The sequence below is a fragment of the Streptomyces sp. NPDC058663 genome, assembly GCF_042716745.1.
Classification (GTDB): Bacteria; Actinomycetota; Actinomycetes; order Streptomycetales; family Streptomycetaceae; genus Streptomyces.
This window is the reverse complement of record NZ_JBHXRV010000034.1, coordinates 1-94952: the sequence shown is the minus strand read 5'-3', so window position 1 is coordinate 94952 and position 94952 is coordinate 1. Positions and strand designations below refer to the sequence as shown.

The following is a 94952-nucleotide window of genomic DNA, read 5'->3' as shown; positions in this document are numbered from 1 at the left end:
GTCCGCGGACGTCCGCGGACCGGCCCCCGCCGTACGTCCGCCGCCTCCTGCGCGCGTCCGCAGGAGGCGGCCCCGCCATTAGCACGGCAAGGCGCCCGGACGGCGCAGCGACAGGCCCGCCGGGATGCGAAATCGCCCGGACGCGTGGATCTTCTTAGTACCAGGAGGTTCACCATGCGCTCATCGCAGCTCACTCTGTGCACAGGTGCGGCACTCGCCGCAGTGCTCCTTTCCGCGCCCGCCGCCCTCGCCGAGAACGACGAGGAACGCCACGGCATCGTCACCGTCACCCCGTCCACCATCGCGCCCGGCGGTGAAGTCGAACTCATGATCGACGTGTGCGACGGCCGCAGGGCCATCGGCAAGTCGGAGGCCTTCGCCGAACCGGCGAGATTCCACCCGAGGGAAGGCGGCGGCCTCTTCGCCGAGGCCCGCATCCGCTCGGACGCCGAGGGCCGCGACTACGGCATCCACGTCAGGTGCGAGGGCGGCTCCGGCACGGCCGACGGCAACGTCACCGTCGTCCACCACCGGGTCCACCCCACCGCCCCCGTCCGCGCGGGCGGCGGCGGCACCGCCCTGGCCGCCCAGAGCGACGGCCCCGGCACCCCGCACACCCTGATCGGCCTCGGCCTCGCGGGCATCGCCGCGATCGCCATCGCCGGACGGTCGGTACGGCGCCGCCGCAACGGCACGCCCGCCGACTGACCCACCCGACACACTCGCCGACGGCGGAGAGGAGAGGACCGGACATGAGCGATGACCACGCGTCCGGCAAGGGCCGGATGCTCACCGGCGTCGCCTGGGCGGTGCTGCTCCTCGGACTGTGGCTGTGGGGCCGCGACCTCACCGACGGGCCGGGCGGTATATCCGCCCCGACCACCGGTGACGTGGCCGCGGTGGGACGCCCACTGCTGCAGGTCGAACTGCCCGAGGCGCACGACCCGGTGCCCGGGGTGAAGCCGATGGGGGTCCACATACCCTCGCTCGGCATCACCGCACCCGTCATCACCCGCGGACTCGACACCACCGGCGCCGTCGACCCGCCCCCGTACGAGCGGCCCGGCGCGGTCGGCTGGTTCCGGGACGGCACCCGCCCCGGTGCGAGCGGCGTCGCCCTCCTCGTCGGACACGTCGACACGAAGAGCAAACCGGCCGTGTTCTACGGCCTCAGCTCCGCCCGCCCCGGTGAGAAGGTCAAAATAACCGGAGCGGACGGCTCCGTCACCGAGTTCACCATCGACGACGTCCAGGTCTTCAGCCGGGAGAAGTTCGACGCGAAGAGGGTGTACGGAGCGCGCGAGGACGGCCGGGCCGAACTCCGCCTGATCACCTGCGGCGGCACCTACGACCACGCCGCCCGCGCCTACACGGCCAACGTGGTCGTCTCCGCCTACTTGACCGGCGCCACCGGTGCCCCCGCCGTGGCCGCCGGTGCCTGAGCACGCGCGGGCACCCCGGCACGCGCCGCGGCCCGCAGCCCCAGGCCGCCGAACACCGCCGCGAAGACCACCCACAGCAGCAGCTGCGAGCCCAGCGACAGGACCCTGAAGTCCCACAGCAGCGTCGCCGGCACGGGAACCTCGTCCGGGTTGCCCGGCAGCAGGAACAGCACCGCGAGGGTGGCCGCCCCGGTCAGGAACACCGCACCGTGCCGCACCGGCTCCGGCCTGCCCGCCAGCCGTACGTACAGCTGCCAGGCCAGCACCATGCCGAGGACGCCGATCACGACGGCCGCCAGCCACAGCTGCTGGCGCTCCCCGACGGTGGCGGCGTCACCGACGCCGGGCGGGGCCGCCGGATAGCGCAGCCCCGGCAGCAGCGCCACCGCGACGAACGCCGCCCCGCAGCACGCCAGGGCCCGCGGCCAGGCCCGTACGAGATACCCGGTGCGGCGGTGGATCAGCGCGTAGGCGACCGCGAACAGCGCGCCCAGCGCCAGTCCCGCGACGAGCGCCGTGACGACCAGGCCGAAGTGCTGCTGGCCGCGCGTGAACAGCTCCTCGTGGTGCGCGACGGCGGCACCCGCCGCCTGGTGCGCGTGCTCGGCGGCCTCCTCCTTGGCGGATCTGGCCTCTTCCAGGACGATCGCCCTGTCCATCACCGGTTCGGCGAGCAGGAGCGAGAACAGGCCCGTGACCAGGCCTGCGGCCCCGCCCGCCGCGAGAGAGCGGCCGAGCAGGGTGAGTGTGGGGTTGCTCATGGTGCGGACGGCCCCGATCAGTGGCAGGGGGCACCGAAGAGGTGCCGGCCGTCGTGCGAGAACTCGTGCAGATAACTGCCGGTCACGGAGATGATGTGGCCGTTGTCCATGAACACGGCGTACAGCGCGATCAGCGCGACGATCACCGCGGTGAGCAGGATCAGCAGATCCCGGGTGCGGGTGGTCGCGGACGCGAGGTCGCCGGTCTGGGCGGACTGCTGGGCAGACGCGGACATAGCGGTGGGCCTCCTTCTGGGGTTTCCACGCCCCATGGCAGGAGGACGACGGGTCAGTTCCTGACTTCCACACCGTGGCAGGTGTGGTCACAGTGGCGGGACCGCCCCGGAATCGCACCGGAGTTCCTGTTCACCGTCGCCTCGTTGTGTGGAGTTGTCCTCCGGAGAGTCCCAGCCTGGCAGTGCACTGTCAATGGGGGGACGGGGGGGCGGGTACCTGGCCCGGCCGGCCGCTCGCTCCCCCCGGAGCCGCCGACCGGGCTGGTCCTCGACCGCACGCGCACGGACTGCGGGAGAAGCCCGGCGTCTGTGCGGGAGGTTCTGGGGAGTGCCAACTCGGCTCTGCGGGCCGGGGGCTGGGGCCTCACGGACACTGTAAGGCGGCCAAGCCCCTTTCTCCAGAGGGTATTTGACCCAAAGTTACCGCGAGGTCGCGGGGCGTGTTCCGGGCTCCGCGCCCCGTGGCGGCCGCGCGGCGCGGGCCCCCGCCCCCGCCGGTCCCGGGGACCGGCCCCCGGGGCCGGGTCCGGTCCCGGGAGCCCGCTCCTGGCCTGCCGCCCCTGTACCCCCTGGGGCGCCGTTGTCAAACGAGCAGGTTGAACGGGGTGCCCACCCGGGCGGGCGAGGGGAGAGCACCGGCCGGGTACCTGCGGAGGTATGTCAGGATTGGATTCGACCGGCCTTGGCCGGGAAGGGGCGGCTGGGGGGCTGCCTCGGGAACATCTTTCATCTACGAGGCGGTCAGTCACCTCTGCAACGTCCGGCCACCGCCAGACGTTCAGTACCAGACGGTCAGTCTTCGCCAGACGCCCAAGGGGGAGTCGATGTACGGCAGTTACAGCGGACGTGTGCGCGCACTGGGAGCGGTGGCGGCGGGGGCCGCCCTGCTCCTCACGGGCTGCACCTCGGACGGCGGCGGGGACAGTGCCGCCGGGGGCACGGGCGGCAATGCGCCGGTGACCCAGCTGCCCAAGGGGGACGACCCGTACTGGGTCAATCCGGACGCGAAGGCGGCCAAGGCGCTCGCGGAGGAGAGCGACCCGGCCAACAAGGCCCTGATCAAGAAGATCGCTCAGCAGCCGGCCGGCGAGTGGCTGATCCCGGAGAACGCCAAGGAGCAGGCCAAGGGCTTCACCGAGGCCGCCGCCAAGGCGGACCGGGAGGCGATCCTGGTCGTCTACAACATCCCGCACCGCGACTGCGGCAACTTCTCCGGCGGCGGCGCCGCCGACGGCAACGCCTACCGCGCCTTCATCAAGGAGGTCGCCGAGGGCATCGGCGACCGCCCCGCCACGGTGATCCTGGAGCCCGACGCGGTCCTGCACCTGGTGGACCAGTGCACCCCGGAGAAGTTCCACGAGGAGCGCTACGACCTCCTCAAGGGCGCCATCAAGACGCTGAAGCAGCAGCCGAAGACCAAGGTCTACCTGGACGCGGGCAACGCGGGCTGGGGCAAGCCGGACCAGATCTTCGAGCCGCTGAAGTGGTCGGGCGTCGACCAGGCCGACGGCTTCTCGGTCAACGTGTCCAACTTCTACTCCACCGAGGACAGCAAGAAGTACGGCAAGGAGCTCTCCGCGAAGGTCGGCAACAAGCCGTTCGTCATCGACACCAGCCGCAACGGCAACGGTCCCGTCCAGCAGAAGGACCTCAAGGACCCCTGGTGCAACCCCCCGGGCCGGGCGCTCGGCGAGGTGCCCACGACAAAGACCGGCGACCCGCAAGTGCACGCCCTGCTCTGGGTGAAGCGCCCCGGTGAGTCCGACGGCACGTGCAGGAACGGCCCGCAGGCCGGCCGCTGGTTCGCGGACTACGCGCTGGAGCTGGCGAAGAACGCGAAGTAGGCCGCGCCGGGCCCGGCAACGAGTGGCTGGCAATGAGTGCCTGGCAACGAGTAAGGGGCGCCCTCCTGGAGGGCGCCCCTTACTCATGTCGTCACGTTCCTACCGGACGAGGTCCCCTACGGAACCTCGACCCAGACCGCCTCGGAAGGCGTGCCCTGGTCGTCCGTCACGAACAGCATGTAGTACCCGGAGGGAACCAGCGCGCGGTTCTCCGGGACGGTGACCGTGATGCCGTCCGCCGACTTCTTGACCTCCAGCGCGATGCTGCGCTGGTCCATGTCCGTCATGTGCGTGACGGCGCTCGGCCGCATCAGCTTCGCCGTCTTGATGGACGACGCGTGCTGCGTCTTGAAGGAGCCCGAGGCGCCCCGCGCGATCTGCTTCGGGCCTTCGCTGAGCTTGGGCCGCGAGTCGCGGTAGAGGTAGGGCGGCGTGTAGATCTCGATGCGCTGCTCGAAGACGCCGGGCCGGGTGTTGGCCTTGTCCGCGTACAGCGAGTCGGAGCCGGCGCTCAGCACCCGTCCGTCCGGCAGCAGCACGGTGCCCGAGTGGTAGTTGCGCCCCACGTTCGGGTCCGCGAGCCGCTTGAACTGGTTGGCCTTCGGGTCGTACGTCCGCGCCTCCAGGATGTTGGAGTCGCCGCGCCCGCGGTAGTCCTCGGAGCCTCCGGTGACCAGCACCGTGTCGTCCGGCATCAGCGAGGCGCTGGGGTAGCGGGTGCCCTTGTCGAGCGAGGGCCCGTCCTTGAAGACCGGGCCGGGCGACTTGGTGTCGACCAGCCGGGTCTTCTCGGAGGACTTCTCCGACTCGCCGACCCCGCCACCGCCGATGACCAGGAACTTCTGGTCCTGGGCGGGCGGCAGCATGACCGTCGCCGAGGTCTCCAGCTGGTCCGGGTCGCTCATCCCGGGGATCTTCTTGAACTTGTTGCCGTTCAGGTCCCAGATGCCGGGCTCGCGGCCGACGTCGGCCGGACCGTAACCGGCGTTGGAGCCCGAGTAGAAGAGCTTGCCGCTGCCCAGCAGGAACAGCGAGGGATACGTCGGCAGCCGACGCTCGAAGCCCGTGTACTTCCAGGTCTTCGTCTTCGGGTTGTAGATCTCGTCCTTGCCCGGGACGATCTGGCCGATCTCGTCGAGGCCGGAGGTCGCCAGGACCTTGCCGTCCTTGAGCGTGGTCAGCGACGGGTACCAGCGGGCCTCGTTCATCGGGTCGACGGTGACGTACTTCTCCGCGACCGGGTCGAACTCGTAGGCCTCCCGGATGCCCTGGAAGTCCTTCTTGTCCAGGGCCAGCTTCTGGGCGATGCCGTACGTGTTCTTGGCGTCCACGGCGCCCAGGCCGGAGATCGTGTAGTTGTCCTCGGTGCCCGACTCGTACTGCTTGCCCGCCTGCCTGGCCTCGACGTAGATGCGGCCCAGGCCCGGGTCGTTGCGCAGGAAGCGGCCGGTGCTCTTGTCGAAGACCTTCTTGGCCTTCTCGACGAGGACCGGGTCCTTGGAGACGTAGGACTTGCCGTTCTTCTTGCCCTTGAAGACGGTGCCCGCGGGCACCGTGATCGGCTTGTCCGGGTTCTCGTTGTGGACGATCATCAGGCCGCCGGCCTTGGTGACGTCACCTTCGAGCTTCTCGTACCGCTTGGTGCCGCCCGCGACCAGCAGCTTGCCGTCGGGCAGCTGGGTGTGACCCGAGCAGAACATGTCCTTCGGAGTGGGGATCTCCTTGTACGTGTTCGCCTTCGGGTCCCAGAGGATCGACTGGAACTTGCCCGCGTCGAAGTTCTTCTGGTTGTTGCCGGAGCCCGCGATCATCAGCACCTTGCCGGTGTGCAGCAGCGCCGAGTGGATCGTGTTGATCTTGTACTGGGACGGTACGTCGAGGAAGTCCCAGTGCCCGTTCTCCGCCTTGTACTCGGGGCGGTTGATCTTGTACTCGTGGTACTGCTCCGAACCGAAGCGGTACAGCGCCGGACCGTTGAACGCCGCCAGAGCAACAACCACCGCGGCCGTGATCGACAGTCGTTTGGCCCGGCGGCTCGGACGGAAACTCATTTCTTACGGCTCCCAAGGGAAGAAATCTGCATGGTCTGGTCGGCCGCTGCCCAGCTCGGCTTCTGCTGCGGCGCATGCCCCTCGGGGTGCTGCCCCGGGTAGCCGGCCCGCTCGTCGAACTCGGGGGCCGAACCCGCGTCCCCGGGTCCCTGCTGCGGACCCGGCTTGCCCTTCTTCTTCTCCTCGCGCATCCCCAGGCGCCAGGCGATGATCGGCGCCGCCGTGACCAGCATGGCCAGCGAGGCCCACAGGACCATCGCGGGGTGCGAGTGGCCGAGGAAGAACGACGCGCTGATGGAGCCGCCGAAGATCACGATGAAGAACATGTGGATGCGGAAGGTGCCGAACAGCGTGTCCGGGCTGGACGAGTCGCCCTTGGGCGTCACGACGAAGCCGGACTTGCGGCGCAGTACGGCGTCCATCAGCGAGCGCGCGTAGATCGGCGCGGACATCGCGGACATCGCCATGCCGGCCAGACCGCCGGAGCCCTCGGGCTCGTGCGGCGAGACGTTGTGGCGGCGGTTCCAGATGTAGAGGCCGATCTGGAGCGCGGAGGCGTTGCCGTACAGCATCATCCAGATGACCGGGTCGATCTGGACACCCGAGGCGCCCATGCCCAGGAACAGCGCGCAGGAGAGCGCGGCCAGGATCCAGTTCATCGCGGACATCGGGTAGAAGATGATCATCATCGTGTAGTTGAACATCTTGCCGGGGGGCAGCGTGCCGAAGCCCCTCCAGTACTGCTTGAGGATCGTCTCGTAGGTACCGCGCGACCAGCGCAGCTGCTGGGTGAAGAAGTCGGTCCAGGCGGTCGGGCCCTCGCCGACGGCCAGCACGTCCGGGGTGTACACCGAGCGCCACTTCTTGCCCGTCGCCGGGTTCTTGGCGCGGTGGATCTCGAAGCCCGTCGCCATGTCCTCGGTGATCGAGTCGTACAGGCCGCCGATCTGCTTCAGCGCCTTGATACGGACGGCGTTGGACGTGCCCACGAACATGGGGGCGCCGTAGCGGTTGCCCGCGCGCTGGATCAGGGCGTGGAACAGGAACTGCTGCGACTCGGCGGCCTTGGTGACGAAGGTGTCGTAGTTGCCGTAGACCTGCGGGCCGATGACGAAGCCGATGTTCGGGTCGCGGAAGTAGCCGAGCATGCGCTCCAGGTAGTTCGGGAGCGGGATGTGGTCGGTGTCGACCGAGGCGAAGTAGTCGTAGTCGTCACCGTGCGCGTCCAGCCAGGCGTTGTAGTTGCCGTGCTTGGTCTTCGCGCGGTGGGCGCCCTTGGGCTGGTTCCACTTCGCGATGCCCTTGCGGGAGAAGTGGTGCACGCCCAGGCGCTCGCAGACGGCCTTGACGGCCGGGTCGTCGCCCTCGTCGAGCAGCCAGATGTGCAGCAGGCCCCGGTGGCGGATCTTGACCGCCGCCTCCAGGGTCTTGGTGACCATCTCCAGCGGCTCCTTGCCGGGCACGAAGGAGGTCATGAAGGCGACCCGGGTGCCGGTCTCGGGGACGACCGGGATCGGGTCGCGGGCGACCAGCGTGGCGTGCGCGTTGGAGAGCACGTTCATCGTGCGGAACAGCTCGATCAGACCGATCGACACGAGCATGACGACGTCGAGCGCGCGCAGCAGGTCGTCCTGCAGGTTCGGGTCACGGTCGGTCCAGTGCGCCGGCTGCATCAGCCAGATGAACAGGGCGAGCGAGAGCACCGGGGCGGCGCCCAGCAGCAGGGCGGCCCTGATGCGGTGCGGCTCCTGGGAGATCAGCGACCGGTACTGGACCTTGTACGGCTTGCTGGGGTCCGGCTGGGTCAGTGGTCCGGCCAGACGGCTGTAGTGCTCGTAGTCGTACCTGGGCAGCGCCTTCTGCTGTCGGCGACCCGGCCCGTTCGACCCGAGCTGCGGGGGGACCCGGAGCTGCGTGGTCTGGGTGGGGTCGTGGGTAGGGTCTTGGTACTGCCCGGCGCCGCTCGGCGTCGACGTCATGAGTCATCCCCCCGCACGCAAGGCTGGCTGCGTGAGTTCGTAGGTCTTCTCGCTCGCTGGCGGTCCCCCTCGACCGTCCCGAACGCCACATTGGTCGGGCCGCCATCACCAGAGACACAGGACGGCAACCTTCCGGTTGCATGATGCCCGTCCCGGTGTCCGCGGGTGAAAGGGGCCCCCACCCCGTAGCCCGTCCATCCCCTCGTCGGCCGGCCGAGTTTCAACTCGTCGAACCGTCCGCCCCATTGGAGCCACTGGCTCCAGGATAGGTTCCCCGACTCTCCATGTGATCGCAAGGGTCGCCGATCGCAGGACTGCCGAGGTCCCGGGGCAGGTCCGGGGAGGGCCCGGACCCGTGGGAATGACCGAGACCCTCCCACCGGTGGTGGAAGGGTCTCGGTTGCGCGTGCGCCGCCAGGGACTCGAACCCCGGACCCGCTGATTAAGAGTCAGCTGCTCTAACCAACTGAGCTAGCGGCGCCTGCTGACTCGGAGAACTCTACCGGATGCTCCCGGGTGGTTTGAACCACCGGCCGCCTGGGATGTCCATTTGATTATATTTCGTACCGTCAAGATGCGTTATGTCCGGGCAGTTGGGACACTCGCCGTGTGATCCAGTTCGAGGAGATTCAGCCCGCGGCCGACTGCCCCTGCGCCGGATGTGCCGACCGGCGCCGCCTCCGCAGGACGCGTTCGCTCCCCGCACGTGACGGTGGTCACCCCGCAGCCCACGGCGCCCGGCGCGCCCTGGTGCTGGTCACGGCGGCCGGAGTGGTGCTGGGTGGCGGGGGAGCGGCCGGTGCCGTGCAGCCGGGGGACCGCGAGGGCGCGCCGGGCACCGTGGGGGCGTGGGACCACCCCACGTCGCCGGTACGGGAGGACGCCGGGCCGGCCGGAACGGGGGCCGGCACCACGCCGACGGCGGTACGGGAGGCATCCGGGCGGCCGGAGGTGCGTGAGCCCGCCACACCGACGGCGGTACGGGAGCCCGCCACGCGGCCGGTGGTACGGGAGCCCGCCACACGGCCCGTGGTAGGGGTGCCCTCCACGCGGCCGGTGGTGCGGGGCGAGGACCCCGGCGGTTCCGGCGGGCCGGCCCCGCAGGGCCGGCCCGCACCGCTGCACGGCCAGGCGCGGCCGAGCTCCGGCGCGTCCGGGGCGTCGGGCCCCGGCGGGGTCGCCGCCGCGCCCCGGTACAAGCCGGCCACCCGGGCCGACATCATCAAGCGGGCCAAGACGTGGCTGGAGGCGAAGGTCCCGTACAGCATGACGAAGTACTGGCGGGACGGTTACCGGCAGGACTGCTCCGGTTACATCTCCATGGCGTGGGGGCTCAACGGCAACGAGTGGACCGGCTCGCTCGCCGGATTCGGGGTGAAGGTGCCGCGCGAGGAGCTCCAGCCCGGCGACATCCTGCTCTTCCACAACGCGGCCGACCCGCACTCCGGCTCGCACGTCACGATCTTCGGCGGCTGGACGGACTACACGCACGACCACTACGTGGCCTACGAGCAGACCCGCCCGACCACCCGTAAGCAGGCCACCCCGCTCGGTTACTGGAACAACGCCGACCGCTATGTGGCCTACCGCTACAAGGGGCTCGTCACCGGGACCGCGCCGCAGGGCGCCAGCGGGGCGCCGGCCTTCCCCGGGACGCGGTACTTCCGCCCCGGGCAGAGCAGCCCCCATGTGGAGAAGCTGGGGCGGCAGCTCGTGAAGAGGGGGTTCGGCAAGCACTACAGGGTGGGGCCCGAGCCGAGCTGGGGTGAGGCGGACCGGCGCAATGTGGAGGCGTTCCAGCGGGCCCAGGGCTGGCGGGGCGCGGCGGCCGACGGGTATCCGGGGCCGGAGACCTGGCGGCGGCTGTTCGCCGTGGGCAGTGAGGGGACACAGTGAAGAGGGATCCCGTGATCAGGAACGAGTCGACCACCGAGATCCCCGTGCACCTGCTCTTCCGCGACGAGAGCGGGACTCCTTCGGTGGCGTCCGGGGCGACCGTCGTGGGACGGCGCAGGGGCACCGGGGAGCAGCGCCGCATCGAACAGCCGGTCACCGCGGGCGGGCACGGCGCCCACGGTCCCGCCGGCCGGGCGCCGGCGGGCCGGGGCGACGTGGACCGGGCCATGGCCGACCGGGGCTCCGTCGACCGGGGTCCTGCCGGCCGGGGTCCTGTCGAGCGGCCCGGTCCGGCGGGTGCCGGGTGGGTGGCCGCCGGCGTCGGTCTTGCGGCCGTCGCCGGGTGCGGGGCGGCACTGTGGTGGGCGGGCCTGCTGCCGGGACCGCTCCGCGCGGCACTGCGGCTGCCCGCGCGGTCCTACGAAGGGATCGGGTCCGGGCTCTGGGGAGTGTTCGCCGCGCTGGCGGCGGTGGCGCTGTGCGCGTTCGGCGGGTTGGCCCGCGGGCGGGAGGGGTACGCGTCGGTGCTCACGCTCTTCGGCGCGTATCGGGGGACGGTGCGGCGCACGGGGCTGATGTGGCTGAGCCCGCTGCTGGCACGCCACCAGGTGGACGTACGGCTGAAGCACTGGCGGAGCGAGCCGCTTCAGGCCGTCGACCGCAACGGCATCCCGCTGCGGGTGGTCGTCCTGCTGGTGTGGCGGGTCGTGGACCCCGCGCGGGCCACGTTCGCGGTCGCCGACCACACCGGGCAGCTGCGCGCGGAGGTGGAGGCGGTGCTCGCCCGGGTGCTGGCCCGGGCCCCCGCCGACGGGGCGCGGGACGCGGCGGCGATCGGTGACGCGCTCACCCGGCAGCTGGTGGCCAGGACCGCCGGGTCCGGCATCGAGGTCTTCTCCGTCCAGCCGGTGCGGATCGACTACGCGCCCGAGGTCGCCGACGTGATGAGCCGCAGGCGGGTCGCCGCCCTGGACGCCCGGCAGCGGGAGAAGGCGCTCGTCTCCGTGGTGGACGCGGTGGAGGAGACGGTGACCAGGCTCACCGAGCGGGGCCTGACGGGGGAGCTCGACGACTACGAACGCAAGGCTCTGGTGCGGGAGCTCACGGTGGCCTACCTCGGCGGGGCGTGAGAAGGGCGGCGGCCGCCCGACGCCTTCCGTGCTCGGCGGAATGCGGGTTTCCGCGACTTCCTTCAACGTTGGACATTGGTCTGGACATGTTCAACTGGCGTCCATACATTGGGACTTGGTCTAGACCGGCTTTCCGTCAGAGCACCACCACGCGCGCGTGCGGCACGGCTCACAGAACACCCCCACGTTCTCCTGGAGCGAAGCATGCGAAAAAAGGCATTGAGTGCGGCTGTCCTCGGGCTCGCGATAGCGGGCACCACCGCACTGTCCACCAGCGGCGCGAGCAGCCACGGCTACACGGACTCGCCGATCAGCCGCCAGAAGCTCTGCGCCAACGGCACGGTGAAGAACTGCGGCTCCATCCAGTGGGAGCCGCAGAGCGTCGAGGGGCTCAAGGGCTTCCCGGCGGCCGGTCCGGCGGACGGCAGGATATGTTCCGGCGGTAACAGCGGGTTCGCCCAGCTCGACGACCCGCGCGGCGGGCAGTGGCCCGCGACGAAGGTGTCGGCGGGGCAGGGCTACTCGTTCCGCTGGCAGTTCACCGCCCGGCACGCCACGTCGGACTTCCGCTACTACATCACCAAGCAGGGCTGGGACCCGAGCAGGCCGCTCACCCGGGCCTCGCTGGACCCGCAGCCGTTCCTGAACGTGCCGTACGGCGGCAAGCAGCCGCCCGCGACACTGACCCACCAGGGCACGATCCCCGGCGGCAAGTCCGGCAGGCACATCGTGCTGGCGGTGTGGAACGTGGCCGACACGCCCAACGCGTTCTACGCCTGTTCCGACGTGCAGTTCTAGCTCCGCAACCGGTGCCGCCCGACGGCACCGCGGCACTACCGCTCCACCGCAGTTCCGGGTCCCCGCCGCGGCGAACCGCCGTCCCGCAGCGGGCCCCTCGCGAGCCGTCCCGAGCACTCGGGGCGGCTCGCGCCGTTCGTGGCGCGGCGGCATGGAGGGGCCGGGACGCGGACGGGCGTAGCGGCATGGACGGGGGTCGGGGCACGGAAGGGCGGGGCGGGCGGGGCCTGTGCGGCCTGCGGGGCCTGCGTGGCAGGAAGGCGGCGGGTAGGCTCGAAAACGCCGGAATCCGTTCCTCCGGTCCGGCGTCGAAGGCCACCCCCGAGCGGAGTCGCGCACCGTGCAGATCCTCGTCACCGGCGGTGCCGGCTTCATCGGCTCCGCGTACGTCCGGATGCTTCTGGACGGCCGCCTGCCCGGCGCCGAGCACGCCCGGGTGACCGTGCTCGACCTGCTCACGTACGCGGGGAACACCGACAACCTCCCCCTGTCCCACCCCCGGCTCACCTTCGTGCGGGGCGACGTCTGCGACCTGCCGCTGCTGCTGCGCCTGCTGCCCGGCCACGATGCCGTCCTGCACTTCGCCGCCGAGTCCCACGTCGACCGCTCCATCGAGGGCGCGGGTGACTTCGTCCGCACCAACGTCCAGGGCACCCAGACCCTCCTCGACGCCTGCCTGCGCACCGGCACCGGGCCCGTGGTGCTGATCTCCACCGACGAGGTGTACGGGTCGATCGCCGAGGGCTCCTGGACCGAGGACGCCCCGCTGGCCCCCAACTCGCCGTACGCGGCCTCCAAGGCGGCGGCCGATCTGATCGCCCTCTCCTACTGGCGCACCCACGGCCTCGACGTCCGCATCACCCGCTGCTCCAACAACTACGGCCCCCACCAGCACCCGGAGAAGCTGATCCCGCGATTCACCACCCGGCTGCTGTCGGGGGAGAGCGTCCCGCTGTACGGCACGGGGGCGAACGTCCGCGAGTGGCTGCACGTCGAGGACCACTGCCGGGCCGTGCAGCTCGCCCTGACCGGGGCGGCCGCGGGCTCGGTCCACCACGTGGGCGGCGGACGCGCCCTGTCCAACGCCGCGCTCACGGACCGGCTCCTGGAGCTGACCGGCGCACCGGATTCCCTCGTGACGTACGTCACCGACCGCAAGGGCCACGACCAGCGGTACGCGCTCGACGACACCCGCATCCGCGAGGAGCTCGGTTACGTCCCGCGCATCCCCTTCGAAGAGGGTCTGGCCGCCACCGTCTCCTGGTACCGGGACCACCCGCAGTGGTGGAAGCAGAGGACGTAGGAGAGCGGGAACGGCTGAGGCCCCCACCGGCGAACCGGTGGGGGCCTCAACTATCAAGTGCGCCGCCAGGGACTCGAACCCCGGACCCGCTGATTAAGAGTCAGCTGCTCTAACCAACTGAGCTAGCGGCGCTTGACTCGTAAATCGTACCTGGTCGAAGGGGGTGCTCGCGACCGCGTACCGACCGCGAGGACGCGACTACGGAGCGGGGGGACACGACGAGAGGGGGGTGCGGCTACAGGGAGAGCGACAGCGCCATGGGTGCCGCCCGCCGGTTCAGCGCGTCCGCCGCCTGGCGCAGCCGGTGCGCGTGCTCGACGGGCAGCGAGAGGGCGAGGCAGCCGACGGCCGCGCCTGCCGTCAGGGGGACGGCGGCGCAGACCGTGCCCAGCGCGTACTCCTGGAGGTCGAGGACCGGCACCGTCGGCGGCTGGCTGTCCAGTGTGGAGAACAGCACCCGCTCGTTGGTGATCGTCCGCGAGGTCAGCCGGGCGGCCCGGTGCCGGGAGAGGTGGTCCCTGCGCCCGTTCTGGTCGAGCTGGGTGAGCAGGCACTTGCCCACCGCGCTGGCGTGCGCGGAGGAACGGAAGTCGACCCACTCGTTGACCTTCGGGGTGAGCGGGCCCTCGGCGACCTGGGTCACCGTGATCTCGCCGTCCACGTACCGGCTGAGGTAGATCGCGGCGCCGACCGAGTCCCGCAGCTGGTCCAGGGCGCGCTGGAGGCGGAGTCGCAGACCCTCGCGTGCGGCGGCGCCGGTGGCCCCGACCAGTTCCAGGGACTCGCCCGCCACGTACGCCCCGTCGGCGACCTGCTCCACGTACCCCTCGCGGCGCAGCATCAGCAGCAGGGGGCGCAGGGTGGCGGCGGGCAGGCCGGTCTCGCGGGCGAGCTGGCTGTCGGTGACGCCGTCACTGTGCCGGGAGACCGACTCCAGGACGCGCAGGGCGTGCTGCACCGACTGCTGCGGCGTGGCCGGTTCGGGCTTCAGTGCCACGGTTCCCCCTAGCAAGGTTGCGACCGTCTGCTCTGTGTTCTGTGCGGTGCGTGTGATGTGTCCGGGTGGTGCGTGCGGCGTTCTGTGCGGTGGGTCCGGCGTTCTGTGCGGTGCTGGGGTGGTGCCGTGTTGCGTCGTTCGTGCGTCGTCGGACCACGATAGCCGCCAACCCCCGCCACGAGGGCCGGGGTTGACAAATTGGCTGGGCCGGATCTGCCGGACGGCGGTCCGTGAGCTGCGGGGAGCCACCCATGGCATATGCCAGCGTCAGATCGCCGCCGCCCGGCAGGGAGTCACAGCACGGCGCCGAGGAACTCCCGGGTCCGCTCGTGCTCGGGACTGCCGAAGATCTTCTCCGGCGGCCCCGACTCGATGACCCGCCCCGAGTCGAACATCAGCACGTCGTCCGAGATGTCCCGGGCGAAGTTCATCTCGTGCGTCACGCAGAGCATGGTGATGTCGGTGGTGCGGGCGATGTCGCGCAGCACGTCCAGGACGCCCGCCACCAGCTCCGGGTCCAGCGCCGACGTCACCTCGTCGAGCAGCAGCACCTGCGGACGCATGGCCAGGGCGCGGGCGATGGCCACCCGCTGCTGCTGGCCGCCGGAGAGCTGGGTGGGCCTGGCACCGTGCCGGTCGCCGAGGCCGACCATGTCGAGCAGTTCGCGGGCCCGCTCCTCGGCCTCGTCCTTGGACAGGCCGAGCACCCGTACCGGCGCCTCGGTGATGTTGCGCAGCACGGTCATGTTCGGGAAGAGGTTGAACTGCTGGAACACCATCCCGATGTTCTTGCGCACCTCCCGCAGCTGCTTCTCGCCCTGCGAGGGGAAGAGCTGCCGGCCGCCCACGTGGATGGTGCCCTCCTCGGGCTTCATCAGCGTCATCAGCAGCCGCAGGATGGTGGTCTTGCCGGACCCGGAGGGCCCGATCAGGGTGACGTGCTTGCCCGGCTTCACCGAGAAGCACAGCTTGTCGAGGACGGTGTTCTTCCCGAAGCGCTTGGTGACGTGGTCGAAGGTGATCAGGTCGCCGGCACCGGAGGGGGCCGCGGGGGAACCGGAAGGGGCCGGAGCGGAACCGGCGGGCTGGGTGGCTTCAGCGGACAAGACGACGCTCCAGGACTCGCAGCAGAAGGGACGCCGGGTAGGCGATGAGGATGAAGGCGATGCCGACGACGGTCAGCGGCTCGGTGTACTGGAAGGTGGAGGCGCTCTCCAGGCGCGCCTGCTGGAGCAGCTCCAGCACGCTGATGCCCGCCAGCAGCGGGGTGTCCTTCAGCATCGAGACGACGTAGTTGCCGAGCGCCGGCACGATGCGCCGGATCGCCTGCGGGAGGATCACCGCGAACCAGGTGCGGTGCGCGGGCAGGCTGAGCGCGGTCGCCGCCTCCCACTGGCCCACCGGTACGGCGTCGATGCCCGCCTTGTAGACCTGCGCGGTGTACGTCGAGTAGTGCAGCCCGATCGCGACGGTGCCGGTGGTGATCGCCGAGAACTGGACGCCCCACTCCGGCAGCACGAAGAAGAGGAAGAACAGCTGCACCAGCAGCGGGGTGTTCCGGATGAACTCGGTGACCACGTTCACCGGCCAGCGCACGTACTTCAGGGGCGAGCGCAGCCCGAAGGCCCACACCAGACCCAGCGAGAACGACAGCAGCGAGCCGAGGGCAAGGATCTGGAGGGTGAGCTGCACCCCGTCCCAGAAGCGCGGCATGAAGTCCGCGACGGCGGACCAGTCCCAGTTGCTCATCGCGTACCCCCGGCGGCCTGGGCCTTGGTGTCGATGCCGATGCCGGCCTTGGTCCTGCGCTCCACTGCCTTCATGCCGCGCGTCAGCACGAACGCGATCACGAAGTAGACGAGCAGGGTGACCGAGTAGATCTGGGCGCTCTCCTGGGTGGCGAGGCGCACCAGATAGGCGGCGAACGACACGTCACCGATGCCCAGCAGGGACACCAGCGCGGTGCCCTTCAGCAGCTCGATCAGGAGGTTGTTGAACGGCGGGATCATCTCCGGCACCGCCTGCGGCAGCAGGATCAGCCGCATCCGCTGCCAGGGCGTGAAGTTGAGCGCGATGCCCGCCTCGCGCTGGGCGGGAGTCACCGAGTTCAGGGCGCCGCGCACGACCTCCGCACCGTACGCGCCGTAGGAGAGGCCGAGCGCGAGCACGGCGGCCCACATGGGCACGAACGCCCAGCCGATCAGGCCGGGCACCACGAAGAACAGCCAGAACATCAGCACCAGCGCGGACGTGCCCCGGAAGACCTCCGTGTAGACACCCGCGAGGAAGCGCACGATCCACAGCCGGTGGACGCGCGCCACGCCGATCCCGAAGGCGACGAAGGCGGCCAGGAGCGCGCTGTAGACGGTGAGCTGGATCGTCGTCCAGATTCCCGGCAGGATCCAGTTCTGCCACAGACCGGAGCTCATCGGCACAACTCCTCGGCCGTCAGGGTCGTCATCTCCGCCTTCGTGAAACCGAAGGGCTGGAGAATCCGGAACAGCTCGCCGCTCTTCTTCATCTTGTGGATCTCCACATTGAAGGCGTCCCGCAGCCCGGCATCGAGCCTGCGGAAGGCGAATCCGCCGCCGTCGATCTTCTTCCTGCCGTCCACGACCGGTGCGAAGGGCGTGGTCGCCTCCGCCTTGGTGCTCTTCTTGACCACGGAACGGCCGGTCAGCGCGGTACCCGCGAAGACGTCGACCCGGCCGGACTCGACCGCGTTCAGACCCGCCACCGGGTCCTGGAGGATCACCAGTTCCTTCTCCGGGATCCCGGCGGCCACCGCGTAGTCGATCTCCGCGTACCCCGTGCCGGTGGCCATCTTCGCGCCCGTGCGCTTGATGTCCTGGTACGAGTGGAGGTTCTTCGGATTGCCCTTGCGCACGAGGAAGGAGTCCAGCATCTGGTACTCGGGATCGGCGAAAACGACCTGCGCGCACCGCTCCTTGTTGATGTACATGCCGGCCGAAACAACGTCGAACTGCTGGGAGTTGAGACCGGGGATCAAGGAGGAGAAGTCGGTCGCGACCGGCTGCACCTTCCCGATCCCCAGCCGCTTGAAGATCACCTTGGCGAGTTCGACGGCCTCACCGGTGAAGTTCCCCCGGTCGTCGATGTAGCCGTACGGTGCCTCGCCCGCGATGCCCATCCTTACGATGCCCTGCGACTTCAGCCGGGCGAGGGTGTCCCCGGTGGGCACCTTGCTGCACCCCGCGGCCCCGAGCGCCCCCGCAGCGCCCAGGGCCGCACCGCCCAGCAGGAGTGAGCGCCGTTTCAGCTGCGTCCGTCTGCCATTTCGTTGCTCTTCCCTGACGTTTGTTGTGGGAGCCATGGGCGCGCGGCTACCCATGGGTTCTTGAGTTACTCCAGTCAATTCCGGCCCGCACAGCGACAAATGCCCCCTTGACGGGAGCGATCACCGCCGCACGATGGGGAGATGACCGAACGATTCGTGGACATTTCGCTCGACAAGCGTGGTGTGTGCTGCACCGCCCGGCTCCTCGACGACAAGGCCCCGATCACCTGCCGCGCGGTCTGGGACGCACTCCCGCTGTCCGGCGAGGTCTACCACGCGAAGTACGCCCGCAACGAGATCTACGGCCTCTTCCCGTCCTTCGCCGCCACCGAACCGCCGCTGGAGAATCCGACCGTCACGCCGATCCCCGGCGACCTCTGCTACTTCTCCTTCGCGGGTACGGAACTGGCCACCGGCTCCCACGGCTACTCCGCCGCCCACATCCGCCCCGACCGCCCCGTCATCGTCGACCTGGCCCTCTTCTACGAGCGGAACAACCTCCTGCTCAACGGCGACCAGGGGTGGGTGCCCGGCATCGTCTGGGGCACGGTCGTGGACGGTTTGGAGCGGATGGCGGAGGCCTGCCAGGACCTGTGGCGGGCGGGGGCGGTGGGGGAGACGCTGAGTTTCCGGCGGGCGGCGGGCTGAAAACCCCGTAGCCGCGCGCGGTGCCCCTGCCTCTCGTACTGGCTGTGCATGCGGCAGGGGAGCGGGGGAACCTGGCACCTATGACCGACAACTTACAAAAGCCACCAGGGAGTTGGACGGAGTGCGGGGGTGACGAGGTGGACTGGGCGGGGGAGCGCAAGTGGACCGACGCGCCGTGGCTGATCTACGTGTGGGTCGGCGCAGCGTTCTTTCTGATCCTGGCCGGCTGGTGGATCTTCTTCGGCCGGGAAACAGCCCTGTGGGCAGGTGCGGCGTCCGCGGTGGCCATGGCCGGGTGTCTCGGGTTCGGCGCCCGCGCACGGCGCAAGCTCGTCGCCGAGACCGGTGTACCGTCCCACCGGCTCCCCGTGCTGGTCCGCCGCATCCGTGACGAACGGCTGCCGGGGGACCCGCGCCACCGCAGGGCGATGGCCGTCCTGGCCCGGCAGCAGGTGACCTACACCATGCCGGTGTGGATGTACTTCCTGGCGCCGGGAGCCTTCCTGCTCAACGCCGTCACCCAGGCGGTGGACGGGGACTGGTGGGCCGCAGCCCTGTGCTGCGTGGCGGTCGGGTTCTTCACCGCGATCGCGTTCACCGCACGACGCAACGGGGACCGCGCCGCCCGCGTCCTGGGCCTCATCGAAGGGACGGCCGGTCCGACCGCGCCCGCCGACAGCTGAAGCTCAGCGTGCGCGCGCCCGCGCGTCCGGCACCGCCCGTGCCCACGTCCGTCCCTCGTCCAGATAGCGGTCGAGTTCCAGGCCCGCCTCCGTCAGCGACCCCTCGAACTCCTCCTCCGTGAGCGGGCACGACAGGTACGTCTGCGTCCACTTCGCGTCGGGGAAGTGGTACTCGCACCGCAGGGTCCGCGCCCCGGGGCGGCCCACCGCCGACGGCTCCGACGCCACGATGCGGACCAGGCCGCCGTCGGGCAGCTCGCGTTCGTACGGCAACTCCCCGTGCAGGGCCGACGGTTCCCGCTGGATCACCACGCACCCGTCGTCCGCGACGTAGCGGCGGCAGGTCCGCAGCAAGCCCTCGCGTACCCCTTCCGTGCCCGCGTGGACGAGGAATGAGGCGAGCAGGACGACGTCGAAGTCCGGCGCCCCGTCCAGCTCCAGGGTCTCGATGGGACTGCGTACCGTACGGACGGATCCCGTGAGCCGTTCGCGGACCGCCGCCAGCATCTCGGCCGACTCGTCGACGGCCGTCACGGCGAACCCGAGCTCGCTCAGGGGCCGGGTGAGGCGGCCCGCACCCGAGCCGAGCTCCAGCAACCGTGCCCCGGGCAGCCGGTCTCCGGCCGCCCGCGCGACGATCTCCGGTTCGCCCCTGGCGCCCGTGCGCCGGTACAGCTCCACCGCGCAGCCGTCCGGGGTGATCGCCCCCGGCCCGGTGCCGCCGTATCCCTCGCGCACGATGTGATCCATGGGGTGTATCGCAGCACGGCACGACCGTCCCCGGGAAGGCGTTCTCCGGCCGTCCGGGGCCGAAGACGACCGTCCGGGAGGAAATCTCGGCCCAGGCCGTGCCTGAAGTACGACTCGGTCGTCACGTGAGTAGGCGACATTTTCCTGTGGCCTCCGATACATGGGCATTTGGAGCATTCACCGTGAAGAACGGAATTACCGGAATCGAGCGGAACATCAAGGTGCGCCGTGTATCGGCGCTCGCCGTCACCGCCGCCACCGCAGGGTCCGTCCTGGCGACCGGAACCCTCGTGGGTCCGGCCCAGGCCCTCGCCCCGTCCCTCACCGCGCCCGCGGCCCCCTCGGTGCCGGCCGCCGCACCCAAGGGACCGACCGTCACCGCCCGGGGCGCCTTCCTCATGAACGCGGGTACGGGGAAGACCCTCTACGCCAAGGCCGCCGACACCCGCCTCCCCACCGGCTCCACCACCAAGATCATGACGGCGAAGGTGGTGCTGGCGAGCAAGGGCCTGAACCTGAACGCCAAGGTCACCGTCCAGAAGGCGTACAGCGACTACATCGTGCGCAACGGCGCCTCGTCCGCCCGGTTGATCGTCGGCGACCGGGTGACCGTGCGGCAGCTGCTGTACGGGCTGATGCTGCCGTCCGGGTGCGACGCGGCGTACGCGCTGGCCGACACGTTCGGGTCGGGGCGCACGCGGGACGCCCGGGTGAAGTCCTTCATCGGGAAGATGAACGCGACCGCGCGCTCGCTCGGGCTGAAGAACACCCACTTCGACTCGTTCGACGGGGCCGGCGGCAGGGGGAACTACTCGACGGCCCGCGACCTCACGCGTCTCGCGGTGAGCGCGATGAAGAACGCCACCTTCCGGCAGGTGGTGGCCACCAAGTCCACCAAGCAGCGGACGCTGACCAGGTCGGGCGGCAGCCGGAACATGTCCTGGACCAACACCAACCCCCTCCTCACCAGCTACCGGGGCACCCTCGGCATCAAGACGGGCTCGGGCCCGAACGCCAGGTACTGCCTGGTCTTCGCCACCAAGCGCGGCAGCAAGACCCTGTACGGCACCGTCCTGTCCTCCTCCTCGGACGTCAACCGAGCCAAGGACGCCGGCAAACTCCTGAACCACGGCTTCTCCAGGTAGCCACCCCCCTGGGGGGGCGGAGGGGCCGCCCCCGGGGGGGGCGGAACGGGCGGGCAAGGGGGGCGGCCCCCCGGCGGAGCCGAACACCGCACCCCCGCCCCAGCTACGCCCCCGCCCCCCTACGCCCCCACTCCGGACAACGCCCCGCCCAACGCCCCCGCCGCCCTCAACACCACCCCGTCCCGATGCCGCGCAGCCACCACCTGCACACCCACCGGCAGCCCCTCCCCGTCCACCCCGCACGGCACCGTCGCCGCCGGCTGCTGCGTCAAGTTGAAGGGGTAGGTGAAGGGGGTCCACCCCGTCCACCTGTGGTGCCCGGACCCCCGCGGCACCTCCGCCCCCGCCTCGAACGCCGTGATCGGCACCGTCGGCGTCACCAGCAGGTCGTACGTGGCGTGGAAGCGGCCCATCCGGCGGCCGAGCTCCATCCGGGCGTCCACCGCCGCCAGATAGTCGAGCGCGGAGAGCCGGGCGCCGATCCCGCAGATCTCCCGCAGACCCGGGTCGAGCGCCTCCCGCTGGGCGCGCCCGAAGTGCTGCACCACCCGCGCCGCCCCGCTGAACCACAGCACGTGGAAGGCCTGCACGGGGTCCGCGAAGTCCGGGTCCACCTCCTCGACGAAGGCCCCCAGTTCGGCCAGGGCCGAGACCGCGCCCCGCACGGCTCGCGCCACCTGCGGCGCGACCTTCACCTGGCCGCCCAGCGTCGGTGAATATGCCACCCGCAGACCGCGCACCCCGTCGCCGACCCGGTGCCGCAGCCCGCCGTCGTCCGCACGCCCGCCGCCGCGCACACCACCGGCCCCGGCAGCACCCCCCTCCGGGACCGGCAACTGCGACCAGTCGCGCCAGTCCGCCCCGCCGGCCATCACGTCCAGCATCAGGGCCGCGTCCGCCGCGTCCCGCGCCATCGGGCCCGCGTGCGCCAGGGTGCCGAAGGGGCTGGAGGGGTAGAGCGGGATCTTCCCGTACGTGGGTTTCATCCCGACGATGCCGCAGAAGGCGGCCGGAATGCGGACCGAACCGCCGCCGTCCGTCCCGACGGAGAGCGGCCCCGCACCGGCCGCCACCGCCGCCGCGCTGCCGCCGCTCGACCCGCCCGCCGTCCTCGACGGGTCGTGGGGGTTGCGGGTGATGCCGTGCCGGGGCGAGTCCGTGACGCCCTTCCAGCCGAATTCCGGGGTGGTCGTCTTGCCGATGAGGACCGCCCCGTGCTCGCGCAGCCGGGCGACCGCGGGCGCGTCCTCGTTCCACGTGCCGTGCTCCGATATGGCCGTCGAGCCGCGCAGGGTCGGCGTGCCGGCCTGGAGGAGCAAGTCCTTGACGCTCACCGGCACCCCGTCCAGCAGCCCGGCCGGCTCCCCCCGGTGCCACCGGTCGGCCGAGGCCCGCGCCTGTTCCAGCGCGGCCTCCGCCTCGATCGCGACGAACGCGTTCAGCGTCGGCTGGAGGGCCTCGGCACGTTCCAGTACGGCGCGGGCCGCCTCCACGGGGGAGGCCTCGCCCGTGGCGTACGCGGCGAGAAGCTGACGGGCGGTGAAGTCGGCCAGGGCAGTGGGCGCTGTCGTCGGCTCAGTCATGGGTGGGGACGTACCCAACATTCTTGTCCACTACATTCGGAAGTGGCTTTCCGGCCGCCCACAGGTCGAACAGTTCCAGGAACTGGGCGCCCAGCGCGTCCCGCCAGCCCACCACGTCACCGCTCATGTGCGGCGACACGGTCAGCCCCGGCACGTCCCACAGCGGGCTCTCCGCCGGCAGCGGCTCCCGCTCGAAGACATCCAGCGCGGCCCCGGCGATCCAGCGGCGGGAGAGTGCCTCCAACAGGTCGGATTCCACGACGAGTTGGCCCCGTCCTACATTGATGAAGTACGCGCCTGGGTTCATCGTGCCGAAGGCCCGCGCGTCGAACATCCCCCGGGTCGCCGCGGTCAGCGGTGCCGCGCACACCACCCAGTCGGCGCGGGACAGCAGCGGCGGCAGGTCCTCGGGTCCGTGCACGCCGGGGCGGGCGGTGCGTCCGGTGAGCGCGACGGTCACCCCGAGCGCCCCCAGGGTGCGGGCGACGGCCCGCCCGATCGGACCCGAGCCGACCACCACCGCCCGGGTGCCGGCCACCCGCCGGGTCTCCCGGTGCTGCCAGCGGCGCTGCCGCTGGAGCTCGTGGGTGCCGTGGAAGTCCTTCGCCGCGGCGATCACCAGACCGGCCACGTACTCCGCGATCGGTGTCTCGAAGATCCCCCTGGCGTTGGTGACGAGCGTGCCGGACGCGGCCAGCTCCGGGCACATGAGGTGGTCCACTCCGGCGCTCGCGGTGTGCACCCAGCGCGGACGCGCCCCCGCGCCCGGCCACGCGCGCCGCACCGCATCCGACAGGAAGTCCCACACCAGCAGAACATCGGCCTCGGGGAGTTGACGCGCGATGGACGATTCGTCACCGTGCAGAATGCGGACGCGTCCGGTGAGGCTGCCGAGGCGCGGCGGCGGATCGGCATCGAGTACGAGCAGGGTCACATCGGGGTGCCCTCGAACTCCGGGGTCATCAGTCATCGTCTGGAAACCGTTTCGCCACGTCGCGGATGTACGGATCGACCACGCTCGTACCCGCACCCTACGGTCGTCAACACCCATACCCGGGGGCCGCTTTGGACCTCTCCTTCCTCGGTGACCCACAGCCGCAGCGCGGTGTGGGCGTGGTCGCCCCGTTCGACTTCGCTCTCGACAGGGAGCTGTGGCGATGGGTGCCGGAGGGCATCTCGCTCCATCTCACCCGCACCCCCTACGTCCCTGTCGAGGTCAGTCTCGACCTGGCCCGGCTGGTCAGCGAGCACCAGACGCTGCGCGAGGCGGTCCGGGCGCTGATCGCGGTCGAACCAGAGGTCGTCGCGTACGCCTGCACCTCGGGAAGTTTCGTCGGCGGCAGAGCGGGGGAGCGCGCCATGTGCGGCGCGATGTCCCGGGCCGGCGCCACCGGGGACGGCGCGCTGCCCTCGGTGACCACCTCGGGCGCACTCCTGGAGGCGCTCGGCGTGCTGGGGGCGCAGCGGATCGCCGTGGTCACCCCGTACACCGGGTCCGTCACCAGGTCCCTGGAGGACTTCCTGGCGGAGGCGGGCATCGTGGTCACCGGGCGCGAGTTCCTGGGCCTCACCCGGCACATCTGGAAGGTGCGCTACCGGGACGTGGTGGACATGGCGCGCCGGGCGGCGGTCGGCGCGGCCGACTGCCTCTTCATCAGCTGCACCAACCTCCCCACGTACGACGTGATCCCCCAGCTGGAGGCCGAGCTGCGGATGCCGGTCCTCTCCGCGAACCAGGTCACCCTGTGGTCCGCCCTGCGGCGGCTCGGCATCGGCGCCGTCGGCCCCTACCAGCTGCTGACGATGGGCGCCGGGGCCGCCGTCGCCGAGGCGCCCCCGCTGCCGTCCCCGCCGGCCCTCCCGCTCCCGTCCCTGCCACCCCTCCCGCCGTTCCCCGAGCAGGAAGGCCCGCACTGACATGACAGCGATCGGATTCCTCTACCCCGGCCACTCGGCCGAGGACGACTACCCGCGGATGGAGGCACTGCTCGCGGACACCGGCGTACGGCTGCCGCTGGTGCACACCGACATCGGCACCGACGCCCACCGGGTGGACGCCCTGCGGGAAATGGGCTCCGCCGACCGGCTCGCCGCCGGGGCCGAGGAGCTGCGGCTCTCCGGCGCAGAGGCCGTCGTCTGGGCGTGCACCAGCGCCAGCTTCGTGTACGGCTGGGAGGGCGCCCACGACCAGGTGCGCACCCTGGCCGCGACGGCCGGGCTGCCCGCCTCCTCGACCTCCTTCGCCTTCGCCCACGCGGTACGGGAGCTGGGTGCGGTCCGTGTCGCGGTGGCCGCCACCTACCCCGACGACGTGGCGGACCTCTTCCGTGGCTTCCTCCAGGCTGCGGGCGCGGAAGTCGTCTCGACACGCGGCAGCGGCATCGTCACGGCCGCCGAGGTGGGCACCTGGGGCCGCACGGAGGTCCTCGCCCTGGCGAGGGCGGGCGACCACCCCGACGCGGAGGCGGTGCTGCTGCCCGACACCGCCCTGCACACGGCGGCGCACCTGGGCGCACTGGAGAGGGAACTCGGCAAGCCCGTCCTGACGGCGAACCAGGTCACCGTGTGGGAGGGGCTGCGGCTGACGGAGCGCAAGGTGCGGGCGGAGTCCATGGGGGCACTGTTCGCGAGGTGACGGAGGGGGCTCCGGGTGTACGGGTGAGGGCTCGGGGGCAGGTGCTCCGCACGTCGGCCGGGGTTCCTGGAGCGGCCCCGCGAGCCCGCCCGGGGAATATCCGGAGACAGCCTCCTGTTCGTATACGGGAGTACGCAAGAGAACGTCCGTTCCAGGAGGCCCCCCGGTGGAAGCCCGCACGACCCCGACCCCCGACCCCGTCCGCGGCAGCATCCACGGCTCCGCCCCCGCCCCCCTCTCCGTCCTGGACCTCGCCACTGTCGGCGAGGGCAGCACCCCCACCGCCTCGCTCCGTACCAGCGTGGAGATCGCCAAGCTCGCCGAGGCCCGCGGCTTCCACCGCTACTGGGTGGCCGAGCACCACTCCATGCCCGGTGTGGCCAGCTCCTCGCCTGCCGTGATCCTGGCCCACCTCGCCGCCCACACCGACCGCATCCGGCTCGGCTCCGGCGGCGTCATGCTGCCCAACCACGCCCCGCTGGTCATCGCGGAGCAGTTCGGCACGCTCGAAGCCATGGCGCCGGGACGCGTCGACCTCGGGCTCGGCCGGGCCCCCGGCACCGACGGCGCGACCGCCACCGCCCTGCGGCGCGGCGACAGCGCCCACGAGGGGGCCGACGAATTCCCCCGCCAGCTCGCCGAGCTGACCCGCTTCCTCGAGGACGACTTCCCCGACGGGCACCCCTACTCCCGCATCCACGCCGTCCCCGGCCCCGTGCAGGGCCACCGCAACACCCCCCAGGTCTGGCTCCTGGGCAGCTCCGGCTTCAGCGCCCGGCTGGCCGGCAGCCTCGGCCTGCCCTTCGCGTTCGCGCACCACTTCTCCGCGCAGAACACCGTCCCCGCCCTGGACCTCTACCGCGAGTCCTTCCGCCCCTCGGCCGTCCTCGACAAGCCGTACGCCGTCATCGGCGTCTCCGCGCTGGCCACCGACGACGAGGCCGAGGCCCGCCGCCAGGTCCTCACCGGCGCCCTCAACATGCTCCGCCTGCGCACCGGCCGCCCGGGACTGATCCCGACCCCCGAGGAGGCGGCGGCGTACCCCTTCAGCTCCGTGGAGCGCGAGTTCGTCGACAGTTGGCTGGCCAACGTCATCCACGGCACCCCGGACGCGGTCCGCAGCGGTCTCAACGACCTCGCCAAGCGCACCGGCGCCGACGAGCTCATGCTCACCGCCAACGCCCACAGCGGTGAAGTCCGCGTCCGTAGCTACGAGTTGATCGCCGACGCGTACGGCCTGCCAACCGCCTGAGCCGGCCCGGCGACGCCGGGGGAGCACATGCACCGCACCCCCGGCACCGTCGCACCGCGCCCCCGGTTCGCGCCCCCGGCACCTCCGTACCGCACCGCCGGTCCGCGCCCCTCGGCACCACCGGACCACGCCACTGCACCGCGCCCCCGGAACCGCCACTCCGGCCTACCCGGCCGCCCGCTCCACCAGCATCGCCGCGATCCGGTCCGGTGCCTGCGGCCGCGAGTACAGCCACCCCTGTCCGGTGTCGCAGCCGATCCGCCGCAGCCGCGCCGCCTGCCCGGCGGTCTCCACACACTCGGCGGTGACGGTCAGCCCCAGCCGGTGCGCGAGCTGGACGAGCGCCTCCACGATCGTCTCGTCCGCCGGGTTCGGGTGCGCCTCGTCCTGGAAGCCCCGTACGAACGAGCCGTCCAGCTTCAGCACCGACACCGGCAGCCTGCTCAGATAGGCCAGATTGGAGTAGCCGGTGCCGAAGTCGTCGATGGCGATGTGCACGCCCATGTCGCTCAGCGCCTGGAGCGCCTGGAGCGGCCGCCCCGCCGAACCCATCACGGCCGACTCGGTCAGCTCCAGCTGGAGCAGCTCCGGAGCCAGCCCGGTCTCTTCGAGGATCTCCGCCACGTCGGCCACCAGGTCGGAGTCCCACACCTGGCGCACCGCCACGTTCACCGACACGAACAGGGGCTCGGTGTCCGGGTGGTCGCGCTGCCACCGCCGTGCCTGCCGGCAGGCCGTCCGCAGCACCCAGCGGCCCAGGTGGACGATCGACCCGTCCTCCTCCGCGATGCCGATGAACCGATTCGGCGCCAGCGTCCCGAACTGCGGATGCCGCCACCGCACCAGCGCCTCCACCCCGCGCACCCGGCCGCCCGCCAGATCCACCAGCGGCTGGTACTCCAGCACGAACTCACCGCGCTCCAGCGCGGGCCGCAGCGTCGAGGAGAGGGCCTGGCGGGTCATCCGGTGGGCGTTGCGCTCCGGGTCGAACAACGTCCAGCGGCCCTTGCCGTCCGCCTTCGCCCAGTACAGCGTCGTGTCCGCGGCCTGCATCAGCCCGGTCGCCGTCGTCCCCGCCGCCGACCGCTCCAGGACCCCGATCGAGGCCGAGACCGAGAGCCGCTGCCCCGCCAGGTCGAACGGCTGCTGAAGCGCGGTCAGCACCGTCTGGGCGAGCTCCGTCAGCTGCTCGGTGCCGGTGGAGTCCTCCACGAGGAGGGCGAACTCGTCGCCGCCCAGGCGGGCCACCAGATGGCCGCCGCCCGGCCCGCCCCCGGGGCCGTAGCCGGCGGCCGCGTCCGCACAGCGGGTCAGCCGGGTCGCCACCGCCGTCAGCAGCCGGTCGCCGACCCGGTGCCCGAGCGTGTCGTTGACTGCCTTGAACCCGTCCAGGTCGAGATAGCAGAGCCCGATCCGGCCGGTCCCGCCCCGCTCGTACGTCGAGCTCTCCAGCGCCGCCGAAAGACGCTCGAAGAACAGCGCGCGGTTGGGCAGCCGGGTCACCGGGTCGTGCATCTGGAGGTGGCGCAGCCGGGCCTGGAGCTCCCGCCAGTCGCTGATGTCGGAGATCGACAGCAGTACGTTCGCACTGCCCGGCACGGGTGCCAGGCTGACCTCCACCCACAGGACGTGCCCGTCGCGGTGCTTGAGCCGGCGGGTGGCGCGGAACCGGGTGCGTCGCCCCTCCAGCACCTCGCGGTACGCGTTCCAGGTGCAGGCGTCGGCCGCCAGGTCCACCAGATCGGCCGCCTCGGTACGGGGCAGGGAGGCCGGATCGGCGCCCAGCAGCAGCCCGAGCGCGTCGTTCGCGGCGATCACCGTGCCGCCGGGGGTGACCAGGGCCATTGCCAATGGGGCGGCCCGGAAGGCGGCCCGGTAGTCGCGGGCGGCCGCCTCGCCGTCGAGGGGCGCCTGGGGGGCGTGCGGTGCGGCGGCGTCGCCGCGAGCCCGGGGCCCGGGGCGGTCCCCGGGGGCACGCTCCGTGACGAAGGGAGGGACGTGGGGGAAGGGTGGGAAGGGTGGGACGGGGTAGTGGCCTGAACCGGACTCTTCGGGGATTCCGCTCACCGTGTGCTCCCGCAGGGCGATTGAGTCGTACAGGTGTGGTCGGGTGACGTCGGGTCCTTGAGGCCGACGGTCCTGATGCCGACGGTCCTGAGGCGGGGGTCGCTGTGGCCTTCCGGGATCGTCGGCCGGGCGGCCGACTCAGCGGTGAATCGGAGGGAACCCCCGGGGGATCCGCTGCCCTGGGGCGGACTCCGCGCGGGAAAGTGTGCCGATCATAGAGGTTGCCCCAACGGCCGATCCAGCTTCTTCGCTGTCGAATCCCGCCCCGTCCGGGGCCCGTCGGGCACCACACCCACCCGGGCCGATCGTTTCTGCACGGGTGCGCCTTGGCCTGTCCTCCTCCTGACCGTTTGTGACTTTCCGTGATCCGCCGGGGTGTCGCCGCCGGTTGCCCCGGGCACCCGAGTGGCGCACTGGAACAGGGCGTAACCACCCAAAACCCCACAAGGTGGGTGAGGTGTTGCCCATTCCGCACCCGGAGGACCGGGAGGACCCGGAGGTCGAAGTGCAGGGTCAGTTGACGCCCGGGGAAGGGGAAGCGGCGGGGGCCGGTCCCGAGGGGTACGGAGCGGCAGGTTCCGGGGCGGCGGGGGCCGGTCCCGCGGGGTACGGAGCGGCAGGTTCCGGGGCGGCGGGGGCCGGTCCCGCGGGATCCGGAGCAGCAGGTTCCGGGGCGGTGCGGTCCGGGGCGGTGCGGTCATGGGCGGCGGCGCGCGGAGCCGCCGCGGCCGCCGGGGAGACGGCGGACCGGTCCCGGCTGCGGCTGCGCAGCACGGCGGCGTTCCTCACCTCCCTGACCGCGCTCGCCGCGACGGGCCTGGTCGCGGGGCCCGCTGTCGCCGCCGACCACCCCACCGGCCAGTGCGCCCTGCCCCGGACCTCCGCCCACCACTCCCTGGGCCTGGACACCTGGAACGACAGCTATCCCCGCCCGGTGAAGGCCCTCGACGCGGTCATGATCTTCCTGTCCTTCCCGGACTCCGAACCGCTGACCACCCCCCAGCAGCTCGCCGCCGACCACTTCCCGGCCACCAGCGACTTCTTCCACCGCGCCTCGTACGGCAAGTTCCGGCTCACGCCGCACCCGCTGCGCGAATGGATCCGGATGCCCGCCGACTCCGCCTCGTACGCCATACAGCGCGACTGGAGCGCCGAGCGGCGCGGCACTTATCTGCGCGACGCGGTGGCCGCCGCCGACGGCCGGGTCGACTTCTCGCAGTACGACATCGTCTACCTGGTCGCCGACCCGGACGCCCCCGGCGTCGACTCCGACGCCACGAAGGTCGTCAACTTCGACACCCCGCTGCGGGCCGACGGCGCCGACATCCGGCGCATCGTCACCGTCTTCGAGAAGCACCCGCCGGACCGCAACGTCCTCGCCCACGAGACCGGGCACGTCTTCGACCTCCCCGACCTGTACCACAGGCCCGCCGACGGCAAGGGCGACTGGGACACCCAGGTGGGGGACTGGGACGTGATGGGCAGCCAGTTCGGGCTCGCTCCCGAGCCCTTCGGCTGGCACAAGTGGAAGCTGGGCTGGCTGGCGCGCGACCAGGTCGCCTGCGTCCCCTGGGGCGCCTCCACCCGGCTCACCCTGGACCCGCTCGCGGCCCCGCCCCCGCGCGGCGGCCAGCGCGGCGGCACCCGCCTCGCCGTCGTCCGTACGGGACGCAACTCGGCCCTCGCCATCGAGGCCCGCGGCGGCTACGGCAACGACCGGGGCGCCTGCGTCCAGGGCGTGCTGATCTACCGGGTGCGCAACGGAACCGCGACCGGCGGCGCCCCCGTCGAGGTCATCGATACCCACCCGCGCACCCGGGCCTGCGAGGCCCGCTCCGTCTACCCGCCGCTCGCGGACGCCCCGCTCGGCGTCGGCGAGACGTACACGGTGGCCGGCGAGAACACCCGCGTGGAGGTCGCCGACCGCACCGGGTCGGGCGGCTGGACGGTACAGGTCACCACGGGGACGCCCGCCCCGGCGCCGTAACCGCGCAAGGGCCCCAAAGCGCCGCGCGGACATGCGGGACCGCGCACGCACAGGCAACCGCGTCGGCATACGAAAAGGCCCCCCAGCCGAAGCCGGGCGGCCTTTTCCGTCGGTGCGCCGCCAGGGACTCGAACCCCGGACCCGCTGATTAAGAGTCAGCTGCTCTAACCAACTGAGCTAGCGGCGCCTGCTGACGTCGTAGACATTAGCACCCTGATCGGCGGGAGGAAAAATCGATAACCGGGAGGCCCGCACGCACGCCCAGAACAGCACCTCGGGGCCCGGCAGCCAGGGATGCCGCACGTCCGGCGCGACCACCCAGCGCGGACCCTTGCCCGCTCCCGGTACCAGAGCGGGCACCGTCACCGCGTCGTTCGCCCCGTGACACAGCAGCGGCGGTACGGCGCCGGCGCGGGGTTCCCACTCCAGCAGGGCGGGCAGCCGGTGTGCGGTGCCCGGGGAGGCGAACAGCAGCATCCGCCCGTGCTGCAGGGCCACCGGGCCCGAGCCGGGCCCCTCCGCCCAGAGCGCGTCGAGCATCCGGCGGCCGAAGACCGTGGGCACGTTCACCACGTCGAAGGCGGTCCCGCAGGGCAGCACGGCGGGCGCGGTGGGGCGCGCCTCCCAGGTCGCCAGGGTGGAGCGCGGGTAGGCGGACGCGGAGGCGAGCCAGGCCGCACCGGGGGCGGTGACGCGGTCCAGCGAGGGGGCGGGGAGGGCTGCGGCGGGTGCGGGGGCGTGAGCGGTCATGACACAGGTCTACGGGGGGTAAGGGTTCCGTTTCTGTGAGTTGCGGGAAACGGGGACAAGTCGGTGTGCGGAGGAGTATCTTGCCGCCACCGCATATGCCAACCGCGCTTCCCGGGCCGCCATGCCGCCCGCCCCCTACTTCGGGGGCTGGTTCCGCAGCAGGTCCCGGCCGAAGTCGATCATCTTCTTCGCGTAGTCCTCGGTCCACCCCGCCCGCTCGGCGATGTCGGCGGCCGTCAGCCGGTCGAACCGCTTGGGGTTGGCGAGCTGCGCCGCCGCGACCGCCTGGAACTCGACCGCGCGGTCCGTCGCCGCCCGGAACGCGAGGGTCAGCTCGGTGGCACGGGCCAGCAGCTCCCTCGGGTCCTCGATGGCCTCCAGGTCGAAGAAGTGCTCGGGATCGGCGGCCGCCTCCTGGGGCTCGAAGAGCAGCGGCGCAGGCCGCAACCGCCGCTCGTGCCGCTCGGTCTCCGCCATGTGCGTGTCCTCCCTCTCGCGACCCCCTGCGGGTCGGATGGCCACCCTCCATTGTCCCGACAGGCGCAAGTGGGCATTCCCAGGGGTGCGCCGGAGCGCCCGCCCGCCCCGCACCACCCGGTACGCCCGGGACCCGGTCGCCGTCACCGCTCCCCGGGCATTCGGTGCACCGGGGAGGCGGCGGCCGGCACGGCTCCGAGGGCACCGGGTGCGCCCCCGGGTACCCGACACCGTCACCGCTCCCACGCCACCCGGTGCTCCGCCAGATGCTCCAGCACCGAGTGGTTCGCCTCCCAGCCGTCCGGGAACTTCACCGTCACCCCCAGCTGCACCGGCTCCGTCGACGGGTGTTCGTCCAGCAGCTCCGCCACGCCCTCCCGGCACACCACGATGCACGCGTGCCGGTGGCGGGAGGCCAGGACGCACAGGCGGCCCGTCTCCAGGTGGAACGCCGTCGCGTCCGGCCGCCCCGACAGCGGATGCAGCACCACCGTCACGTCGAACTCCCGCCCCTGGAGCCGGTTCGCGGTGTCCACCGCGACCCCCGTCACCCCGAGCGCGGCCAGTGCGGCCCGCACCGCGGCCGCCTGGTCCCGGTGTGCGGTACCCACCGCGACGCGGTCCGCGGTGAGCGGGGCCGGCTCCTCGGAGCGCTCGCTCACCGCCACCCCGCCCCGGTCCAGCAGCCGCCGTACGACCTGCGCGAGCGCCCCCACCGCCTCCGGGTCGGTGCGAGGCGTGTGCCGCGCGGGCAGCTCGAGCAGTCCCCAGCCCGAGTGCGCCGCCTCGTCCAGCACCCGGTCGGTGGCCGACCCGCTGGACGGCACGCCGAAGGACAGCCGCCGGTCCCCGGGCCCCGTGCCCGAGCGGAAGGGCGTGTACGGGTAGAACGCGTCCGACACCAGCGGCGCCGCCGAAGCGGGCAGCCGCCAGGACACCGGCAGCCGGTGCTGCGGCAGCTGCGGGTTGTGCGCCAGCAGCGTCGAGACCGCACTCGCCGACGGGTCGTACGACAGCCCCGCCCACTGCTCCGCACCGACGATCGAGAACGGGTCGAGCTGGCCGGGGTCGCCCACGAACAGGGCACGCTCGAAGAGGCTCGCCACCGCGAGCAACGCGTCCGACCGCATCTGGTACGCCTCGTCGACGATCGCGTGCCGCCACGGCTCGACGCCCTTCACGTGCGCCCACTTCGCCGCCGTCGAGATCACCACGTCGAGGCCCGCCAGGTCGGCGGCCTTGGCGGACTTCTTCACCTGGGGCAGCTCGTCCAGGGCCTTGTCGTACGGGTCGGAGTCCGAGCTGTGCAGCCGCCCGACCGGCAGCTCCGGCTGCTTCTCGGCCAGCCGCAGCACCAGGTCGTCGACCTGTGCGTTGGTCTGCGCGACGACCATCAACGGGCGGCCCGCAGCCGCCAGTTCGAGGGCGGCGCGCACCACCAGCGTGGACTTGCCCGCACCGGGCGGGGAGTCCACCACCACACCCCGGTGGGTGCCGTGCAGGGTGTCGTGCAGGATCGCGGCGGTGGCCCTGGCGGCCTCGGCGCCGGGGTCGAAACCGCCGTCGGGGCACGGGGAGGGGTACGGCGAGCGGGCCGCGGAAGGGTGGTTCACAGGATGTCCTCCGGGTGCTCCGCCGGTACGGGGGCGAGCAGGTCCTGGGCGTCGGTGTCCGGCGGGCCGCCGTGGGTCCACGGGGTCTCCTCCGGGTCGGGGAGCCGGGGGCCGCCGCGCTGTTCGTGCTCGAAGAGGGTCCAGCAGATGCGGTCGCCGCGCTCGGGGACCGTACCGGGGGCGGGCTCCTTCGAGCGGCCCATGCCGTTCAGCAGGCGCAGGACGAGGGCGCCCTCGCCCGTCCACCGTACGAACTCGGCGGTCTGCGCCCGGCCCTCCAGCGACCGGTACACCTTGACGCCCTCGCCCACGTCCGCGCCGCCGCCGAGCTGCGGCTGGTCCTGGGTGGTGACGGTCAGCAGGGGGCGCGGTGCGGGGCGCTTGGCCTCGGTCCAGGCCGGTTCGACGTCGGTCACCTCGCTGGTGAACGCCTCTCCGGCCAGCCGCCGCGAGGCCATCACCAGCGGGTCGTCGAGGGCCTCCTGCGCCTCCAGACGGGCCTGCTCCGTCTCCCGGGACGCCAGCTTCTGGGCCGCGCCCACGGCGCTGTCCAGCCGGGGCTGCGGGGGCTCGCCCGAGCGCACCCGGTCCCGGTGGCCGGTGAACGACCAGCGGTCCCGGGTCCAGCGCTCGGTGGCCCTGGCCCCCTCGGGCAGGGTGCGCAGCAGGTCGACGGCGTTCCAGGTGGCGTGCCAGGTGGGCAGCAGCTGGGAGGCGAGCAGGTCGCGGATGGCGTGCTCGGCCGCGGTCAGCGCGCCGAGCCGCTCGTCGGCGCTCTCGCCGTCCTCGGCCGCGGCGAGGTTCTTGCGGGCCAGGTCGTAGGCGTCGACGGCCGGGGCCAGGAGCGCGTTGTCGAAGGCGGGGTCGGTGGCGGGCCCGGCGGGGGGACACAGCAACTGGCCCCTGGCGTCCCGGCCGGTCTCCGCGCGGGCCGCCGCCTGCGCGCCGCTCTCACCGGCGGGCGGATCGACCCAGGCGAGCAGGGCGCCCAGGTGCAGGTCCTCCAGGCTGCTCTGCCCGGTCGCCCAGTGCCGGGCGAGGAGGTCGGTGGCGGACAGCAGCAGCGAGGCCCCGGGGACGCGGGCGCGCTCGCCGTAGTGCGTGAGCCAGCGGCCGAGCAGCGGGATGTGGGGCGGTGCCGGGTACGGGGTGTCGGGGTCCTGCTCGGCGGTGCGGCGGAAGCGGGTCGAGCGGCCGAGGAGTCGCAGGTAGTCGATGCCTGCCCGGCTCGGGACGATCAACTGGGGTGCGTCCACGCAGAGTTCGACCTCCACCTTGCCGCGCTTGCCGCTCTCCGGGTCGGTCTCGTTGCGCTCGGCGGGCTCGACGACGTCCGCGTACGAGTCGATGTACGGCAGTACCGCGTCGGCCAGCTCGGCGAGGAACGCGAAGCGCAGGTCGCGGTCGCGCGGCTGCGGAACGGCCAGCAGCCGCGGCCGCTCCCGGTCGGTCCCCACGAGCGCCCCGAGCGGCGCCCCGGCCTCACCCGCCGTCGTCAGCGGGACGACGACCAGCGGCCGCTCGGAAAGATGGCGGTGCCGCACCGTCGCCAACGGCTGCGCCCGCCCGGACCGCGTCGCCTCCATCCGCGCCAACGTATTGATCAACGACATGAGCTACCCAAAACCCTTCCACCGAATCCACCCTGATGACCGCCCCCCAGCCCTCTTGGGGCGGCGGGGCCGCCCCAACCCCCTTCCCCCAGCCCTCTTGGGCGGCGGGGCCGCCCCCCGGGGGCAGTGGGTCTCCCCTGCTCGAGCGAAGCCGAGAGCTTGGGGAAGGGCGGGCAAGGGGGCGGCCCCCGGCGGAGCCGCACAACGCACCACCGCCCGCCCCGGCAGACCCGCACCCCCGGTCCGGCCCGCCCTCACGCCGAACCCCCACCCCGCCCCGCGGACGCCAGTACCTCCGACCGCAACCCCGCCGCCCTCCGCAACGCCACCACCGTCGGATCCGACGGATCCCCCGACCGTCCCTCCGCCGCGTCCAGCACCGCCTCGACCGTACTCAGCCCCCCGAGCTCCCCCCGCACCCCACGCCCCAGCGCCTCCACGGCGCCGGCCCGCCGGGACTGTTCCCGGCAGTGGAAGGCCAGTTCGCACGCCGCCAGGCACTCCGGCGCGTACGCCGCGTCCACCGAGGAGACCGCAGCCGTCAGTTCCTCGGAGCCGCACTCCGGGTCGAAGGTGGTGCCCTCCGGCAGTGCGGCGGCCAGCTCCTCCACCCGCCGCATCCGCCCCAGCTGCCGCCGCGTCACCGACAGTTGCTTGCGCACGTCCACCATGGAAGCGGTCGGCAGGTTGGAGAAGTCCTTCGGGCACACCAGCAGCACCCGGTCCCGGACCTCCGCCCCCGGCACCCGCGCCGCCACCCGCTCCAGCGCCAGCACGTACACCGCGGCCTGCCGGGCCGCCGCCCCCACCTTCGAAGGGTCGGCCGAACCGTCCAGCATCGGGAAGGACTTGATCTCCACGACCGTCCAGCGCCCGTCCGGATGGACCACCACCGCGTCGGGCTCCAGATGGACGGGCGCCCCCGCCACCTCCAGCGCCAGCATCGGATGGTCGAGCAGCGTCCACGCCTTGGCCGCGGTGGCCTCCCGCAGGGCCAGCGCGGTGCGTGCCGTGCGCCCCTGGGGGCCGGCCGCCGAGACGTCCGGGGTCAGCACCCCGGCGGCGGACGGATCGTCGACGCCGAGCAGCCGCAGCAGCTCCGCGCCCCCGTCGGACTTCACCCGCGCCTCGAAGGCGTTGCCGCGCATGAACGCGAACTGGGACTGGCCGAAGGGGGCGGGCGACCCCAGCGCCTGTGCCAGGGCCGCTTTGTTCACCCCCGCCCCGTCCAGCAGGGTCCGCCGCTCGCACCCCGGATTCGCCGCCAGGGCTGCCAGCGCGCGGGCGTCCAGCGGGTGCGGGGCGACCGCGGGGCCGCGCAGTTCGGCGAGCCGCTGCCGTACCGGAACAGCCGCATCGGGTCGTACGGGCGGAGGTGTGGGTTCGGGTCCGCTGCCCAGTGATGCGTTCACCCTCGGAAGTCTCGCACCCGCCACTGACAACACCCCCGCATCCGCTGTTTCTGCCGGTGGGCGATGATGGGAACACGCCGGTCACCAAACCGGCCGCTACGCCCCATACCGCCCCATCGCCCAGCGCCCCAGGAGAGAACGCCATGGCCCCCCGCATCCTGCTGGCCCGGCACGGTCAGACGGAGTGGTCGCTGTCCGGCAAGCACACCGGACGGACGGACATCCCGCTGCTCGACGAGGGCCGTCACGGCGCGAAGCTGCTGGGCGAACGACTGCACCGTGGCCCCTGGAACGGCCTGCCGGACGTCGAGGTCCGTACCAGCCCCCTGCTCCGTGCCCGCGAGACCTGCGACCTCGCCGGCTTCGGCGACCGTGCCGAGAACTGGGACGCCCTCATGGAGTGGGACTACGGCGCGTACGAGGGCCTCAAGCCGGACGAGATCCACGCGCGGCAGCCCGGCTGGATGATCTGGCGCAACGGCGCCCCCGAGGGCGAGACCCTCGCCGACGTCACCGCGCGCGTGGACGAGGTGATCGCGTGGGCCCGCTCCGCCGACCGTGACGTACTCCTCTTCGCGCACGGCCACATCCTGCGCTCGCTCGGCGCCCGCTGGCTGGGCCTCGACATCGGCTTCGGCGCCCACCTGCGGCTCGAACCGACCTCGCTGTCGGTGCTCGGCTGGGCGTACGGCGAGCCGGCCGTCGAGCGGTGGAACGACACCGGCCACCTCGACGCCCCGCGCTGACCCCGGCCCGGCGGCGGCTCCCGGGGGCCCGCCCCCGGCGGGGCCCCGTGGTGCCCCCGCAGCCGCGGTACGTCCTCAGCCCCTTCGCACCGTGTTCGCGTGCCGGGCGAGGAACGCGCCGATCGCGGGCGAGCGCCGGTGCGGCAGCAGGGCGCGGATCGTCCCGGCGAGCATGGTGTGCACGCGGGACGACTGCACCTGTTCCAGGAGGTCCAGGACCCGGTGCCCCACCTCGGCCGCCTCGTCGGGTACGCCGTCCCGGGCCAGGTCGTCCGCGAGTTCGGCCTGGTACAGCGCCAGATTGCGGGCGAAGTGCGGGTCCTGGAGGTCCGCCGCCCGGTGCGCGTACCGGGCGGCCCGCCGCCAGTCGCCCAGCGCCGACCAGCACTGCGCCTCCAGTGCTGCCAGTTCGGCGGGCCCGAAGAAGGACATCCATTCCGGGTCGTTCTCGCGGGCCCCGCACTGGAAGAGCGACTTTGCCCGCACCAGTGCCTCGGCACAGCCCGTACGGTCGCCGAGCGCGGCCCAGCCGCCCGCCTCGCGCAGCGTCAGCAACGACAGCAGCCGCATCGAGCCGAGCCCGCCCGCCACCCGCTGCCCGGCCTGCGCCGCCCGCAGCGCCTCGCGCGGCCGGCCCGCGTCCCTGGCCAGGAACGCCATGTTGCAGAAGGCGTGCGCCTCAAGTCCCGCGTCCCCGGCGACCCGTGCGGTGGACAGCGCCTCCGCGTAGTGCGACCTGGCCTCGTCGAAGCGCCCCGAGTCGTGCGCCAACCAGCCCACCGTCAGCGCCAGTTCACCGGCCCCCGAGTGCAGCCGGTCAAAGACCGAGCGGCGCACCGTCCCCGCGTCCAGCAGCGCGTACGCCGCCTGGAGCGGTCTGTCGGCGTGCCGGTACAGGGCGTCGGCGCCGTGCCGGTCGTCCAGCAGCCGGATCTTCCGCACCGCCTCCTCCACCGCGGCGGCCTCGCCGGCCCCCACCCGGTGCGGGCGCGTGCCCATGGACGACAGGCCGGGTCCGCCCGGCGCGCGGGCGAAAGCGGCCTGCGGTGATCCGACGGCACCCAGGGTGCCGAGGGCGGCAGCGGTCGCCACGGTGGCGGAGCCGCTCGTCATGAATGCGCGACGCAGCACGTCGCTCTCCTCGTCGCTGTGGGACACGGTGCCCAGGGGGCACACGGTGTGGTCGGGCGCCGCACGGGAGAGGGCCCCGTCGGGCGCGGTGAAGCGCGGAGCGGGCGTGGCCCCGGCCCCGCGCGCGCCCCTGCCGCGTACCGACTCCCTGGCGGTGAAGCCCAGGTCCGTCAGTGTCCGGCCGGGGAACATGTGCAGGAACACCCGCTCGTACGCGTAGTTGGGGCAGCGGATCTCGCCCGCCTCCACCCGTCCGACGTACCGGGCGTCGCAGGCCACCTGCTCGCCGATCTCACGGGCCGCCCTGCGCACCGCCGCCGCGAACTCCCCTGGTGAGCGGTGTCCCCGCAGGGCCCGGAAAACGACGTTGGGGTCGGACGGCCGAAGATTCGCGGATGACGGCGCCATGGCCAAGCCCTCTCTGGCGGATGGTGCTGCCGGGGCGGATGCGCTGCCCCGGACGGAGCACGAACGTACCGGCTGTAACGGTACCCACACGCAGAGTTTGCCTACAAAACGGATATCTCATCCGCGATCTGCCATGAACTGCCATCCTTTGCGGCGGCGGGTTGCCGTAGCCGTTGACAGCTTCGCGGCGTTGACAGGGAACGGAGGGGGTGCGGCTCCCTCCCGAACGAGGAGGATTCCCTTGTTGGAGGCCGGTATGGAGACGGTGACATCCGGGCTGGGCACCGCGGTGACCAGCACTTCGCCAGAGTCCGCAGCACGAACGCCGTTCACTCCCGCACCCCCTGTCACCCCCGCCCCCTCTGCTTCCGCAGCCCCCTGCGCCGCCGCGCCCTCGCGGACGACGGCCCGGCACCGTCCCTCCGCCGAATGCAGCGCTGCCCCCGGCTCCGGCAGGCCGCCCGTCGTCGCCACACCCCTGGACCCCGTGGCCGAGCCCCCGGACCTGGTGACCGTCTCCGTACGGCAGGGCCTGGAGGCGGTCGACATCCTGCGCCGTGCCGCGGCCACCTCGGTGCGGTCCGGCGCCCAGGGGTCCGACGACGCGGAGAGCGCCGCCGTGGGCCCCGTCCTGCACGACGGGCCGTGCGACACGCTGGGCTTCCTGGTGCCGCCGGGTACGGCTGACTGCTGGGACCTGCCGGGGAGCGCCTGTACGCAGACCCTGGGACGCGGCATCTCCCTCGCCGTTCCCGAACCGCCCGTCACCGGCACCGGCTGGCTCCTGCCCCCCGCCGACACCGGGCACGTCACGGACCCGGCGGCCCTCCGGCGGGCCCTGGGGGAGGCGGCCCGGCTGATCGAGGCCGCCGACCGCTGCCGCTGACCGGAGCCCGAACCCGGAGCAGGGGACGCGCCCCGGCAGGTCGTGGGTGCCGCGGGGGCCGATACTGGCCAGGTGGCAAAGAAGAAGCGTGCGGGGAGTTCCCCCGCACATCCCGCCCCCCGCCGATCCGCCCCCGAGGCCGTGGTCGAGAAGGTCGACGGCGGACTGGCCGAGCTCATACCCGACCGCGACCGTCCGCACGGCTGGACACTGCTCCTGGACGGCGCGCCCCAGTCGCACGTCGACCTGGCGGACCCCGCCCACCTCGGCTTCGCGTACCAGCGCAGACTCGGCCACATCGTCGACCTGGTCGCCCCGGCCAAGCAGCCCCTCCAGGTACTGCACCTGGGCGCCGGCGCGTTCACGATGGCGCGTTACGTCGCCGCCACCCGGCCCCGCTCCACCCAGCAGGTCGTCGAGATCGACGCGCCGCTCGCCCAACTGGTGCGCCGGCAGCTTCCGCTGGATCCGAACGCCCGCATCAGGGTGCGCGCCACGGACGCCCGCGAAGGCCTGGGCAGGCTCCCCGACGGCTGGGCGGACCTGATCATCGCGGACGTGTTCAGCGGCGCCCGCACCCCGGCCCATCTCACCAGCTCCGAGTTCCTCAGCGAAGTGCGACGGGTGCTGAAGCCGGGCGGGCACTACGCGGCGAACCTCGCCGACGGGCCGCCCCTGGCGCACCTGCGCGGCCAGATCGCCACCGCCGCGACCGTCTTCCCGCAGCTCGCGCTGGCCGCCGACCCCGCCGTACTGCGCGGCAAGCGGTTCGGGAACGCCGTACTCCTAGGCTCCGCGCTGTCCCTGCCGGTCGCCGAGTGGACCCGGCGGGTGGCGACCGACCCGCATCCGGGGCGGGTCGAACACGGCCGCGATCTGGCCGACTTCACCGGCGGGGCACGCGCGGTGACGGACGCGAGCGCGCAGCCGTCCCCGGCCCCGCCGCCTTCCGTCTTCAGGACGTGACGGTCGTCTTCAGGACGTGACGGTCTCGATCATCGGCGGGTGGTGGTGCCAGGTGCAGAACACCGTCACCGTCGCCCCGCCCGCAGTGAACTGCACCCGGATCCACGAGGGGTCCTTCCAGACCTGCACCGCCCACCCGGCCTCAGGCACCGCGGACAGCAGCTTCGCGGAGTCCTTGCCCAGGGAGAAAAGCACCCGGCCCCCCTCCGTGCTGACCGCCTTCAGCTCGCCGGACGGCTGAGCGGGAGGCGGCGGGGCGGGGGTACGGGCGGGGGGCCGCCGCGAGGCGCGGTCGCCGGACGGGGCGGCGGGAGGCTTCTTCGCCGTGGGCGTCGGCGAGGGGCGGTGGGTGGAGGAGGACCGGGGCGTCGCCGACGCGGCGGCCGTGACACGTTCCTCGGCGGTAGGGATCACCGAGGGGATCGGCAGGGCGCGCGGCGGGTCGTACACCGTCCCGGACATCACCGTGTGGACGCCCCACCACGACAGGGTGACCGCCGCGCCGGTGGCGAGCAGCCAGGCCGCGGAATGTATGAGTCCTCGTCGCATCCGCGTCATCCTGCCCCACCTGTTCGCACCTGGGGCATCCTGCCCCATCCGCTCGCACCCGGGGCACCCTGCCCCACCCGCCGGTACCCGGGCCATCCCGCCCCACCCGTACCAGCGCTGTCCCCGGCGGTACGGGACAGGTGCCGGTGACGCCCCCGAGGAGGGTGCCGGAACGCATGGCGTACGGTGCCATCCCATGGCAAGTGTGCTCGTGGTCGAGGACGACCAGTTCGTGCGCTCCGCCCTCATCCGGCACCTGACCGAGGCCTCGCACACCGTGCGCAGCGTCGGAACGGCCCTGGAGGCGCTGCGCGAGGTCGCCCATTTCCGCTTCGACGTGGTCATCCTGGACCTCGGTCTGCCCGACCTGGACGGGTCCGAGGCGCTCAAGATGCTGCGCGGAATCACCGACGTACCGGTGATCATCGCCACGGCGCGGGACGACGAGGCGGAGATCGTACGGCTGCTCAACGACGGCGCCGACGACTACCTGACGAAACCTTTCTCGGTGGAGCACCTCTCGGCCCGGATGGCGGCCGTGCTGCGCCGCTCGCGCGCCTCGGCGGGAGCCGAGCCGCCGCCCCGGGAGATCCGGGTGGGCGCTCTGGCCATCGACCCGCTGCGCCGCCAGGCCGAACTGGACGGCGTACGGCTGGACCTGACCCGCCGCGAGTTCGACCTGCTCACCTTCCTCGCGGGCCGCCCCGGTGTCGTCGTACCGCGCAAGGAACTTCTCGCAGAGGTCTGGCAGCAGAGCTACGGCGACGACCAGACTATTGACGTGCATTTGTCCTGGCTCCGTCGCAAGTTGGGTGAAACCGCCGCCAACCCCCGCTATCTGCACACCCTCCGCGGTGTCGGGGTCAAGCTCGAACCCCCGGGCGGCCTCGGATGAGGCACGCCGCGAGTAGCCGCCGGACCGCGAGCAGCCAGCGGACCGTGAGCAGCCGCTGGCCCGCGAGCAGGCGGCGGGCCGCATGAGGTGGGCCCTGGTCAAGGTGTGCCTGGCCGTCACGGCGATGGTCGTGGTGGCCTTCGCGGTGCCGCTGGGCCTGGTCATCAGGGAGATGGCGGGGGACCGGGCGTTCTCCGGTGCGGAGCGGCAGGCGGCCTCCATCGGCCCGACCCTCTCCATCACCACCGACCGCGCCCAGCTGGAGCGGGCGATGGCGATCACGGAGCCCGGCAGCAAGGGCTGGATGGCGATCCACATCCCCGCCTCCCACGAGCCCGGAGCGGCACGCCGGGCACAGGAGATCGGCACCCGCAGGGCCTCGGTCGAGGACGTGGCGGCGACCCAGCGGATCGGCCGCGCCTACACGGCGAAGGCCCCCGGCGGCTCCGTACTCCTCCAGCCGACCGCCCTGGCCAGCGGCAGCATCGCGATCGTCGAGGTCTTCGTCCCCGAGGAGGACGTCAGCAACGGTGTCGCCACCGCCTGGCTGGTCCTCGCCGGCGTGGGCCTGGCCCTGATCGTCGGCTCGGTGGCGGTGGCCGACCGGCTCGGCGTACGGATGGTCCAGCCCGCCCAGCGGCTGGCGGGCGCGGCCCAGGACCTGGGTGAGGGAAAACTCGGCGTACGGGTCCCCGAAGAGGGCCCCACCGAGCTGAAGTCCGCCGCCGTCGCCTTCAACTCCATGGCCGACCAGGTGGTCCAGCTGCTCGCCAACGAACGCGAACTGGCCGCCGACCTCTCGCACCGCCTGCGCACCCCGCTCACCGTGCTGCGGCTGAACGCGGCCTCGCTGGGCGAGGGCCCGGCCGCCGACCAGACCCGGGCCGCCGTCGAGCAGCTGGAGCGCGAGGTCGACACGATCATCCGCACCGCCCGCGAGCAGCGTCCGCAGACGCAGCCCGCGCAGGGGCCGGCATCCGGCTGCGACGCCTCCGAGGTCATCCGTGACCGGATGGCCTTCTGGTCGGCGCTGGCTGAGGACGAGAGCCGTGAGGTCCGGCTCGCCGGGGTGGACCGCCCGGTACGCATCCCGGTCGCCAGGCCCGACCTGGTGGCGGCCCTGGACGCCCTCCTCGGCAACGTCTTCCGGCACACCCCGGAGGGCACGCCGTTCTCGCTGGACGTGCACAACGGCGAGGACGCCGTGATCGTCCTGGTCTCCGACGCGGGCCCCGGCATCGCGGACCCGCAGGCCGCCCTCGCCCGCGGCAACAGCGGTGAACGCGCGGGCTCCACGGGCCTCGGCCTGGACATCGTCCGCCGCGTCGCGGAGTCCACCGGCGGCGACGTACGCATAGGCCATTCGGTCCTCGGCGGTACGGAGGTACGCATCTGGCTGGCCCTGCACGGGGGCCGCACGGGACGGCAGGAGCGTCGGGGGCACCGGGTGGTCCGCCGCCGCCCCACCGGGAAGCGCCCGGCCACCTCACCCTGAGAACCCCTCCGGAAAGCGCCCGGCCACCTCACCCTGAGAAAGGGCCCTCGCTCTATGCCGGGTGGCCCGCCCTCGACCCGCCCGCCGCACACGGAGTGCTTGCCGCACCCCCGGAGCAGCCCCTATAACTCGTTACGCCGGCGCCGCACGCCGGCCCACCCGCACCCCGGGCCCCATCGCACGCCGGCCCACCCGCACCCCCGACACCTCGGAGAGCTCCCATGACCGCGCCCGTCTCCTGGAAGCTCGTCGTCGACTGCGCCGACCCGCACGCCCAGGCCGACTTCTGGTCCCGCGCCCTCGGCTACACCGTCGAGGACCACGCCCCCCTGTGCGCGCAGCTCCTCTCCTCCGGCGCCATCACGGAGGACCTCCTGCTCACCGCCGGGGACGGGCGCCGCGTCTGGCGGCACGCCGCCGCCGTCCGGCACCCCGAGGACCCCGTCCAGGACTTCACCGGCATCGGCCTCGGCCGCCGGCTGCTCTTCCAGAAGGTTCCCGAGCCCAAGCCGGGCAAGAACCGCCTCCACATGGACCTCCACTTCGGCCCCGAACGGCGCGAGGCGGAAGTGGCCCGGCTGGAGGCGCTGGGCGCCAAGGTCCTGCACCGGGTGTCCGAACCGGGCAGCACCCATGTCACCCTGACCGACCCCGAGGGCAACGAGTTCTGCGTGCAGTAGGAAGTACCGTGCAGGAGGAAGTACCTGGAGCTCCGGAACGCCGTCTTCCCGTCACCGCCTCAGGCTCCCCCCGCCACCGCCTCAGATCGTGGGGCGCTGCGCCGCCACATCCTCCACCAGGCGCTTGAACTGCCCCAGGTCGTAATTGGCCAGCACCTTGTCGAGGTTGGTGAGCGCACCGACGTGCTCCACGAAACCGTGCGGCTCGTACTCGATCTGGAGCGCCACCCGGCTGGTGGTGTCGCTCAGCCGGTGGAAGGTGACCACACCCGCGTGCTTCACCCCCGCCGTGGTCCGCCAGGCGATCCGGTCCTCGGCGATCACCTCGGTGAGTTCGGCGGTGAACGCCTTGTCGGCACCCGGCAGCGAAAGCCACCAGGTGAACGTCCGGGCGTCGATGGGATCCACCCGCTGTACGTGGGAGAGGAAGGTCGGCCACTGCGTCACGTCGCTCCACAGTGCCCAGCTGTCCGACACCGGGGCGTTGACATCAATGGTCTCGACGAGCGATGACGACATGGAACCAAGACCTCCTGTGAACTGCGGTGTTCTGCTGACCGGAGGCGAGTACCCGCAGTGGCCGCGCAAATTCTCCGCGTAAACCGAAACACCTGGGGCACACGAGAAATCCACAGGATTCCGGAAAGCCGGATTCCCCAGGGAGGGATTGACACATGTTGGTGCGACGCAGGAACGGTCTTCGGGTAAGTGCCATAGGCCTTGCGGGAGTTCTCGCCGGTACGACGCTGGCCGGCTGCGGAACCGACACCAAGAAGGACCCCGGTGCCGCGTCCGTCGAATCCTCCGGCGCCACCAACGCGCCCAAGAGCCCCGGTGCTTCGGAGGACGGCACGGCGGCGGTGCGCTCGGCGTCCGACAAGACGAACAGTGCCGGTACCGCCAAGATGGTTCTGCGCACCCAGGTCACCACCCAGGGCAAGACGGTGTCGGTGGACGGCAAGGGCCTCATCGACCTCAAGAACGGCACCAGCACCATGACGCTCACCGCCGACGGTGAGCAGATCGAGCAGCGCGTCGTGGACCAGGTCCTCTACCAGAAGCTCCCGCCGAAGGCACGCGAAGGCGTCCCCGGCAAGAAGCCCTGGATCAAGATGGACCTGAAGAAGCTCAGTGCCCAGAACGGCTCGAACCCCCAGGTCAGCGACCCGGCCGCGAATACCGCCTTTGCCAAGAGCGTCATGGACAAGGACGTCACCAAGGTCGGCACGGAGCAGATCGGCGACGCCAACACCACGCACTACAAGGTCAAGGTGGACGTCTCCAAGCTCCAGAACGGGGCGCAGTTGCAGAAGGTCGTCGGCCCGACGCTGCCCATGGACCTGTGGATCGACGACGAGGGCCGCATCCGCCGCCAGCAGATCGACATGACCATGACCCAGCCGAAGGGCCAGGGTGCGGGTTCCGGCACGCCCCAGAAGGTCACTTCCCGTACGGTCTTCGAGCTCTCGGACTTCGGTGCCGAGGTGAAGGCCGAGGCCCCGCCGGCCGCCGAGACCGCCGACATGACGGACAAGGCCGCCCAGCAGGGAAAGAAGCAGAGCTGACCCTCCGCGAAGGTCACCGATGCGCGGTCCGCCCCCCCCGGCGGGCCGCGCATCCGTCGTGCTGCCCCGCCCCCGTCAGTCCCCGTCCGGCAGCGACCCCGTCCGCGCCACCTCGGCGTACCACCGCGCGCTCGACTTCGGTGTCCGGACCTGGGTGTCGAAGTCCACGTGCACCGCGCCGAAGCGCTTGGTGTACCCGTAGCTCCACTCGAAGTTGTCCAGCAGCGACCAGAGGAAGTAGCCGCGCACATCTGCGCCCACCTCCAACGCCCTGTGCACCGCCGCCAGATGGCCCCGCAGGTAGGCGATCCGCTCCGGGTCGTGGACCGCGCCGTCCGCGCCCGGCTTGTCGTCGTAGGCGCAGCCGTTCTCGGTGATGTACAGGGCCGTCCCCGGCGCCTCGCGCCCGTAGTGCACCAGGAGGTCGTACAGACCGGACGGGTCGACCGACCAGTCCATCGCTGTGCGCTCGCCGGGCGGCTGGTGGAAGGCGACCGATCCGGCGGCCGCCCAGGGGGACGCGCCCCCGCCGTGCCCGTCCGCGCGCGGTGCGTCAGGGCCCGTCGCCTGCGAAACCACCGTCGGCGTGTAGTAGTTGAGGCCCAGCATGTCCAGGCGCTGGTGCGCGGCGGCCTCGTCGCCCGGCGCGACGAACCCCCAGTCGGTCAGCGACGCGGTGTCCTCCAGCAGGTCCCGCGGATACGCCCCGTGCAGCAGCGGCCCCGTGAAGATCCGGTTGGCGAGCGCGTCGATCCGGCGGGCGGCGTCCGCGTCGGCGGCCGAGTCCGTCAGCGGGCGGACCACGCTGGGGTTGAGGCTGATGCCGGTACGGGCCCGGGCCGGGAGCACCGCGCGCAGCGCCTGCGTACCCAGGCCGTGCGCCAGATTCAGGTGGTGGGCGGCGCGCAGGGCCGCCACCTGGTCGGTGCGGCCGGGGGCGTGCACGCCCGCGCCGTACCCCAGGAAGGCACTGCACCAGGGCTCGTTGAGGGTGGTCCACATCTCGACCCGGTCGCCCAGCGCCTCGGCGACCAGCCCCGCGTACTCGGCGAACCGGTACGCGGTGTCCCGCTCGGGCCAGCCGCCCGCGTCCTCCAGCTCCTGGGGGAGGTCCCAGTGGTAGAGGGTGAGCGAGGGCGTGATGCCGCGGTCCAGGAGGTCGTCGACCAGCTCCCGGTAGAAGTCCAGGCCGCGCTGGACGGCCGGACCCCGGCCGGTGGGCTGGACGCGCGGCCAGGAGACGGAGAAGCGGTACGCGTTGAGGTTCAGCTCCGCCATCAGCGCGACGTCCTCGGCCCGCCGGTGGTAGTGGTCGCAGGCCACGTCGCCGGTGTCGCCGTTCTCGGTGCGCCCCGGCGTGTGACTGAAGGTGTCCCAGATCGACGGCGTACGGCCGTCCTCGCGCGCCGCCCCCTCGATCTGGTAGGCGGCGGTCGCGGAGCCCCAGAGGAAGTTGCCCGGGAAGCGGGCGGGCGGATTGCTGGCAGCAGGCATGGGTCGACTCCCTGGTCAGTAGAAGCAAAGGGAAGAGAAATCGGGCGGCGGAGCGGTCAGCCCTTGACAGCGCCCTGCATGATGCCGCCGACGATCTGCTTGCCGAACAGCACGAAGGCGATCAGCAGCGGCAGGGTGCCCAGCAGCGCGCCCGCCATGATCACGGACTGGTCGGGGATGAAGCCCCGGCCGAGCCCGGTCAGCGCCACCTGGACGGTGGGGCTGCCGTTCTGGGTGAGCGCGATGATCGGCCAGAAGAAGTCGTTCCAGGCCATCACGAACGTGAGCATCCCCAGTACCGCCATCGCCGGCCGCGCCGCCGGGAAGACGATGTGCCACATCACCCGGATGCTGCTCGCCCCGTCCACCCGGGCCGCCTCGATCAGCTCGGTCGGCAGCGCCTCCATCAGGTACTGCCGCATGAAGAACACCCCGAAGGCACTCACCAGCGTCGGCAGGATCACCGACTGGAGCTGGTCGGTCCACTGGAGCTCGGCGACCATCATGTACAGCGGTACGACACTGAGCTGCGGCGGCACCATCATCGTGCCGATCACCAGCAGCAGCATCAGGTTCTTGAACCGGAACCGCAGCTTGGCGAAGGCGAACCCGGCGAAGGTGGAGAAGAGCACCGTGCCCGCCGCGACCGAGCCCGCCACCACCGTGGTGTTGAGCAGCGCCGTCCCCATGTTGGCGTCGGTCCACGCGATTTCGAGGTTCTTGAACAGGTTCCCGCCGAACCAGAACGGCGGCGGGGTCTGCGCGAGCCGGGTGTTGTTGCGGGACGCGGCGATCGCGGTCCACACCAGCGGGAAGAGCGAACCGACCGTGAAGACGATCAGGATCGCGTACGTCAGCTTCCCCGCGTACCGTTGCCGCCCGGCCTTGCGGACCCCCCGGACCCGCTCCGCCTTCCGGCCCTCCGGTGTCCGTACCTTCTCTCGTACGGCCGTCGTGCTCATGACCGGGGACCCCTCTCGCTCTTGGACAGCCGCCGCGAGATCAGCCAGTTGACCAGACCGATCAGCACCAGGATCAGGAACATCGTCCAGGCGATGGCCGAGGCCCGCCCCAGGTGCAGGTTCACCCACCCCTGTTCGTACAGGTAGAGCCCCAGCGTCTGGAACTGGTGGTCGGAGCCGCCGGACGCGCCCGCACTGCCGCTGAACAGCAGGGGCTCGCCGAAGAGCTGGGTGGCGCCGATCGTCGAGACGACGACCGTGAAGAGGATCGTCGGCCGCAGCGAAGGGATCGTCACGTGCCGGAACTGCTGCCAGCGCGTCGCCCCGTCCAGCTCCGCCGACTCGTACAGATCGGGGGAGATGGCCTGCATGGCGGCCAGGTATATCAGCGCGTTGTAGCCGGTCCAGCGCCAGATGACGATCGTGGAGACGGCGAGCTGGGAGGTCCAGGTGCCGTTCTGCCAGTCGACGGCGTCGACGCCGACCACGCCGAGCGCCCAGTTGATCATTCCGTAGTCGCGTCCGAAGAGGAGCACGAAGACCAGGGTGGCCGCCGCGACGGACGTGGCGTACGGGGTGAGGACGGCGACCCGGAAGAACGACGAGCCGCGCAGTTTGTAGTGCAGCAGATGGGCGATGCCCAGGGCGATCACCAGCTGCGGGACGGTGGACAGGAGGCCGATGGTGACGGTGTTGCGCAGGGCGTTCCAGAAGAACTCGTCGCTCATCAGCCTGCTGAAGTTCCGCAGCCCCACCCAGTTCATGTCGGTCGGCGCGGTCAGCTCCACCTGATGGAGGGACGCCCAGCCGGTGTACAGGAGCGGGAAGAGACCGAAGGCGAGGAAGAAGACGAAGAACGGCGCCACATAGGCGTACGGGCTGAACTTCATGTCCCACCGGTAGCGGCGGCTGCGCCACGCGCCGGGCCCACGGGCCGGCGGCCCGGCACCCGCCCCGGCGGCCCCGCCCCCCTCCCCCTTGCCGGAGGGGGAGGGCGGGGCCTTGACGGACTGACTGCTGGGGCTGCTCATCAGAGGTGTCCGCTCACTGGTCGAGTGCGTTGTCGATCGCCTTCACCGCGGCGTTCCAGCCCTCCTCGGAGGAGCGGCCCTTCTGGTCGACCTGAAGCATGCCGATGTCCGCGAGGTTCTGCGCGATGACGAGGTCCTTCGCGCCGAGGATCTGCACCGGGACGCCCTTGGCCGCCGCCGAGAAGATCTCACCGATGGGCGCGTTGTTGAAGTACTCGTGCTTCGCCCCGGACACCGCGGGCAGCTCGTACGCCGCCTGGGCGCTGGGGAAGCTGCCGCGCTTGGCGAACAGGGTGGCCTGCTGGGCCGGCGCGGTCAGCCAGGCGGCCAGTTTCGCCGCGGCCTCCTTGTTCTTCCCCGCCTCCGGGACGGTCAGGAACGCCCCGCCCCAGTTGCTGGGCTTGGGCGCGGCGGCCACGTCCCACTTGCCCTTGCCCGCGTCGCCGGCCTTGTCCTGGATGTAGCCGAGCATCCACGGCGGGCACGACACGGTCGCGAACTGGCCGTTGGCGAAGCCCTGGTCCCAGCCCTTCTGGAACTGCTGGTGCTTGGCCGTCAGCCCTTCCTTCGCCGCCTCCGCGGCGATGTCCCAGGCCTCCTTCACCGCCGGGTTGGTCTTGTAGATGACCTTGCCGTCGGTGTCGTAGAACCGCTTCTCGTCGCCGCCGGTGACGGCTGCCATCAGGCCGGACGCCGAGTCGAGGAACTTGGTGCCGTCGGGGGCCTTGGCCTTGTACTGCTTGCCGGCCTCCAGGTACTTTTTCCAGTCACCGGCCCACAGCTTGCCGACCGCCTCGCGGTCGGTCGGCAGCCCGGCCTTCTGGAACAGGTCCTTGCGGTAGCAGATCCCCATCGGCCCGACATCGGTGCCGAGCCCGACCGTCTTGCCGTCCTTGCTGGTGCCCTGCGCCCACTTCCACGGCAGGAAGGCGTCCTTCTGCACGCCCTGGGCCTTCCCCAGGTCCATCAGCCGGGCGGACTGGGTGGCGGTGACCTCGGCGATGTTGTTCACCTCGACGGCCTGAATGTCGGACAGGCCGCTGCCGCTGGTCAGGTGATTGAGGAGCTGCGGGTAGTAGTTCTCGTTGCGCTCGATCGAGTTCTGCTCGATCGTGACGTCCGGGTTTTCCTTCATGTACTGATCGAAGAGCCCGGCTTCCTTCATACCGAAGGCACCGAAGACCCCGATCCGGAGTACGGTCTTCCCCTTCTGGCCCGCGGCGCTGCTGCCGGTACCGGCACTGCTGCCTGGGCCCGGATCGTCCGAGGCGCAGCCGGAGAGAAGGGCGCCGCCCAGAAGTGCGACGGCGGTGGAAAGGGCGATGCTGGTCCTGCGTGAGGTGAAGAGCTGCATAACGGTCCTCCTGAAGCCCGATGGGTCAGGTACGGTGGGAGCGCTCCCATGTGTGATGTGTTGAAGGTTCGCGGCTCCCCGCGGGGGTGTCAAGGCAACGGACAGCGAGACTTGTTGTCATAGACGCGGCGACGTACGCGCGGACGTGCTGGGAGGGGACGATTCAATTGGCGATACGGGATACGGCCGACGGCCGGAACGGGATCCGCGGCGGACGGGGTGCGGGCCGCCCCACCCTCGAAGAGGTGGCCGCCCGGGCAGGCGTCGGGCGGGGCACGGTGTCCCGGGTGGTCAACGGATCGCCCCGGGTCAGCGAACGGACCAGAGCGGCGGTCGAGGCCGCCGTCGCCGAACTGGGGTACGTGCCCAACCGGGCCGCCCGCGCCCTGGCCGCCAACCGGACGGACGCCATAGCCCTGGTCGTCCCCGAGGCCGAACACCGCTTCTTCGTGGAGCCGTACTTCTCCGACATCCTCCGGGGCGTCAACACCGCCCTCGCCGACACCGACATGCAGCTCCTCCTCACCATCGTCGGCAGCGACCGGGACCGTGCCCGCCTCGCCCACTACCTGGCGGGCCACCGGGTCGACGGCGTCCTGGTGGTCTCCCTCAGCGCCGACGACCCGCTCCCCGACCTCCTGGCCGATCTGGGCATCCCTGCCGTGATCAGCGGCCGCAGGTCCGCCGACGAGCCCCTCCCGTGGGTGGACGCCGACAACGAGGCCGGAGCCCGCGAGGCCGTCGCCCACCTCGTCTCCCGGGGCCGGCGCCGGATAGCCACCATCACCGGACGCCTCGACATCTACGGAGCCCAGTGCCGGCTGGCCGGCTACCGGGGGGCCCTCGCCGACGCGGGGCTGCCGGTCGACGAGTCCCTGGTCGCCCCCGCCGACTTCACCGAGGAGGGGGGCCGGACGGCGATGGAACTGCTGCTGCGCCTCGACCCGCTCCCCGACGCGGTCTTCGTCGCCTCGGACGTGATGGCCTCCGGCGCCCGCCAGGTACTGCGCGCCCGGGGCATCCGGGTGCCCGAGGACATCGCGATGGTCGGCTTCGACGACTCGTCCATCGCCCGCCACATGGACCCCCCGCTGACCAGCGTCCGCCAGCCCATCGAAGAAATGGGCCGCATCATGGCGCACACCCTGCTCGGCGAGATCGCCCGCACCACCCTCCCGGTCGGCGCCCCCCGCCCGCCCCAGCCGCGGCTGATGCTGCCGACGGAACTGGTGCCGCGGTCGTCGTCGTGAGCGGGGGCAAGCGCCGTACGCGCCGTACGCCGGACCGCTGAGATGGTGAGTTGGGGACGGCCTCAGGCAGTCGCCGAGACAAGCAAAGTGCCGATCTTGCGGCGGCCCGGCGGCGCGGCCAGCACACGGGCCCGCGGTTCTGTGAACCCGTGGTCGGCGAGGATGCCCGTCCACGTCCCGGGCTCGTAGTCCCACCGCTTCACCACGAGCGGGTCCTCCTCGTCGCCCCTGGTGATGTACGACGCCTGGCACCCATAGCACCCTTCGACCGGCGGCCGGTGCGAGAACGCGAACGTACCGCCGGGGCGCAGCGCCTTCTGCGCGGCGGGCAGCAGGATCGCCGGATCGGTGAACCACGCGGCGCCGAACACCGAGTAGATCGCGGCGAAACGCTCCGGCACGGACTCCAGGAACACGGTGGCCTCGGCCCGGTGCAGGACAAGGCCGGCTTCCGCCCATCGGTCGGTGGCAGCTGCCAGCTGGGTCTCGGAGAGATCCACGCCCACCGGCCGTACGCCGAGGGAGGCGAGGTGCGCCAGATTGCCGCCCGTGCCGCACCCGAGGTCGAGGACGGCGTCTCCCGAGGTGACGTCGAGCAGTTCCGCGCCAGGCCCGTGGTCCGGGAACTGGGTCCAGTTGAACCACGTGGTCTCGCCCTTGGCGTTCATCGCACGGCGCTGTGGCTTCTGCTGGGCGTATGTGTTCCAAGCGGTGGTCGTGTCTGCCACATCTCTCCTTGTACGGGGCCGCCGCCCGGAAGGAGCCCGGGCGGCGGGTGCGCTGTTCAATTACTTGCTCTTGGGGCTGTTCGAGCATCCGGCGTGGCACTGGGAGCAGTCCGCGATCTCGGGCCACAGTGCCGTGTCCACGGTGTACCCGGCGGCCATGATGGCGTTCATGGTCCGCTGGAGGGCCGCCTTCGGGCCGCCCTCCGGGCGCTTGGCCCCGGCCGTGGGCACATGGTGGATGAAGTACCCGGCGACTCGCTGACAGAAGCTCGCGTAATCGACGGTGTGGAGAATCCACGTGTGCCAGCCGATGTCGACCGGCTCGCTCGGGGAGAGGGTCCGGCCGGGGGCCGAGGCGCTCGCCGCGAGGAAGCCGGCGGTCTGCCCGATGATGCGGTGCGCGGTGGGCACGTCGATTTCCGGGTGGTCCTTGACGATGCGGGCGGCCAGCCGCTGCATCGTGTCCGGTTCCACGAGGGTGGACGGATCGGTGGTGCTCAAGGGGTGCTCCAACGCGATGGTCATGCTTTCCTCCTTGTGGGTTCCGCCCCCTGCGACGGGGGTGGTCCTGGAACCCGCCCCGGCCGCCGACCTGTCCAGGGACCAGGCGGCGGGGGCGGGCGTACGGTGGCCTACTCCTCCGTCCCGGCCGGGAGGGGAGTGGCAGGGGAGAGGTCTTCGGGCGTAATGGGGTCGCCGTGCCACAGGAGCGTGACGCCGTGCTTCTCGCAGTACGCGCCGGTGTCGTCCTCGACCGGGAACGGGTGCTGCCGGCCGCCCTTGACGCAGTACGTCATAGCCGGTGACACCCGCAGTCGCAGCGCAGCACCATGACCGGGAGCTCGAACGGCAGCTGTGAGGGGACCCGGACTTCCGTCCTCGGGCCGTGGCACATGCCGTGCTCGTCGGACCGGCACTCCGGCGTCCGGTACGCCTCTCCCACCAGTGGTGCTGACGGCGTCATGACGTGGCCCCAGCTAGGCGTGCGGCGCCGACCGCGACGAGTTCGGCCACGCGGGCCAGGTTGCAGAGGCGGCCGGGCTCACGTACCGGGACCACCCAGTACGAGCGAGGCGGCGCGAGCTGGTCGATCCGCGGGACGCCGAGCCAAGCGCCCTGTCCCAGGTACTCGGCCGCGGGCGACTGCCGGCGGTCTGCCCGGCCGACCGGGACCAGCGGGTAGAACCACCGCTCCGCGTCCTGGATCACGGGCCCGCCGAGCAGCTGCTCCAGGAGCTTGCTCACCGCGGCCGGGCGGACATTGAGGATCGCCGCGTACAGGACATCGGCCGGGATGCGGACCGCGTCGAAGCGGTGCCCGAGCGGCAACATCGCCACCCGCTTATCGGCCCACTCCGCCCACGCTTGTGGAGGAACGCTGTGTGCGTGGGCGAGCCACTTGGCGGTGGACGCCTGAGAAAGTGTGTTGGTTCTGCTCATGACGTCAGGGTTCCGCTGCTGGACGAGAGGCGTAAGTGTGTGGCGCGGGCAGGCTCCATTGGGCCGTTCACACACTGTGTGGACCGGCTGTAGCTACGCTCCTCACACCGAGTGAAGCGGGGCACACATGGAACCCAACACCCTTCTCGATGCACTGCTCGACGAGGCCGGAATGTCTCGCGTCGGGCTGGCGGCCCACGTCAACCTGGCAGCCAAGGCTCGGGGCAAGGCAACCTCCTACGACCACAGTTCAGTGATTCGGTGGGTGAAGGGCCAGCGCCCGCGCGGCATCATCCCGGACTTGATCTGCGACATCCTCGCGGTACGAGTGGAGCGCCCCCTGACACACCAAGACATCGGCATGGGAGCCGAACCCACCACGCAGCCTGCCACGGCACTGAGCGGGTTCATCGACCGCAGCACCGCCCTCTGGCGAGTCGACGAACAAAAACGGCGTGACCTCCGCGAAGCTCCCCTCATCACCGGGTTGCCCGCCGTCGGGCCCGTCTGGGAGTGGGAGAACCCGCCCGAGGACAGCGACGTGTCCCGTAGCGGCACCCCACGCGTCGGCCTGACCGAGGTCGCCGTTCTCCGCACCGCCCGCACCCACTACGAGCAGATGTATCGCAAGGCCGGTGGCGTCACGACGCGGGCAAGGGTCGTGCGGTTCCTCGCCGCGGACACAGCCCCGCTGCTGCGCGGCTCGTACAACGACACCACCGGCCGCGAGCTCCACCGTGCCGCTGGCGGATTAGTGGCCGTGGCGGGGATCTGCGCCTACGACTCCGACGCGCAAGGTCTCGCACAGCGGTACTTCCACCAGGCGCTTCGCCTTGCCAAAGCCAGCGGGGACCGGGCCTTCGGTGGATACGTGATAGCGCTCCTCGTCAACCAATCGCTGTTCATGCGGGAGTACCGGCAGGCGGTCGCGTTCGCCGAGGCAGGCCTCCGTACCGCCGGGAACGTGATCTCGCACGCCCTGGCCTGCGACCTGTACGCCATGCAAGCCAAGGCGTACTCGCGCATGGGCGACCAGGCTGGTGCCCACCGGTGCATGACCCTGGCGGAGACCGAGGCAGGTCAGATCCGCCGCGACGAGGAGCCGGCCGAGACCGGCTACGTCCAGGCTGGGCTCCTGGAGGTGAACATCGCGGATGCCCTCATGCGCCTCGGCGACACCGCCCCCGCCGAGCAGTACGCCGTCGAAGCCGTCGCCACGCAGACCCACGAACGAGGCCGTGTCCACCGGCTGGCCACCCTCGCGGACTGCCAGCTTCGCGGTGGCGAGGCGGAACGAGCCGCAGCCACGGCAACAGGCGTCCTGGACGTGATGCAGGGCATGGAGTCCCAACGCCTCAACGACCGGCTCGTCAAGCTCCGCCGCACCCTCTCCGGAGTCCACTCGACCGCGACCGACGAGGTGGTGGAGCGGATCGACGACACCCTCCGCATCCCCTTGTGACCGATGTGCTGGGATGGAGAGGACCCCCAGCGGAGAGGCAGCACCGTGTCGGAGTGGAAGAACCTCGGCGAGCGCACCGTGTACGAGAACCGGTGGGTCAACGTCGCGATGGCCGATGTCGAACTCCCCGACGGGCGACACCTCGACCACACGGTCATCCGGCTCCGGCCCGTTGCCGTGGCCACTGTCGTCAACGAGGCCAATGAGGTGCTGCTCCTGTGGCGTCACCGTTTCATCACCGGCGCCTGGGGGTGGGAGTTGCCCTCCGGCGGAACCGGTGCAGGAGAGGACCCGGCCGCAGCCGCCGCGCGGGAGCTGGAGGAAGAGACGGGGTGGCGGCCCGGGCCGATGCGATTGCTGCTCGCGGTGGACCCGATGCCCGGCATCTCGACCTCGCACCACCGGGTGTACTGGTCTGACCGTGCCGAGCAGGTGCGCGAGATCCCGCAGGACGAATTCGAGTCTGCGCGTCGCGAGTGGGTGCCGCTGGACACGGTACCGACGCTGATCGCGCGTGGTGAGGTGCGGTCGGCAAACGCCGTCGCTGCGCTGCTGATGCTGTATCACCTGCGGCTCGGCTGACCCTAGCGCACCGGCCGGGCCGGTCGGCCCCCGAGGGCCCGCCGAACGCACGACTGATTGGCTTGCCCGCAGCAGGTGCGCCAGGCTGCCCCGACGCACCAGGAATGGGGGTGCCCGGATCGCCCGGTTGCCCGGACGGGCCCGGCTTGCCGCGGTCACCCGGCCGACCAGGCATCCGGAAACAGATCAAGGCCCGACCCGCTTCCGCGGATCGAGCCTTGATCATTCAGGGTGAGTGACGGGACTTGAACCCGCGGCCACCTGGACCACAACCAGGTGCTCTACCAACTGAGCTACACCCACCGTGACCGGTCTTTTTCCCGACCGGCTGAGAAAAAGTGTACAGGGTTCGCGAGGGTGCTCGCGCCCAGGTTTGGCGGGGCCCTCGGCGGGCCCGCTTCAGAGGGTTATTCGCCCCCCTCAGCAGGGACGACGTGCTTCGCGGCGATCTTCTTCGCGGTGTCCGAGTCGGGCCCCGGCTGGGGTACGAACACGGCCTCGCGGTAGTAGCGCAGCTCGGTGATCGAGTCGCGGATGTCGGCGAGGGCGCGGTGGTTGCCGTTCTTGTCCGGACTGTTGAAGTAGGCCCGCGGGTACCAGCGCCTGGCCAGCTCCTTCACCGAGGACACGTCGACGATGCGGTAGTGGAGGTAGTCCTCCAGCTCCCGCATGTCGCGCGCGAGGAAACCGCGGTCGGTGCCGACGGAGTTCCCGCAGAGCGGGGCCTTCTTCGGTTCCTTCACGTGTTCCCTGATGTACGCCATGACCTGCGCCTCGGCGTCGGCGAGGGTGGTGCCGGCGGCGAGTTCGTCGAGGAGACCGGAGGAGGTGTGCATCTGGCGCACGATCTCCGGCATGGTCTCCAGGGCGGCGTCCGGCGGGCGGATCACGATGTCCACGCCTTCGCCGAGTACGTTGAGCTCCGAGTCGGTGACCAGTGCGGCCACCTCGATAAGTGCGTCGTCCGTCAGCGAGAGCCCGGTCATCTCGCAGTCGATCCACACCATGCGATCGTTCATGCCGTCACCCTATGGGGTGGGGCGCGCTCCGGTACCCGCCCGGCCCGGCGCAGCCGTGGCTCCCGTGTCCCCGGGTGCTCCGGGGACACGGGAGGACGGCGCTACCTCAGGCGGCCCGGGACGTAGGCGTCCGCGTGGTGCCTGCCGTTCTCCGAGCCGGTGGTGACCGGCGAGGAGGCGCCGCCGGCCGGGGCGTGTGCCGCCGCCGCCCGGCGGACCTGCTGCGGCACCGCGTCGTTCAGGCCGGACGCGCCCGCCCCCAGCGGCACCGGGTCGGACGCCGGACGCCTCGCCCGGTAGGCCGCCCGGTACGCGGCGGGCGACGAGCCCAGCTGGCGCCGGAAGTGGCCGCGCAGAGCGACCGGTGACCGGAAACCGCACCGGCCGGCGACCTCGTCGACCGAGTAGTCGGACGTCTCCAGGAGCCGCTGCGCCTGGAGCACCCGCTGCGTGATCAGCCACTGGAGTGGAGCGCTCCCAGTCAACGACCGGAACCGCCGGTCGAAGGTACGGCGGCTCATGTAGGCCCGCGCGGCAAGGGTCTCCACGTCGAACTGCTCGTGGAGGTGCTCCAGCGCCCAGGCGACGACCTCCGCGAGCGGGTCGGCGCCGATCTCCTCAGGTAAAGACCTGTCGAGATAGCGCTCCTGCCCGCCGCTGCGACGCGGTGGCACCACCAGCCGGCGGGCGAGCGCGCCCGCCGCCTCGGTGCCGTGGTCCGTCCGCACGATGTGCAGACACAGATCGATTCCGGCCGCTGTGCCGGCCGACGTCAGCACATCCACGTCGTCGACGAACAGCTCGCGCGGATCGACGTGCACCGACGGATAGCGCTTGGCGAGCGTCGGTGCGTACATCCAGTGGGTGGTGGCCGGCCGGCCGTCCAGCAGACCGGCGGCGGCGAGCACGAACGCACCCGTGCACAGCCCGACGATCCGCGCCCCCTCCTCGTGCGCACGGCGCAGCGCCTCCAGCGCCTCCGCCGGTGGTGGGGAGGTGATGGAGCGCCAGGCCGGTACGACGACCGTCCCCGCGCGACTCATCGCCTCCAGGCCGTACGGTGCGGTCAGTTCGAGGCCTCCGGTGGTACGGAGTGGTCCTTCCTCGCCTGCACACACCAGCAGCCGGTAGCGCGGAACCCCTGCGTCCTGCCGGTCGATGCCGAACACCGAGAGCGGAATCGAGCTCTCGAAAATGGGTCCCCCGCTGAAAAGCAGCACCGCTACGATTTCCCGGCGGCGGCGCCCGGAGAGCTTCCGGGTGGCCTCCGACGGAGCGGCCAAGTCCTGGCTCATGGCGCTAAGCCCCCCTCGCTGGTCGCGGCTCCCTGTTCGTGACGGGCCTGTCGCTCCTGCACACTGCTCCTCGAAGTCGCAGTCCCTCTAGGTCCTGCACGGTTCCCCCGCCGTCGAATACCCCATGATCGAATCTACTGTGTCGCGTGGCGCCGCCGTGACAAGTTCCGGAACCGGCGCTATGTCGACATGGCAACTTGGCGCGAAGCATTCGATCAGGAAGCGTTCCACTCCCGGGCGTCCCAGGGAAGTGCGCCTCGCGCTCGTGGCCCGTCCCCGTAGGGTGCGCGAGCCGCGAGCGGTCCTTTCTTCCCTGGTGGCACGGGGGTTGGCGGTGCATCACGCCAAGGGTGGGGGTGGTCCGGGAAGTTGGCTGAAAACCTACGGGCGCGCGTGTGCGATCCCGTCACTCAACCGGCGCACCACCTTCCGTGGAGTGACTGGCTCCGAAAATCTTCACGCGTTGTTTGAACTGTCTCTCAAGCGTTTCTCCTGCGAAGTTCAGGCGTCCGTCCTGCGGCTGCCCCGGTGGGTCCCGGACCCGGTGCGGCTGTGCCGGCCGCGGTGGGTGCCCGCATGGGGGTCCTCGGCGAGCACCCGGGCCGCGGTCCGCTCCGAGCGCCGCAGCAGCAGCCTGCACACCCCCGTGACGACGGCCAGGCCGCCCGAGGCGACGGCGGCGCCGCCGGCCGGGCTGCCGTACCCGATCAGGACGACGGGGACGAGCAGGCAGCTGAACGCCGCCCACCGGACGAGGTCCGCCGCGGAAGCCGTCCCGGGCGCGGAAGCCGTCCCGGGCGCGGAAGGTGCCGGCGGTTCGCAGAGGGAGGAAGGGGCGGGATGAGGGGGGAGAGGGGCCTGGGGCGGGTGGGCCCCGTGGGGGCGGTGGGTGTCGTACACGGTGCACGTCCCTCCGGGGCGCGTGGGGGCGGGATCCTGATCAACGACAGGGCGGGTCCGACGGTCACGTGACCGCGGCCCGGCGGTCCGCCCGGGAGCGGCGGGCGAGGAGTCCCGGAGCCGGCCGGTGGGGCGTCCGGGGGTGGCCGGTGGGGCGCGGTGGCGGACAGCTGTACGGGGCAGCTGCCATTGCGATACCGGGCGGGGTCGTGCATGCTCCTGGAGCGCCGCCCCCGTGCGGGGGCTGGGCAGCGGAGGAGTGCGGCCGTACCCTTGGGGGTATGGGCTTGGGAAGATGATTCCCGGACAGCTCCACCGCTTCGATGCTCCACAGCCGCGTTGTCAGCCCTCCTGAGGATCCAGACGCCGAGATACCGATGGCCGGTCACGAAATTCCTGAACCCGCGGACCGCAAGCAGGTCGCCGATCCCACCGTGGAGTCGAGCGGCGACCTCTATGCGCTGGAAGAACCGCGCCACTCCTGCGATCCCGCCTTCCGGCACGGTGTCGTCGTCGGCTTCGACGGCTCCACCTCCAGCGAGCGGGCGCTCGCCTATGCCATCGGCATGGCCCGGCGGCTCGGCCAGGGGCTGATCATCGTCCATGTGGCCAACCGGCTTCCGACCACCGTCTGGGCAGGCTGCGAGCCGCCGGTCTTCGTCGACGTCCCCGACCACCGCACGGAGGTGCTCGGGCTGGAACTGGCCTGTGCGGACTACCTCGCCGAGGTGCCGTGGATCCTGGTCGAGCGCGGCGGCGACATCTGCCACGAGCTGGAGGAGGTCGGCCGTGAGTACGAGGCCGACGCCATCGTGGTCGGCTCCACGCAGGGCATCGTGGGGCGGCTGTTCGGATCGGTGGCGGGGCGGCTGGCGAAGCGGGCGCAGCGGCCGGTCGTGGTCATCCCGTAGCCGGGGGAGCGGCCTGGAAGAGGTCCGCGCAAGAGGGGGCACGTACCCCCGCCCCGTACGACGTGACGCGGAGAAGGCCCCGCACACCCTGAGGGGTGCGGGGCCTTCTCGTCCGTACAGGCTCGTCCGTACGGGCTCGTACGAATGGGCCGTCCTATTCGACCGTGACCGACTTCGCCAGGTTGCGCGGCTTGTCGATGTCGCGGCCCATGGCGAGGGCCGTGTGGTAGGCGAGGAGCTGGAGCGGGATGCCCATCAGGATCGGGTCCAGCTCGTTCTCATTCTTCGGTACCACGATGGTGTGGTCGGCCTTTTCCTGCTCGCGGTGGGCGACTGCCAGGATCCGGCCGCTGCGGGCCTTGATCTCCTCCAGCGCGGCGCGGTTCTTCTCCAGGAGGTCGTCGTCGGGGACGATCGCGACCGTCGGCAGCGCGGGCTCGATGAGGGCGAGCGGGCCGTGCTTGAGCTCCGATGCGGGGTACGCCTCGGCGTGGATGTAGGAGATCTCCTTGAGCTTCAGGGAGGCCTCCAGAGCGACCGGGTAGCCGCGCACGCGCCCGATGAACATCATCGACTGGGCGCCCGCGTAGGCCTCGGCGACCTTCTTGATCTCTTCCTCCGACTTGAGGATCTCCGAGATCTGGGCGGGCAGCTTGCGCAGGCCCTCGATGATCCGCTTGCCGTCGGAGACTGACAGGTCGCGGATCCGGCCCAGGTGCAGGGCGAGCAGCGCGAAGGCGACGACGGTGTTGGTGAAGCACTTGGTGGAGACGACGCAGACCTCGGGGCCGGCGTGCACGTACACGCCGCCGTCGGCCTCGCGGGCGATGGCGGAGCCGACGACGTTCACGACGCCCAGCACCCGGGCGCCCTTGCGCTTCAGCTCCTGCACGGCCGCCAGCACGTCGTACGTCTCACCGGACTGGGAGACCGCGACGTACAGGGTGTCGGGGTCGACGACCGGGTTGCGGTAGCGGAACTCCGAGGCGGGCTCGGCGTCGGCGGGGATGCGGGCCAGGGACTCGATGAGCCCGGCGCCGATCAGGCCGGCGTGGTAGCTGGTGCCGCAGCCGAGGATCTTGATGCGGCGCACGCCGCGGGCCTCGCGGGCGTCCAGGTTGAGGCCGCCCAGGTGCACGGTGGAGAAGCGGTCGTCGATCCGGCCGCGCAGCACGCGGTCCACGGCGTCGGCCTGCTCGGAGATCTCCTTGTGCATGTACGTGTCGTGGCCGCCCATATCGTACGACTCGGCCTCCCACTCCACGGTGGTCGGCGTGGCCGAGGTGGTCGAGCCCTCGGTGGTGTACGTGCGGAAGTCGTCGGCCTTCAGGGTGGCCATCTCGCCGTCGTCGAGGGTGACGATCTGGCGGGTGTGCGAGACCAGGGCGGCGACGTCCGAGGCGACGAACATCTCCTTCTCGCCGATGCCCAGGACGACGGGGGAGCCGTTGCGGGCCACCACGATGCGGTCGGCGAAGTCGGCGTGCATGACGGCCAGGCCGTAGGTGCCCTCGATGTGGCGCAGTGCCTCGCGGACCTTCTCCTCCAGGGTCTCGGCCTGGGAGCGGGCGACGAGGTGGACGACGACCTCGGTGTCCGTCTCGGAGGCGAAGACGACGCCGTCGGCGGTCAGCTTGGCGCGCAGGTCGTCGGCGTTGTCGATGATGCCGTTGTGGACGACGGCGACCTTGCCCTCGGTGTCCAGGTGCGGGTGCGAGTTGTCGTCGGAGGGGGCGCCGTGGGTGGCCCAGCGGGTGTGGGCGATGCCGGTGGTGCCGGCGAAGCGCTTGGGGACCCTGGCCTCCAGGTCACGGACCCGGCCCTTGGCCTTGACCATGCGCAGGGCGGAGGCCTTGGGGGTGTTGATCACCAGGCCCGCCGAGTCGTAGCCGCGGTACTCCAGGCGCTGGAGGCCTTCGAGGAGAAGGGGCGCGACGTCGCGCTTGCCGATGTAACCGACGATTCCGCACATGTGGTTCTGTCCTCCGAGTGGTGTGGGGGTGCCCGTTGCCGGGGCCGGTCTGCCGCCGTGGCCCGGCTCAGCCGTAGACGATGCGGCGCAACTGGCGGAGCGAGAGCTCCGGGGGAGCGACCGCGCGGTGCGGCAGCTCCGCCGCGATCCGTTCGAAGATCTCCGCGTTGACCGCGCCGCCCGACTGGAGTTCACGGTGGCGGCGGCGGACGAATTCCTCGGTCGTCTCGTCGAAGTACGCCAGTACGTCGAGCACCACCCGGGCGGCCTCACCGCGGGGCAGCGCGGTGGAGCGGACGAGATGGTCCACGAGGTCGTCGTGGGACGACGGGGAAGGCGTACGACGTTCGAGCACCCGTCGATACTGAGGCAGAGCGGGGCCCTGTGCAAGGATCCTGCCCGATAGCGGGCAGGATTCCTCATGATCTCTCATTGGTATGGACTAGCGGGCGCTCCGAGGACTCCACCGGATGGCCCAGTACGAGACGCGCCGCGTCCCGGTCGGGGTCCCGGGTCCCGTCCTGGCGGATGATTTCCGCCAACCGGGGGATTCTTCACATCGGGCGGGTGTGCGGAGGGCTCCGGGATTGGTCTACACCCTTGACCCGGGCGTTACTTGAGCGGTAGCCATGACTCCCGTTACGTACATGCCACAGCCGCGCAGCCCCTTCGAAGGGACCCGCTTGTGAGACCACGTCGTACGATCCCCCGACTGCTCGCCCCGCTGCTGCTCGTCGCCACCGCCTCCTTCGCCGCCGTGGGAGCCGCGGCCCCGGACTCCGCTCAGGCCTCCGCTCCCCGGCAGGCCGCTGCCGTGCCGCTCGGGAAGATCGTCCCGGCGCCCGCCGCCGTACAGGCGGGCGGGCAGGCGTACACGCTGAACCCCCGCACCGCGATCAGGGTCGACCGGCACTCGGCGGAGGCCCAGAAGGTCGGGTCCTACCTCGCGGACGTGCTGCGCCCCTCCACCGGATACCCGCTGCCGCTCACCGACAGGGGCGGCCGGGACACCATCACCCTGGAACTGGGCGCGCGGAGCAGCTCGCTGGGCGAGGAGGGCTACTGGCTGAAGTCCGGCAAGCACGGCGTGACCATCACCGCCCGCCGGGCCGCCGGCCTCTTCCACGGCGTGCAGACGCTGCGCCAGCTGCTGCCCCCGGCGGTGGAGAAGAAGACTAGGCAGCCCGGACCGTGGCAGGTCTCCGGCGGCACCATCAAGGACGTGCCGCGCTTCGGCCATCGCGGCGTGATGCTCGACGTCGGCCGGCACTTCCTCACGGTGTCGCAGGTCAAGCGGTACATCGACCAGGCCGCGCTCTACAAGATGAACAAGCTGCACATGCACCTCACCGAGGACCAGGGCTGGCGCATCGCGATCAACTCCTGGCCCCGGCTGGCCACCTACGGCGGCTCCACCCAGGTCGGCGGCGGCCCCGGCGGCTACTACACCAAGCAGCAGTACAAGGACCTGGTGAAGTACGCGGCCTCCCGCCACATGGAGGTCATCCCCGAGGTCGACATGCCGGGCCACACCAACGCGGCCCTCGCCTCCTACGCCGACCTCAACTGCGACGGCGTCGCCCCGCCCCTCTACACCGGCACCGAGGTCGGCTTCAGCAGCCTCTGCGCGGGCAAGGACATCACCTACCGGTTCATCGAGGACGTCCTGGGCGAGATCGCCGAGCTCACCCCCGGCAGGTACCTCAACATCGGTGGTGACGAGGCGCACGCCACCAGCCACGAGGACTTCGTCAGGATCATGGACCACGCCCAGGACGTGGTCGGCAGGCACGGCAAGCAGATCATGGGCTGGCACCAGCTGGTCGGCGCCAGGCCCGTGGAGGGCCGGGTCGCCCAGTACTGGGGCTACGACCGGACCAGCGAGGCCGAGCGCCGCAGCGTCGTCGAGGCCACGAGGGCGGGCACCAAGCTGGTGCTCTCCCCGGCCGACCGCGCGTACCTCGACATGAAGTACCACAAGGCCACCCCGCTCGGCCTCAACTGGGCGGGTTACGTCGAGGTGGACCGCTCGTACGACTGGGACCCGGGCACGTACCTCCAGGGCGTCCCCGAGTCCTCCGTCCTCGGCGTCGAGGCACCGCTGTGGACCGAGACGCTGGCCACCAGCGACCAGCTGGAGTTCATGGCCTTCCCCCGGCTGCCCGGCATCGCCGAGCTCGGCTGGTCCCCGCGGGCCACCCACGACTGGAACACCTACAAGGTGCGGCTCGCCGCACAGGGCCCGCGCTTCGACGCGCTGGGCATCGACTACTACCGCTCCGCCAAGGTGCCGTGGCCCGCACGGTGACCTGCTGATCCGGTGGTTCGCGCATGGTGACGTGCGGGTCCACCGGTATGCGCACGGTGGCCGGCCGGTCCGCCGGTCCGCCGACGGTGGCCTGCTGATTCGCCAGTACGCGCACGGGGCGGCCTCCTTCGCGGAGGCCGCCCCGTTACGTGTGCGGACCAGCCGCTACGCCTCTTCGGGCGCCTCGCGCAGCGCGTCCTCGGACAGGCCCCGGCGCCAGTAGCCGGTGAAGGTGACCCGCTGCTTGTCGTGGCCGCGCTCGCGCACGAAGTGGCGGCGCAGGGCCTTCACCGAGGAGGACTCGCCCGCGATCCACACGTACGGGGTCCCGGCGGGCAGCTCGGCCGCGCCGATCGCCTCCAGCGGGTCCCGCGCCCCGTCCCCCGCGACGAGCCAGGTGACCTCGGCATCGGCGGCCGTCGTCAGCGCCACCGCGTCGTCCGGGTGCGGGACGGAGATCCACACCCTGGCCGGGGTGCCCGCGGGCAGCTGCTCCAGCGCCGCCGACGCCGCGGGGAGCGCCGTCTCGTCGGCCCAGACCAGCACCCAGTCGGTGTCATCGGCGGGCCGGAAGCGGACCCCGGTGTTGTCGGCGAGCGCCGGGCCGAGCACGGTCACCCGCCGGCCCGCGACCGCGTTCTCCGCCCAGCGGCAGGCGGGCCCGCCGTCCGGGTGCAGCGCGAAGTCGATGTCGACCTCACCGGCTTCAGGGCGCTGCGCCCGGACCGTGTACGAGCGCATGACGGCGCGCACCCCGGCGTCCATCGCCCGGTACGAGGTGAACCAGTCGGGGTCCGTCTCCGGCGGCAATACCGGTGCGTCCTGGCCGGGGTGCGGCAGGAACAGCGACAGGGACTGGTCCCGGCCGCCGGACGCGAAACCGGCCAGGTCCTCACCGGCTTCCGCGTCGCCGCCGAAGGTGACCCGCAGCATGGACGGGCTCAGCCGGCGGGTGCGCAGCACGCTCAGCCGGAAGAGGCGGAACGGAATCGTCGGGTCGGACACGGGCGGCCTCCTGGCAGGGAGCGGAAAGAGCGTGGGTGGGGCGGGGTCACCGGGCGCGGGCGCGGGCAAGGCGCCGGGTACGGCGACGGGGCCGGGCCCGGGGGTTCCGGGGCCGGCCCCGCGGAAGAGCAGGGGGAGCCGGGTCAGGAGACCTTCCTGGCGCTCTCGATCGCCTTGGCGAGGTCTTCGAGGACCGGCGCGCACTTGGCGTAGGAGTAGATCGGCTCGGTGGTGCGCGGGACGACCTGGCCCGCCTTCACGGCTGGGAGCTGCGCCCAGGTCGGCTTGTCCTTGAGGTCCTTCGGCTGGAGGACGGCGGACCGGTTGTCCATCATGATCACGTCGGCCTGGTACTTGCCGACGTTCTCCCAGCTCAGGCCCTCGAAGAAGCCCTGTGCGTCGACCTTCGGCTCGACGAACTTCACCCCGAGCTCCTGGAAGTACAGGGTGTCGGCGCTCATCTTCGCGAGCGAGACGTAGAACAGCTCGGCCGAGGCGGAACCGATCATGACCTTGATCTCGGGGTGTGCCTTCGCGGCGGCGCGCAGCCGGGCGGCGGCCTTCTCGAAGCGGGCCTTCGCCTCGGTGGTCTTCTGCGCCTTCAGGTCGGCGCCGAGGGCGGCGGCCAGGTCGGCGTGGCGCTGGAGGGCCTTCTCCATGTTGGTGTTCGAGGCCCACAGGGCGACCGAGGGGGCGAGCTGGTAGATCTTCTTGGCGGACTGCTCGGGGACGTACCAGAGCACGTCCTTCTCCCACATGTTCGAGATCAGCAGCTCCGGCACGAGCTTCGCGTACTTCTCGACGTTGAACTCGCCGTAGACGTTGCCGATGATCTCCAGCTTCGAGATGTCCATGTCGCCGGCCTGGACGTCGGGCTGGCCGTCCTTGCCCTTGGTCGGGCCGAAGACGCCCTTGACCTCGATGCCGTAGTCGTAGAGGGCGGCGGCGGTGCCGGTGAAGGCGACGATGTTCTTGGGGAGCGACTTCGTCTCCACCTTGGTGCCGCGGTCGTCGGTGAAGGTCCAGGGGCCGGACTTCCCGGCGGCCTTCTCGGTGTTGCCGCCCGAGGCCTTGTCGTTGCCGCCGCACGCGGCCAGAACGGCGCCGGCGCCGAGCGCGCCGCCGACGGCGAGGAGGCCGCGACGGGTGGGGCGGGAGAGGCGGGACGGGGAGGGCATGGCGGCTCTGCTTTCGTACGGGCGGCAAGGATCCGGAGGGGAAGCCTCAAGGAAGGTTAGCCTAACCTCTCCTTGGCTTGAATGGGCTGTCCGGATACCGCCGGAGACGGGCCGTAGGGCAGGTGCCTCCGCGCCCGCACCCGCTCACCCCCGGCCCGCACCCGCTCACCCCGGCCCGCACCCGCTCACCCCCGGCCCGGCCCTGCGCGTCCGCCACCCCGGCCCGTCCTCCGCCCCACCCCGCCCTCTCCCGTCAGGCAGGCAGGCCCAGTTCGCGGGCGATCAACATCCGCTGCACCTCGCTCGTGCCCTCCCCGATCTCCAGGATCTTGGAGTCGCGCCACATCCGCGCCACCGGGTACTCGTTCATGAAGCCGTACCCGCCGTGGATCTGGGTGGCTTCCCGGGCGTTGTCGACCGCGACCGTCGAGGAGTAGAGCTTGGCGATCGCCGCCTCCTTCTTGAAGGGCTCGCCCGCCACCAGCCGGGATGCCGCGTCCCGCCAGCCGATGCGGGCCATGTGCGCCCGCATCTCCATGTCCGCGATCTTGAACTGGATGGCCTGGTTCTCGCCGATCGCCTTCCCGAACGCCCTGCGCTCCTTGGCGTACTTCAGCGACTCGTCCACGCAGCCCTGCGCGAGCCCGGTCGCCAGGGCCGAGATCGCGACGCGCCCCTCGTCGAGGATGCGCAGGAACTGGGCGTACCCCCGGCCCTCCTCGCCGACCAGGTTCGCGAGCGGCACGCGCACGTCGGAGAAGGACAGTTCGCGGGTGTCGGAGGAGTTCCAGCCGACCTTGGAGTAGGGCGCCGCGACCGTGAAGCCCGGCGTTCCTGACGGCACCAGGATCGAGGAGATCAGCGGCCGGCCGTCCTCCTTGCGGCCGGTCACGGCGGTAACGGTGACCAGGCCCGTGATGTCGGTGCCGGAGTTGGTGATGAAGCACTTGGACCCGTTGATCACCCACTCGTCACCGTCCCGCACGGCTGTCGTACGGGTGCCGCCCGCGTCCGAGCCGCCCTCCGGCTCGGTCAGCCCGAACGCGCCCAGGATCTCGCCCGAGCACATCCGCGGCAGCCACTCGCGCTTCTGCTCCTCGGTGCCGAACAGGTGCAGCGGCATGGCACCCAGCGAGACGCCCGCCTCCAGGGTGATCGCCACCGAGGAGTCGACCCTGGCCAGTTCCTCCAGGGCGATGCCGAGCGCGAGGTAGTCGCCGCCCATGCCGCCGTACTCCTCCGGGAAGGGCAGGCCGAACAGGCCCATCCGGCCCATCTCGCGGACGATCTCGTACGGGAACTCGTGGCGCTCGTAGAGGTCGCCGATCTTCGGCGCGACCACGTCGTGCGCGAACGCCTCGACGGTACGGCGCAGCTCTTCGTGCTCGGGGCTCAGGTGGTGGTCCATGGCGGTCATTCCTTGTGGGAGAGGGCGCGGACGGTACGGGACGGGCTGGGCCGGCCCAGCTGTTCGGCCATCCACCCGCTGGTGGCGGTGAGGCGGCCGAGGTCGACCCCGGTGTCGATGCCGAGGCCGTGCAGCATCCACACGAGGTCTTCGGTGGCGAGGTTGCCGGTGGCGGACTTGGCGTACGGGCAGCCGCCGAGGCCGCCGGCGGAGGCGTCGACGGTGGTGACGCCGTGCCGCAGCGCGGCCAGGGTGTTGGAGAGTGCCTGGCCGTAGGTGTCGTGGAAGTGGACGCCGATGCGGTCCGTGGGAATGCCGGCGGTGTTCAAATCGGTGAGGAGGGAACCCACTTGGCCGGGAGTGGCGACCCCGATGGTGTCGCCCAGCGAGAGTTCGTCGCAGCCCATGGCGACCAGGCGACGGCAGACCTCGACCACCTGGGCCGCGGGCACCGGACCCTCCCAAGGGTCGCCGAAGCACATGGAGAGGTAGCCGCGCACCCGCGCTCCGGCATCCCGGGCGCGGGCCACCACCGGTTCGAACATGGCCAGTGCCTCGTCGACCGTACGGTTGAGGTTGGCCTTGGCGAAGGACTCGGTGGCGCTGGCGAAGACGGCCACGTCGCGGGCGCCGAGGGCCAGTGCACGGTCCAGGCCCTTCTCGTTGGGGACCAGGACCGGCAGGCGCGTGCCGGCCGCCAGGTCCGCGAGCTGCGGGAACAGGGCTTCCGCGTCCGCGAGCTGGGGCACCCACTTGGGGTGCACGAAGCTGGTGGCTTCGACGGTGGTGAGCCCGGCCGCGGCCAGCCGGTGGATGAACTCCACCTTGACGGCGGTGGGGACGGTGCCCTTCTCGTTCTGCAGGCCGTCGCGGGCCCCGACCTCGTAGATCCGCACGCGGGAGGGGAGTTGGGGGTCCCTCACGACCATCGGCAGCGTCACTGGGTGTCCTCCTCGTCGGGGGCGACCACGGCCAGGACCTGGTCCATGGCGACGGTGGCGCCGGCCTTCACGTCCAGCTCGGTGACGGTGCCGGCGTGCGGGGCCGAGATGACGTGCTCCATCTTCATCGCCTCCACCACCAGCAGGCTCTGCCCCGCCGCCACGTGGTCGCCCACGGCGACCTTGACGACGGTGACGGTGCCGGGCATGGGGGCGGTCAGGGCGTCCGCGCCGGAGTGGGCGGCGCCGGTGAGGGAGGCGGCGACGGGGTCGTACGTCTGGACGTGCCAGGCGTCCCCGTCGCGGCCCAGCCAGACGCCGTCGGGCGAGGCGGTGGTGCGGAAGGTATGGGTGAGACCGTCCAGTTCCACGGTGACCCGGCCGGGCTCCACCCGGTGGACGCCCCGGGCGAGGTGGGCGACGGGTTCGCCGCCCGGTACGCGCAGCCAGTGGGTCACCGGTGCGGGCGTGCCGCCCATCCGCCATCCGTCGGCGACCGAGAACGGGTCGGTCCAGCCCCCGGCGTCCGGGCGCGGTGCCCGCGCGGCCCCGGCCACGGCGGCAGCCGCCTCGTACACCTCCTGCGGCACTTCGCCGCCGGTCAGCGACTCCGCGTCCCGTTCCACCAGGCCGGTGTCCAGGTCGCCCGCGATCACGTCCGGGTGGGCCAGCAGGCGGCGCAGGAAGCCCGCGTTGGTCTGGACGCCCAGCGTCACCGTCTCCGCCAGCGCCGCGCGCAGCTTGCGCAGGGCGGTGGGGCGGTCCGGGCCGTACGCGATGACCTTGGACAGCATCGGGTCGTACAGGCTGCCGATCTCCGTGCCCACCGCGAGGCCGGAGTCCGTACGGACGCCGTTGCCCTGCGGTTCGCGCAGGGCGAGGATCGTGCCGCCGGAGGGGAGGAAGCCGCGCGCGGGGTCCTCGGCGCAGATACGGGCCTCGACGGCGTGCCCGGTGAGGGCGATGTCGGCCTGGGTGAAGGGGAGTTCCTCGCCCGAGGCGACGCGGAGCTGCCATTCCACCAGGTCCAGTCCGGTGATCAGCTCGGTGACGGGGTGCTCGACCTGGAGGCGGGTGTTCATCTCCATGAAGTAGTACGAGGAGGGATCGGCGCCCGGGACGATGAACTCGACCGTGCCCGCGCCCGAGTAGCCGCAGGACCGGGCGGCCTCGCAGGCTGCCTCGCCCATCGCGGCGCGGGTCGCCTCGTCGAGCAGGACCGAGGGGGCCTCCTCGATGATCTTCTGGTGGCGGCGCTGGAGGGAGCACTCGCGCTCTCCGAGGTGGACGACGTTGCCGTGGCCGTCGGCCAGGACCTGGATCTCGATGTGCCGGGGGCGGTCGATCCAGCGCTCCACCAGCAGGGTGTCGTCGCCGAAGGACGAGCGGGCCTCGCGGCGGGCGGCCGCGATCTCCTCGGCCAGGACGGCCTCCTCGCGGACCAGGCGCATGCCCTTGCCGCCGCCGCCCGCGGACGGCTTGAGGAGGACCGGCATGCCGATCTCCCGTGCCGCATCCGCGAGTTGATCATCCGTCAGTCCGCTGCCGCTCGAACCAGGGACGACCGGCACACCCGCCGCCTTCACCGTCTCCTTGGCGCGGATCTTGTCGCCCATCAGGGAGATCGCGGAGGCGGGGGGTCCGATGAAGACCAGGCCCGCGTCCGCGCAGGCCTGCGCGAAGTCGGCGTTCTCGGCGAGGAAGCCGTAGCCGGGGTGGACCGCTTGGGCCCCGGAGTGCCGGGCCGCTTCGATCAGCCTGTCGGCGCGGAGATAGCTCTCGGAGGCCGCCGGGGGGCCGATGCGTACCGCGGTGTCGGCCTCGCGCACATGGCGCGCGTCCGCGTCCGCGTCACTGAAGACGGCCACCGAACGGATGCCCAGCTCGCGCAGCGTGCGGATGACGCGTACCGCGATCTCGCCGCGGTTGGCGACCAGAACCGTGTCAAACATGGTCATTCTTCACTCACATCCGGAAGACGCCGAAGGCGGGGTCGGCGAGCGGGGCGTTCGCGCAGGCGGTCAGGGCCAGGCCGAGGACCTGGCGGGTTTCGAGCGGGTCGATGACACCGTCGTCCCAGAGCCGGGCGGACGCGTAGTAGGCGTTGCCCTGGGCCTCGTACTGGGCCCGGACCGGGTCCTTGAAGGACTCCTCGGCCTCGGCCGGCCATTCCTCGCCGCGCGCCTCGATCTGGTCGCGCTTGACGGTGGCCAGCACGGAGGCGGCCTGCTCGCCGCCCATGACGGAGATCTTCGCGTTGGGCCACATCCACAGGAAGCGCGGGGAGTACGCCCGGCCGCACATCGAGTAGTTGCCCGCGCCGTAGCTGCCGCCGACGACCACGGTGAGCTTCGGGACACGCGTGCAGGCCACCGCGGTGACCATCTTCGCGCCGTGCTTGGCGATGCCGCCGGCCTCGTAGTCGCGGCCCACCATGAAGCCGGAGATGTTCTGCAGGAAGACCAGCGGGATGCCGCGCTGGTCGCACAGCTCGACGAAGTGCGCGCCCTTCTGGGCGGACTCGGAGAAGAGGATGCCGTTGTTGGCGACGATGCCGACCGGGTGCCCGTGGATCCGGGCGAAGCCGGTGATCAGCGTCTGTCCGTACTCCGACTTGAACTCGGCGAAGCGGGAGCCGTCGACCACCCGCGCGATCACCTCGCGGACGTCGTAGGGGGTACGGGAGTCCACCGGCACCGCCCCGTACAGCCCGGCCGGGTCGACCGAGGGCTCCTCCACGGGCGTGACGGACCACGGCAGTTGGCCGCGCGCCGGGAGGGTGGCGACGATGTTCCGCACGATGCGCAGCGCGTGCGCGTCGTCCTCGGCGAGGTGGTCGGTGACCCCGGACGTACGCGAGTGGACCTCGCCGCCGCCCAGTTCCTCCGCCGTGACGACCTCGCCGGTGGCGGCCTTCACCAGCGGCGGGCCGCCGAGGAAGATGGTCCCCTGGTTCCGTACGATCACGGCCTCGTCGCTCATCGCGGGGACGTACGCCCCGCCCGCCGTGCAGGACCCGAGGACGGCGGCGATCTGCGGGATGCCGGCGCCGGACATCCGGGCCTGGTTGTAGAAGATCCGCCCGAAGTGCTCGCGGTCGGGGAACACCTCGTCCTGCATCGGCAGGAACGCGCCGCCGGAGTCCACCAGGTACAGGCAGGGGAGCCGGTTCTCCAGCGCCACCTCCTGGGCGCGCAGATGCTTCTTGACAGTCATCGGGTAGTACGTGCCGCCCTTGACGGTCGCGTCGTTGGCCACGACCACGCACTCGCGGCCGCTGACCCGGCCGATGCCGGCGATGACTCCGGCGGCCGGGGCCTGGTCGTCGTACATCCCGTTCGCGGCGAGCGGGGCCAGCTCCAGGAAGGGCGAGCCCGGGTCGAGGAGGGTGTCGACGCGGTCGCGCGGCAGGAGCTTTCCCCGGGCCACGTGCCGGGCCCGGGACTTCTCGCCGCCGCCGAGGCGGGCGGCGGCCAGTCGGGTGCGGAGGTCGTCCGCGAGCTCCCGGTGGGCGGCTTCGTTGGCCGCCCAGGACTCGGACGACGGATCCGCGGTGCTGGTGAGCACCGGTGCCTGCTGCATTCTGTCGAGCTCCCTTGCCCGCCGGACGTCAGGTCGTGCCGGGTCAGGTTAGTGACCGTTAACACTTCCCCTGAGGTTAACGAGCGCTAACGCGGATGTCCAGGGCGTGGAGGGGGTCGCTGGGAGTTCGTTGAAAGTTTGCTGTGAACTTGCAAATCGGAGGCATTGCCACCGCTTTCACCTATGATCAAAGATGCTTTCGCTAGGGGAATTGGTGTGGACCAGGGTCGTGTTGTGATGTGCTGAGAGTGTGCGGGACGGTGCCGGTTTGCGGGAACTGTTTCACTGGTGCGAACGTCCTGCGTTAGCGTGCCGATGTCTTTGTGAACAGCGTGATGTACGGGGAGGCTGTGACCATCGTGGCTTTACAGAGTGATGTGACCCAGAACGTCCAGGGCATTCAGAACGTCCAGGGCATTCAGAACATTCAGACCTTCCGGGACGTTCAGGACCAGGACGCCCAGGACCAGGAGTACTGCGGGGTGCCGGCGGAGATACCCGGTGATCCCAGAGGGGTGGAGAACCTGACCGGCCGCGAGCGCGAAGTGCTCGTCCGGCTCGGAACCGGGGCGGGGAACAGGGAGATCGCCAGGGCGCTCGGCATCGCGGAGCGCACGGTGAAGGCCCACCTCACCCACATCATGGGCAAGATCGGTGTCACCTCACGGCTGGAGGCGGCCCTGTTCGCCTACGCGCGGCACGACCTGGTGTGCCCGCGGGTGCACTGCCACGCGTAGAGCGGGGACCGCGACGAAAGGGCACTGCCTCCCGGGGCGGTGCCCTTTCGTGCACCTCCCTTCTGTACACCGCCCCTTCGGACACCACCCTTTTGTGCACCTCCCTTTCGTACACCACCCCCGGGGACACCTCCCCAAGGTCCAATAGTGCGCAGGGGGGCCCGAGTTGAATAGTTCTTCTTGCCAGCCGGAAAGACCGGCAGGGGAAAAGGAACTCAAGAACCGCTCCTTGAAAAGTCCTTTTCCTCACGGCAATGAGGAGGATCTCTCGTGAACAGCAAGATGCGCATGACCGCTGCCGCGCTCACGGCAGCCCTCGCCATCGGTGTCGCGGCCCCGGCGGCATCCGCGGTGGAGAACCGGACGTCCCAGACGGTCTCCTCCGTCGCCACCACCGCCCCGGTCCGTGACGCGGGTGCGGTCGGCGCGATCAAGCTCCAGGCCCAGACCCAGACCGGTTCGGCGGCCGCGGCCGGCCAGGACGCGCGCTCCGTCCAGGTCAAGGGCATGAGCTCGCTGGCCAGGCAGCTCGTCAAGAAGATCGTCGACAGCAAGTACGGCAAGGCCGCGATCAAGGCCGCCAAGAAGGGCCGCACCGCCTTCAAGAACTGGGTGAACAGCCTCTCCAACTTCAACCCGCTCAAGTGGGCGATCAAGGCCGCTCCGGCCTACGTGCTGGACGAGGTCATCACCTACCTGGTCAGCCACTTCTGAGAGGTCCAGGGCAGCACCGGGGAGTACAGGGCTCCACCGGGTAACACCGCGTAACACCGAACGATCCGAGTAGGACAAGCACGGCGGCCTCCTTGCGTGGGGTGAGGAGGCCGCCGCTCACCCCACACCGCACCACGCCACGCAGGAGGACATGACCCATGTCGCAACGCCGGATGTCGCCACGTCAGGAAACCGTCGAACGCAACCTCTGGGCCGCGCCCGCACTTTTCGTGCTGGTCGCCTGGGTGCTGTTCAAGAGGGACGAGTCCCAGGCCTCGGCCGCCGCGTGGGCCGTCTACGCGGTGGGCTGGCTGCCGGCCGTCGTCCTGCTCGCCAAGGCGGCCGTCACCCGCAGGAACCCCGGCATCGGGGCGGTCGTCGGCTGCGGAATTCTTGTCGTCATGGGCGCCGTGTTCTGGATGAACCACGGCTGAGGCGGGCCGGCTGCAATCGGATGCCGAATTATGTTCCGGCTTCCGGATTGAGGTCCGGCTTCTTGATTGCCGTCCGGCTTCCGGAATGCGGCCCGGCTTCCGGAATGCGATCCGGATTCCGGTTCGGTCCGGCTTCCGGAACAGGGTCCGGCTTCGGAGTGCAGTCCGGTTTCTGAAATGCCGGGCGTCCCGTACGTCCGGCACCCCCGGTCGACCCGTACGCCCGCACCACGACGAGCCGCACGGCGGACGCGTCCTGGCCGGTACCGCTGTGGGCGCCCCCACATCTCCCGCAGGTTAACGACCGCTAACCCCGTGGGTAGAATGCTCCCCATGAGCAGCACCGAAGCGTCCCCGGCCCCCGCCGCCCGGGTCGCGGCCCCCACCCGCCGGGAGCAGATCCTCAAGGAAGCGGCCCTCCTCTTCGCCGAGCGGGGCTTCCACGGGGTCGGCGTCGACGAGATAGGCGCCGCGGTGGGCATCAGTGGCCCCGGCCTCTACCGGCACTTCGCCGGCAAGGACGCCATGCTGGCCGAACTCCTGGTCGGCATCAGCGAACGGCTGCTGGACGGCGGACGGGCCAGGGTCGAGGCGGCCCCGGAGGACCCGGCCGCCCTGCTGGCCGCGCTCGTCGACGGCCACATCGACTTCGCCCTGGACGACCGCCCGCTGATCACGCTGCACGACCGCGAACTGGACCGGCTGCGGGACGCGGACCGGCGGCGGGTGCGGCAGTTGCAGCGGCAGTACGTGGAACTGTGGGTGACAGCGGTACGCCGGACGTACCCGGGCACCTCGGAACCGGAGGCGCGCGCCGCCGTCCACGCCGTCTTCGGCCTGCTCAACTCCACCCCGCACCTCGGCTCCGGCCTGCCGGGACGGGGCGCGACCCAGGCGCTGCTGAGGCGCCTGGCGCACGGGGCGTTCGGAGCGCTGGGCGGCTGAGGACGCTCACCGACAGCCGGTGACGGTGCCCGCGACTCCGCGTCCACCCTCCGGAACCGTCCGTGCGTCCGCGGTCGGGCCCGGCAGAATGGGCGGCATGCCGATACTCAGCCGCGCCGCCCTCGTCGACCATCTCGTCCGCTGCCGCATCGCGGGCGACGTCGCCACCCCCCGCGACAACAACCTCTCCCACTACCGCAAGCTCGCGAACGGCGACCGGCACTACTGGCTCGGCATCGAGCTCGGCGACCGGTGGACGGACGAGCAGGACGTGCTCGCCGTGATGGCGGAGAGGTGCGGCGTCAGTGACGACCCCGAGCACCGGCACGGGCAGGACACCATCGATCCCGAGCTGACCGTGGACGCCCTGGACCGGGCCGCCGCCCGGCTGCGCAAGGCCGCCGCCGACAAGCAGCGGGTGCTGTTCGCCACCGGGCACCCCGGCGCGCTGCTCAACGTGCACGGGTCCACCGCCCGCGCCCTGCGCGACGCCGGGTGCGACGTCGTACGGATCCCCGCCGGGCTCACCGCCGACGAGGGCTACGTGGTGCAGTTCGCCGACGTCGCCGTCTTTGAACGCGGGGCCAGTCTGTGGCACACCCACTCGCCCGCCCCGATGACGGCCATCCTCGACGGACTCCAGCGCAACGGCGAGGCCCTGCCCGACCTGGTCTTCGCCGACCACGGGTGGGCGGGCTGCGCGGGCCAGCGCGGCATCGACTCGATCGGGTACGCCGACTGCAACGACCCGGCGCTGTTCCTGGGCGAGGCCGAGGGGACGATGGCCGTCACCATCCCGCTCGACGACCACGTCATCGACCCGTACTTCTACGAGCCGATGACGGACTACCTGCTGGACGCGGCCGGCCTGCGCTGATCGCGTCCCGGTGTCGGGTCCAGGTACACCCTGGCCACGGCCGGGTAGCGGGACCGCAGCCGCTGCTCGGCCCGTTCGCACGCCCACTCGATCTGCTCGGCGGTGGTGCGCCCGTCCCGGAAGTCGATCTTCGCGGCGACCAGGATCTCGGTGGGGCCCTGGATGAGGGTGGTCAGTTCCAGTACGCCGACGATCTCCTCCACCGCGAGGAGCTCGGCCCGCATCCCCTCGCGCATCTCGCGCGGCACCGGCCTGCCGATGAGGAGCGCCGCGTTGCTGCGGCCCAGCACCCAGGCCACGTACGCAAGCAGCACGCCGATCAGGACCGAGGCGACTCCGTCCCAGACGCCCGAGCCGGTCAGTTGCCCGCCCAGCAGGCCGCCCGCCGCGAGCAGCAGGCCCACCAGGGCGGCCGAGTCCTCCATGACGACCGCCTTGACGGCGGTGTCCGGGGTGAGCCGGAAGTAGCGTCCCGGCGGGCTGCCGAGCCGGGCCGCCTCCGCGCGGATCTGCTTGAGGCCGGTGCGCAGCGAGTAGCTCTCCAGCAGGAACGCGACGGCCAGGACGACGTACGAGAGGACCGGGCTGCCCAGGTCCTCGCCGTGGGTGAGGGTGTGGACGCCGTCGTAGACCGAGAAGACCGCGCCGCCGACGAACGTCGCGACGGAGGCGAGCATCGCCCAGATGTAGCGCTCCGGGCCGTAGCCCAGCGGATGCTCCTCGTCGGCGGGTTTGGCGCTGCGCTTGAGCGCGGTCAGCAGCATCAGCTCGGTGACCGTGTCGGCCACCGAGTGCGCCGCCTCCGACAGCATGGCGCTGGAGCCGCTGATCAGCCCCGCGACCGCCTTCGCGACGGCGATCCCGAGATTGGCGCCCGCCGCCACGAGCACGGTGAAGGTGCTCTCGCCGCTGCTGTTTTCGGCGCCGCTCTTCTTGCTGCCGGCGCCGCTGGATCCGTCCTGTTCGTCCACTTTGCTCATGCAGAGACGGTACGGCGCGGTCAGCGTGGCACGCGGACGACGCCCTCCTGGATGACGGAGATCGCCAGCTTTCCGTCCTGCGTGTAGATCCGGGCCTGCCCGAGGCCCCGGCCGCCGGACGCCGACGGCGACTCCTGGTCGTACAGCAGCCACTCGTCCGCCCGGAACGGCCGGTGGAACCACATCGCGTGGTCCAGGGAAGCGCCCACCACGTCGCCGGTGGCCCAGCCGCCCCTGCCGTGGGCCAGCAGGACCGAGTCGAGGAGCGTCATGTCGGAGACGTACGTGGCCAGGCAGACGTGCAGGAGGGGATCGTCGGCGAGTTTGCCGCGGGTACGGAACCAGACCTGTGAGCGGGGCTCACGGGGCTCGCCCGCCGTCGCGTACGGCGGCGGGCCGACGTAGCGCAGGTCGATCGCGGCGCGCGCTTCGAGGAGGCGGTCCGCCGCGCCCGGGTCGATGAAGCGGTCCGCGTAGCGGGGGAGCGTCTCGGCGGCTGTGGGCAGCGACTCGGGGTCGGGGGCGTCCGGCATCGCCGCCTGGTGCTCCATGCCCTCCTCGTCCCGCTGGAAGGACGCGGAGAGGTGGAAGATCGGCTGTCCGTGCTGGACGGCGACCACCCGGCGGGTGGTGAAGGAGCGGCCGTCCCGGATCCGGTCGACCGTGTAGACGATCGGGGCGGACGGGTCGCCGGCGCGCAGGAAGTACGCGTGCAGGGAGTGGGCGCGGGGGGTGTCCTGCGAGGGAGCGGAGCCGGGGGCCGTGGGAGAGCCGTCCGCGACCGTGCGCCCCGCGGCGACCAGGGCCTGGGCGGCCACCTGGCCGCCGAACACGCGGGGGACGACGGCGGAGCGGCTCACGCCCCGGAAGATGTCCCGCTCGATCCGCTCCAGGTCGAGCAGATCGAGCAGGGACTCAAGTGCCTTGGTCATGGGGGGGGGTGGTGGCAGCGGGTGGCTGCTACAGGCCCATGTCCTTGGCGACGATCATCTTCATGACCTCGCTGGTGCCGCCGTAGATGCGGTTCACCCGGTTGTCGGCGTACAGGCGGGCGATCGGGTACTCGTTCATGAACCCGTAACCGCCGTGCAGCTGGAGGCACTTGTCGATCACGCGGTGTGCGACCTCGGTGGTGAACAGCTTCGCCGAAGCGGCCTCGGCGGCCGTCAGCTCGCCCGCGTCCAGTGCCTCGGTGGCCCGGTCCACGACCGCCTCGGCGGCGTCCACCTCGGCCTGGCAGGCGGCCAGTTCGAACTTGGTGTTCTGGAAGGCGGCCACCGGCTTGCCGAAGACCGTGCGGTCCTTGACGTACTGCTTGGTGAAGCGGATCGCGGCCTTCGCCTGGGCGTACGCGCCGAACGCGATGCCCCAGCGCTCGGAGGCCAGGTTGTGGCCGAGGTAGCCGAAGCCCTTGTTCTCCTCGCCCAGCAGGTCCTCGACCGGCACCTTCACGTCGACGAACGCCAGCTCGGCGGTGTCGGAGGTGCGCAGGCCCAGCTTGTCCAGCTTGCGGCCGACCGAGTAGCCCTCCAGCTTGGTGTCCACGGCGAACAGCGAGATGCCGAAGCGGCGGTCGTCCTCGCGCGGGGCGGCCGTACGGGCGCAGACGATCACGCGGTCCGCGTGCACGCCGCCCGTGATGAAGGTCTTGGCGCCGTTGAGGACGTAGTGCGTGCCGTCCTCGGAGAGCTTGGCGGTGGTCTTCATGCCCGCGACGTCGGAGCCGGTGCCCGGCTCGGTCATGGCGAGCGCCCACATCTCCTCGCCGGTGACGAACTTCTCCAGGTAGCGCTTCTTCTGCTCGTCGGTGGCGAGCATCTTGATGTACGGCAGGCCCAGCAGGACGTGCACGCCTGAGCCGCCGAAGGTCACGCCCGCGCGGGCGGTCTCCTCGTACAGGACGGCCTCGAACTTGTGGGACTCCATGCCCGCGCCGCCGAATTCCTCGGGCACGTTGATGCCGAAGACGCCCAGCTCGCCGAGCTTGTAGTAGAACTCGCGCGGCGCCTGGCCCGCGGCGAACCACTCGTCGTAGACCGGCACGACCTCGGCCTCGATGAAGGCCCTCAGGGTCTCCCGGAACGCCTCGTGGTCCTCGTTGAATACGGTACGGCGCACGTGACGCTCCCTCTGCGAGTGGTGGATCCCTGCCCTTGAGCGAGGCCCCGCGGCGGACGGTGCCGCTAAGCGCTTGCTCAGATACCCGGCAAAAGTTACCGGCCGGTCACCGGGGTGTCCAGAGGAGAGTGGTGTTGGAGGGACCACACCGGTGCGATGCCGGGCGTCACCCGAGAGGGTGGCGGTACCGTCGTTGTGGGCCCGCGGGCACGCGGCGTCCGACACCATCCCGTCCATGGGAGCAGCGATGGCCGCAGAGGTAGCACCGACACCGCAGTGGGAACGGGCCACCCCGGAGAACTGGATGTACCCGCCGGCGAACGGCTGGACGTACGGCCAGGTCCGAGAGCTTGGTCTGCCGTTCGACTGGGATCTGGTGGATGGGACGATCGTGCCGCGTGGGATGACGAATCAATGGCATGACGACGTGCGGGACGGGATCTTCTTCGCGCTGCGGCAGCAGAAGTGCGAGCCCTTCAGGGTCAACGCCGAGCGTTGTGTGCTGTTCGACGAGACGAATGTGCAGAAGCCCGACGTCGTGGTCTTTGACCAGTCCGGGCTGGAGCGGGGCAGCCTCGGGTGTGTACCCGCGGACCGGGTTGCCCTTGCGGTGGAGGTCGTCTCCACCGGGTCGCGCTCGGACGACCGCTTCCGGAAGCCCGGCATGTACGCGGCAGCCGGGATCGACCATTTCTGGCGGGTCGAGCGGGGCGAGGACGGCACACCGGTCGTCTACGAGTTCTGGTACCACCACGAAGCGGGGGTCTACGCGCCGAGCCCCGAGACCCCCGTGCACCGCGGGAAGCTGACGACCTCCGTTCCGTTCGCCGTGGAGATCGCGCTCACCTCACTGCTGGAGGACTGACAGCCGAGGCGGGAGTACGGACCTGTCCGCAACGGCCAAAACCCCACCCCGCTTCATCGCATCCGTACATGTGCGGAATCCGCAGCCCTGCCTAACCTCGATCTCATGAACACTCCCTCTTCCGAGCCCCGCGGCCCCGTCGACTCGTCCCGCATTCCCCGGTACGCCGGACCGGCGACGTTCGCCAGGCTGCCGCGTCTGGACGAGGTCGGCGGGCGTACGGATGTCGCCGTCGTCGGCGTTCCCTTCGACTCCGGTGTCTCCTACCGGCCCGGCGCGCGCTTCGGCGGCAACGCCATCCGTGAGGCCTCGCGGCTGCTGCGGCCGTACAACCCGGCGCAGGACGCCTCCCCGTTCGCCCTCGCGCAGGTCGCGGACGCCGGTGACATCGCCGCGAACCCGTTCAACATCAACGAGGCCGTCGAGACGATCGAGGCGGCCGCCGACGACCTGCTGGGCAACGGCGCCCGCATGATGACCCTCGGCGGCGACCACACCATCGCCCTGCCACTGCTGCGCTCGGTGGCGAAGAAGCACGGCCCTGTCGCCCTGCTGCACTTCGACGCCCACCTCGACACCTGGGACACCTACTTCGGCGCCGAGTACACCCACGGCACCCCGTTCCGCCGCGCCGTGGAGGAGGGCATCCTCGACACCGAGGCCCTCTCCCACGTGGGCACCCGCGGCCCGCTGTACGGCAAGCAGGACCTGCGGGACGACGAGAAGATGGGCTTCGGCATCGTCACCTCCGCCGACGTCATGCGGCGCGGCGTCGACGAGGTCGCCGACCAGCTGCGGCAGCGGATCGGCGACCGGCCGCTGTACATCTCCATCGACATCGACGTGCTCGACCCGGCCCACGCGCCCGGCACGGGGACGCCGGAGGCGGGCGGGCTGACCTCGCGCGAGCTGCTCGAAATCATCCGTGGCCTGTCCTCCTGCAACCTCGTCTCCGCGGACGTGGTCGAGGTCGCCCCGGCGTACGATCACGCCGAGATCACCTCGGTCGCCGCGTCCCACACGGCGTACGAGCTGACGACGATCATGTCCCGCCAGATTGCCGAGGCACGCACGAAGTGACGCACGACCACGACCTGGTCCTTTGCCCCACCCCAGCCCAGACGGCGGCCGCCCTGGCCCCGCCGCCCGGCCGCACCGGCGGGGACCTCGTCGTGGAGACCCTGCGGGGGCTCGGCGTGACCACCGTCTTCGGGGCGGCCGGACCCGGGTCCCCGCTGGAGCCCGGGGGCCGACTGGAGCCCGGGGGCCGGCTGGAGTCCGGGTCCCCGCTGGACGACGCCCTCGGTCGCTCCGGGCTGACCCTGTGGAACGGCTTCGCCACGGCCGCCGGAGCGGGCCACGCGGCGGACGGCTTCGGGCGTCTCACCGGCGAGGCGGCCGCGCTGTCGGCCCCCGAGGGGCCCGGCAGCACGGTGCTCGCGGAGGCCCTCGCAGCCTCCGCCCCGCTGCTCGTCCTGGCCACCGGGCCCGTGGCCGGGGCGGCGGAGCACGTGAAGGCGGCCTTCACCGCCAGGACCCCCTCCCAGCTGCCCACCGCCGTCGCCGAGGCGTGGGAGGCCGCGCTGACGGCCCCGCACGGGCCGGTGTGGCTGGAGCTCGACCCGGCCGCGCTGGCCGCCGTGACCGTACTTCCGGAGGTCAACGCCCCCGACGTGCTCCCGCACGAACTGCCCCCGCGCCCCGAACTCACCGCCCTGGCCGCCCACTGGCTGGAGACCGCCGAGCGCCCCCTGATCGTCACGGGCGGCGGCGCCACCCGCGCGGACGCGGCGGGCAAGGTCAAGGCGCTGGCCGCCCGGCTGGACGCCACCGTCGCGACGACCCCGGGCGGCGCGGGCACCCACCCCGACGCCCACGAGGTGACGCCCGCCCTCCTCGAAGCGGCGGACGTGCTCCTGCTGGTCGGTACGACCCTGGAGGGCATCGGCTTCACCCCGCCCGCCCGGCTGATCCAGATCGACGCCGCCCCGTCCCGCCTGGAAGCCCACCACGCCCCGGCCCTGGGCATCCACGCGGACGCCCGGCTGGCGCTGACGGCCCTGCTGGAGACGGTCGCGGTACGGGAGCCGGGGGTGCGGGAGCCGGGAGTGCGGGAGCCCGAGGGCCGGGGATCCGATGGGGGCCGGGCAACCGGAGCGGGCCAGACCCAGGCCGCTGTGCCCTCCCCGCTCGCCGACCCCCTCCTGGCGGTGGTCCGGCATACCCTTCCGCCTCGTACCCCCACCTTCTGGGACCGCGCTCCGGCCGGCTTCCGGCCACGCCACCCCAACACCTTCCACGCCCCGCAGGCCGCCGGAACCACGGGCTACGCCTTCCCGGCGGCCCTGGGCGCTGCCGTCGCGGACCCCGGTGCCGTGGTCCTCGCCGTCTCGGACGCCGCTCCCGGCGCGGCGGCGCTCGGGGAGCTGGCCACCGCAGCGGCCGCCGGTCTGCCGCTCGTATGGCTGATCACGGACGGCACGGCGGAAGCCGGGGTCGCGGCGGCGGCGGAAGCGGCGGGCGTTGCGCTCGTGCGTGCGGAACTCGGCGATGCCGCCGAGGAGTTGACGAAGGCGGTGGCTCTGCGGGGTCCCGTGGTCGTCGTGCTCCGCGCCTGACGGCGTTCCTGCCGGGGCTCTCGCGTGCCCCGGCGACGGCCGCACCCCGCCACTACATTGCTGCTCGTGAGGCAACTGATACGGATGTGGCGGGTGTGCTCGCGGCCGCAGGTGCCGCAGCCGCCGGGGGCCCAGTCGCCGGGGCCTGGTTCTGGTTCTGGGTCCGGTTGCGGGACCGGGGCTGGGACTGTGTCCGGGTCCTGTGCGTACCCCCACGCTCCCCGGGCCCCCGCCCTCCACCTCCACCGGTTGACACCCCGCACCGCCGCCACCCTCGCCCTGGCCGCCGGACTGCTCCTCGCCGGACTCGCGCCTCCCGCTCCGTACGCCGGGGCCGTCACCGCCGCCGCCCCGCCGGGGGCCGCCGCCGCGCTGTCCCCTGTCTGCACCTCCCGCAAGGCCGGTCTGGCCGCCCGGCTGCGGCGTGACCTCACCGCCGCCCTGCGCGACCGGCCGGGGAGCGTCGCGCTCGTCGCCCACGAGCACTCCAGCCGCACCTCCTGCACCCTGCGTTCCCGCCGCTCCTACGACGCCGCCAGCGTCATCAAGGTGACCGTCCTGGCGGCCCTGATGTGGGACGCGCAGAGGAGCGGCCGGGCCCTGACCGCCCGGGAGCGCTCCTTGGCCACCGCCATGATCACCAGGTCCGCGAACGCCGCCACCGGCACCCTGTGGCGGCAGCTCGGGAACAGGCGGATCAACCGGTTCCTGACCGCCGCCGGGCTGTCGCGCACGACACTCGGGTGGGGCAGGCTCTGGGGGCTCTCCCAGGTCGACGCCGCCGAGCAGAGCCAACTCCTGAGCCTCCTGACCCGGCCGAACAAGGTCCTGACCGCCAGTTCGCGGGCGTACATCCTCGACCGCATGGCGCACGTCGTGCCCGCCCAGCGCTGGGGCACCCCGGTCGGCGCCCCCGTGACGATGCGGGTGCACGTCAAGAACGGCTGGCTGCCCCGCGCCGAAGGGGGCTGGCGGGTGCACTCGCTCGGCGTGTTCACCCGCCGGGGGCACGACTACACGATCGCCGTGCTGACCCAGGGCAACGCGACGCTGCGCCAGGGCGTCCGCACCGTCCAGGCCGTCTCCCGCGCCGTCCACCACGGCCTCAACCTCCCGGCCACCGGCAGGCCCCGCACCCCCGAGCCCCCCACCGGACTCGTCACCCCGCCCGCCGTCCCGGAGGAAGTCGTCCCGCCCACCCCCGAGGACCCGCACCCCGAGGAGCCGACCCGCGCGGACCCGCACCCCGAGGAGCCGACGTACGCGGATCCGTACCCCGAGGAGCCGACGTCCGCGGACCCGCACCCCGAGGAACCGACGCACGCGGACCCGCAGCCGGAGGACCCCGCAGCCCCCGCGTCCGCCCCCGCGCCCTAGCCGATTTGTTGCCGAGGGATGAAATCCGCACCTCACGGCGTTCCCCCCACCGGCACAGCACAGTGAGCGGGACCACCGGGAGGCAGCACGTGGCGGGAGCAGCGGGAGAGTCCGAGCGCGGGGCCGGGTGGGCACGGCGGCTGACCGGTTACGCGTGGCGCTACCGGGCCAATGTGCTGCTCGCCCTCGGGTCCTCCCTCGGCGGCATGGCGGTGATGGCGCTCGTCCCACTGATCACCAAGATCGTCATCGATGACGTGATCGGCAAGGGCACCAGGTCGCTGGCGGTGTGGACCGGGCTGCTGATTGCCGCAGCGGTCGTCGTCTACGTGCTGACGTTCATCCGCAGGTACTACGGCGGCAAGCTCGCCCTCGACGTCCAGCACGACCTGCGCACCGACATGTACGGCGCGATCACCCGGCTCGACGGACGGCGGCAGGACGAGCTGTCCACCGGTCAGGTCGTCGGGCGGGCCACCAGCGACCTCCAGCTCATCCAGGGCCTGCTCTTCATGTTGCCGATGACCATCGGCAACATCCTGCTGTTCCTGATCTCGCTGGGGATCATGGCGTGGCTGTCCCCGCTGCTCACCCTGGTCGCGCTCGCCGTCGCCCCCGCCCTGTGGTTCATCGCCAGGCTCAGCAAGAAGCGCCTGTTCCCGGCCACCTGGTACGCCCAGGGCCAGGCCGCGGCCGTCGCCGGAGTCGTCGACGGAGCCGTGTCCGGCGTCCGCGTGGTGAAGGGGTTCGGGCAGGAGGAGCAGGAGACCGGGAAGCTCCGCCAGGTGTCCCGGCGGCTGTTCGCGGGCCGGCTGCGCACCGTCAAGCTCAACTCGCGGTACACCCCCGCCCTCCAGTCCGTACCCGCCCTCGGGCAGGTCGCGATGCTGGCGCTCGGCGGCTGGCTGGCGACCAGGGGGCAGATCACGCTCGGCACGTTCGTGGCGTTCTCCACCTACCTCGCCCAGCTCGTGGGCCCCGTGCGGATGCTCGCGATGGTGCTGACCGTGGGCCAGCAGGCCAGGGCCGGTGTCGAGCGGGTGCTCGAACTGATCGACACCGAACCCTCGCTCCAGGACGGCACGAAGGAACTGCCCGCCGACGCCCCCGCCACCGTCGAGTTCGACGACGTCGCCTTCGGGTACGAGGACGGCCGCCCGGTGCTCGACGGCTTCTCGCTGCGGATCGACGAGGGCGAGACGGTCGCCGTCGTCGGTTCCTCCGGCAGCGGCAAGTCCACCGTCTCGCTGCTGCTGCCCCGCTTCTACGACGTCGACCGGGGCGCCGTGCTCGTCGGCGGCCACGACGTGCGCGAGCTCACCCTCACCTCGCTGCGGGCCGGGATAGGGCTGGTGCCCGAGGACAGCTTCCTGTTCTCCGACACCGTGCGGGCCAACCTGGCGTACGGGGTCCCGGACGCCACCGACGCACAGATCAGGGCCGCCGCCCGCGCCGCCCAGGCCGACCGCTTCATCGAGGAACTCCCCGACGGCTACGACACCAAGGTCGGCGAGCAGGGCCTGACGCTCTCCGGAGGCCAGCGCCAGCGGCTCTCGTTGGCCCGCGCGATCCTCACCGACCCCCGGCTGCTCCTCCTCGACGACGCCACCTCGGCCGTCGACGCCCGGGTCGAGCACGAGATCCACGAAGCGCTGAAGTCGGTCATGGCGGGACGCACCACCCTGCTCATCGCCCACCGCCGCTCCACCCTGAACCTCGCCGACCGCATCGCCGTACTCGACGGCGGGCGCCTCGCCGACATCGGCACCCACGAGGAACTGGAGCGGCGCTCCGCCCTCTACCGCCGGCTGCTCACCGACCCCGACGAACTGGGCGGCGTATCGCCCGGCCACACGCCCCCGCCGGCCCCGGTGGAGGACGACCGGTCCGTGCAGGCCGAGCTGGACGCCGAGTTCGACGCCGAACGCGGCATCACCCCCGACCTGTGGATACGCGACGAGAGCGACCCGGCGAAGACCGCCAGGGACCACGCGCCGGGAATGCCCGCGACCCCCGAGCTGCTCGCCCAGGTGGCCGCGCTGCCGCCCGCCGACGACGTACCCGGCATCGACGAGGCGCGCGCCGTCGCACCCGAGACGTCCTACGGGCTGCGCAGGCTGCTGCGCGGCTTCGGGCTCCCGCTGCTCGTCAGCCTGGGACTGGTCGCCGTCGACGCGGGAATGGGACTGCTGCTGCCGGTCCTGATCCGGCACGGCATCGACGAAGGCGTCAACCGGCTCGCGCTCGGCGCGGTGTGGGTGGCGGCAGGGCTCGCGCTGCTCGCCGTACTCGTGCAGTGGGGCGCCCAGATCTTCGAGGCCCGGATGACGGGCCGTACCGGTGAGCGGGTGCTGTACTCGCTGCGGCTGAAGATCTTCGCGCAGCTCCAGCGGCTCGGGCTCGACTACTACGAGCGGGAGCTGACCGGGCGCATCATGACCCGGATGACGACCGACGTCGACGCACTGTCCACCTTCCTCCAGACCGGCCTGGTCACCGCCTTCGTCTCCGTCGTCACCTTCTTCGGCGTCCTGGCCGCCCTCGTCGTCATCGACGTGGAACTGGCGCTCGTCGTCTTCGCGACGCTGCCGCTGCTGGTCATCGGCACGTACTTCTTCCGGAAGAAGAGCGTCCAGGCGTACGAGCTGGCCCGCGACCGGGTCGGCGCCGTCAACGCGGACCTCCAGGAGTCCGTCGCCGGACTGCGCATCGTGCAGGCCTTCGGGCGCGAGAAGGCGGGCCGCGCGCGGTTCACCGCCAACAGCCGCAGCTACCGGCAGGCGCGGGTGCGCGGCCAGTGGCTGATCTCGGTGTACTTCCCCTTCGTCCAGCTGCTCTCCTCGGTGGCGGCCGCCGCCGTGATGATCGTCGGGGCCGGGCGGATCGAGGCCGGCACGCTGACCGCGGGCGCGCTCGTCGCCTACCTCCTCTACATCGACCTCTTCTTCGCCCCCGTCCAGCAGCTCTCCCAGGTCTTCGACGGGTACCAGCAGGCGACGGTGTCGCTGCGCCGGATCCAGGAGCTGCTGCGCGAGCCGACCTCCACCGCGAGCGCGGCCACCCCGAAGGAGGTGCACTCGCTGCGCGGCGAGATCGCCTTCGAGGACGTCTCCTTCCGGTACGGCGACGAGGAGGAGGCGCTGTCCGGCGTCTCGCTGCACATCCCGGCAGGACAGACGGTGGCCTTCGTCGGCGAGACCGGTGCCGGCAAGTCCACCCTGGTCAAGCTGGTCGCCAGGTTCTACGACCCCACCTCGGGCCGGGTCACCGCCGACGGCAGCGACCTGCGCGACCTGGACATGACCGCCTACCGGCACCGGCTCGGCGTCGTCCCGCAGGAGGCGTACCTGTTCGCCGGCACGGTCCGCGACGCCATCGCGTACGGGCGGCCGGACGCCACCGACGCCGAGGTGGAGGCGGCGGCCCGCGCGGTCGGTGCCCACGACATGATCGCCACCCTCGAAGGCGGCTATCTGCACGAGGTCGCCGAACGCGGACGCAATCTGTCCGCCGGGCAGCGCCAGCTCATCGCGCTCGCCCGCGCCGAACTGGTCGACCCCGACATCGCGTTGCTCGACGAGGCCACCGCCGCCCTCGACCTGGCCACCGAGGCCCAGGTCAACCAGGCCACCGACCGGCTGGCCGGACGCCGCACCACCCTGGTGGTGGCCCACCGGCTGACCACCGCCGCCCGCGCCGACCGGGTCGTGGTCATGGACCGGGGGCGGGTCGCCGAGGACGGTACGCACGAAGAACTGCTCGCCCTGGACGGCAAGTACGCCCGGCTGTGGCGCACCTTCGTCGGGGAGGACGAACCGGCAGTGGTCTGACCTGCCGGAAGGTACTCGGTGCCCGATGCAACCGATCCGTGGCCAGAAGCGTCGTACGTGCATACGATCTCCAGGCGGGTGGAGGCAAGTGTGTTCGGCGGGGCGGGTGGGGCAGGCGTGAGACCTATGGGACCGATCAGAAGAAGAGTGGCCGAGGTGTGCGCCGTGGCGGTCGCGGCCGGACTGCTGTCGCTCGGCGGCCCGGCCGTGGGGCAGGCCGAGGCGGCTGCCGCGTGCAAGGGTGCCCAGGTCAAGACGTACCGCTTCGCGACCGGGGAGATCCGCGTCTACAAGAGCCGCCAGTACGTCTGCGCCACGACCGTCGCCAAACGTGCCGGCGCCCGCCAGAAGATGCGGGTCAGCATCCAGGCGCGCGGCAGCCGGGCCGCCGTCGAGGGCGGGACCTTCACCCGGCACGCGGGGCCGGTGACGGTGTACGCGCTCAACCGGTGTGTGCGGGTGGCGGGGTCGGTGGGTACGAAGAGCGCGGCGTCGGGGTGGATCCTGTGCTGAGGGGCTGAGGGGCTGAGGGGCGGGGGAGTAGGGGTGCGGGCGGCCCCGCCGCCCAAGGGGGCTGGGGGACAGGGGCGCGGGGGCGGCACCGTCGCCCAAGGGGGCTGGGGGTCTGGGGGCTCAAGTCGCCCGAAACCGGCGGAAAGTCGCTTGGATTCTTCGCCCGTCCCCATGGAGTCTTCGGCGATCTCCTCAATTCCTCTGCTGACAAAGGGGATTGCCGAGAGTTAGGTTCACCCCTGTTGTTCGTGTGCCGACAGGGGAGTGGCGAATGCGCAAGACGTTCAGAGGTGTGCTCGCGGGAGCCGTGCTGGTGGGGACCGTCGGTGCGACCAGTGGCGCGATAGGCCCGGCCGCCGCGCTGGAACCCGTGCCCGCGGCGGCCGGAAGCACAGCCGCCGGCAACCAGGCGGCCGAGGCCCCCGCCGCCGACATCAAGGACCGCATCCTCGCCATCAAGGGCATGTCCCTGATCGAGGAGAAGCCGTACGCCGGCTACCGCTACTTCGTCCTCAACTACACCCAGCCCATCGACCACCGCCACCCCGAGCGCGGCACCTTCCAGCAGCGCCTCAGCCTGCTGCACAAGGACGTCGCCCGCCCCACCGTCTTCTTCACCAGCGGCTACCACCTCTCCACCCGGCCGGGCCGCTCCGAGCCGACCGCCCTCATCGACGGCAACCAGGTCTCCCTGGAGTACCGGTTCTTCACCCCCTCGCGCCCCGCGCCCGCCGACTGGTCCAAGCTGGACATCAAGCAGGCCGCCGACGACCAGCACCGCGTCTTCACCGCACTGAAGTCGATCTACTCCAAGAAGTGGCTGTCCACCGGCGGCTCCAAGGGCGGCATGACCGCCACGTACTACGAGCGCTTCCACCCGCGCGACATGGACGGCGTCGTGGCGTACGTCGCCCCCAACGACGTCCGCAACACGGAGGACTCGGCGTACGACCGCTTCTTCCGCACGGTCTCCACCAAGGAGTGCCGCGACCGCCTCAACAACCTCCAGCGCGAGGCCCTGGTCCGCCGGGCCCCGCTGCTCGCCAAGGCAAAGGCGCTCGCCGCCGAGAACGGCTCCACCTTCCAGACCATCGGCAGCGTCGAGAAGGCCTACGAGAACACCGTCCTGGACTTCGTCTGGGGCTTCTGGCAGTACGGCTCCGAGAAGGAGTGCGGGGAGGTTCCTGTCGCGAAGACCGCCACCGACGACGAGATCTTCAACTACCTGGACGCCAAGTCGGGCTTCGGCTCCTCCAGCGACCAGAGCCTGGCCGACTACACCCCGTACTACTACCAGGCGGGCACCCAGCTCGGCGCACCCCAGTACAAGTACCCGCACCTCAAGGGCCTGATGAAGTGGGGCCCGGACTACTTCCAGCCCCGGGTGTACGTGCCGCGCGACATCCCCATGAAGTGGCAGCAGGACCGTCCGATGCGCGACGTCGCCGACTGGCTGCGGCGGGACGCCCGGCAGATGATGTTCGTGTACGGGCAGAACGACCCGTGGGGCGCCGAACGCTTCGTCCCCGCGGGTGGTGTCCGCAACGACAACCACACCTACACCGTGCCGGGCGCCAACCACGGCGCCCAGATCGCCGGGCTCCCGGCCGGCCAGCGCGCGGCGGCCATCGCCCAGGTCCTGAAGTGGGCCGGTGTCGCCTCGCCGACCGTCCAGGCGGACCCGGGGAAGGCCAAGCGGCTGACCCCCTACGACGCGAAGCTGGACGTGGTCGAGATGAACAAGGAGCAGCAGCTGCGCCCGTAACTCTGTGCTTCTGAGGTGGATTTCACCTCAAAGGGCTCGCGCACCCCACAGGCCGTCCGCCGTCCAGCCGTACGTAGAGGCGGGTGGCGGACGGGCACCGGGCGCGCGAGCCGACCGCCTCGGACACCTTGAACTCCGGCTCCCGGCCACCTGATCCGTCGCAGGCCGTCTCCTTCACCTTGCCGTCGCCCGCGCCGTACACGCAGTCCCCGACGACCGTGTGCGGGCCGCCGCCGCCCCCGGGGTCGCCGGGGTGCGGGGCCTGGAGGTTGCGCATGCAGGCGTACCCCAGCGGCACGACCCCGTCGCCGTCCTCGTCGGTGGCCTGTCCGGACTCCGAGAGGTGCAGGACGAAGTCGGTGCGGGGCGGACACGAACTGGTCTCTCCCGCAGGGCCGTTGTAGCGCGCGACGACCCGAGCGGCGGCGCGCTCGCTCGCGCAGGACACCTCGCGTGGCGTCTTCCCGTACGAACTGCACTCGCGTACGTCGAGGAAGACCGCGCCGTACCCCGAAGAGGTGACCGGCAGGCCGTGGCCGGTCTCCTTTCCCGGGCCCTCCCCGCCGCCCGAGCTTCCGCCCCCGCCCCCGTTCCAGCAACCGGTCAGCAGGCCGAAGGCCAGCAGTACGACCGCGAGCCCACGCGCGCCCCGCAGTCCGGGCCTCACCCCCGGTCCGCCGGGCCCTGATCCGTCGGGCCCTGATCCGTCCGGCCCCGTTCCGGCCGCCTCCGATGTCCCGTGCGTCCCGTGCGTCCCGTGCGTCTTGTGCGTCCTGTGCAGCATGCAGCACCCCCCGATACCTCTGCCCAGAGTGCGCGCGGGGGCGGCGGCCCGCCAGAGTGCGTCCGGCCGGTTCTGCCCCACGGGTACACCCCACGGGTACGCCGTACGGGCACCTGGTCGCCCCACCCCTCACTTGCGTACCAATTCCCGGGAACTCCGCCCTCGCGGGAACCCAGCCGCGCGGTGTTCCGTCCAAACCGCGTACTGCTGGAGAGTCTCCGCAGAGCGGTGTCGGCCCACGCTGCTGGCTGCGTTCGCTGACTCCCCTCTCCAGACCGCCTGCGGCCGGCAGTACGCCGCCACCGGTGCGCCCCCTCCAAATGCGCCGGTGGCGGCCCCCTTTCCTTGGTACCTCAACTCCCTCCGCCTGCACAGGTATTGACGGGCACTTACTTTCGGGCAAGCGTGTTCTCGCTGGAAGTTTCCTTCAAGAGTCCTTGCCGACCTTCACGAAGGGTTACGCCCGTGCCGGACCGCTCCTCCGCCCGCTCCGTCCCCGCCCGCTCCGCCCCCTCCCGCCGCACCGTGCTCGCCGCGAGCGCGGCCGCCGTGGCCTCCGCCGCCACCGGTGCCCTGCCCGCCGTCGCAGCCGACCGCCCCTCCACCGACCGCCTCAGACGGCTGATCGCGGGCATGACCCTTGAGGAGAAGGTCGGGCAGCTCTTCGTCATGCGGGTGTACGGGCTCTCCGCGACCGCCCCCGACCAGGCGGACATCGACGCCAACCTCAAGGAGATCGGCGTCCGCAACGCCGCCGAACTGATCGCCAAGTACCACGTCGGCGGCATCATCTACTTCGCCTGGGCGCACAACACCCGCGACCCGCACCAGATCGCCGACCTCTCCAACGGCATCCAGCGGGCCGCCCTCGCCCAGCGCACCCGTATCCCGCTCCTCATCTCCACCGACCAGGAACACGGCATCGTCGCGCGCGTGGGCAAACCGGCCACCCTGATGCCCGGCGCGATGGCGCTGGGCGCGGGCGCCTTCCGCCGGGGCACCAGGGACGCCCGCGAGGCCGCCCGCATCGCCGGGACCGAGCTGCTCGCCCTGGGCATCAGGCAGAACTACGCCCCCGACGCCGACGTCAATGTCGACCCCGCCAACCCGGTCATCGGGGTCCGCTCCTTCGGCTCCGTACCGGCATCGGTGGCGGCCCTGGTGGCCGCCCAGGTGCGTGGCTACCGGGGCGCGGGCATCGCCACGGCCGCCAAGCACTTCCCCGGCCACGGCGACACCAAGGACGACAGCCACAACAAGCTCCCGTACATCGACCACACCCGCGAGGAGTGGGCGGCCCTCGACGCCCCGCCCTTCCGGGCCGCGATCGCCGCCGGCATCGACTCGATCATGACCGCGCACATCGTCGTCCCGGCCCTCGACCCCGCCGAGGACCCGGCGACCCTCTCCCGCCCCATCCTCACCGGTATCCTCCGCGAGGAGCTGGGCTATCAGGGTGTCGTCGTCACGGACTCGCTCGGCATGCAGGGCGTACGGACGAAGTACGGCGACGACCGGGTACCCGTCCTCGCCCTCAAGGCGGGCTGCGACCAGCTGCTCAACCCGCCGGACCTGGACCTGGCGTGGAACGCGGTGCTGGCGGCCGTCCGGGGCGGCGAGCTGACCGAGGCCCGCCTCGACGAATCGATCCTGCGCATCCTGCGGCTCAAGGCGCGGCGCGGCATGTTCGACCGGCCGTACGTCACCCACCGGGGGGTGGACCGGACGGTGGGCATCGGCTCCCACCTCGCGGCGGCCGACCGGATCGCCGACGCGACGACGACCCTGCTGGTGAACGAGGGCGGCCTGCTGCCGCTCTCCAGGCGTGGGCACCGGCGCGTCCTGGTCGTCGGAGTCGACCCCGCGTCCCCCTCCGGCACCACGGGCCCGCCGACCACGGTTCTCGCGGCTGCCCTGACGGGACTCGGGTTCACCGCGACGGCCCTGTCCACGGGGTCGGCCCCGACGCGCGCGAAGATCGACGAGGCGGTGGCGGCGGCACGGGCGGGTGCGGACGCGGTGGTCGTCGCCAGCCGCAACGTCACGGCGGCGAGCGCCCAGCGGACTTTGGTGCGCGAGCTGGCGGCCACGGGCGTCCCGGTGGCCACGGTGGCGATCCAGAACCCGTACGACGTCGCCCAGCTGAGCGGTCTCGGCGCCCGCGCCCACCTGGCGGCGTATTCCTGGACGGACGTCGAGATGCAGGCCGCCGCCCGGGTCCTGGCGGGCCGGGTGCGGCCCGCCGGACGGCTCCCGGTACCGGTGCAGAAGGCGGAAGCCGCGGCGGAGGTGCTGTATCCGGTGGGACACGGGCTGAGCTTCTAGAGGTGCGGGGGCCCGGGGTGGGTGCGGAGGGCGCGGTTCCGGGGTGCCGGAGCGGGGGCGGTGCGGGGCCCCGGGGCTCTTCCGGGCGGGGCGGCCTCCGGCCCTCCCGGGCGGCGAGGGCGCAGGCTCTTCCGCACGGCGCGGCCCCGGCTCCCGGAGCGTGGGCGGTGGGTTCGCCCGGTCTCGCCCGGTCTCGCCCGGTCCCGCTCCGGCGGGGCGTCGCTGCCTACGCGGCCGGCCCGGACGCCAGCAGAGCGAGGTGTTCCCGCCCCGCCGCCAGCAGGCCGGGAAGCTCCGCCGCCCCCGGGTACCAGCGCTTCTCGTACTCCCAGCACACCCACTGGTCGGGGCCCAGCAGCGCCAGGCACTCGGCGAGCGGCAGCACCCCGGCACCCAGCGCGAGCGGAGTGGTGTCCTCGGCCGAGGCGATGTCCTTGACCTGGGCGTAGCCGAGGTAGGGGGCGAGCACGCCGTGCGAGGTGGCGGGGCTCTCGCCGCCCAGCCAGGTGTGCATGACGTCCCACAGCACGCCGACGTTCGGATGGCCGACGGCCGCCACGACCCGGGCGGCGTCGACACCCGTGCGGTGCGAGTCGTGGGTCTCCAGCAGGATGCGCACCCCGTGGTCGTCCGCGAGTTCGGCGGCGGCTCCCAGGCGGCGGGCGGCCCGGGCGTCCGCGCCCGCGAGCGCGGCCTCGGGCGCCAGGGCGTCCCCCTCGTCCGCGTCCTCGTCCCCGGTGCTGTCACCGGCCCCCGGGAAGACCCGTACGTACGGGGCTCCCAGGTCGCGCGCCAGCTCCAGCAGGCCCTGGATCTCCGCGAGCACCGGGGCGTCGTCACCGGGGGCGGCGACCTTGGCGTACCCGGCGACGGCGAGGATCTCCACGCCCGCGTCGGCGAAGACCGCGACCACCTCCGCCCGTTCCTTCTCCCCGATCCCCGGGTGCACCGGCTCCTCGGGGTGGGCGCGCAGCTCGACGCCCCGGTACCCGGCGCCGACGGCGAGGGCGGCGACGTCGGACATGGGCATCCCCGGGACGCCGAGGGTGGAAAAGGCCAGCTTCACGGTGCGACAACTCCTTCGGTTCCTGCGGTTCTCCGGCGGCCGGGCCCCGGTCACGTACGGATCCTCCGTACGTGACCGGCACGTCACCGGTCCGCGGCACCCCTTCCCGATACCCCGCCTCGCCCGAAATCCACCAGGGCACGCATTGGCCGGTCCCGCTCCCGGCCGCAGCGCGTCACGCCGGGCGCGTCGCCCCCACCGCGGTGGACGTCAGCGGCCCGCCCGGACCCGGCCCGGCGGGGGCCCGCCCCGCCCGGTCGTGGCGGGAGCCGGCCCGCGCCGCCGGGCCCGGTGGGGGAGCGGCCCGGACGTGAGCGGGCACGGGGGCCGGGAGGCATGGTCCGCGTCTCCCCACCGCCGGACAGCAGACCGGGCCCGCCACTCCCTCCACGCCGGACCACCCCGGGTCCGCCCGGACCCGGGGTGGGACCGCCCCCCGTCCGGCCCCCCCCCCCCCCCCACCCGACCCCCCCCCCCCCGCGCCGGGCCCGGCGCCCCCCCCCCCGGCCCG

General features: G+C 71.8%; 84 protein-coding genes, 4 tRNA genes and 1 riboswitch. Of the genes, 39 read left to right on the top strand and 49 right to left on the bottom strand.

The genetic code is table 11. The annotated features are described in order from the left end of the window. Window positions 1-174: 174 nt before the first annotated feature. Window positions 175-708 carry a hypothetical protein gene (locus tag ACFWVV_RS24350; protein WP_384342152.1) on the top strand — a complete coding sequence of 178 codons (534 nt, stop codon included), beginning with the start codon at window positions 175-177 and terminating at the stop codon, window positions 706-708. A gap of 44 nt (window positions 709-752) precedes the next feature. Next, window positions 753-1442, top strand: coding sequence for a class F sortase (locus tag ACFWVV_RS24345; protein ID WP_384342150.1), 690 nt, complete (start codon window positions 753-755; stop codon window positions 1440-1442). On the opposite strand, the gene ACFWVV_RS24340 is transcribed toward ACFWVV_RS24345, so the two are convergent. Further along, window positions 1394-2203, bottom strand: a complete 810-nt coding sequence (locus tag ACFWVV_RS24340) for a CbtA family protein (RefSeq protein WP_384342149.1) — start codon at window positions 2201-2203, stop codon at window positions 1394-1396. The genes ACFWVV_RS24345 and ACFWVV_RS24340 overlap by 49 nt on opposite strands. A gap of 17 nt (window positions 2204-2220) precedes the next feature. Continuing rightward, entirely contained in the window at window positions 2221-2439 is a 219-nt protein-coding gene (locus ACFWVV_RS24335; protein ID WP_384342147.1) for a CbtB-domain containing protein, read from the bottom strand. Window positions 2440-2472: 33 nt separating this feature from the next. Then, a riboswitch (cobalamin riboswitch) is annotated at window positions 2473-2599 on the bottom strand. A 664-nt stretch (window positions 2600-3263) separates the two neighbouring features. On the opposite strand from ACFWVV_RS24335, the gene ACFWVV_RS24330 reads away from it, so the two are divergent. Then, window positions 3264-4283 (top strand): glycoside hydrolase family 6 protein, encoded by a 1020-nt coding sequence (locus tag ACFWVV_RS24330; protein WP_384342145.1) that lies wholly within the window; start codon window positions 3264-3266, stop codon window positions 4281-4283. 116 nt (window positions 4284-4399) lie between these two features. Here ACFWVV_RS24330 and ACFWVV_RS24325 read toward each other — a convergent pair whose 3' ends face one another. From ACFWVV_RS24325 to ACFWVV_RS24315, 3 genes are all read right to left on the bottom strand, one after another. Further along, window positions 4400-6334, bottom strand: coding sequence for a galactose oxidase-like domain-containing protein (locus tag ACFWVV_RS24325; RefSeq protein ID WP_384342143.1), 1935 nt, complete (start codon window positions 6332-6334; stop codon window positions 4400-4402). Next, window positions 6331-8313, bottom strand: coding sequence for a glycosyltransferase family 2 protein (locus tag ACFWVV_RS24320; protein ID WP_384342141.1), 1983 nt, complete (start codon window positions 8311-8313; stop codon window positions 6331-6333). The genes ACFWVV_RS24325 and ACFWVV_RS24320 overlap by 4 nt, the downstream gene beginning before the upstream one ends. 407 nt (window positions 8314-8720) lie before the next feature. Next, window positions 8721-8794 (bottom strand) — tRNA-Lys (locus ACFWVV_RS24315). Window positions 8795-8922: 128 nt separating this feature from the next. Here ACFWVV_RS24315 and ACFWVV_RS24310 point away from each other — a divergent pair. The 4 genes from ACFWVV_RS24310 (at window position 8923) to rfbB (ending at window position 13440) form a co-directional block, all read left to right on the top strand. Beyond that, entirely contained in the window at window positions 8923-10209 is a 1287-nt protein-coding gene (locus ACFWVV_RS24310) for a peptidoglycan-binding protein (protein WP_384342139.1), read from the top strand. 11 nt (window positions 10210-10220) lie between these two features. Beyond that, complete coding sequence (locus tag ACFWVV_RS24305; RefSeq protein WP_384342138.1) at window positions 10221-11339, top strand: SPFH domain-containing protein; 1119 nt, start codon at window positions 10221-10223, stop codon at window positions 11337-11339. A 204-nt stretch (window positions 11340-11543) separates the two neighbouring features. Then, window positions 11544-12137, top strand: a complete 594-nt coding sequence (locus tag ACFWVV_RS24300) for a lytic polysaccharide monooxygenase (protein ID WP_384342136.1) — start codon at window positions 11544-11546, stop codon at window positions 12135-12137. Window positions 12138-12477: 340 nt separating this feature from the next. Further along, a complete protein-coding gene (rfbB, locus tag ACFWVV_RS24295; protein WP_384342134.1) occupies window positions 12478-13440 on the top strand; it encodes a dTDP-glucose 4,6-dehydratase in 963 nt (320 codons plus the stop codon). Between the two features lie 58 nt (window positions 13441-13498). Here the strand turns inward: rfbB and ACFWVV_RS24290 are convergent. From ACFWVV_RS24290 to ehuB, 6 genes are all read right to left on the bottom strand, one after another. Next, a tRNA-Lys gene (locus tag ACFWVV_RS24290) sits at window positions 13499-13572 on the bottom strand. 103 nt (window positions 13573-13675) lie between these two features. Further along, on the bottom strand, window positions 13676-14437 hold the full coding sequence (locus ACFWVV_RS24285; protein ID WP_384342132.1) for an IclR family transcriptional regulator: 762 nt from the start codon (window positions 14435-14437) through the stop codon (window positions 13676-13678). A gap of 293 nt (window positions 14438-14730) precedes the next feature. Further along, on the bottom strand, window positions 14731-15462 hold the full coding sequence (ehuA, locus tag ACFWVV_RS24280; RefSeq protein ID WP_384342203.1) for an ectoine/hydroxyectoine ABC transporter ATP-binding protein EhuA: 732 nt from the start codon (window positions 15460-15462) through the stop codon (window positions 14731-14733). Between the two features lie 70 nt (window positions 15463-15532). Beyond that, window positions 15533-16186: an ectoine/hydroxyectoine ABC transporter permease subunit EhuD gene (gene ehuD / locus ACFWVV_RS24275; protein ID WP_384342130.1), complete on the bottom strand. Its 654-nt coding sequence runs from the start codon at window positions 16184-16186 to the stop codon at window positions 15533-15535. Then, window positions 16183-16866 (bottom strand): ectoine/hydroxyectoine ABC transporter permease subunit EhuC, encoded by a 684-nt coding sequence (gene ehuC, locus ACFWVV_RS24270; RefSeq protein ID WP_384342128.1) that lies wholly within the window; start codon window positions 16864-16866, stop codon window positions 16183-16185. Before ehuC ends, ehuD begins: the two co-directional genes overlap by 4 nt. Next, window positions 16863-17771, bottom strand: a complete 909-nt coding sequence (ehuB, locus tag ACFWVV_RS24265) for an ectoine/hydroxyectoine ABC transporter substrate-binding protein EhuB (protein ID WP_384342126.1) — start codon at window positions 17769-17771, stop codon at window positions 16863-16865. Before ehuB ends, ehuC begins: the two co-directional genes overlap by 4 nt. Window positions 17772-17876: 105 nt before the next feature. Here ehuB and ACFWVV_RS24260 point away from each other — a divergent pair, with 105 nt between their 5' ends. Together ACFWVV_RS24260 and ACFWVV_RS24255 are read left to right on the top strand one after the other, a co-directional pair. After that, window positions 17877-18383 carry a DUF3830 family protein gene (locus ACFWVV_RS24260; protein WP_384342124.1) on the top strand — a complete coding sequence of 169 codons (507 nt, stop codon included), beginning with the start codon at window positions 17877-17879 and terminating at the stop codon, window positions 18381-18383. Window positions 18384-18463: 80 nt separating this feature from the next. Continuing rightward, the gene (locus ACFWVV_RS24255) at window positions 18464-19066 is read left to right on the top strand and encodes a hypothetical protein (protein WP_384342122.1); all 603 of its coding nucleotides are present in this window, start codon (window positions 18464-18466) and stop codon (window positions 19064-19066) included. A gap of 3 nt (window positions 19067-19069) precedes the next feature. On the opposite strand, the gene ACFWVV_RS24250 is transcribed toward ACFWVV_RS24255, so the two are convergent. Then, window positions 19070-19816, bottom strand: a complete 747-nt coding sequence (locus tag ACFWVV_RS24250) for a class I SAM-dependent methyltransferase (RefSeq protein ID WP_384342120.1) — start codon at window positions 19814-19816, stop codon at window positions 19070-19072. A gap of 182 nt (window positions 19817-19998) precedes the next feature. On the opposite strand from ACFWVV_RS24250, the gene ACFWVV_RS24245 reads away from it, so the two are divergent. Next, window positions 19999-20961, top strand: coding sequence for a D-alanyl-D-alanine carboxypeptidase family protein (locus tag ACFWVV_RS24245; protein WP_384342118.1), 963 nt, complete (start codon window positions 19999-20001; stop codon window positions 20959-20961). Between the two features lie 119 nt (window positions 20962-21080). On the opposite strand, the gene ACFWVV_RS24240 is transcribed toward ACFWVV_RS24245, so the two are convergent. Beyond that, on the bottom strand, window positions 21081-22544 hold the full coding sequence (locus ACFWVV_RS24240) for an amidase (RefSeq protein ID WP_384342116.1): 1464 nt from the start codon (window positions 22542-22544) through the stop codon (window positions 21081-21083). Further along, complete coding sequence (locus ACFWVV_RS24235; RefSeq protein WP_384342114.1) at window positions 22537-23514, bottom strand: D-2-hydroxyacid dehydrogenase; 978 nt, start codon at window positions 23512-23514, stop codon at window positions 22537-22539. The genes ACFWVV_RS24240 and ACFWVV_RS24235 overlap by 8 nt, the downstream gene beginning before the upstream one ends. Window positions 23515-23609: 95 nt before the next feature. Here ACFWVV_RS24235 and ACFWVV_RS24230 point away from each other — a divergent pair, with 95 nt between their 5' ends. From ACFWVV_RS24230 to ACFWVV_RS24220, 3 genes are all read left to right on the top strand, one after another. Then, complete coding sequence (locus ACFWVV_RS24230) at window positions 23610-24461, top strand: decarboxylase (protein WP_384342112.1); 852 nt, start codon at window positions 23610-23612, stop codon at window positions 24459-24461. Window position 24462: 1 nt separating this feature from the next. Continuing rightward, window positions 24463-25179: a decarboxylase gene (locus ACFWVV_RS24225; RefSeq protein ID WP_384342111.1), complete on the top strand. Its 717-nt coding sequence runs from the start codon at window positions 24463-24465 to the stop codon at window positions 25177-25179. Between the two features lie 166 nt (window positions 25180-25345). Continuing rightward, window positions 25346-26431, top strand: a complete 1086-nt coding sequence (locus ACFWVV_RS24220; RefSeq protein WP_384342109.1) for an LLM class flavin-dependent oxidoreductase — start codon at window positions 25346-25348, stop codon at window positions 26429-26431. A gap of 165 nt (window positions 26432-26596) precedes the next feature. Here ACFWVV_RS24220 and ACFWVV_RS24215 read toward each other — a convergent pair whose 3' ends face one another. Then, window positions 26597-28276, bottom strand: coding sequence for a putative bifunctional diguanylate cyclase/phosphodiesterase (locus tag ACFWVV_RS24215; protein WP_384342201.1), 1680 nt, complete (start codon window positions 28274-28276; stop codon window positions 26597-26599). Between the two features lie 979 nt (window positions 28277-29255). Between ACFWVV_RS24215 and ACFWVV_RS24210 the strand changes: the two genes are divergently transcribed. Continuing rightward, window positions 29256-30485 carry a M6 family metalloprotease domain-containing protein gene (locus ACFWVV_RS24210; RefSeq protein WP_384342199.1) on the top strand — a complete coding sequence of 410 codons (1230 nt, stop codon included), beginning with the start codon at window positions 29256-29258 and terminating at the stop codon, window positions 30483-30485. 113 nt (window positions 30486-30598) lie between these two features. Here the strand turns inward: ACFWVV_RS24210 and ACFWVV_RS24205 are convergent. The 6 genes from ACFWVV_RS24205 to ACFWVV_RS24180 form a co-directional block, all read right to left on the bottom strand. Next, window positions 30599-30672, bottom strand: a tRNA-Lys gene (locus ACFWVV_RS24205). Continuing rightward, window positions 30663-31235 (bottom strand): bifunctional DNA primase/polymerase, encoded by a 573-nt coding sequence (locus ACFWVV_RS24200; RefSeq protein ID WP_384342107.1) that lies wholly within the window; start codon window positions 31233-31235, stop codon window positions 30663-30665. The genes ACFWVV_RS24205 and ACFWVV_RS24200 overlap by 10 nt, the downstream gene beginning before the upstream one ends. Window positions 31236-31370: 135 nt before the next feature. Beyond that, a complete protein-coding gene (locus ACFWVV_RS24195) occupies window positions 31371-31712 on the bottom strand; it encodes a hypothetical protein (RefSeq protein ID WP_384342105.1) in 342 nt (113 codons plus the stop codon). A 233-nt stretch (window positions 31713-31945) separates the two neighbouring features. Further along, window positions 31946-33325: an AAA domain-containing protein gene (locus ACFWVV_RS24190; protein ID WP_384342103.1), complete on the bottom strand. Its 1380-nt coding sequence runs from the start codon at window positions 33323-33325 to the stop codon at window positions 31946-31948. Further along, entirely contained in the window at window positions 33322-34938 is a 1617-nt protein-coding gene (locus ACFWVV_RS24185; RefSeq protein ID WP_384342102.1) for a hypothetical protein, read from the bottom strand. Before ACFWVV_RS24185 ends, ACFWVV_RS24190 begins: the two co-directional genes overlap by 4 nt. A 254-nt stretch (window positions 34939-35192) precedes the next feature. Further along, a complete protein-coding gene (locus ACFWVV_RS24180) occupies window positions 35193-36350 on the bottom strand; it encodes a hypothetical protein (protein ID WP_384342100.1) in 1158 nt (385 codons plus the stop codon). 143 nt (window positions 36351-36493) lie between these two features. On the opposite strand from ACFWVV_RS24180, the gene ACFWVV_RS24175 reads away from it, so the two are divergent. After that, window positions 36494-37096 carry a histidine phosphatase family protein gene (locus ACFWVV_RS24175; protein ID WP_384342098.1) on the top strand — a complete coding sequence of 201 codons (603 nt, stop codon included), beginning with the start codon at window positions 36494-36496 and terminating at the stop codon, window positions 37094-37096. Between the two features lie 75 nt (window positions 37097-37171). On the opposite strand, the gene ACFWVV_RS24170 is transcribed toward ACFWVV_RS24175, so the two are convergent. Next, the gene (locus tag ACFWVV_RS24170) at window positions 37172-38635 is read right to left on the bottom strand and encodes a tetratricopeptide repeat protein (protein WP_384342096.1); all 1464 of its coding nucleotides are present in this window, start codon (window positions 38633-38635) and stop codon (window positions 37172-37174) included. Between the two features lie 478 nt (window positions 38636-39113). Here ACFWVV_RS24170 and ACFWVV_RS24165 point away from each other — a divergent pair, with 478 nt between their 5' ends. Then, the gene (locus tag ACFWVV_RS24165; protein ID WP_384342197.1) at window positions 39114-39521 is read left to right on the top strand and encodes a hypothetical protein; all 408 of its coding nucleotides are present in this window, start codon (window positions 39114-39116) and stop codon (window positions 39519-39521) included. 141 nt (window positions 39522-39662) lie between these two features. Continuing rightward, window positions 39663-40487, top strand: a complete 825-nt coding sequence (locus tag ACFWVV_RS24160) for a spermidine synthase (protein ID WP_384342195.1) — start codon at window positions 39663-39665, stop codon at window positions 40485-40487. Window positions 40488-40496: 9 nt separating this feature from the next. On the opposite strand, the gene ACFWVV_RS24155 is transcribed toward ACFWVV_RS24160, so the two are convergent. Next, window positions 40497-41036, bottom strand: a complete 540-nt coding sequence (locus tag ACFWVV_RS24155) for a hypothetical protein (protein ID WP_384342094.1) — start codon at window positions 41034-41036, stop codon at window positions 40497-40499. Window positions 41037-41232: 196 nt separating this feature from the next. Here ACFWVV_RS24155 and ACFWVV_RS24150 point away from each other — a divergent pair, with 196 nt between their 5' ends. The 3 genes from ACFWVV_RS24150 to ACFWVV_RS24140 all read left to right on the top strand — a co-directional run bounded on the left by ACFWVV_RS24150 (window position 41233) and on the right by ACFWVV_RS24140 (window position 44106). Next, window positions 41233-41931 carry a response regulator transcription factor gene (locus ACFWVV_RS24150; RefSeq protein ID WP_384342093.1) on the top strand — a complete coding sequence of 233 codons (699 nt, stop codon included), beginning with the start codon at window positions 41233-41235 and terminating at the stop codon, window positions 41929-41931. Window positions 41932-42013: 82 nt separating this feature from the next. Beyond that, window positions 42014-43426 carry an ATP-binding protein gene (locus tag ACFWVV_RS24145; protein WP_384342092.1) on the top strand — a complete coding sequence of 471 codons (1413 nt, stop codon included), beginning with the start codon at window positions 42014-42016 and terminating at the stop codon, window positions 43424-43426. A gap of 221 nt (window positions 43427-43647) precedes the next feature. Then, a complete protein-coding gene (locus ACFWVV_RS24140) occupies window positions 43648-44106 on the top strand; it encodes a VOC family protein (protein ID WP_384342090.1) in 459 nt (152 codons plus the stop codon). 81 nt (window positions 44107-44187) lie between these two features. Here the strand turns inward: ACFWVV_RS24140 and ACFWVV_RS24135 are convergent, their stop codons facing one another. Further along, window positions 44188-44625, bottom strand: a complete 438-nt coding sequence (locus tag ACFWVV_RS24135; protein ID WP_384342088.1) for an SRPBCC family protein — start codon at window positions 44623-44625, stop codon at window positions 44188-44190. Window positions 44626-44780: 155 nt separating this feature from the next. Here ACFWVV_RS24135 and ACFWVV_RS24130 point away from each other — a divergent pair, with 155 nt between their 5' ends. Beyond that, window positions 44781-45671, top strand: coding sequence for a hypothetical protein (locus tag ACFWVV_RS24130; protein ID WP_384342086.1), 891 nt, complete (start codon window positions 44781-44783; stop codon window positions 45669-45671). Between the two features lie 75 nt (window positions 45672-45746). Here the strand turns inward: ACFWVV_RS24130 and ACFWVV_RS24125 are convergent, their stop codons facing one another. From ACFWVV_RS24125 to ACFWVV_RS24110, 4 genes are read right to left on the bottom strand one after another with little or no spacing between them, the layout of a single operon-like run. Further along, entirely contained in the window at window positions 45747-47165 is a 1419-nt protein-coding gene (locus ACFWVV_RS24125) for a GH1 family beta-glucosidase (RefSeq protein ID WP_384342084.1), read from the bottom strand. Window positions 47166-47221: 56 nt separating this feature from the next. Then, the gene (locus tag ACFWVV_RS24120) at window positions 47222-48127 is read right to left on the bottom strand and encodes a carbohydrate ABC transporter permease (RefSeq protein WP_384342082.1); all 906 of its coding nucleotides are present in this window, start codon (window positions 48125-48127) and stop codon (window positions 47222-47224) included. Continuing rightward, entirely contained in the window at window positions 48124-49158 is a 1035-nt protein-coding gene (locus tag ACFWVV_RS24115) for a carbohydrate ABC transporter permease (RefSeq protein ID WP_384342080.1), read from the bottom strand. The genes ACFWVV_RS24120 and ACFWVV_RS24115 overlap by 4 nt, the downstream gene beginning before the upstream one ends. A gap of 13 nt (window positions 49159-49171) precedes the next feature. Then, window positions 49172-50512 (bottom strand): ABC transporter substrate-binding protein, encoded by a 1341-nt coding sequence (locus tag ACFWVV_RS24110; RefSeq protein ID WP_384342078.1) that lies wholly within the window; start codon window positions 50510-50512, stop codon window positions 49172-49174. 167 nt (window positions 50513-50679) lie between these two features. Here ACFWVV_RS24110 and ACFWVV_RS24105 point away from each other — a divergent pair, with 167 nt between their 5' ends. Continuing rightward, window positions 50680-51762: a LacI family DNA-binding transcriptional regulator gene (locus ACFWVV_RS24105; protein ID WP_384342077.1), complete on the top strand. Its 1083-nt coding sequence runs from the start codon at window positions 50680-50682 to the stop codon at window positions 51760-51762. A gap of 62 nt (window positions 51763-51824) precedes the next feature. Here the strand turns inward: ACFWVV_RS24105 and ACFWVV_RS24100 are convergent, their stop codons facing one another. From ACFWVV_RS24100 to ACFWVV_RS24085, 4 genes are all read right to left on the bottom strand, one after another. Next, entirely contained in the window at window positions 51825-52490 is a 666-nt protein-coding gene (locus ACFWVV_RS24100) for a class I SAM-dependent methyltransferase (RefSeq protein WP_384342075.1), read from the bottom strand. Between the two features lie 60 nt (window positions 52491-52550). Beyond that, window positions 52551-53015, bottom strand: a complete 465-nt coding sequence (locus ACFWVV_RS24095) for a glycine-rich domain-containing protein (protein ID WP_384342074.1) — start codon at window positions 53013-53015, stop codon at window positions 52551-52553. Between the two features lie 107 nt (window positions 53016-53122). Continuing rightward, a complete protein-coding gene (locus tag ACFWVV_RS24090) occupies window positions 53123-53287 on the bottom strand; it encodes a hypothetical protein (protein ID WP_384342073.1) in 165 nt (54 codons plus the stop codon). A gap of 163 nt (window positions 53288-53450) precedes the next feature. Then, window positions 53451-53930 (bottom strand): hypothetical protein, encoded by a 480-nt coding sequence (locus tag ACFWVV_RS24085; RefSeq protein WP_384342071.1) that lies wholly within the window; start codon window positions 53928-53930, stop codon window positions 53451-53453. 127 nt (window positions 53931-54057) lie between these two features. Here ACFWVV_RS24085 and ACFWVV_RS24080 point away from each other — a divergent pair, with 127 nt between their 5' ends. Both ACFWVV_RS24080 and ACFWVV_RS24075 read left to right on the top strand, forming a co-directional pair. Then, window positions 54058-55392 (top strand): transcriptional regulator, encoded by a 1335-nt coding sequence (locus tag ACFWVV_RS24080; protein ID WP_384342069.1) that lies wholly within the window; start codon window positions 54058-54060, stop codon window positions 55390-55392. A gap of 45 nt (window positions 55393-55437) precedes the next feature. After that, entirely contained in the window at window positions 55438-55974 is a 537-nt protein-coding gene (locus tag ACFWVV_RS24075) for an NUDIX domain-containing protein (protein WP_384342067.1), read from the top strand. A gap of 230 nt (window positions 55975-56204) precedes the next feature. Here ACFWVV_RS24075 and ACFWVV_RS24070 read toward each other — a convergent pair. The 4 genes from ACFWVV_RS24070 to ACFWVV_RS24055 all read right to left on the bottom strand — a co-directional run bounded on the left by ACFWVV_RS24070 (window position 56205) and on the right by ACFWVV_RS24055 (window position 59188). After that, window positions 56205-56277 (bottom strand) — tRNA-His (locus ACFWVV_RS24070). Between the two features lie 104 nt (window positions 56278-56381). Continuing rightward, window positions 56382-56993 (bottom strand): oligoribonuclease, encoded by a 612-nt coding sequence (gene orn, locus ACFWVV_RS24065; protein WP_384342065.1) that lies wholly within the window; start codon window positions 56991-56993, stop codon window positions 56382-56384. Window positions 56994-57094: 101 nt separating this feature from the next. Continuing rightward, on the bottom strand, window positions 57095-58288 hold the full coding sequence (locus tag ACFWVV_RS24060) for a helix-turn-helix domain-containing protein (protein WP_384342063.1): 1194 nt from the start codon (window positions 58286-58288) through the stop codon (window positions 57095-57097). Window positions 58289-58789: 501 nt separating this feature from the next. Then, window positions 58790-59188, bottom strand: a complete 399-nt coding sequence (locus tag ACFWVV_RS24055; RefSeq protein WP_384342061.1) for a hypothetical protein — start codon at window positions 59186-59188, stop codon at window positions 58790-58792. A gap of 377 nt (window positions 59189-59565) precedes the next feature. Between ACFWVV_RS24055 and ACFWVV_RS24050 the strand changes: the two genes are divergently transcribed. Then, window positions 59566-60099: a universal stress protein gene (locus tag ACFWVV_RS24050; RefSeq protein ID WP_384342059.1), complete on the top strand. Its 534-nt coding sequence runs from the start codon at window positions 59566-59568 to the stop codon at window positions 60097-60099. Between the two features lie 154 nt (window positions 60100-60253). Here the strand turns inward: ACFWVV_RS24050 and glmS are convergent, their stop codons facing one another. Both glmS and ACFWVV_RS24040 read right to left on the bottom strand, forming a co-directional pair. Next, window positions 60254-62071 (bottom strand): glutamine--fructose-6-phosphate transaminase (isomerizing), encoded by a 1818-nt coding sequence (glmS, locus tag ACFWVV_RS24045; RefSeq protein ID WP_384342058.1) that lies wholly within the window; start codon window positions 62069-62071, stop codon window positions 60254-60256. Window positions 62072-62138: 67 nt separating this feature from the next. Then, entirely contained in the window at window positions 62139-62426 is a 288-nt protein-coding gene (locus tag ACFWVV_RS24040) for a hypothetical protein (protein WP_384342056.1), read from the bottom strand. A 330-nt stretch (window positions 62427-62756) separates the two neighbouring features. Here ACFWVV_RS24040 and ACFWVV_RS24035 point away from each other — a divergent pair, with 330 nt between their 5' ends. Beyond that, entirely contained in the window at window positions 62757-64379 is a 1623-nt protein-coding gene (locus tag ACFWVV_RS24035) for a beta-N-acetylhexosaminidase (protein ID WP_384342055.1), read from the top strand. 165 nt (window positions 64380-64544) lie between these two features. Here the strand turns inward: ACFWVV_RS24035 and ACFWVV_RS24030 are convergent, their stop codons facing one another. The 6 genes from ACFWVV_RS24030 to ACFWVV_RS24005 form a co-directional block, all read right to left on the bottom strand. Further along, window positions 64545-65384 carry a siderophore-interacting protein gene (locus ACFWVV_RS24030; protein WP_384342053.1) on the bottom strand — a complete coding sequence of 280 codons (840 nt, stop codon included), beginning with the start codon at window positions 65382-65384 and terminating at the stop codon, window positions 64545-64547. Between the two features lie 143 nt (window positions 65385-65527). Beyond that, window positions 65528-66562, bottom strand: coding sequence for an ABC transporter substrate-binding protein (locus ACFWVV_RS24025; RefSeq protein WP_384342051.1), 1035 nt, complete (start codon window positions 66560-66562; stop codon window positions 65528-65530). Between the two features lie 253 nt (window positions 66563-66815). After that, the gene (locus ACFWVV_RS24020; RefSeq protein ID WP_384342049.1) at window positions 66816-67970 is read right to left on the bottom strand and encodes an acyl-CoA dehydrogenase family protein; all 1155 of its coding nucleotides are present in this window, start codon (window positions 67968-67970) and stop codon (window positions 66816-66818) included. Window positions 67971-67975: 5 nt separating this feature from the next. Then, window positions 67976-68911 (bottom strand): hydroxymethylglutaryl-CoA lyase, encoded by a 936-nt coding sequence (locus ACFWVV_RS24015; protein ID WP_384342047.1) that lies wholly within the window; start codon window positions 68909-68911, stop codon window positions 67976-67978. Continuing rightward, window positions 68908-70863, bottom strand: a complete 1956-nt coding sequence (locus ACFWVV_RS24010) for an acetyl-CoA carboxylase biotin carboxylase subunit (RefSeq protein WP_384342045.1) — start codon at window positions 70861-70863, stop codon at window positions 68908-68910. The genes ACFWVV_RS24015 and ACFWVV_RS24010 overlap by 4 nt, the downstream gene beginning before the upstream one ends. Window positions 70864-70876: 13 nt before the next feature. After that, window positions 70877-72493 (bottom strand): carboxyl transferase domain-containing protein, encoded by a 1617-nt coding sequence (locus ACFWVV_RS24005; RefSeq protein ID WP_384342043.1) that lies wholly within the window; start codon window positions 72491-72493, stop codon window positions 70877-70879. Between the two features lie 359 nt (window positions 72494-72852). On the opposite strand from ACFWVV_RS24005, the gene ACFWVV_RS24000 reads away from it, so the two are divergent. From ACFWVV_RS24000 to ACFWVV_RS23980, 5 genes are all read left to right on the top strand, one after another. After that, complete coding sequence (locus tag ACFWVV_RS24000; RefSeq protein WP_384422788.1) at window positions 72853-73230, top strand: response regulator transcription factor; 378 nt, start codon at window positions 72853-72855, stop codon at window positions 73228-73230. 270 nt (window positions 73231-73500) lie between these two features. After that, on the top strand, window positions 73501-73944 hold the full coding sequence (locus tag ACFWVV_RS23995) for a hypothetical protein (protein ID WP_384342039.1): 444 nt from the start codon (window positions 73501-73503) through the stop codon (window positions 73942-73944). Window positions 73945-74102: 158 nt separating this feature from the next. Beyond that, a complete protein-coding gene (locus ACFWVV_RS23990) occupies window positions 74103-74378 on the top strand; it encodes a hypothetical protein (RefSeq protein WP_384342038.1) in 276 nt (91 codons plus the stop codon). Between the two features lie 333 nt (window positions 74379-74711). Further along, window positions 74712-75323: a TetR/AcrR family transcriptional regulator gene (locus ACFWVV_RS23985; protein ID WP_384342036.1), complete on the top strand. Its 612-nt coding sequence runs from the start codon at window positions 74712-74714 to the stop codon at window positions 75321-75323. Window positions 75324-75420: 97 nt separating this feature from the next. Continuing rightward, window positions 75421-76200 (top strand): phosphatase, encoded by a 780-nt coding sequence (locus ACFWVV_RS23980; protein WP_384342035.1) that lies wholly within the window; start codon window positions 75421-75423, stop codon window positions 76198-76200. Here the strand turns inward: ACFWVV_RS23980 and ACFWVV_RS23975 are convergent. Genes ACFWVV_RS23975 through ACFWVV_RS23965 form a run of 3 tightly spaced genes read right to left on the bottom strand, consistent with a single transcriptional unit; the run spans window position 76170 to window position 79298 of the window. Beyond that, window positions 76170-77180: a cation diffusion facilitator family transporter gene (locus tag ACFWVV_RS23975; protein ID WP_384342032.1), complete on the bottom strand. Its 1011-nt coding sequence runs from the start codon at window positions 77178-77180 to the stop codon at window positions 76170-76172. The genes ACFWVV_RS23980 and ACFWVV_RS23975 overlap by 31 nt on opposite strands. Before the next feature lie 20 nt (window positions 77181-77200). Continuing rightward, complete coding sequence (locus ACFWVV_RS23970; protein ID WP_384342030.1) at window positions 77201-78112, bottom strand: acyl-CoA thioesterase; 912 nt, start codon at window positions 78110-78112, stop codon at window positions 77201-77203. Window positions 78113-78140: 28 nt separating this feature from the next. Beyond that, entirely contained in the window at window positions 78141-79298 is a 1158-nt protein-coding gene (locus tag ACFWVV_RS23965; protein WP_384342028.1) for an acyl-CoA dehydrogenase family protein, read from the bottom strand. Between the two features lie 235 nt (window positions 79299-79533). Between ACFWVV_RS23965 and ACFWVV_RS23960 the strand changes: the two genes are divergently transcribed. The 7 genes from ACFWVV_RS23960 (at window position 79534) to ACFWVV_RS23930 (ending at window position 90266) form a co-directional block, all read left to right on the top strand. Next, on the top strand, window positions 79534-80163 hold the full coding sequence (locus tag ACFWVV_RS23960) for a Uma2 family endonuclease (protein ID WP_384342026.1): 630 nt from the start codon (window positions 79534-79536) through the stop codon (window positions 80161-80163). A 105-nt stretch (window positions 80164-80268) separates the two neighbouring features. Beyond that, on the top strand, window positions 80269-81243 hold the full coding sequence (speB, locus tag ACFWVV_RS23955; RefSeq protein WP_384342024.1) for an agmatinase: 975 nt from the start codon (window positions 80269-80271) through the stop codon (window positions 81241-81243). Beyond that, complete coding sequence (locus tag ACFWVV_RS23950; RefSeq protein ID WP_384342022.1) at window positions 81240-82781, top strand: thiamine pyrophosphate-dependent enzyme; 1542 nt, start codon at window positions 81240-81242, stop codon at window positions 82779-82781. Before speB ends, ACFWVV_RS23950 begins: the two co-directional genes overlap by 4 nt. 249 nt (window positions 82782-83030) lie before the next feature. After that, a complete protein-coding gene (locus ACFWVV_RS23945; RefSeq protein ID WP_384342021.1) occupies window positions 83031-84158 on the top strand; it encodes a serine hydrolase in 1128 nt (375 codons plus the stop codon). Between the two features lie 89 nt (window positions 84159-84247). Continuing rightward, window positions 84248-87988 (top strand): ABC transporter ATP-binding protein, encoded by a 3741-nt coding sequence (locus ACFWVV_RS23940; protein WP_384342019.1) that lies wholly within the window; start codon window positions 84248-84250, stop codon window positions 87986-87988. A gap of 126 nt (window positions 87989-88114) precedes the next feature. Next, window positions 88115-88501 (top strand): hypothetical protein, encoded by a 387-nt coding sequence (locus ACFWVV_RS23935; protein WP_384342017.1) that lies wholly within the window; start codon window positions 88115-88117, stop codon window positions 88499-88501. 271 nt (window positions 88502-88772) lie between these two features. Then, a complete protein-coding gene (locus tag ACFWVV_RS23930; protein ID WP_384342015.1) occupies window positions 88773-90266 on the top strand; it encodes a S28 family serine protease in 1494 nt (497 codons plus the stop codon). 22 nt (window positions 90267-90288) lie between these two features. On the opposite strand, the gene ACFWVV_RS23925 is transcribed toward ACFWVV_RS23930, so the two are convergent. Continuing rightward, entirely contained in the window at window positions 90289-90933 is a 645-nt protein-coding gene (locus ACFWVV_RS23925) for a hypothetical protein (protein ID WP_384342013.1), read from the bottom strand. A 582-nt stretch (window positions 90934-91515) separates the two neighbouring features. Here ACFWVV_RS23925 and ACFWVV_RS23920 point away from each other — a divergent pair. Beyond that, window positions 91516-93375, top strand: a complete 1860-nt coding sequence (locus ACFWVV_RS23920) for a glycoside hydrolase family 3 protein (RefSeq protein WP_384342011.1) — start codon at window positions 91516-91518, stop codon at window positions 93373-93375. Between the two features lie 226 nt (window positions 93376-93601). Here the strand turns inward: ACFWVV_RS23920 and ACFWVV_RS23915 are convergent, their stop codons facing one another. After that, a complete protein-coding gene (locus tag ACFWVV_RS23915; RefSeq protein ID WP_384342009.1) occupies window positions 93602-94441 on the bottom strand; it encodes a sugar phosphate isomerase/epimerase family protein in 840 nt (279 codons plus the stop codon). Window positions 94442-94952 lie beyond the last annotated feature (511 nt).

Bases quoted from the DNA above. Each gene is read 5' to 3' on its own strand.
- ACFWVV_RS24350 (WP_384342152.1), top strand. From the start codon at position 175: ATGCGCTCATCGCAGCTCACTCTGTGCACAGGTGCGGCACTCGCCGCA.
- ACFWVV_RS24345 (WP_384342150.1), top strand. From the start codon at position 753: ATGAGCGATGACCACGCGTCCGGCAAGGGCCGGATGCTCACCGGCGTC.
- ACFWVV_RS24340 (WP_384342149.1), bottom strand. From the start codon at position 2,203: ATGAGCAACCCCACACTCACCCTGCTCGGCCGCTCTCTCGCGGCGGGC.
- ACFWVV_RS24335 (WP_384342147.1), bottom strand. From the start codon at position 2,439: ATGTCCGCGTCTGCCCAGCAGTCCGCCCAGACCGGCGACCTCGCGTCC.
- ACFWVV_RS24330 (WP_384342145.1), top strand. From the start codon at position 3,264: ATGTACGGCAGTTACAGCGGACGTGTGCGCGCACTGGGAGCGGTGGCG.
- ACFWVV_RS24325 (WP_384342143.1), bottom strand. From the start codon at position 6,334: ATGAGTTTCCGTCCGAGCCGCCGGGCCAAACGACTGTCGATCACGGCC.
- ACFWVV_RS24320 (WP_384342141.1), bottom strand. From the start codon at position 8,313: ATGACGTCGACGCCGAGCGGCGCCGGGCAGTACCAAGACCCTACCCAC.
- ACFWVV_RS24300 (WP_384342136.1), top strand. From the start codon at position 11,544: ATGCGAAAAAAGGCATTGAGTGCGGCTGTCCTCGGGCTCGCGATAGCG.
- ehuD (WP_384342130.1), bottom strand. From the start codon at position 16,186: ATGAGCAACTGGGACTGGTCCGCCGTCGCGGACTTCATGCCGCGCTTC.
- ehuC (WP_384342128.1), bottom strand. From the start codon at position 16,866: ATGAGCTCCGGTCTGTGGCAGAACTGGATCCTGCCGGGAATCTGGACG.
- ehuB (WP_384342126.1), bottom strand. From the start codon at position 17,771: ATGGCTCCCACAACAAACGTCAGGGAAGAGCAACGAAATGGCAGACGG.
- ACFWVV_RS24260 (WP_384342124.1), top strand. From the start codon at position 17,877: ATGACCGAACGATTCGTGGACATTTCGCTCGACAAGCGTGGTGTGTGC.
- ACFWVV_RS24255 (WP_384342122.1), top strand. From the start codon at position 18,464: ATGACCGACAACTTACAAAAGCCACCAGGGAGTTGGACGGAGTGCGGG.
- ACFWVV_RS24250 (WP_384342120.1), bottom strand. From the start codon at position 19,816: ATGGATCACATCGTGCGCGAGGGATACGGCGGCACCGGGCCGGGGGCG.
- ACFWVV_RS24240 (WP_384342116.1), bottom strand. From the start codon at position 22,544: ATGACTGAGCCGACGACAGCGCCCACTGCCCTGGCCGACTTCACCGCC.
- ACFWVV_RS24235 (WP_384342114.1), bottom strand. From the start codon at position 23,514: ATGACTGATGACCCCGGAGTTCGAGGGCACCCCGATGTGACCCTGCTC.
- ACFWVV_RS24225 (WP_384342111.1), top strand. From the start codon at position 24,463: ATGACAGCGATCGGATTCCTCTACCCCGGCCACTCGGCCGAGGACGAC.
- ACFWVV_RS24215 (WP_384342201.1), bottom strand. From the start codon at position 28,276: ATGGCCCTGGTCACCCCCGGCGGCACGGTGATCGCCGCGAACGACGCG.
- ACFWVV_RS24200 (WP_384342107.1), bottom strand. From the start codon at position 31,235: ATGACCGCTCACGCCCCCGCACCCGCCGCAGCCCTCCCCGCCCCCTCG.
- ACFWVV_RS24195 (WP_384342105.1), bottom strand. From the start codon at position 31,712: ATGGCGGAGACCGAGCGGCACGAGCGGCGGTTGCGGCCTGCGCCGCTG.
- ACFWVV_RS24185 (WP_384342102.1), bottom strand. From the start codon at position 34,938: ATGTCGTTGATCAATACGTTGGCGCGGATGGAGGCGACGCGGTCCGGG.
- ACFWVV_RS24175 (WP_384342098.1), top strand. From the start codon at position 36,494: ATGGCCCCCCGCATCCTGCTGGCCCGGCACGGTCAGACGGAGTGGTCG.
- ACFWVV_RS24170 (WP_384342096.1), bottom strand. From the start codon at position 38,635: ATGGCGCCGTCATCCGCGAATCTTCGGCCGTCCGACCCCAACGTCGTT.
- ACFWVV_RS24155 (WP_384342094.1), bottom strand. From the start codon at position 41,036: ATGCGACGAGGACTCATACATTCCGCGGCCTGGCTGCTCGCCACCGGC.
- ACFWVV_RS24150 (WP_384342093.1), top strand. From the start codon at position 41,233: ATGGCAAGTGTGCTCGTGGTCGAGGACGACCAGTTCGTGCGCTCCGCC.
- ACFWVV_RS24145 (WP_384342092.1), top strand. From the start codon at position 42,014: ATGAGGTGGGCCCTGGTCAAGGTGTGCCTGGCCGTCACGGCGATGGTC.
- ACFWVV_RS24140 (WP_384342090.1), top strand. From the start codon at position 43,648: ATGACCGCGCCCGTCTCCTGGAAGCTCGTCGTCGACTGCGCCGACCCG.
- ACFWVV_RS24135 (WP_384342088.1), bottom strand. From the start codon at position 44,625: ATGTCGTCATCGCTCGTCGAGACCATTGATGTCAACGCCCCGGTGTCG.
- ACFWVV_RS24130 (WP_384342086.1), top strand. From the start codon at position 44,781: ATGTTGGTGCGACGCAGGAACGGTCTTCGGGTAAGTGCCATAGGCCTT.
- ACFWVV_RS24125 (WP_384342084.1), bottom strand. From the start codon at position 47,165: ATGCCTGCTGCCAGCAATCCGCCCGCCCGCTTCCCGGGCAACTTCCTC.
- ACFWVV_RS24120 (WP_384342082.1), bottom strand. From the start codon at position 48,127: ATGAGCACGACGGCCGTACGAGAGAAGGTACGGACACCGGAGGGCCGG.
- ACFWVV_RS24115 (WP_384342080.1), bottom strand. From the start codon at position 49,158: ATGAGCAGCCCCAGCAGTCAGTCCGTCAAGGCCCCGCCCTCCCCCTCC.
- ACFWVV_RS24110 (WP_384342078.1), bottom strand. From the start codon at position 50,512: ATGCAGCTCTTCACCTCACGCAGGACCAGCATCGCCCTTTCCACCGCC.
- ACFWVV_RS24095 (WP_384342074.1), bottom strand. From the start codon at position 53,015: ATGACCATCGCGTTGGAGCACCCCTTGAGCACCACCGATCCGTCCACC.
- ACFWVV_RS24090 (WP_384342073.1), bottom strand. From the start codon at position 53,287: ATGACGTACTGCGTCAAGGGCGGCCGGCAGCACCCGTTCCCGGTCGAG.
- ACFWVV_RS24085 (WP_384342071.1), bottom strand. From the start codon at position 53,930: ATGAGCAGAACCAACACACTTTCTCAGGCGTCCACCGCCAAGTGGCTC.
- ACFWVV_RS24080 (WP_384342069.1), top strand. From the start codon at position 54,058: ATGGAACCCAACACCCTTCTCGATGCACTGCTCGACGAGGCCGGAATG.
- orn (WP_384342065.1), bottom strand. From the start codon at position 56,993: ATGAACGATCGCATGGTGTGGATCGACTGCGAGATGACCGGGCTCTCG.
- ACFWVV_RS24060 (WP_384342063.1), bottom strand. From the start codon at position 58,288: ATGAGCCAGGACTTGGCCGCTCCGTCGGAGGCCACCCGGAAGCTCTCC.
- ACFWVV_RS24050 (WP_384342059.1), top strand. From the start codon at position 59,566: ATGGCCGGTCACGAAATTCCTGAACCCGCGGACCGCAAGCAGGTCGCC.
- glmS (WP_384342058.1), bottom strand. From the start codon at position 62,071: ATGTGCGGAATCGTCGGTTACATCGGCAAGCGCGACGTCGCGCCCCTT.
- ACFWVV_RS24025 (WP_384342051.1), bottom strand. From the start codon at position 66,562: ATGCCCTCCCCGTCCCGCCTCTCCCGCCCCACCCGTCGCGGCCTCCTC.
- ACFWVV_RS24020 (WP_384342049.1), bottom strand. From the start codon at position 67,970: ATGGACCACCACCTGAGCCCCGAGCACGAAGAGCTGCGCCGTACCGTC.
- ACFWVV_RS24010 (WP_384342045.1), bottom strand. From the start codon at position 70,863: ATGTTTGACACGGTTCTGGTCGCCAACCGCGGCGAGATCGCGGTACGC.
- ACFWVV_RS24005 (WP_384342043.1), bottom strand. From the start codon at position 72,493: ATGCAGCAGGCACCGGTGCTCACCAGCACCGCGGATCCGTCGTCCGAG.
- ACFWVV_RS23990 (WP_384342038.1), top strand. From the start codon at position 74,103: ATGTCGCAACGCCGGATGTCGCCACGTCAGGAAACCGTCGAACGCAAC.
- ACFWVV_RS23985 (WP_384342036.1), top strand. From the start codon at position 74,712: ATGAGCAGCACCGAAGCGTCCCCGGCCCCCGCCGCCCGGGTCGCGGCC.
- ACFWVV_RS23980 (WP_384342035.1), top strand. From the start codon at position 75,421: ATGCCGATACTCAGCCGCGCCGCCCTCGTCGACCATCTCGTCCGCTGC.
- ACFWVV_RS23975 (WP_384342032.1), bottom strand. From the start codon at position 77,180: ATGAGCAAAGTGGACGAACAGGACGGATCCAGCGGCGCCGGCAGCAAG.
- ACFWVV_RS23970 (WP_384342030.1), bottom strand. From the start codon at position 78,112: ATGACCAAGGCACTTGAGTCCCTGCTCGATCTGCTCGACCTGGAGCGG.
- ACFWVV_RS23960 (WP_384342026.1), top strand. From the start codon at position 79,534: ATGGGAGCAGCGATGGCCGCAGAGGTAGCACCGACACCGCAGTGGGAA.
- speB (WP_384342024.1), top strand. From the start codon at position 80,269: ATGAACACTCCCTCTTCCGAGCCCCGCGGCCCCGTCGACTCGTCCCGC.
- ACFWVV_RS23935 (WP_384342017.1), top strand. From the start codon at position 88,115: ATGGGACCGATCAGAAGAAGAGTGGCCGAGGTGTGCGCCGTGGCGGTC.
- ACFWVV_RS23930 (WP_384342015.1), top strand. From the start codon at position 88,773: ATGCGCAAGACGTTCAGAGGTGTGCTCGCGGGAGCCGTGCTGGTGGGG.